This window comes from Akkermansia muciniphila, from assembly GCF_040616545.1.
Lineage (GTDB): Bacteria > Verrucomicrobiota > Verrucomicrobiia > Verrucomicrobiales > Akkermansiaceae > Akkermansia > Akkermansia muciniphila_E.
The window spans coordinates 2,708,214-2,823,556 of record NZ_CP156688.1 but is presented as its reverse complement, the minus strand read 5'-3'; the positions used below and the strand labels follow the sequence as shown (position 1 = coordinate 2,823,556).

Genomic DNA, 115,343 nt, shown 5'->3' with positions numbered 1-115,343 from the left:
AAATGGAGATTCCCTGGTGGATGTGACCATCAACGGCCTGCGGAATACGGTGGAGGAAAAAGGGTTCGGGGTGTTTTCCGTGTTCGGGCGCATGGGGGCGATTAACAAGCTGCTGACCAGGACAGGTTCCGGCGCACTGGCAAGGCTGGCGGCGAAGGTGCCGGGACGCGCGTTTTTTGCCGGGACGAGAACCGGCAAGATGCTTTCCACCCCGGTGTTTGCCTACGCGGAAGAGATGGGGGCGGAACCCCTGGCCGGGGAGGTGTTTGAGTGGACGGCCCGGAAGTTGTCCGGGATGACGGGGATGGAGGTGAAGCCGAAGGATTTCGAGGTGGTGGGGCCCGTGCTTCAGGCGATGGGGGATGTGGAGCAGTCCGGCGGGTGCGCGTTGTTCGTGGCGGCCATGGCCGCCGGCCACGCTCCGAGGATGAAACAGGAAGTGGCGGCGTTCGTGATGGACGCCCAGCGGGCCCAGCTGGCCGGGTACACGAAGAGGCATGCCGAAGAGATGGCGTCTTTTTCCACGATGGAGCACAAGGCCGCCCTGGCCCAACGTTATTTTGAGTCTGATATTTTGAAGGATCCCGAAGGAGCCGCCGAACGGGCGCGGAAGGCCGGCGCCGAGATGGCGGACCGGGAGGAAGCCCGGCTGTACCAGATGTCCGGCGCTCTAGACAAGGTGCTGGAGAAGGCCCGCATTGGCCGCATCCGCAAGCTGGAAGGAACGGACAAGTACGAAGTGAGCCTGCGGGAAGGCGCCGAAGTGAACGGTGTGAGGATGGAGGAAGACAGGACCGTGGAGATGAGCGAGGAACAGACGGACGCCCTGATTCAAGTAGTTCTTCAAGGAGCCTATCTGAACGGGGTGCGCATGATGCAGGATGCCGTCCTTGGGAATGCCGTCGTTTCAGAAGCCGGGAAGATGGATTTCATTGAAACGCTGGATATGTTGTCCGAGGAAGCGCCTGCGGAGTACCGGAAGGCAGCCGCCGAAACCGGAGGGATGACCGTTCCCGGGTTCATGGATGTGGCCGCCCGAGCCCAGGCACGGATTGACGCGATTGTCCGGGAAGAGGGCGTGTCCCTCCAGGAGGCCAGAAGCAGGACGGACGCCGAGGTAATGGAGAAGGTGCAGCTTGGTTCTATTGCCGATTTGGCAGCTTCTTTTGAGAGGCGTCTTGAGCAGGGGGTACGTTCCGGAGAGATAACGAGGAAGAGGGCCGAGGAGATCAGGAGCGGCACGACGGCGGCCAGCGCCGCCCACCGGTTCACGATGGCGGCCGACCCGGGAAGTTCCCTGCTGCTTTACGCCGGAGGCCATGCCCGGACGGCCAACGTGATGGAGGATGTGCAGGAGTCCGCCCTGGTCCATTACATGAATTTGACCGGGAAGGACTGGCAGGATTTGTGGGAGCATTTGCAGGCGGCGGACGCCGTGCTGGGAAGGTATGGAGTGAATCTGGGAACGTATGAAGGTCCGGCACATGATGTCAGGGACGTGGTGGAGAGTTTTTCCGGCCTGTCCCTTTCTTCTTCCCTGGCCGATATTGAGAACCTGCCTGTGCCCCAGTGGGTAAAGGACACGGCGGAGTTTGCCCTGAAGAATCTGGAGGATTCTGCCCGCATCATGCGCATGGGCGAGCAGTGGAACGAGTTTGCCACGGGAGATGAAGGAAAGAAATTTATGAAGGAGCATGGCGGCCTGGCAGACGCGCTGCATGCCGTGGGCGCGAGTACGGAGAGCGTTTTCCGCCAGGCGCGGATGGATGCCACACAGAGGTTGGATGTGGAGATGGTGCATGCGGACCTTGCTTCCCGGAGGGCTCCGGGGGATTCCACGATGACGCTGGGTGAGCTGGAGGCGCTGGAAGAGTCCATGGCGCAGATGGATGCCGCGGAGGATGTGGAAGATACCGCGGAAGAAGAGGAGGGGACTGATCCCGTGACTGGCATTACCGGGAATCCAGCTTCCCCCGCTCCGCTGGTGGAGGATGCCGGAGGCGCCCTGGAAGGGGTGGGAGAAGATGCCGAACACGATGAAGAGGCTGGCGCTGGGTTCCGCGACCATGCGTTTGTGCGGGTGGCTCCGGATTGCGTGTTTGCCCAGGTGCGGGTGGATTCCCTGGCCCTGGCTCCGGACGTGGAGCAGTTCAAGCAGGGAGATCATAATGAACGCGGAGCCGTGAAGGGGCGCGAGCTCCAGGGACGGTTCCGGGAAGATGCCCAGCCCGTTTCCGTCTGGCGGCGCAGGGATGGAGCCCTGCATGTGATTACCGGACGGCACCGGTTCGATCTGGCCGTACGAGACGGGGTAGAATTTATTCCGGCTTACGTTTATCAGGAAGATGAGGCACATGACGCCATTTGGGCAAAGATGCACGACATCGGCCAGAATATGCTGGACGGCCAGGCGTCCGCGCTGGAAGTGGCCTTTTTTGTCAGGAATTCCGGAATGAGCCGGGAGGAGATGGAGGCGCAGGGGTATTTGCGCCCCGGGTCGGCCAATGTGATGGGCTGGGATATTGCCACCCTCGCCGGGGAAGAAGTGTTTACCCGCCTGAAAAACGGGGTGATTACGGATAACGAAGCATGGAAGGTATGCCACTTGTCCGGAACGGAGGCGGGGCAGATGCTTGCCCTGCAGTTGCGCGAGAAGGGGAAGCCGTGGGATTACGTGGCAGCCTATGTGAAGGAGGCTGACCGGGTGGCTGCGGAGAAGTCCCGGGAGGGTGAGGCGTTTGATTTGTTCGGCAACGATACGTCCTGGCAGGAGGATTGCGAGAAGGTGGCCCGCTTTACGGCCCGGGGGATTGCCCTGATTGCCGAACGCCTGTCCCTCCTGAAGAAGTCCAGGGGCATCAGCCGGCGGAAGGATTTGGCGGGCAGGATGGGCATCCGCCTGGAGACGGACGCAGATTTGAATGCGGCCATTCATGATTTGGAAAGAGCCAAGGGGGCGTGGCAGTCCCATGACCCGGCGCTGCGCCTTCATGACCGCGCCCTTGCCTGGGACGGCACGAGTGAAGTGAATCCGTTCGAGCATGTGCCCGTTTCCGGGGCGACTTTTTCCGTGGTTGCCATGGACAGTTCCGGATCTGTCCTGGCGCCGGAGACGTTCGTCACCCGGGAAGACGGAAGTCCTGATTGGTTTGTGATTCCGCGTCGTAAGGGGCAGCCCGCCATGCCGGTGCGGCTGCTGGTGGGTTCCGATGTTGGGGAACATCGCGGCTATGGTCTGACCCACATTCTGGCTTCCCGCGGGTTTTCCTTCTGGCAAGACCGCTCCCCGGAACGCTATATCAGTTCCATTCTGGCGAATGTGAGCGAGCTTTACGAGGTGGCGCCCGGGCGTGAGCTGCTGGTTAGGGGAAGGCAGCCTTCTTCCTGGATGCTGCTGCAATTGGACCGGAAGGACGGGTTTTATTCCATTGTCTCGGCTTATCCAGTGCGGCAGGGCAAGAAGCCACTGGGAAAGAAGCTCCCCCTTGCAGAGCGACAACCTGCAAACGCGAATAGCGGCACCGCGCGCCTAGGTCCAGGATCAGCAAGCAAGGCCGCTCTGCCGTCCCAATCCGCTGGCGGGGGAGATGGTTTTTCCTTACCACAAGGGGCGCGTGTTGTCAATGTGAATGAAGTGGAATGCCGGTTTGACGACGGCGCCATTGTTCCGGCAACGTTTTCCATCAACACTAAAGCACTTGACCTGGAGTATTTAGAAGCCGTCGAGAAGAACGATATGGAAAAAGCCCAGCGCATGGTGAATGAGTTTGCCAAGGCAAAGGGGTATGTCGTAGATGATAGCTGGAAAATGGACCACAGGGCGCCGAGCAAATCCGGCGATACTCCGCAAGAACGGCAGAAGAATGGGGAAGTCAGCTTGCTGGATATGGCGGATGGGTTCGGAATCATCCCGGAAGAAATGATTCTTGATTCCTCCCGGAATCTTGAACTGGGCTGGGATAATGCTCACATGAATGCCTTGTACGCCGTGAGGCATGCTATGGAGCAAAGGAGGTCTCTTGTGGAAAAGGGGAAGAACAACAAGGTACCGGCGATTGCCATGTACAGGGCTATCCCCCGTGACATTAAGGAAGATGATTTCCGGGGCGGCGATTGGGTAACTCCCTCCATGGAGTATGCCCGCGAACACGGAGAGTCCAGCCTGGATGGGAAATACAGGATCATTTCACACAGGGTGTCCATCAAGAATGTGTATTGGAACGGGGATGATATTTGCGAGTGGGGGTACGATGACGGGGTGAATTATGCCTATCGCAATACGAAGAATAACCGCAAGCTGCTGGACCCTGTTACTTATGATCTTGTAGAGGTAAGAGACGAAAATGGAAAGTATGAAGGGCACGATCTCGGAGAATGGGATAGTGAAAAGAAGAAGTACTCCCGGATTCCCTACCGGTTTAATTATGAAGAGAGGGTTATACCTCTTTCCAAGAGATTCAATTTTAAGAATCCGGATGTTTCTTTTTCCATCGTCTCGGCAAAAGAACAGGGCTTGTTCCGGGACGGGCATTTTGAGGCGGCCAATGCCGTCATCACCGAACCAGGCGTGACGTTTTCCATTACCGCCCTGCATGCCTCCCCTCATTCTTTTAGGAAGTTCACCACGGAGAAAATGGGAGACGGCGAGGGAGCACAGGCGTATGGATGGGGACTGTATTTTGCGGAGCATCAGGAGGTAAATAAAGCCTACATGAACCAGTTTGCGCAGGATGTGGCGACATGGAGGTTCAAGGATTTGGAGGCGTCCAATGTGGATGATATGGCACGAGGGTTACGCGATAGAATCAAACTTCCGCCAAATGCGAGTCGTGTAGCTATGGATGGCGCACTAGATACGGTGTATGCCGTTCTTGGCGATTTATCTGATTCTAAAGGAGATAGGAAGAAGATAGATGCCATTAAGGATAAATTGAGGGAGGATATACGCGTTAATGAGAATTATACGAAAAATTACCCCGATACGAAAAACCTGAACGATGCAGATAATGTAGTTTGTCAGTTTTTGGTTGACCATCTGGATGAAATAGAAGTTGCTGCTGGCAGTCCGTCCAATTACCGAGTGGAACTGAATGTTGATGAGGGTAGTTTGCTGGGCTGGGAGTACATGGAACGCGACGTTGAAGAGTTGTTGAGTTCCTCTCCGGTTGAGGCGGTGAGGTACGCCGTTGAATATGCCAGGGATGTGGCCGATGCCCGTGGCGAGGATGTAAGCGGCAAGGGTATTTATGTCGCGCTGGTTGACGCTTTCTGGGATGGAGGAGATGATACTAAACAGGATGCTAAAAAGGAGGCGAGTCTGGCTTTACTGGAGGCTGGAATCAAGGGGATTAAATACGCAGACAGCCTATCCCGCGGAAAGTTGCAACAGACGTATAACTATGTGATTTTTGACGAGAATGACATCAAGATCACGGAGTTTGCGGATGAAAGTACAGGTGGCGCGTGGAAGGGTTACACAGATCCGGAGGCAACTTTCTCTCTTGCTACAGAAGAGAGTATTTGGGTGACGCTGGAACGGGAAGCGCGGAAGAACCGTCTGGAGTTGCTGCGCGGCCAGACGGCAAAAGCGCTGGAGACATGGCGCCGGGTTTGCGCGGCCAACGATGTGAAGCAGGGGGACGGAGCGGAGGCGTTCGGAAGGGTCATGGCCGTGGTGGCTTCCATTTACAAGACGCTGCCGGAGGGGTACAGATTCGGCCTTTATCCCTACATGAGAGCCGCCGAGAATCTTGCCACCCGTCTGGAGGACGGACAGACATGGCTTTCCGAGGAGTTGAAGAAGGAGACGCTGATGGACGATACCAGCGAGCGCATGGATGCCGTGATCGACAAGCTGCTGGCCCGCACGCTGGAACAGGCGGACCGGTATGCCATCGACCAGATGCGGACGGAGATGGTTGCCCGCATCAAGGCCGTGCAGCCGACGAAGAAGGCCAGCGGGAAGTTCAACAAGGGCAAGTTGAGTGCGGAGGATTACAAGCATCTGCACGGGATCGTCGCCATGATGAATACGGACCAGGAGGCGAAGGAGAAGCGGATGCTGGAGCTGGAGGGCGTGCTTTCCAGCAACCAGTCCACCGACGAGGAACGGGATGCGGCCGAGCTGGAATTGAAGGATTGGCACACGTTCGGATATTTGGCCGGGATGGGACTGGAGCAGACGCGCGCCTGCATGCGTGCCCTTGCCCAGTTTATCACGACAGGACGGACGGCCTGGTCCGCCAGATTGGACGAGGAGAGGCGCCGGACGAAGTTCAAGGCCGAGAAGATTGTGGAAGGGCTCGGGCAGGCCACTCCCCAGGGAGGGCGTGATGCGGAAGAGGATGCGAAGGCGTCCACGAAAACGAAGGTAGCCAAGTACTTGAAGTACGGTTTGCAGTCTTATTCCCAAATGTTGAATGGGTGGAAGAAGATTCCCGCCCTGCGCGATCTGGCACATGCCGAGGTTACTGCGATTGCCGAGGCGAATGTGGCGTTGAGGAATATGAAGCATGAGCGGGACCGGGAGGTGACGGCCCTGGTCAAGCGGTGTTTTGGCGTTCAGCGCACCAAAGATGTGGCAAGGGTTCTTTCCGATTTCAAGAAGACAGGGGATTCCGGCGTGGTACTGAATCCGCTGGTGAAGGTGGAACGCACGGTGAGGATTGCCGAGGCCCGCGAGTGGGTGGGTTTGTCTTTTGAGGAGAGGGAGGAGCGCCGCAAGGCGATCAAGAAGGAGTACAATGACCGGGGTCTTTCTGATGATAAGGCATCCGTGCCGGAAGCACTTATTCCGGAGATGCGCCGGCAGCTTGCCGAGTTGGACGCGCTGGTGAAGGCCGGAGACGGACGGGCCAGGAGGCGGAAGAATATTACGGCGAAGGCGGAGGTGGTCCGTCCGGGCAGGAAGGGAGAGACGTTGAAGGTTTCCCGAGCCCAGGCGATGTATGCCATTTTGCTTTACGAGCAGGCCGAGTACGTGGAGACGATGCGGAATGAAGGCATCGGGGAGGCGGAGGTTGCCCGCCTGCGCGAGTTTGTTGGCGCCGAAGGGCTGGCGTATGGCTATGGCCTGCGGGAGTTGATGAACCGGCAGGGAAAGCTGCTGGCCCGTGTGTATGAGGAGCGGGAGGGGGTTCCCTTCCCCGCGGTGGAGAATTATTTCCGGGCCGTGTTCCGGGCGGACCACAAGCTTGATACGAAGGCGTCCTTCGGTGAGCAGACGAATGCCGTGGCCGGCGGGGCGAAGTACGGGATGCTGATTCCCAGGCGGAAGCACAATCTGCATCTGGCGTGGAATATGGATTGCGAGGCCGTGTTCCAGGCAGCGAGCGCCGAGGTAGAGAATTATATTTGCACGGCGGATATTACTTCCCGCTGGCGCGGCATTCTGGCGGACAAGGAGGCGGCAGCGTCCCTGAAGGAGCACATGGGACGCCACGGGATTGATTCGCTGCGGCATTGGCTGGACGTGATTGATGGAGCCGGAGTGATGGAAGGGGGAGCCCTGCTGGCCGGGGCCCAGGCGACGAGCCGCTTTCAGAGCGCCAAGGCGGTGGCCTTACTGTCCTGGAACGTGCTGACAATGCTCAAGCAGACCAGCGGCCTGATGCACGGGATGTTTGCCGGGGAGGTGGGCATGGGGAGTTTCCTGCTGCACCTGGGGCAGACGATGTCCATGACCGGACACATGGGAGTGATGGAGATGATGAGGACGGAGGCTTTCCGGGTGAGAACCAATGACGCGCAGGCGGAGCTGGTGAGCCAGTTGATGGGGTATGCTTCCGACCAGAATTACACCGGAGCGATTCGGTTTTCCATGGCTGGCATGAGGGCTATTGAGAAGATGGACGTGTGGAGCAATGCCGTGTCCATGGCTGCCCTGTATAATGCAAAGTGGGCCGAGCTGGAGGAGGCCGGCAGAAGGACCGGCGCCCCGATGACGGAGGACGAGATGCACGCCCTGTGCATGCAGAGCGTGACCAGGGCGCTGGAGCTGGTGGCCCAGCCGCTGACGCAAAGCCAGAAGAGCATGCTGGGGACTTCCACGAGCCAGTTTGCGAAGATGGCCTGTTTCATGAGTTCCGAGGTGCTGAATAAGGTCGGGATGATCGTCTCCCATGTGAGCTCCGGGAATTGGGGGCAGGCTCTTGCTCTATATGGGGTGATGTCCGTTGCCGAACAGACGGTGATTGCCCTGTGGCACGCCTTGCTGGATGACGAAGACGAGTGGGAGAAGAACGGCGGATGGTTCGGCGCCATGCTGGGAGCTCCCGTTGCCATGATTGGCGGCGTGCCGATGCTGGGCGCGGCGGTGGAGTTTGCCTACAAGCAGGCGACTGGCCAGCGCATTTACGTGGGCACCGCGTCCGGAGTGATTGATTATTCCGCGATTCACCGGGCGGTCAAGAATACGTGGAAGGCTGTCACCGGAGACAAGGAGATGACGTTTGCCGATTGGGCGGAACTGATTCTGCTGGATGCCAAGGCAGCCGCTTATGTGGCCGGAGCGGGCGCCGGGAGCCGAAACAAGGCGGTTGATTCCGTGGCGTCCTGGCTGCTGTCCGTGGCAGGGGTGGCGAATTTGTCCAAGCCAGGGTTCAAGCTGGCGGAGTGAAAATAAAAAATCCCCTCCCCGTTCGATGCCGGAGAGGGGTATTCAAGCCTCAATGAGACGTATGCTCACGCATTTGTCGGATTAAGTCTTTACTATTAAACCTTGAAGCAGGCCCTCCAATGCGCATAACTTCTTCCCCTGTTCTATTCTCTACTAAAGTGAGAAGAACTCTACCCCTCATAAGTCTCAATATAGACGGGTCTTTGATATAGGTTTCTCCAAGGCTTAGCGGCGTTGTTGTATCAATTGATTGATGTCCAATAAGTGTATAACGAGCTTTTGCATTAAGTACACCTGTATTATCGTTAGTAAATCCGCTTACAATAACCTTCCAACCATCGTTTCTTAGCTCACTTTTAACATTCTCCATTACGAAAGGTAATGGCTCCGATGAAGTCGAAGATGGAGGAGCAGCAACACTCCTATCTTTCCCATTTATTTGTTTGAAAAACTGCGCTTGAAGAGGAGGTTCCGGAGTATGAACAGCGCAAGAGGTGAATATCAATGCTATGGCAGAGCAAGAATAAGTAAACAATTTCCCGATAGGCATACCAGAAAGCTATTCATTTCTTGAAAAGAAGACAACAAAAAAGCCCTCCGGCCCGAAGGCCAAGAGGGCTACACGCTAACAATGCGAGGAAATAATGACTTCTCCGTCGGAAGATGCAAGTCTTAAAATCATTATTCCGTGATAATTCTATATAATCATGTACTGAATAAGGTACTTTACCAGTTATATCCTGCTCCAATTCGTCAAGGTTGTTACATAGATTCCTGATATACGTCCTCCATCCATTGGTATAATATCTTTGTACTCCGGATTGATAGGCTTGAGAACATATTCCATCTTGCCGGTTTCCGGATTTTTACGGCGTCCCAGTTTTTTGAGGGTGACGCCGCGTTCATCGTTGTACTCCACAATCGTTCCTACTTTGGGTATGGGAGGGACGGTATATTTCTTCACGATAATGAGAGATCCGTCCATGATCTTAGGCTCCATGGATTTCCCGTTGACCCGCAACGCATATTCTCCTTTGCCTAGCGGCCTGTCTGTACGGATCATAAAAGGTATCGTATCTCCTTCTTCCAAATTGCCTGCTGCAATATTACCGATGACCTCTGCCTCTTGAGCAGGCACAGGATTTACTGTGCGGAAATAGCTCTGATGACTGCTTTCCTCTTTCTCTCCAAGGTTGATTTGGGGCTGGTTGGCACACCACTTTACAGATAGAGAACAATACTCGGAGAGCTTCATGCCACGACGGAACGCTTCCTGTTCGGCCTTGTGCAGGGTAGCCATGTCTATTTCCACGGGTAGCCGGAACTTTGTGTCCATTTCAGCTTCACGGTGGAATTCAGGCCCGTACTCCTTCTTTCCGGTGGTTTTGAAAATAAGAGTCTGAATAGTCAATTGAGCCTTAGAGGGAACCCCCCGATCTGACGACAGCCATGTATCCACCGTTGCCTTACTAACGCCACACTCTTTTGCAAGCCATGCCCGCTCAAGATTGTTCTCCTTCATCCAGTTTTTAATCTCATTTTTAGTTACCCTCATGGCCTTGATATTATGCGATTATTACAAATTGTCAACACATAATTCAGACAATAACTAGACGCTTCCGCATAATCATCTTGACCGATATGTGCGAAAAGCGCAAATTGACCCCATGCGAACAAATCCATCACGGAACAGATTTCCCCGAAGCATCCTGCTATCCTCGATATGGCATGGCAGTATGCAGATGCAACGTAGCGTCAAGCCATTCTTCCGTCGTCAACCCCCGTCTTGCAGCCTCAATCTGGATAAGCCGGTAACGCTCATTAGATACTCTGATATGGACGTCTGTTTCCCTGTATACTTTGGCGTAGTGGCTATCAATGAGGTTGTCCAGCAGCCGTTGCTTGTCAGCGGGGATAGGGACTGTAGACAGCCATTTGTCTATCATGCCTTTTTTGACAGCGCACCGTTCTGCCAGTTCTTCCCGAGTCATGCGGGTGTCCCGCAAGAAAACCCTGATTTTAGCCTTGAGGTCATCCATGAGTGCATTTTTCGCATACAGGAAATCTTGGCAAGGCTTTTCTTGGATATTTTCGCCAACGAGAAATATTTATTGACTTTTGTTAGATATGAGAGAAAAAATGTTTTCGCAATCCAATAAAAAACCAAGTTATGAAGATAACAACCCAACACCACCACACAACCCACTGTGAGAGAACCCTAGTCCGTGCCCTGTGTTTTGCGCGGAGATCGGGAGCTCTGTTCCCCTGCCATGTGAGCCACCTGCACGGCCCATTTGGCAATACCGTCCGCCGTAGGTTCAAATCCGCTTTGAGCAGCCCAGGCGGCAAATTGGCCGTAGGTTTCAGCGTCCAGTTTCAGGACAAGGTCCAGGGCACCACGGCATTCACCAGTCACGCCTGGAGACAATGGCTCCATCAGCTTTTTAATCAACTCCGCTTTGGCAGGAGGAATTTTACCAGCAGTAGAAAGCCATGCGTCCACAGTTCGTTTGTCAACAAAAAGCTGATCTGCTAACCACTTCCTGCTTTTCCCGGTCACTTTGAGCCATTCCTGAATCTCCTGCTTTAGGGCGTCCATGCCCTTAACAATACGAGATTTTTAGTAATCTGCAAGTCCTTTTTGCGAACGTCATACAAAATATTTTGAAAATATCGTTGACAGATACATTTTTTTTCGTAATACAGAAACCAGAAACACGATTTACAACCATGATCGAAATCAAAATCCCCATCGAAAAAATTGCCGCAGACAAGGCGGCAAGCAAGGCACTTATCCAAGAGTGCGTTGAATCCGGGAAGGCACCGGAAGATGCCTTCCTTGACATTCTCAAAAGGCGCGGGCTTCCCCCAGTCCGGAAGAAAACTGAACCCAAGAAGCCCGCGGCATGAAGTCAGTTTTTAGCAATCCCCCTTTGAGTGAGAATACCATTACGGATGAGGTATTCCAGCCCCCTTTGTTTAATCCAGCACCGAGTTCCTTCTACGGAGCGGCTGCAAAGGATGAAGCCAATAGCTTCAAGTTGAGTTGCAATAGCTTCGGTATAATCCCAATGCCATTCGAGCATTTTCGCAAGGTTAGAGAGTCTGATGCCATTGACTCCATATCCAACCATTCTTGGAAGGAGCTGGAGTTGAGGCTCTGTGAGGCTCGTGCTTTCCTGGGAGTGTTGGAGAAGCAATTGTTCCAGTTGGAGCTTAGTGTTCCTGGAATCAGCAAGGAGCTTGCGGTGCTTAGGGATGAGGTTGAGCAAATAGGATATGTGGTAGCGGATGCGCAGGAGGAAGTGGAGTTTGCGGCGAAAGGCAATCGCAGTGTGACGGCAGAACTTGCCAAGGCGTACAAGCGTTTTCCAGAGCTGCTTTCTAAAGATGGCAATGAGAGCGGTTCCTACGACGACGAGAAGCCCGGAAATGGTATTTCCCACAATGTTAATCCAGTCGAGCCTGGACCAGTCAAGCCTTGTCAGGAAATCCCACATGGCGAGAAGGATAACCAATAACTAGGAACCTTTCAATTCTAACAAAGATGACCATTGAAGAAGAACTGATCGAAGTGCTCAAGCTACTCGGCTGGCACGAGCTTTAACAATGAAGATACTATGACCTACCCTGAATCAGAATATTTAAGCTGCATAACATTGGCCAGAATGTACGACTCCAGCCGCGACGAAATCAAGGAGACGGTGATCGAGCTAAAAGCCAAGGGGCATGTAATCGACACGTTGAACTGGGGTAAGCAAGGGAAGCTGAAGGTGCACGGCAAGCAGTTCCGCACGGCGCTGCTCCGCGAATACGGAGAAGGAGGAATGAGCAAATGAAGACGCTGCTGGAAATGTTGGCTGCGGCTGCAAGTGGCTTGTTCATGGTGTTATCGCTTTGGCTGGCCGTGGAAATAGACAATGCCGAATTGAAGGCCGGGAAGTCCCCGCATTCCGGGTTCACGCCATCCTGCCCGAAAATTTTTGACGGCTTCGCAAAACCGTCCCGCTCCACGCGGATCGTGGAAAGCAATAACCAATAGAAAACCAATACAATGGACAATACCGAAGAAAAGAATACGCAGACCTGCACGCCGGACGAAGCCTGCAATAACCCTGCTGCTGAACAAGCACTCGTCACAGAAGAGGAACTTCAGAAAGCGATTGATCATGTCGTGGATCTGGTTGGCCGTTACGATGGGCGCGTTGTAGTAGCCGCCTTCATCGAAGGAGACAATACAACTAGGCGAATATTCAGGGTCGCGAATGAGGTGTTTGCATCGAATGGGATGAATACCAAGATTTACGGGTGGACTGGAGCCTGCGGTTTTCTCCTCAAAGCAAACGAGTGCTTTGATCGCAATGCAAAAACCATGGGAGAAGGTGTTCGTTTGTTCCTTGAACAACAACAAAAGGAAAAAATGAAAAGGCAGATGAATCCCATTGCGGCCATGCTCGGATTCACTGGCTGCGTATGCGAGGAATGCGAAGACTGATTCAAGTGGCCGGGGTCGGCTGCAACCGAGCCCCGGCCTGTTACCAATAACTAACCAATAGAATACTAATAACGTGACCACACCTAACACAGAATCTCTGACGCTACAAGAGCAAGGACAGCAATTGTCCATCCTGGGTGCGTTTGCCAGCGGCGAACAGTTCCAGATGGCGATGCAAGCCGCCGAAATGCTTGCTTCCTCTTCCATGGTGCCAACCACCTACCAAAATAACCCCGGCTCCTGCTTCATTGCCCTGAATACCGCGCTACGGCTGCGGATGGATCCCTTGATGATTATGCAGAACCTTTACGTGGTTCAGGGGCGCCCGTCCTGGTCTGGACAGTTTGCTATTGCTGCTATCAATGCCTGCGGGAAGTTTTCTTCTACCTGGTTTGAATACCGCAACAGGCAGGATTTTCAGGCAGGCGTCCGGATGTGTGCCAAACTCAAAAATGGCATGGACGTTTTCGGCACTTGGATTACCCCGGAGATGGTGAAGGCTGAAAAGTGGGGGAACAAGTGGAACACGATGCCGGAGCAAATGTACCAGTACCGGGCTGCGGCGTTTTTCGCCCGGACGAATTGCCCGGAAGCACTCCTTGGTCTGAGGGTGGAAGGAGAAGCGGAGGATATGGCCGACAAGAGCCAGCCAGATATTAAACCGCCCCTGTTCAAATCCAAGGAGACTCCCAAGGGTGATGTTGTGGATGCCGAGAAAGTCCCTGACACTCCTGCGGCAGTTGGCAATGCAGAGGTTCCTGGTCAAGGCGATATGGAAGTTCCCCCGCCTCACATCCGGTTAATGGAAGCCCTTTCCTGCACGGAAGAAGAGCTGAACGCTGTGTTCAAGGAAGCATCCGGTGGCAAGGTAGATAGCTGGAAGAAGCTCACTACAGCAAAACTGGAAGATTGCCTGGGGAACCTGGGCGAGATGCAGGCAGTCCTGGCTAAAATTCAAGCGCAATAGAAAGGAGACGAACACGTATGGATATATTATCGGCTTACGACCCCCGCCAGGGGCTACCCTCCGCCTCCGCATTTGGACGGCTGGCCTTGTGTCCCGGCTCCTTCACGATGGAGAAAGCATGCCCGGATGAAAGTTCTGATGCGGCCTCCGAAGGAACCTTGCTACATGCCTACATGGAGCAACTGCTGACCGGCGAACCTTGGGAAGGAACCCCGCTGACAGCGGAACAGGTGGAGCTTTGCGAACGAGCCATGCGTCTGCTGGATGGGGTGAAAGAGATGATCGAGAGAGACAACCCCGGCGCCGTATTTCATCTGGTTTCTACGGAAGAAAGAGTGTTTTACCGCAACCTGTTCGGGACTGCGTACTATTCCGGACAGTGGGACGCCTTATTTGAGGTGAATTGCCCCGATTCCAGCTTCATGATGGTAGCAGACTGGAAGTTTGGCCGTGTGGAAGTTGATTCCGCCGAGGCCAACCGCCAGCTTGAGGCCCTTGTCCCTTTGGTGGCCCAAAAGGAGCATAATGACAATGCCATTCATCAAGGTATTTATGCGGCCATCATCCAGCCGCGCGTGGCTGGTCCGGCATCCGTTGCATTTTACGATGCCGAGGCGATTGACCAGGCTGAACAGAGGTCTCTTGCCGTCGCCAAGGCAGCTATGGACCCGGACGCTCCGCGTTATTGCAGCGAGGAAGCCTGCCGGTATTGCCGGGCCAAGGCGGTGTGCCACGAAGCTGCGGCCATGGTGCAACAGGCGGCCCTGATCGCTACGGACCGGGATAAGTGGGAGCTGTTTTCCCCTGACGAAAAGATCCAGGCTTACCGCCTGGCGAAGACGGCGAAGAAATGGGCAGCGGCAGCGGAATACCGGTTTGAACAGGATGTGGCCGCCGGCTTGATTCCTGGCTTTGAAATGGGCCCCGGTCGCACCAGCTTCACGGTAACGGACCCCTCCGGCGCATTTTCCGCACTGAATGCCGAGTTCCCGGAAGTGGTGACGGCGGAAGCATTCGCCGGCTGCTGCAAGGTGGGAATCACGGAGTTGGACAAGCTGGTGCATGAAGCCTGCAAGGCGGCAAACCCGAAGGCAACCACGAAGAGCAGCCGTGAATGGCTGCGGCAGTTGCTGGCGGAGTATGGCGAATCGAAAACCACGAAGGGCTCCGTGAAGGAGATAGGACAATAACACCTCTTTAACCATCAACCATTTCATACTATGCAAAAAATCAAAAGAGTTTATCTGGTCCCGTCCGTGGGAGAAAACATCCTGGCCTTTGCCGATTTTTCCGGGGCCTGGGAAAACGTCTGCCAGCACCCTGACCGCCGCGTTTATACGGGCAAGGGAAAGCTGGCCGCCCGGTACGCCTCCCTACTCGTCCAGCCCTCCGTACTCACGGCATGCGAGGATGCACCGTCAGACCCTCACGCGGAAAAGCTGCAGGGCGAGATTGACGCCGTGGCCAGGGCCGTAGTGGAGTCCTGCAACCTCAAGAAGTACGATAAGATCAGGCAAGAGGCCATTGAGGCCGCCGTGCCGCTGTCCATGAGCTTTTCCGTCAAGGTTGATTACCGCAAATGCCGGGCGGATGCCAGCATGAGCGGCAGTATCAAGGTCAAGGGCGAAGGCGTTGCTTTGCTGCCGGATGACAGCCAGCCGGAATTTGATTTCCCGGATGAAGAACAGGAAGGAGAAGACGACGATGATGAAGGTTTATAAGAACAAGCTGCTGTTGTCTGTCGTGCTCCGTCATCCGGATAAAGCGCTGCATCCTAATAACAACATGCCCCTCTCCGCAAGGGGGGCAAAAATCGCCAACCAGATTAAAACCGACGCCAAGAAGAAAGCCCGCGGCCTGGCAAGGCTCAAGGCCATTGAGGCCGGAGCCAAGAGGCTGCCCATGCACCCCAACGCCTACCGCATTTACTGGTTTTTCCAGACTGGACGCGGCCCTGATGGAGATAATTGCGGAGCTGTCTGCAAAGCCTACATGGACGGGATTTGCCAAGCCATAGGTATGGATGACCGGCACCTTGAATTCCTGGGCGTCAAAGTCATCCGTGACCGGGCAAGGACCGGTTATCTGGCTATCAATTTTTATGATCGCATCCTTGTGGATGCAAATAGAAAGGAAATTTGAGCAATGACCACGCCTAAATGCCCGCTGTGCAGAAAGCCCCTCAAGCTATCAACAATCGAAAAACGGCTTTGGGAGCCGAGAAAGGAGGGGGAGTGATGCCAATTAAGGACAAATCTAAATACCCTTCCGACTGGCGAAAAATCAGCCTCAAAGAACGTACCCGCGCCGGGAACAGGTGTGAACTTTGCCAAGCGATGAACCACCAGCCACACCCAATCACGGGGAGCCGTGTTGTCCTCACTGTGCATCATTGCATGTGGATTGACGAGCCGGAAAACAATGAATATCCGAATTTAATCGTTCTTTGCCAACGTTGCCACAACAGACTTGACCTGGGGATGCGCCAGCGGAACGCCAAAAAGACAAGGATAGAAAGGAAGAGAAATGAAAGCCGTGCTTAGATACCTTGGTGCCAAGAACAGGCTGGCCGACTGGATTGTTTCATTTTTCCCGGAACATAAAATCTATGTCGAACCATACGGAGGTTCTGCGGCCGCCCTCCTGAACAAAGCTCCTGTGGAGATTGAGGTTTACAATGATCTCTATGATGATGTGGTGAATTTGTTCCGCGTTATTCGTTCCGATCGTTATGTAGAGCTGATGGAACAGGTGAATATGACTCCGTTTTCAGAGCGGGAGTATGAGTTGGCGGCCCAGGACAAGTCCGGGGATGAGCTTGAGCGGGCGAGGAAGTTTCTTGTTTGCTCGTTCATGGCTGTTTCCTGCGACGGGATGTTCCGCAAAACAGGATTCCGGAGAGACCGGAATGCCAGTTGCGGGCGGGTTGTCGGCAAGTGGCAAAGGCTGCCCAATCTGCTGGCGGAGGCTCATGTCCGGTTGTCGGGCGTGACTATCCGAAAGCAGGGCGCGCTGGATATTATCCGGGAGTATGATTCTCCCGATACCCTGTTTTATCTGGATCCTCCCTACATGCACGAGACGCGGACAAAGGACGGCCGCTATGCTTTTGAGTATGATCATGGGGATCATGAACGGCTTTTGCGTCTTGTTACAGGGCTGAAAGGCAAAGTTGTTCTGTCCGGCTATGATAACGGCCTTTATGCCTCCATGCTTCAGGGCTGGAGGGTAGAGAAGAAGGCTACGGAGAGTATGCGACGTTCGCAGAGGATTGAATGCCTGTGGATGAACTACAACCCCCAACTGACACTTTTTTGATATGGCGCGTAAACAAACATCTTTAATCCCGCGGACACACCGGGAACTTTGTGAAATTGCTGAACGCTGGCTCATGGGCTCTCAAGGCTGCCCTGTCGCGATCGCGGAACCGAATTGTATCATCACGAATGAAAAACCCGATGCAATAGGATTCAAGGGGCGTGCAAGCGTCCTTGTCGAAGCGAAAACGAGCCGGGAGGACTTCCGGGCAGACCTCAAAAAGCCGTTCCGCATCTATCCCCAAAAGGGTATGGGGTACAGCCGCTATTACATTTGCGAACCTGGAATTATCACGGAAGATGACCTGCCGGAACGGTGGGGATTGCTGCATGTCCTCCCTGGTGGACGGGTGCGGATAATCCGGTATAGCAGAGCATTCCCCGAAGCAAATTATGCCGCGGAAATAAGCCTTTTGACCGCATGCCTGTACATCCAGAAGCCGCTAAAAATCAATACTGTCCAAGGCAGAAAAATACAGTTCTCACCTGCATTTGGAACAGAAGCAAAAGAGACGGAAGGGAAAGGAGACAGCATGATATGCCAACACGATTGATCAGAGATGCTATTCTGACTTCCGGGCGCGTCGCCTCCCTCTCATGGGAGGAAGAGGTGTTTTACCGCCGCCTGATGTCCGTCGCTGACGATTACGGCCTTTATGACGCCAGACCTCCCATCCTGCGTTCTGCGCTGTACCCCCTCCAACTCGACAAGATGAGCGAGTGCAATATTCAACGCTGCCTCTCCGCGTGTGAGGCTGCGGGGCTTATTCTGCTCTATTCCCACGCCGGGAAGCCATACTTGATGATTCTGGGGTTTGGACAGCAGGGAAAGACAAGCCCCAAATGGCCGCTTCCGGACGGTTACGAGGTGCAGAAAGTTTCCGAGAAGAAATACGAACTGCGGAAACTCGTAACAGGTCGTAACGATTCGCCTCAACCCGTTACTTATGCGAATGCGTATTCGGATACGAAGACGGATGCGGATGCGAACAAACCACCTGTAAGACGGAGTGTAGAGCAATTCCCGCGGAACGCGGAGGAAGTGCGGCTCCTTATGGCGGCGCAGCTCATGAAACCCAAAGGAGAAGAGTTGATCCGGTGTGCAGAGTCGTTCTTCGATGACTTCTCGGCCCGCGGCTGGCGGGACAGCAAGGGAATCCCGCTTGCCAACTGGCAGCCCGCAGCCCGCAAGTATGCCCGCTCCTGGGCTACCAACAATGTGCAGCATGGGCGGCAACAAGGCCCGTCTGGGCGGAATGACGCCAACGCAGGAAGGAGATACGAATGATGGATGATATTCAACATCTGGCAGGGCAAGTTTCCCTGGTTCCATCCCAAGACGGGATTATGCGCAGCTACAAGCCTGTACGTTATGACATGGGCGGCTTTGACGAGCGAGTGCATCCGGAGGTCCAAGCCATGCACCGGGAAGTGCAGTGGTTCATCAACGACGTTGTGAACAAGGTTCGTCCGCGTCGCTGGCTGTCCCTGCTGGGGGCCTCCGGTATAGGCAAGACGCACTTGGCGGAGGCTGCCAGGGATGCGCTGTTCAAAGAGCGCCCTTCGCTGCCTATCCAGTTCTGGAAGTGGCAGAAGGTGGTTTCCATGCTCCGTTCCGGAGACTGGGCATTTGTGGAGTACCTGGTCAAAGAGGTGTACGTGCTGATTCTGGATGACATCGGTGCCGAAAATACCACGCCTCCCATTCTTTCCGCCCTGAACCGTGTTGTAGATGGGAGGCTGGGGAAATGGACCATGCTCACGTCCAATCTGCTGCCGGTGCATATCGGGGAACATTTGGATGCCCGTATTGCCTCACGCCTCTATCGCGGCAATAACGTGGTATGCCAGGTCGAGAATGCGCCGGATTATTGCTTTGAACGATACCGCAGAAGGGAGGGAAAAGAATGAACATTGAAGAAAGGAAAATGCTGCACCTGATTGTGCTGGCCGGAGACTGTGCCGCTTGCAGCGTGACGCCCCCGATTCAGCCCACCATGTCCTCCGTGATGCGGATGCTGGGACTGCTGGGAGCCATGACGCTTTCAGAGCTGGCTGACATCATCCCCTGCTCGCTCGAGGCGTTGCGCCAGCAGTTGAGTCGCCTGATGCGCTGCGGCCTCGTGTCAAAGAAGGTTGAAAAGCGCGATGGAAAGCCCGTGGGCATGTACAAACTGACGCCCAGCGGCACCATTACCCTGCAAGGGTGGATGGCCGATACAGAGAAGTTTCTCAAGAAAATAACCCAACCAGAAAGGAAATAGAACCATGCTGAATACGAAACAATACGAACTGGCCCATGCCGTAGCTGCTGGGGAAGACCACGTGGAAGCCTACATGCGCATTTACGGGTCGAGCCGGGAGACGGCGGGAAAGAATGCCAAGAAGACGCTGACCAATCCGGAGGTGGCCAAGCTGCTGGAGGATTTGCGCTCCGCCGACAAGGCGAGTGTGGATATGATCAAACGGGAGCTGACGGCAGAGTTGCTGAAGGACAGCCGCAATGAGGCTCTCCCTGCCCGTGACCGATTGGCGGCCCGTGCGCAACTGGCTAAGATTTATGGGCTAGAGAAGTCGAACATGAATTTCTCCGCGGATGACGAGTTCCGGCAGGCGATCATCCAGGCAGCCAGGGGGGAACCCTTGGTGAAACCGCAGGCAAAGTAGTGAGTTTAGGAGAGTTGCGGGAAAAAGGGTGGTCATTTCGGTGGCCGCCCTTTTTTGTTTTTGGCATGCTGGCAAAAGTTTTTTCAGAAAGTTTGTTGAAGAATATGGGAAGGCTTCGATAATAAGTTGAATAGCGGAAGCTCGGAAGTGCCGGGTGGATGTTATGCACTTATTGTAATTCATTAAAAATGAAAGCCATAAAAATTAATAAACCCTTTTGGGTAACATCTGGACAACATACCGAACCTCTACAACTTACGTTCATAGAGGAAAATGGGAAAATTGTTCTTAAATTAGAGAAATATGACGAAGATGAAAACGGCAAGCCAATAAGAAAAATAGAATGGCAAGACCCGAAAACAGGGGAATGTCTTAGGGCTAGCACAGAGCCCTGGAATTCATAACTGTATTTAGTAGCCAATTATTCCGCGCCCTGCTTCTTCCTGGAGGCAGGGCGTGTTTTTTGTTCTCCCCATCCATGTGACACCGTCACGCTTGCGCGGATGCTCTTCGGTTCCACATGATGGGGATATGAACCTTGACTTTTTGGGAGCGGAACAGAATTTCACCGTGCTGGCGGGCAGCCAGCCGACTTACAGGCTGGATTTCACGGATGATTCCGGCAACGCTCTTGTGCTGGACAACGTGACCTTCGACGGCGTCCTCACGTCGCCGGACGGGACGGAACGAGCCCTGGACATTACCCAGACGGAGAGCGGCAACACGCTGATGATCGTGTTCCCCGCCGTGGAAACGGGCATGTATCTGTACGAGCTGCGGGCCACCAGCGAGGGCGGAGACCGCTTGCGGCTGGCTTATGGGCGGCTGGGCGTGATGGGCACCAACCTGGAGCTTGCCCGCGTGGAGGACGACACGGAGGTGCGCCGGCTGGCTGTGAGGGTGCCGGGCAACGCGGCAGCTCACTGCATGCTGGAATGGCGGGCCGTGACGGATGCGCAACGGGCGGCCCAGGATGCAGCGGATTCCGCCAGGGAGGCCCAGGATGCCCTCAAGGAAATGGAACAGGTACGGCAGGACGCCAAAGAAGCCGTGAAGCAGGCCCAGGATGCCCTGGGCAAGCTGAATGCACTGGACGCCAAGCTGGCGGAGGTGGAAGGGCATATTACGTCTGCCATTGTGCCGAACCCGGAAACCAACACGTGGTGGATTTGCGGCAGCAATACCGGCTACCAGGTGACGGGCGATCCCGGCAAGAGCCCGAAGCTCTCCGCCACCGGAACGTGGATGATCTGGAACGTTGAGACACAGGCATGGGACGATACGGAGATTTCCGCCGCCGGGGAAGACGGGCACAGCCCGTATGTGAATGCTGCGGGCCATTGGTGCACATGGAATGTTCTGACGGGCCAGTATGAGGACACGGGCCTTGCCGCCGCCGGACGGGACGGCATTGACGGGGCCAAGGTGCGGCGCATCGTCGTGGGCAGCGTGGCGGAGATTCCGACCAGCGGGGAGACCTGCAACGGCGGGTATTACTACTACGTTCCGGTTTCCGTGGAGATTCCCCCGGCGAACGAGGGGGCGGAACCCGAAGTGAAGAGCTATTACGAGGTGTACGCGTGGTTGGAACAGCCGGACGGCACGGCGGCCTGGGTGTGCATTGGAGAAGCCAATGACATTGCCACGGCGGAGATTTACGGCTTGGTGAGGCTGGGTACTGACCATCCCGTGACCGACGGCGCCCCGGTGGGCAATGACGCTTCCGGCCAGATGGCTGTGCCTCATGCAGATTTCACGACGCCTGGGGCCACGCTTCCGGCCCTGGAGGGAGTCCTGGCGGACGGGGGCGCCGTTGGCTTTGACGCTTCGGGCCGCATGCGCGCAGAGCCTGCCTCCTTTAATAGATTCGGGGTAATCAAGCCGTCCATCAACCAGACGCTGGACAATGCCTGCATCGGGTTGAGAGCCGACGGGCGGGCTTCCGTGCGCTGGGCCACCCTCCTGGACGCGGGCGTGGTACGGCTGGGCAGTGAGTTCGGCCAGTTGAACCCGATCCCCTACCAGCACGGCGTGGGGTCCACTCCCAACCACCAGCTTGCCAACAACCTGCTTTATGGCGGGGCCCTCCAGCATCAGCGACCCTCCTACTGGTCCGGCAAGGGCATGAATTGGCTGGCGGCGGCTATGACCGAGCACCCGGAGTATTTCACCAGCACGGATTACTTCATGGGGGTGGTGACTTCCGGACAGTTCACGCAGAGTCAGGACCGCGGGTTGGAGCTGGAGAGCGCGACCGCCTCCTTGCTGGCGGGCGTCTATCTGGCTTCCACGCTGGGCAATCCCATTGAGGGGACGGCGGCGGACGCCAGAGGCAACGCAGTTCCCACGGCGGCGCAGACGGCTGATTACCTGTCCCAGTTCTATTACGACAAATCCCAGGTCTATACGAAGGGGGAAACGGAACGGCACGTGGCGGAAGAGCTGAAGCCCTACGCCACGCAGAGCTGGGTTGAGGGGAAAGGCTACGATACCGCGGATAGCGTCAACGGCAAGCTGGCCGGGTACATTCCCAAGTCTCCGCGGGTGGAGCGCATCGAGGTGCTGACCAGGGAGGAATACGCCGACCTGACCGCCAGGGATGCCAAGACCCTGTATATCATGGCGGCAAGCGTTGCATCCTAAATCATTACGACCATGAGAGTTACCAACGGAACGCGATTTGTGAACAGCTTTGTTGAGAACGTCCGCCTGGGCGATCTGGCGGTAAGCCACGTCTGCCTGGGGGATAACCAGCTTTACCCGGAGGATACGTCCAGCATGCGGCGGCTGACGGTGGAGCTGCCGCAAGAGGGTACGCTGGAGTGGGCCTACTGGGTGCATGCGGTGGCGGCCGTGCAGGACTTGGTGACGCCGAAGAGGTACATGCAACTGACGGTGGGCGGGGAGCGGTACATGGTGCGATCCTCCTTCAACGCGCTGCCTTCCGTGATGTTCGAGTCCAACGGCGTGTTCCTGTTTTACCCGGACGAGGGGGCGTCTTTGCATGCTGTAGGTCCGGGGGATTCCGTGGAGGTGAAGGCCGTGATTCCTGTGATTGATGACACGCCCCTTTCCATCCGGGAGCAGGACGGTTCCGGCAGCCGCAGTTATTCCCTGCCGTTTTTGCCCGGCACAGGGTTAGTTCTGCAATGGATGAAGGGCCAGAAGAAGAAGAGCGCTGGATGCTATTTCACACTGTCCGGTTCCGGCAGTGGCCGGGCTCATATCAAGGGACAGGGGCAGAAGAACGGCCATGGACGCGGCGAGACGGTGAGTTCTGTGGCGTGGCCGTGGTCCTGCCGGGTGGTGGACGGCTCCACTCATTCCTGGCTGAATGCTTTTATCGACGGAGATACGACCATGCGCCTGACCATGCAGGGCTACAATTCTTGCAATGCGCTGATGGGCCGCCCGCGTTATCCGGCCTTTATCAAGACCTTCCAGCTTAAAATTCTATCTATCGCTTAACATGCAAACGAGAACGTGTTTCAACGGCGGGGAGCAGAGCCCCGAACTGGCGGCCCGGTTCGACCTGGAAGCCTACATGCGCGGGTTGCTGATCGCGGAGAACTGGAAGCTTTCCCAGATGGGGGGAGCCGAACGCCGCCGGGGGATGCGATATTTCGCAGACGCCTTGAGCGAGCGCAGCCGGTTGGTTCCCTACGTCTATTCCTACGCGGATGCGGACGGCCTGCGCTTCCTGGTGGAGATCGCCGGTGACGTAGTACGGGTGCTGGACATGGAGGGCGCCGAGGCAGCCCGGTTCACGGACGGCGAGGACGGCCAGGAGTTTTACCTGGACCCGGACACGGTGCGGTGGCGCCAGCTCAACGCGCTGCTGTACCTCACTACGCAGGACAACCGTCCGATGGTGCTGAAGAGGGGCGAAGACGGCGCCTGGACATTGGAGGCATGGGAGTTCAAGCACCATCCCTGGCGGTTTATCAATGAGAAGCGGGACCATCCGCTGGTGCTGACCTGCACCCCCGTGCTGGGGGATGTGCGCTATACGGTGGAGTTCAGCCCGGAAGAAGAGCCCAGGGAAAGCGCCCTTGAAAGTGTGGACCTGCTGCGGGCCAGCTTCTGGCTGGAACAACAGGAGGCATTCGCCAAGGGGGGCGATCTGCGCCGGAACGTCATCATCGCGGACGGATTGCGGACAGCTTCCAAGGGAGACCGCCTGGCCGTTCATACCGATACCACCGTCAAATACTACATCTGCAAGCAGACGCTTTCTGCGGACGTGTACACGGAGGGGCTGGACGAGCCCGCTTGTTATCCCGATTGCTTTGTAGAGGCGGAGAATTTGGACGGGTTTGAAGGAGTGACCCCCGTCTATTCCGTCAAGGACGTGACCGGCACCGGGTTTGTGGACAGGGGAACGAAAGTGGCCATCAAGTCCGGCTACTGGGAGTATTTCACCTGCATCCGGGATTTCACGGAGGCGGACATGGTGGACCTGGGCACGGGGTTCGGGGATTATCCCGGCTATTTTGTGCGCGGTCTGGCCGTGGGCGCTCCGCTGACTTGCCGCGGGAAGTGGGAATTCTACTGTTCCGGGTTGTGGTACGGGAGCTACGAGGTGCGCAAGTGCTACGATTCCGACGACCTGGACGCCGACTGGGAGACGGCCGGCACGAGCTTTTCCAGAATCGGGGAGGCCAGCAACACGCAACTGACGGGGGACGAAGCGGACGAAGAGTGCTTCCTGCGCCTGTTCCTGACGCGCAGCAAGTTCATGGGGGATTCCCTGGCTTCCGGCTTCCCGGCGGATAGTTGCGGCAACCGGCTGATTGTGCCCGGCTACCGGCACGACATGGTGCTGCGGGCGGTGCCCACGCTGGATGATGCCGGTGAGGTGGTGGCCGTGGAATGGTCCTGTGAGGACAAGGTGCCCGTGGAGTGGATGGGGCGCCGGACGGTCCACAACTGGAGCTGGGCGGCTTTCTCCGAACGCTACGGGTTCCCGCTGCTCTGCGAGGTGTACAACCAACGGCTGGTGTTCGCTTCCACACGGGAACAGCCGCAGACCGTCTGGATGAGCCGCACGGATGATTTCAACAACTTTTCCACCGGGGACAGCGACGACGCGGCCCTGGCGCTGACGATGGCCACGACGAGCCAGAACCCGGTGTGCTGGATGATGGCCCAGTCCCACCGCCTGCTTCCTGGAACCAGCGAAGCGGAGTGGGTGATTTCCGCCGGCTCCAGCCAGGGGAGCATCACGAGCTCCAACGCCCAGATTGAGGATCACGGCCATGTGGGCAGCGCAGCGATTCCGGCCCTGATGGCCACCGACAAGGTGCTCTACATCGAGCGGGGTGCCGGCAGGTGCTACGAGTACGGTTATTCCTTCGAGACGGACGGCTACCGGAGCAAAGATTTGACGGTACTGGCCCCCCATGTCCTGCGCGAGCACGGCGGCGTGAAGCACGGCACGATGCTGCGCAAGCCCGATACGGTGGCGGTGTTTGTGCTGGCAGACGGGCAACTCGCCTTGTGCACCTACAATACGATGCACGAGGTCAACGCGTGGCACCGCTGGACTACCAACGGGCGCGTTCTTGCCGCCTGCGCGATGCCGGACGGTTCCCGTTCCGACCGCCTGTTCCTGATTGTGAAACGGGAAACGCATACGGCCGCCGGGGACTTGGCGGACAGCTCCCTCTATATTGAGGTGGTGGACGACGATTCCCCCTACGATGATGTGGGCAATGATTACGTGTCCACGCTGCTGACCAACGCCTTGAGCAACCCTCTGGAAACACGGGTGGAGAGAAACCCGAAGTTCCCGGTAGCCGTGCTCTTTGGCCAGGACTGCCTGACCGATCCGCTGCGAGTGACGGGAGACGGGGAACAATGGGTGCCCGTGGCCAGCAACGCCCCCGTGATGAAGAAGGGCTGGCACGAAGTGATTACGGTGAACAGGTGGCAGTATGAGCATGTCGTAGGCCTGCGGTTCAGCGGCCCTACCGGGTGTGAATTTTTGGCGATGCAGGGATAGAATCAGTTAATAGTGAAAAGGTAATAGTTAATAGCATTTCAGAATGAACGCATTGGAACAGGCATGGGACGTGCTGGAAGGCATCAGGTCGGGGCTGTACGGGGAGCATATCCGCACGGCCCTGGATATGGGCGGCATTGTCCATTTGGCGCCGGATTGCGTGTACATGGGCGTTCCGCGTGACCCGGTGGAAGGAGACGACGCCCACACGTTTCTGGTGCTGTTCGTGTGCGGTAGCGGGGCGCGTATCGGCGTCCAGGCGGAGTACCTGCTGGGGCTGGGGTACACGCACGTGATCTGGTGTAGGGAGGTGAAAGGATATGGCCGCCAGGGCCTGCAAAAGCATGATTTGCGGACGTTCGCCCGGCTGGCTCAACGATTGAACGGAGGGTAACGATGGGTGAGCATTGGTACGATAATTGCTGGACAAGCCAGGAGTGGAGGCTGAATCACTTGTACTGGATTGAGCGCAAGAACGGTCCTCCCTGCCGGTTCCGGCTGAACTGGGCCCAGCAGGAGCTCCACCGTAACCTGTGGCACCGCAATAATATCCTGAAGGCCCGCCAGCTTGGGATTTCCACCTACACAGCCATGTTGATGCTGGACATGTGCCTGTTCCGGGAAGGGTTCCATTGCGGCATCATCGACAAGACCCTGCCGGACGCCCAGGAGAAGATGGGCAAGATTTCCTTTGCGGTTAATTCCCTGCTGGAACCTCCCACCAACGGGGTAGAGTTCATCGAAGACGAGTGGGAACGGGAACAGATCAATACGTTTGCCCGCCAGCTTTTTGCAAGTTCCAGAGGCAGGATTTCCGCCACCAGGGCGGAGTTTGCCACGGGCAGCAATATCCGGGTGGGGACCAACCTGCGCGGCGGCACGATGCAGTTGCTTCACGTTTCCGAGTTCGGTTACACGGCCGTTAATGACCCCAAAAAGGCGCTGAAGATTCTTTCCGGCGGCGTCAATACGGTGGGACGGGACGGCGTGGTAATCATGGAGTCCACCCACGAAGGGGGCAAGTATGGCGAGAATTACCGCCTGACCAAGGCGGCCATGGAGAATGTGGGGCGCACCCTGACGCCGCTGGATTTCAAGTTCTTCTTCTTTCCCTGGCACAAGCAGCCGGAGTACCGGGTGGACGAAGGGGAACCCCTCCGTCTGAACAACCAGCACCGGGAGTATTTCGAGGGGCTGGCCAAGGAAGGCATCCATCTGGACGAAGGGCAGAAGCGCTGGTATTTGTCCCAGTGGAATACGTTTGGGCACCTGGTGAAGCAGGAGTACCCCAGCACTCCGGCAGAGGCGTTTGAAACGCAGGTGCACGGCGCCGTGTACGGCGCCCAGATTTCCATGCTGCGCGCGGAAGGACGCCTCAAGCAGCAGTTTGAACCCGACGATACCCGGCCCCTGTACGTGAGCTGGGACATCGGGCTTTCCGACTACATGACCCTGTGGCTGATTCAGCCGGGAGGGGACGGCAAGTTTTACGTACTGGATCATTATTCCGCCAGCGGGAAGGAGCTGGCCCATTACATAGGTGTCGTGCGCGGATGGGAGGCCCGCTACGGGCAGAGCATTGCCGCCAATTTCCTGCCCCACGATGCCGCCAAGCGGGACTGGGACCTGACGAGTTTCGAGCAGAGGCTGGGAATGCAGGGGCTGGTGTGCCGGGTAGTTCCGCGGACCAGCGATATTTGGGCGGGGATTCACGTGACCCGCAAGCTTCTGACCCATTGCGTATTCCACGAACGATGCAGCGAGCCGGTTGTTGTGGATGGCGTGGAGTATATGAGCGGCGTGAACGCCCTGGAGAATTACCAGACGCTGCCGCCTGGAGCCAATGGCCGGGTGATTTCGATGCCGCTGCACAATGCCTGTTCCCATTCCGCGGACGGGTTCCGTACATTCGGTGAAGCGTATGCTCATGGTTACGTCGAAAAAACGGGAGCACGGGCACGCACGCGGACGGAGCAAAGAGGCGGCATGCGCAAGGGGATGGCCAGGGGCGTTCCGTGGGCAAAGTAATTTTTTGGGCTGTGTGACACCGTCACGCTTTCTTTCCGTCCGCGGGCATGTGAAATCATGATACATGATCATCAACACCACCGCTGGCAAGACTTATGCCGTCACGCCTCAAACGGATTGCACCGTTTCCACTCCGGACGGTGTCTTGATTGCTTCCTGCCCGGCAGGGGGGCAAACCTGCTTTATCGCCCCCTCTGCGGAGGTGGAAGTAAGCGATGATTCAGCCCTGGTCACGGAGTCTTTTAAGGGAGCCCTCGGCGGATCGTCTGCCTCCGGGGGCAGTGGACAGTTCCAAACGATAACCGTTGCAGGTGATTTGACTGCAAAAGGGTTACTGAAACTCGGAGAAAATGGGGCCTGGATTAAAGGTGTCACGAACCGGGAAATCGGCATGGATATTCTGTCCGTCTACACCAATGGAACCATCAATAATTTATACAACACGGGAAAAGGGGTGTTTTCCGGTCCGGCAACATTTAATGCTGGGGTCACGATGGGGCAATCTCTGGCGGTAGACGGCAACACCACCCTAAAGGGTGGAATGGGTGTCGGCGGATCAATCGTTTTTTATGATTCTTTCGGTGTACAAGCTGCACAGATTACTGGTGTATATCTTAATCCCGACGAAAGCGGGGTGGCGTTAGGTAATAGTAGTGGGGCTGATTTTTTGAGGATTAAGTATCATTCTGCCAGTAAGTATATAGATATTCATACCCTTATTCCGGGCTCGTCCCTTCACCTCCCCATATTGGCGCCTATTAGCGTAGATGGATCGTGTTCCGCGGATTCCTTCCAGTTTGGCCCTAATAGTCTTAGTTATGATTCATCGAATCCAACAAGGGTTGTTACAAGTGGTTCGTGGGAGTTTGGGGCTGCTGCTTTTGCCGGAGGGGTGACAATGAGTCAATCCCTAAATGTGGCTGGCGTGGCAACCATGTACCGGTGTGCGGTGTATGATGAAGCATATAGCTTGATGTCCGTCCAGACCGGAGAAGCCGTCTGGCAAAACAAGTCCAGCGGCACATTTAGTTTGCGAGGTGATGACGAGTGTTTAATGGGCGTTACTTTCACGATTGGCCGCCACGATCGAGAAGCGGCGAGAGTTATCAAGCAAAATCAGCATGCCCCTCTGAGTCAGACGGACGTGCCCAATGTAGCAGAAGGTGATGCCCGGTGGGTTAAGTTCAACAATACGCTGACGGATGCCCAATACACCGCCTTAGCGGTCAAGGATGAAACAACATTATATATTACCGATACCGGGAAAATCTACCTTGGAAGTTACGCCATTAACTAACCTAATCAAATAAAAATCATTATGTTAATACACATTATTTATGACGTTCCGAAAGATTCAGGGGCCAAGTTCGACCCGCTTGCGGGGGTTATCAGGTTTGTAGGGCCTAAACCCGACGGATGGAGCTACGGAGAAGAAAGGCTCCTGAAAGACCTGCCGGAAGAGCAAGCCCCGGTTTATCTCGCACTTGCTTCCGCCATCCAGGACAAAGAGGGGGACTGGGTGGCAACGCAGGTATGGGCGCGGATGGTGGGCCAGGATAAGGTGTCTCTTCAGGTTGAGGCCCAGCAAGATGGGACGGGGGCAATCCGCACATTCACTCCAGAGGATGACCCTTCTCTTTTGATTGAGGACCCTGCCGCCGTGGCTTTCTTCAAGCACTTCACCACTAATAAATAACGAATATGAACGTAAATAAAAACGACATTGAAAAGGCCCAGCAGGCAGCATCTGCCCGCTGGGGGAATTGGGTCAAGTACGTGATCGGCGCCATCATCGGCGCTCTGGCCTCTGCTGGCTACATCACCGTAACCGGCTGCGGGCACTCCGTGGACGTGACTCCTGACCGAACCGAGGTCTGCAAGGACGGTTCCTGCCTGGTGCTGGAGCCGGGCCACCTGTCCTACAGCCAGGCCCAGCCCGCAACGGACACGCCGCCTATCGTTCAAGCCCTGAAAAAGTAAGAATCATGTGCCAGCCGATAGATTGGGTTCTGCGCGTAGTCAACACTGTCCGTGCGGTTTTGGATGGCAAGAACGGTATTTTGACGCTGCTGATTGTCGTTCTCATGGGCGGATTTGTCGGAATGGTATTGATTTACAATGATTTCAAGAGCTTCTTACAAGAGCAAACCAAAAACTACGCTATTCAGACGGAGGTCTTGAGGACAATAGACCTCCGTCTTTCCAACCTCGAGCATCAGACCCAAAAATGAACTGTAAAGTTTTTCTTACCAGTTCTAACTAGTTCTACAGGAAATAGTTTATAACTTAATTAACCATGCCGGAACAATACCTTTACCTTCTCGTTATCAACACTCCCGGACGCAAGCAGGAAATGCACATCCTGCCCAGCAGGAAGCAGCGTTCAGCCTACAAGGCCCAACACGAAGAATGGCACCTTAACAGCACCTACGCGGAATACGACGTACCAGATCACCTTATCAACCAATACCTGAACAAATGAACATCGCTTTAGACATCGGACATGCCAACAATACCGGCTCCCGCGGCAACGGCCTGGAAGAACATGCCACCGCCATGACCATTGCCAACCATCTGGCCCCCATGCTGTCGGCCCAGGGACACGCTGTCACCATCATCGACTTCCCTCGTATGGACAACGACGACGATCTTGCCGCTACGGTCAAGGCCATCAACGCCGGAGGGTTCGATATTTCCATTTCCTTGCACTGTGATTCCGCGGGTTCGGCGACGGCCTGCGGGGCCCATGTCTGCCACCATCGCAATTACCATGACGACGGTTCCTATACGGATTCCGCTTGTGGCAAACGTCTGGCCGAAGCCATTGCCGGGCCTCTCTGCAAGCTCATGCCGGGCCGCGCCGACCATGTACAGGCACGTCCTGACCGCTCCTGTAAGCCCAACAAGACCAGCCTGTATGTGCTCCGCAAGACCGTGCCGCCCGCTGTGCTGGTAGAGTGCGGTTTCTTGTCCAACCCTGGAGACGCTTCCCTGTTACGCGATACCCCCGGCGCCATTGCCCGCGCTATTGCGCATGGCGTAGACGCGTACACCCTCAACCAGTAAATTACCATGGGATTCACCGGAGCGTTGATCAGTGCGGCCTTGAGCATCGGCGGGAGCATGTACAGTTCCCACCAGCAGAAGAAGCAGCAACAGGCTGCCACCGTAGCGGCCCAGGAGGCTGCCAAGCGCAACGTGAGCGTGGGCGCCAGTGCCGCCGACCCCACGCAGGCCGCGGCCGATACCGGGGAGAGTGAGGAAGTCAACCGCCAGAATGCCAGCAAACGCCGCTACGGCATGGCCCGGACCGTCAATCCCGGCGGCGTGCTGGGCTCCCTGACCGGCGGCCGCAAAACCCTGGGAGGATAAACAATGGAAACCGACTATTACAGAATCGCCCAGTCTCTATTTAATAAGACGAACTACGAGTGGAGGCGGTATGTCCGGCACGTGCTGCCCAAACTGATTCCGGCCGCGGAACTGGCGGAGATGGAGGACGACGGCATGCCGGAACGCGTCTGCGCCCGTGCCAAGACCGGTGTGCTGAAGCTGGCCAGCGCCCACCTCAACTACATTACGCCGCGTGGGCAGAACTGGTTCCAGTATGATGAATGGGGAGACATCACCGCCGATGAAAAGTTCTGGTTGAAAGATGCCGCCCAAATCACCCAGAAGGAGCTGGAGGCGAGCAATTTTTACACCTCGTTCATTGCCACGGTCATCGACCGCATCGGCACGGGCACGGGCTTGATGATGTCCGAAGAGAACATCAAGAAAGGCACGCTTGTGTTCACCCATGTTCCTGCGGGGACTTATGGCTTGGCGGAAAATGAGGACCACGAGATTGACACGGTGGTGCGCAAGTTCAAGTACACCGCCCACCAGGCCGCGGCCGCCTTTGGGGAAGACGCTTTAAAGGGAGCGATTAAAGATGCCTATGGCGACAAGGAACGGAGGTACACGCAGCAGTTCGAGATTTGGCACCTCGTGCTTCCGCGGGATGTGCCGCCGATGGGCAACCGGAACCTGCCGCCGGAGCAAATGAGCTGGACGAGCGTGTACCTGGAACCGGCAGAGCAGCATATCATCAAGGAGAGCGGCTATTACGAGTTTCCCTACATGGGCACGCGTTTCATCAAATACGGCAATGAAGTGTGCGGGGAAAGCGCCCTGGCTCCCATCGTGGACACCATCGAAGACAGCTTGCTCATGCAGGAAGCCATGAAGGTGGCCGGACAGGCGGCGGCCTTCCCCCGCGTGCTGCTGACTTCGGACATGGTTGACGAGGTGGACATGAGGGCCGGGGGAATGACGGTTCTCCGTCCGGAGGACATCAAGAGCGGGCTGCCCAGGGAATGGGCCACGGCCACCGAGTACACCGTAGGCAAGGATTTGCTGGAGATGTACAATGCCGAGATCGACGACGCCCTGTTTGTTTCCGTGCTTCAGGCAGTGACCCAGGTGGAACGGCAGATGACGGCTCTGGAAGCCAATCTGCGCGACAACGAGCGGATGATGACCTTTACCCAGAGCTTTACGCAGTTCACGTCCGACATCCGCCCGATGATGGAGCGCGTGTTCTGCTCCCTGGAGCGCCTGGGCAAGTTCCCGGAAGAAGGCAAGCCGCAGGGCTTGTTTGTGCCTCTGGACGAGTACGGCATCAAGATGAAGATTCTGGCTCCCGGCGTCAAGTATATCAGCAAGATGGCCAAGGCATTGGAACGCTACAAGTTGAGCGGGCTGGTAGAAACGCTCGGCCATGCCGTCAATCTGGCCCAGACGACGGGCAACCCCGCGTGGCTGGACCCCTTCAAGGAAGATGAATCCATCCGGTACATCGCCGATGAAACCAACGTGCCATCAGAGTGCATGCGCAAGCCCAAGGAGGTGGCGGCCCTCCGGAAACAGAGGGAAGACGAGGCCGGTGCGATGCAGCAGGCCAAGATCGCCCAGATGATGGCCGCCGCCAACCGCGACAATGCCGGGGCCGCCACCCGGGAAAGCAACCTTTCAGCATGACGACCATGAGAAAGAACCCACTGCAAGAAGAGACGAAGCGGAAGCTGGCCCGGCGCCGACGCATTTTGCGAGAAGGCATTTCCGACGAGGCCATGAAGGTGCTGCAAGAGCATTTCGAGACCGGCCTGCCGGTGTTCCTATTTGCCGACAAGCAGGGCATCCCGTTGAGCGGAGACCCCCAAATGCTGACGCTGATGGCCGCCAGGCGCGACGGGCAGCTCCATGTAATCAAATGGTTGGAACAAGAACGCTCCAAGCCTGTTGAAGACAATTCCACAACCACCAATAACTAAAATACCATGCACCATATCATCACGATGCGAATGACCGTGCTGCGTTACCCGGAACCTGCGGATGCAGGCGGGGGACAACCGGCAGCAGACCCCAGCCAGGCGCCCCAGGGGGGAGACCCAGCAGCCCAGCCCCCGCCCGGAGAGGGGGGAGACCCCGCAGCTACACAGACGCCTGACCAGAACAGCGCCCCCAGTGACGTGAATCCGTTCGATTTCACGCAGGAGGACACCACGGACCCGGCCCAGCCCCCGGCGGACGGAGACCCCGGAGACGAATATGTCTTGGAGCTGGGTGAGTCCTTTAACGGGACGGACGAAACCCGTTCCATGATTGCCTCCCACGCCAAGGCCAACGGGATTGCTCCGGATGCCGCAGGCGCCTTCGTCACCCAGGTGTGCGATTCCCTCCTTACCGCCCAGCGGGAAGCGGACAAGCAGGCCCTGGAATCCCTGAAGGGCGAGTGGAAGGGAGAGTTTGACGGGAACATGGCCGCCACCAAGCGCTTTATTGCCGATGCGGTGAAGCACGGGGGGATAAGCAAGGAGGACGCCCAGGCCCTGATGAATCCTCATGTGTTCCGCCTCTGCAACGTGCTGCGCGGCATGGTGGGTGAGGAACGGACGCGCGGAGCCGGACAGGCTGCCAGTGCCCAATCCCGCCAGCAGGAGATGGACGACATCATCAACAACCCGGACAATCCCTACCACAAGGATTTGTTCAACCCCGGCAGCAAGGGCTACAAGGCCGCCGCCGAACATTTCAACAGGCTCGCGGGTATCAAGATTTACTAGCCTTTTTTCTTTCTATTGGTCCATTGCGGATGGTGGCGGTGTCACGTGACACTGCCACCATTTTTTTATGCTCCGGTCTCGTGTGGAGTGAAGTTGCAACAACCAAAGCACCAACACATGAAGATTGAAAGAACTATTCCGGAAATGTATGAAAAGACGCGCACTCAGCAGCTCATTGAAGAGCTGCAACAGAAGATGTCCGTCTTGACTCCGTTCGCCCAGGTCATCCACGGCTGCAACGGTGATATGTACCAGCTTCCTGCTATCGGGTCCACGGAACTGAACCGTCGTACCCAGCGAATGCAGGATATTGTCGCCACGGAACTCAAGTTCGGCCTGCGCAATATGCGTCCTCAACTGTTCGAGAAGTTCCTGAAGTGGTCCACGGACGACGAGAAGTTCCTGGCCAGCCTGCCGATTAACGCCACCACGATGGTCACACAGCTTACCAATGCGGCCGAGCGCGTGAAGGACGACGTGCTGCTGGGCACCTGCGTAGACCTGGACGAGAGTTCCGACACCTACGGAGAGCATATCATCCAGACGCCGACTTCCATCATGCCGGATGCCGAGGACGGTTCCCCCTACAAGGGCGGCGCTACCGGCGGCCTGCTGGGTGATAATTACGTTGGCAAGGGCGGCTATGAGAAAGAGGCTTTGCCTCAACAGCCCTATGTCCGCGGAGAAGGCCTCATTACCACCTGGGACGAGCTCACCGATGACTTTGACATCGACACCAAGAAGACCAACGTGGTCCCGGTCAACTACACCCCGGAAGGGACGCTCACCCCCAGCGGCATTACGATTGACAAGCTGCTCTTTGCCAAGACCTGCATGCAGGCCCGTTACGCCCTCAACGGCGGCGGCACGCTGTGCATGGGCATTACTTCGCAACAGGCTTTCGAGATGATGCGCATGGAAAAGCTTCAGAATATCGACTACGGCTTCCAGGCCCTGAAGACCGGCTTTGTCAGCCCGCTGCTGGGCATCCGGTTCCTGATTACGGATTCCCTGCCTCTGGTCAACGTTGGCACGGCCAGCGCCAAGAAGTACGTGCGCGTCTGCCCCATGTGGCGCAGTGAAGACCTGATTTATGGTATCTGGGAAGATGCCAAGTTCCACATGCGCCAGCCCGATACGTCCATCGACACGCTACTGGCAGGCGTGACCTTCGGCATGGGCGCTGCACGCACCAGGGAAGAAACCGTGCTTTCCATCCACTGCGAGGAAAAGTTCTCTGTGGCTTAATTCGGCAACATTGATGTGGTTCGCATTCAGGCGGGCGGCTTCGGCTGCCCGTCTTTTTTGTCATACGGACGTTACAGAAGTGTTACAGATTGACGTAAATATCTGATTGTAATTTATCACAAACCCATCATCCGCTCCATTTTTCGACTTCCTGATTTAGGAAGTTTTTTGTTTTTAGGGCATTGACGAACTAATGTCATATTAAAATGGCAAGGAATTCTTCCTTTAGTTCCATTTGGTTTCTTTTCTTGTGAAGACTCATCCACTCATTTGACGTTGAGCCAATGACTATTGGCACGCACAAATACAGATCGGATGCCCGAACCTGTGAGAGGAGACAAATTTTCGAATGCGGGCCGGGTTTATCCAGTTCAGACGTTTCACACGTGATGATTTTTCCGGGGACCAGGTAGATGCTTTCAACGAAGTGGTACGAGTGGACAAGGTGGCAGTGGAGTTATTCAGCCACCTCACAACAACCAGAAAGAATAATCATGAATAAAATTACTACAGTCAATGGAATCTTCATGGCCTCTCAGGCTGAACTGCATGAGCACGTGGAGAATGGAACTGCACATATTACGGCGGAAGAACGCCTATGCTGGAACGCCGCTCCGAAACTGAATACCGCCGGTAATATGGTACTGGATGGGGAACTTACGGCCACGACGGTAGCCAGCACTACCGGCGCATATATCACGCCAATGAGTGTGCCGATCAACATCGGGGCTTATGTTGACAATCCCACCATTGCTGACAATGGTAAACGATGGTTTTCCATTGGCAACCAGGATGGCGGTTTGTACTTGCAAACCTACGGCATTGTTGATGGGCGGACTACACCGCTTCCCCTAAATTTGGCATGCACCCATTTTACCGACGGGTTTTCTTCAACTGGCGGGGCTACGATAGACGGACCCGTCACCGCCAACGGGGGCATCAATGCCGCATCCGCGCTTGAGCCCGGACTTCCCAAGACCGGACTCAATGCAGGTGCCGCTGCCGTCATGTCCGTTCTGGAGAATGTATACCACCTGGACCACGTCAACGGTACCGTGACTACGCTTGAGGGCCGCAACGTCAAGATTGAGCGGTCTTTGTCCGGGTGGTGCGGCCTGTCCTGGATAGGAACGAACGCCGCTCATAAATGCATCTTGGTCAAATCCGCCGTCCCCAACACCAACTACGGCGGCGCCGTCAGTCCTGCGGGACCCGGTAACTACGTTCTGGTGATGTCCCTGTTAAGCGGTGTCAATATGGGAAATACATCCACCAAATTCGGCTGGACCGGTTATTACAGCAATGTGGCAGCATCGGCCATTGAGGATATACCGGGACCGTCCTTTTACGTGGATTGTGCAGATAAGAAAGTTGTCGCTAAAAATGCGGCCGGAGAACTTACGGAGCTGCCGTGGCCCGGTATCAGCCTGGACCAAGTCTCCCGGCTGGACTTGATGGTGGTTCCGTCCTCATGGAACTCCAGCAAGATTTATCTGGGGAGACACGCAGGCGTGAGAGTGGATGATAATTACAATAGTTTTAACCGCCGTTATCTGACTCCCCAGGTATACTACCTTGGAGAGGTTCCTCTTGGGTTAGTCAGCAATGACTGTCATTATGCCATCGTGGATACCTGTTCGGAGCAAATGGCCCACTTTCGAGTAAGTGTTATCCAGGGTATCAATCCGGCTGATTATCTTAATGTAGAAAATATTTAACGATGAGAAAACTGCAATTTTATTTCCATAGTCCTCCCTGATGGAAGGGGGGGATTCAGAACTGGCGTTATAAGGCGGTGACCTGGCCCCGGAACAATTGGAGGTCAAGTGGTGTGCGCCAGTGTTTTTTAATTTACAAAAGTAATAACGTGAACATCAACTACTGGATGGGACCGCAGGCAGAGTAGGCCGTGGAGAATTGAGTCACGTATATGGCCGGCGATTTATCCACCGCTGGCTGCATCATCTACTGCGACGGAAAAGTTCTTTGCAGCGTAATTCTGTATAGTGATGTGGTGCGAATTCAGACGGGCGGCTTTAGCCGTCCGTCTTTTTTTGGAGTACGGAAGATGAAGGCTTAAGGTTGCGGTTATTTTTCCGCTTTAAAAAGTGCTTCGCCAGGAAGCTCCGGACGGGTTCATCGTAGAACTTCAGGCACAGCCAGGCCAGCAGGATGCTTCCGATGACGACGGCCAGGGCGCCGGGGAGGGATTCAGAGAAGGAGAGGTCTCCGTTTTTCACCCACGCATAGTACAGGTAGATGAACGGGTAATGGACCATGTACAGGGGGTAGGAGATTCTGCCCAGGAACCGGCATATTTTATCCGTATAGGGATCAGTGATTTTGCCGGAGGCGCCAAAGAGGAGGATGAGCGGGAAAAAGACGGCAAAGCATACGGTTTCATAGAGGCTGTTCATCCAGAAGGCGTCTTCTCCCCCCAGCCGGGGAACGGCCAGCAGGATGGCGAGGGAGATGCCGCATAGCCAGAAGGAGCCCTTGATGTTGACGGGCTTGAACAGGCGGAACAGAAGCAGCCCGGCGGAGAAGGAGTACAGCAGGCGCAGGGAGCCGCCTGTCCATTCCGTCCCGGTCATGGCGAAGCCGGAGCAGATGTCTCCATTGGGCCCCCAGAAGCTGAAGGAAGCCAGACCGCATCCGGCCAGGATAACCAGTACTGCCAGGGAGCGGGTGGAGAGTTTCCGGATGAACAGTGCATAAAGGAGGTTGCCGATGTACTCAAAGAACAGGGACCAGCTTGGTCCGTTGAGCGGGTACATTTCTCCCAGGCCTCGGATTTCAAGGCCGGGAGGCGATGGAATCAGCAGGATATTGACAAAGGTGGCGACGAGCAGGGAGATGACCGCCACCTGGGATACATCCCATACGGAACAGCCCTGGAAATAAAAGATAAGCGCGCCGATGACCGCTCCTATCGCCACCATGGGCTGCAGGCGTATGAGGCGGCGCTTGATGAATTCCCCGGTGGTCATCGTCTTCCAGCGGTTGTCGTAGGCGTAGCCGATGACGAACCCGGACAGCATGAAGAAAAAGTCGACGGCCAGGTAGCCGTGGTTGATGATCTGGTCCACATGGCTGGTGGCGTAGGCTTCAAAGATGTGGAACCATACGACGACGATGGCGGCCACCCCGCGCAGACCGTCAAGAATGTGGTAGTGATGTTTTTCACTTCCAGGCGCAATGGGAGAGTTCTGCGTGTTGGACATGGGAGAGAGCAGGCTTTAAATTCCGGGTTCAGTTCAATTGGAGAGAGTATTTTCCGCACCGCCGATTCGCACCACAGGGCGGCAGCCGTCCGGAAGCGCGGTTTCCGCGTTACCTAATCAAATACCATCACCCCCTGCAAGTTCTTTCATCCATGGCCCTTATTCATTACGGACAAGGAATGAAATGGAAAAGAGCCGGGGAACGGACTTTTCCCCGGGAGGTATGAATTACCCTTTGCGGTAGTTCACGAGCGTTTCCACGTATACCCCGGAGATGCTGCCTCCCTCCATGGGGGCAATATCCTTGAACGCGGGGTTGATGGGCTGCAGCGCATGTTCCATTTTTCCCGTTTCCGCATTTTTCTTCCGGATCAGTTTTTTCAGGGTCACGCCGCGGCCGTCGTTGTATTCCACAATGGTGCCCGGTTTGGGGATGGGCGGAGCGGTATGGCGCCGCATGACTACTAGCGCGCCGTCCGGGATGAGGGGTTCCATGGATTTTCCTTCCACGCGGACCACGTATTCATTTTTGCCCAGGGGCCTTTCCATGTAAATGGTGGACGGGACGGTATCGCTTTCCGCAAGGGAGCCGGCGGCGATGTTGCCGACGATCTGCGTGCTGTATTCGCCCCTGGCGTGTGCGCCAGGGGAAGGGAATTGTTCCGCCAGCGGAACGAAGGGGAGGCGTTCTGGCCGGAGCTGGCGCACGTCCGCCGCCTGGTCCGCCAGTTCCGTCAGCCACTGCCGCAGGGGCACTCCCCGTTCAGAGGCGGCCCTTTCGTAGTTCCGCATGCGTTCTTCCGTGATTTCCAGCACCAGGCGGTTGGTCTGAATGGGTGCATTTTCCGGCGCAACAGGTCCGTATTGGGACATCAGGGAATGAATTTTCAAAATGGCGTTGGAGGGAAAGGGGCCGGAGGGGGAAAGCCAGTTGTTGACCGTTCCTTTTTCCGTGCCGCATTTCCTGGCGAGCCAGTCACGGTCCTTTCCAATGGCTTTCAGCCAGCTTTTCACGTCTCCTTTTGTCGGTGTCATGGCTTGATCATACACGATTTTCGTGAATTGTCGATAGAAAGAAGTAAATTGAATTCGTGAAAAATATATTGACTGATTAACGAATATCGTTAAAAAGAGGTCATGAAGTACATGCCTTTAGACCTTTCCATGATGAAGCCGGAGCCGTTCCCTTATCCCGTGATGATGAGGTCCGCCCTGCATCCCAAAAGACAACCCTCCCGGGAAGAAGGGTGGTGCGGGCGCCTCGGTTCAGTCTGCGGCGCATTGCAAACGCTGGTCCGCCAATGCAGGGAAAAGGCGGAACGGCAGAAGATGGTGATGACCGTTCTTTCCGTAGCGGGGGCGTGCGCTTTCGGCCTGGTGGCCGTCGGTGTGTTCTGGCTGGCCGTGGAGATGGATAATTCCGATTTGCAGGCTTCCAAGTCATCCTGTTCCATCAGGCCGTGAACCGGGCCTTGCGCGGGGGCCCTGCGCACTTTTCCTGCGCCGCCGCGCCCGGAAATAAACGGGACCGCGTTTGATGAAACCGGACTTGTTTTCCCCGGTTGAAACGGCTTGCAGAGGAAGAAAAGGTCCCGGCTGGGAGCCGGAGCGCGGATGAACTCCCGTGTTTGCGGATGTTCTCCGGTACAGCGGGCGGGATGAATGGAAAGTGTGACTTTTTTGAGGGATAAACGGAAGGGATGGTTTATTTTTTTTGCGCCTGAAATATTTGATGATGAATTGTTTGAAATGATCTTGAAATTATTTTCAAGATTTTTCTTTCCTTAGAGTAAGTGTAACCATTTAGATGATAGGTAATGCGCTGCTTTCCGTTTCCGTCCGGATGTTCCGGGGGCCGGAAAGCAGCCGTCAAACGAACCTGTCATCATGCCAGACCATACCAATTCCACATTTATCATGCATGTGCCCACCCGGCTTCTTTTCGGGGCCGGGCAACTGGAAAACCTGCACCGGGAGACCATGCCGGGCTGCAAGGCCATGATCGTTATTTCCAACGGGAAGTCCACGCGGGCCAACGGTTATCTGGACCGCCTCACCGGACAGCTTGAGAAGGCCGGCGTTGAATACGCCGTTTTTGACCGGGTGGAGCCCAATCCCCTGAAGTCCACCGTGAACGCCGGTGGCCGGTTTGCCCGCGAACACGGCTGTGATTTCATCATCGCCCTGGGCGGCGGAAGCTGCATGGATGCCGCCAAGTCCATGGCGCTCATGGCGGTGAACAGCGGTGATTACTGGGATTACATCCCGTCCGGTACCGGGAAGGGGCGTCCCGTTGCCAACAGGCCTCTTCCGCTCGTCGCCATTACCACCACCGCCGGAACCGGGTCGGAGGCGGATGCGGGAACCGTGGTCACGAATGAGGAAACGCATGAAAAAACGGGGTTTGTCCATCCGGACCTGTTTCCGGCGCTTTCCATCGTGGACCCCGGATTGATGCTTACCGTTCCTCCCCTTTTTACGGCCTTTCAGGGATTTGACGCCCTGTTCCACAGCGTGGAGGGCTACGTTTCCAACGGCACGAACCTGATGAGTGACATGTATGCCCTGACGGCCATGGAGCATATCAGCCGTTACCTGCCCAGGGCCGTGGCTGACGGGGCCGACCTGGAGGCTCGTACGCATGTGGCCTTCGGCAATACCCTGTCCGGCTACGTGATGTGCGTGGGCCGCTGCACCAGCGAACATTCCCTGGAGCATGCCTTGTCCGCCTACCATCAGGAGCTGCCCCACGGAGCAGGCCTCATCATGATCAGCAAGGCGTATTTCACGCACCTGATTGAACGGCATGTAGCGGATGAACGCTTTGTCCGCATGGCGCAGGCCATGGGAATGCCGGACGCCGCGGACCCCATGGATTTCATCACCATGCTGGACAGGCTGCAAACAGCCTGCGGAGTCAGCGGCCTGCGCATGAGCGACTACGGCATCACGCCGGAAGAGTTCGGGAAGATGGCGGCTAACGCCAGGGAAACCATGGGGTTCCTGTTCCAGTGCGACCGCGCGGAACTGTCCCTGGAGGATTGCGTTTCCATTTACCGGGAGTCCTATTGTTAAATCCGGGAGGCTTTTACCATGAGCAAAAAGATTTTGATTATTTCCTCAAGCCCGCGCAAGGGCGGCAATTCCGACCTTCTGTGTGATGAGTTCTTGAAGGGCGCCCGGGGAGCAGGCCATGAAGCGGAGAAGGTGCGCCTGGCGGAGAAGCGCATCGGCTATTGCCGCGGCTGCGGCGTGTGCCATGACGCCCGCGCCTGCCTCCAGCAGGACGATATGGCGGAACTGCTGGACAAACTGGTGGCGGCGGACGTCATCGTACTGGCCACCCCCGTGTATTTTTACACGCTGTGCGGCCAGATGAAGACGTTCATCGACCGCACGGTGCCCCGCTACCAAGAGATGCGGGCCAAGGAGTTTTACTTCATTCTGGCCGCGGCGGAGGATAACCGGGCCGGCATGGAGCGCACCGTGGAGTGCTTCCGCGGTTTTCTGGACTGCCTGGAAGGGGCGGTGGAGAAAGGCGTGGTTTACGGCGCCGGAGCCTGGAAGATGGGGGACATCAAGGGCAATCCGGCCATGAAGCAGGCCAGAATCATGGGGATAGGAGCCTAGGAACGCCTCTCATGAAGGAATCCGGAACACAAAGAAGAGATGAATAAAGATTTTTGCGCATAGTGAGGATAGGTGAGCGTTTCCCGCGGCGTCCGGGTTTCCGGACACGGGATGAGGATGCCGCGGGAAGACAGCCCTCCGTTCTCTTTTTTCCACGGGGAGGCCCGGCCCCGTTTCCATGCCGGGCAGCCAGTTTCATTAAACACAGGCCATGAAAAGAATATTACTGTATTTGCATGTAGCAGGGGCTTTGCTTGCCCCCAGCTGCTCCGCGGAGCCGGAGGCTCCGTCACCATCTCCAAGCACCATGAATATTACGATTAAAGCAGGAGAACGGGAAGTTGCCGTCACTCTTCAGGATAGCGCCGCCGCCAGGGATTTCATGTCCCTGCTGCCTCTGACGCTGGTTCTGGAAGATTACGGGGATACCGAGAAGATCAGCCCCTTGCCCGGAAAACTGTCCGCCGCCGGGGCGCCCTCCGTGGGGAAACCCTTCCGGGGGGCCATCGCCTACTACGCCCCATGGGGCAATTTATGCATTTTCAGGAAGGATTTCAGACCGTCCGGCGGTCTGGTCATTCTGGGGAGTCTGGACGGGGATGGCCTGAAGGCCCTGGATGTTCCCGGAAAGCTCCGCGTGACCATTGACGTGAAACGCTGATTTCCGGGGCTTTTCCGGGTTGCGCCGGAACCGGACTCATTCCTTGCTGTTGGAACCGGGAGAAAACCGTTTTCCGGTTGCAGGGGGGGCTGGCGCCTCATTGTTGGAGAAGACGGTGGTAATGACATGAAACAATTATTTATAAGAAGATGAAATTAATACGTTTATTGAATCAGGGCGCCGATGCGTCCTGCGGCTGGAAAGGAGGGAAGGATGCCTCCCGCTGAACAATTGAACCCCGTCAGTCCGCGGGAGCGTTCCGTGGTTCTGGATGCCCTGCGGGGGCTGGCGCTTCTGGGCATCTGCCTTGCCAATTTCCCGGAGTTTTCCCTGTACACGTTCCAGAGTCCGGAGGTTGTTTCCGCCATGCCCACGGCCGGAATCGACCGCGTGGTCCGGTTTCTTCAGTATGTTTTCATTGACGGCAAGTTTTACAGTTTGTTTTCCCTGCTGTTCGGCATCGGTTTTTCCATCATCATGGCTCATTCCATGGAGAAGGGGAGGAACGGCCTGGCCGTTTTTTACCGCAGAATGGGCCTTCTGGCCCTGCTCGGGCTGCTGCACCTGATGCTTCTGTGGAGCGGGGATATCCTTCTTCTGTATGCGCTGGCAGGCATGCTGCTGCCGCTGTTCCGGAACGTGCCGGACAGGAAGCTGCTTGCCGTTGCCGCCGTGCTCGTTTTCTGCCCCGTCCTGATGGACATTCTGAAGGTGTTGCCGGGCCTCCGGCTGGACCTGGCCGCCTCCGTGGAGGGCGCGGTCCAGTATTTCAACGGGCGCAGCGGGATTACGGAGGACAATTTCAGCAGGTGGCTGGTGGATGGGGAGCATTATTCCGACGTGCTGAAGTTCACGCTGTCCGGGGCGTTCATCCGCATTCAGGAACTGCTGGAAAGCAACCGGGTGTTCAAGGTTCTGGCCCTGTTCCTGCTGGGCCTGTATGTGGGGAGAAAGGGCATTTACGCGAATTTGAAGATCCACCGGGAGCTTTTGAAGAAGGTGTGCCGTTACGGTTTTCTGGCGGGGCTTCCCCTGTCCTTCCTTTATGCCGCCCATGCGCTTCATCTGCTGGGCGGGGGCCCCGTGGCGGGCGCCTGCCTGTATGCCGTCAGCGTTATTCCGCTGAGCCTGGCGTATGCGTCCGTTTTCTGCCTGTGGTTCCTGCGCCGGCGGCAGGCTCCCCTGTTCCGCGCCCTGGCAGCTCCCGGGCGGATGGCGCTGACCAACTACATCGGCCAGTCCGTCCTGGGCATAGTCCTGTTTTACGGCATAGGCTTCCGCCTGGGGGCGCGGATGGGGCTGGCGCAGGTGGAATTGACTGCCGCCGCCGTTTTCCTGTTCCAGGTTTTGTTCAGCCATGCGTGGCTGAAATTCTGCCTGTTCGGCCCCCTGGAATGGGGGTGGCGCATGCTCACTTACGGAAAACGGCTTCCGTTGTTCCGGAAGCCTCTGCTTCTCCGCGGAGGGAAGGCGGCTCCTTTTCACAAATAAATGCCCGGGAGATTTTCCAATGCCTGCCTATCCCATCACGGAACAACCGGGGCGCCCGGGTATCATCACCGCGTATTTCATGATTTACGTCGTCTGGGGGTCCACTTATTACTTCATCGGGAGGGCTCTAGAGGCGTTCCCCACGTTTTTGCTGGGCGGCCTGCGCTTCTGCGCCGCCGGGTTCCTTCTCCTGCTGGCGGCCCGCGCCCGGGGGGAGGGCGTTTTCCGGAGCGCCCTGGTCCGGAAGTCCGCCGTCAGCGGCGTCATCCTCCTTTTTGTGGACATGGCCGTGGTCATGCTGGCCCAGCGGTATTTGAGCAGCAGCCTGGTGGCTATCGTCGTCTCCTCCACGGCCATCTGGATCATGGCGCTGGACGCTCCCATGTGGCGCAGGAATTTCCGGAGCGTTTCCGCCCTGGCGGGCATGGGCGCCGGATTCCTGGGGGTGGGGCTTTTGTTCGCGGAGCAGGCGCTTCAGGAAGAAGGGGGCGGCCAGGGGGCGCAGGGAATTCTTTTGCTCGTCCTGGGCTGCGTCTCCTGGGCCCTGGGCACGCTGTACGCCAAGTACCGCTCCTGCGCGGAGGAAGCGGTGAATAACGTGGGAGGAGCCGCGTGGCAGATGCTGGCGGCGGGGGCCATGTTCTGGTGCTGGGCCCTGGCCCGGAGGGAGCCGGAGGAAATGAACTGGGCGGACGTTCCCGCGTCCGCGTGGCTGTCCCTGGCTTATCTGGTGCTGTTCGGTTCCATTCTGGCGTACACCAGTTATATCTGGCTGCTCAAGGTGCGGCCTGCGGCGGAGGTGGGCACGCACGCCTATGTCAATCCGCTGGTGGCCGTGGTCCTGGGCTGCGCGGCCGGAGGTGAGGGAATGACGTGGGTGCGGATGGCCGGGCTGTGCATCATCCTGGGCAGCATCGCGCTGGTCAGGAGAACCCCGGCGGAAGCTCCATCCGGGGAGGAGAAGGGGCTTTTCCCGGACCGCCCCGTGGAGTACAGGAGGGAAGTAGCTTGCCGGGGAAGTGAAAAATGAATGTTTTCACGAGTCCGTTTTTTATGAAATGAGTTTTATGACAGTTAATATCCATTGAATATGAATACATTAAAAATGATGAACCAGAAAATGCTAAAAATGCTTTGCATTACAGTTACTATAATGAATAGCCTGAAGGAAGAAAGAGGAAGGCATGATTGGCGGCCAGCGCCGTTCCCATTTCTTTCCGCTCCCTCCCTTTGCCGGGAGTACGTCACCGCCGCGTAAACGGCACGCCATGAATATCAAAAGAACATTTTACCAAACCATGACCATGACCAAGAGAATGATTAAAAACACTTCCTACGAAGGGGAACGCCCCTTGTTTGCCTCCCATCATTTGAGACTGGAGGACGTTACGATTTATCCCGGAGAGTCCGCCCTGAAGGAGTGTTCCGACATTGAAGCCGTGCGGTGTGAGTTCCGGGGCAAGTACCCCTTCTGGCACAATGACGGCCTCCTGATCCAGGATTGCCTGTTCCGGGAAGGCGCCCGCGCCGCCATCTGGTATTCCCGGAACCTGCGCATGAAGGATACGCGGGTGGAGGCGCCCAAGATGTTCCGTGACATGGACGGAATGGCGCTGGAGAACGTGGTCCTGACGGATGCCCTGGAGTGCTGCTGGCACTGCCGGAACGTGGAACTCCGCAACGTGCAGGCGGACAAAGGCGATTACCTGTTCATGCACGGGGAGAATATAGACATTGACGGCTTCCGCCTGAACGGGAATTACTCCTTCCAGTATTGCAGGAACGTAGTGATCCGCCATGCGGAGATCCATTCCAAGGACGCCTTCTGGAATACGGAGGACGTGACGGTGTATGATTCCGTGGTGGACGGTGAGTATCTGGGCTGGCATTCCAAGAACCTGCGCCTGGTGAATTGCCGTATTTCCGGCACGCAGGCGCTGTGCTACGCGGAGAACCTGGTGCTGGAAAACTGCACGTTCGGGGAGGATGCGGACCTTTGCTTTGAGTACTCCTCCGTCCGGGCGGAGATCAAGGGGCGCGTCCACAGCGTCAAGAATCCGCGCAGCGGCCGCATCGTGGCGGACAGTTACGGAGAGATCATTCTGGACGGGAACTGCAAGGCCCCGGCGGACTGCTCCGTTGAAACGGCGAAAACCCAGTCGGGAGAAGCGGCATGAAGTACGATTTTGACACAGTGGTTCCGCGCCGCGGCACGAATTCCTACAAGTGGGATTCCATGCCCGCGGTGGACATCCTCCCCATGTGGGTGGCGGACATGGATTTCCGCACGGCCCCGGCCGTGACGGAGGCCATCCGGAAGAGGGCGGAACACGGCATTTTCGGCTACACGCGGGTGCCGGATTCCTATTATGAGGCGGTGGTGAACTGGTTTGCGCGCCGCCACGGCTGGAAGATCAGGCCGGAGTGGATGATTTACACCACGGGGGTGGTTCCCGCCCTGTCCGCCATCATTAGGGCCCTGGCTTCTCCGGGGGACAAGGTGCTGGTGCAGACGCCGGTGTACAACTGCTTTTTCTCCTCCATCCGCAACAACGGTTGCGTGGTGGAGGAGAATCCGCTGAAGTATGAGAACGGGAAATACACGCTTGATGCGGAGGACCTGGAGCGGAAAGCGGCTGATCCCGCCGTCAAGCTCCTGCTCCTGTGCAATCCCCACAATCCCGCCGGGCGCGTGTGGACGCGGCCGGAGCTGGAGAAGATCGCGGAGATCTGCCGGAGAAACGGCGTGCTGGTGGTGGCGGATGAGATTCATTGCGAGCTGGCGTATCCCGGCCATCCCTACACGCCCTTCGCCTCCCTGTCGGAGGAAGCCCTGCGCCATTCCGTCACCTGCATTTCCCCCAGCAAGGCCTTCAATCTGGCGGGCATCCAGATCGCCAACATCGTCGCGGCGGATGAGGAAATACGGCAGAAGATAGACAAGGCAATCAACATTAACGAGGTGTGCGACGTGAACTCCTTCACCGTGGACGCGCTGGAGGCAGCGTATAACAACGGGGAGGAATGGCTTGAGGAGCTGAAGCTCTACCTTTACCGGAATTATGAAACGGTCCGGGACGTGCTGGGCGTACGTCTGCCACAGCTCCGCGTGCTGCCCCTGGAAGGCACGTACCTGGTCTGGATGGACTGTTCCGCGCTGGGGCTTCCCGAGGCGGAAATCGTCCGCCTGCTGGAGGAAGAGGGCCGCGTGATGGTGAACGGCGGGGAAATGTACGGGGAGACGCAGGGCTGCTTCATCCGCCTGAACATCGCCTGTCCCCGGAAACTGCTGCTTGAAGGGCTGGACAGAATCTGCCGGACCCTGGAGGGCCGCGTTTCCGGAACATGAACGCGCCCGGCATTCCCGGGCGGCCTCGCAGGAAAATAACAAACAATCAAGTTACCATGGGAAACAACATGACAAGAAGAGCGTGGCTCCAGTCTTCCACAGCGGCCCTGGCGTCTCTGGCCTTGCCGGAATACGCGCTGGGGGCGGCAGCGGAAAGAAAAGGGGCGTCCGGAGTATGGATGACGAAGGAGATTTCTCCGGAAGCGCTCGTAAGGATTTATGAGGCTCTGGGGCGCCCCGCTTCCGGCAGGGTGGCCGTCAAGATCAGCACCGGGGAGCCCGGAGGCCATAACTTCCTGAGCCCGGACCTGATCAGGGACCTGGTGCGCCGCGTGAACGGCACCATCGTGGAATGCAATACGGCTTACGGCGGCAAGCGCTCCCGGACGGAGGACCATCTCAAGGCCGCGAAAGACCACGGCTTTTCCGACATTGCCAGGGTGGACATCATGGACGCGGAGGGAGAGTTCACCATTCCGGTGAAAGACAGGAAGCACCTGGAATACGACATCGTGGGAAGCCATTTGAAGAATTATGATTTCATGATTAACCTGGCCCACTTCAAGGGGCATGCCATGGGGGGCTTCGGCGGGGTGATCAAGAACCAGTCCATCGGCGTGGCGTCCGCAAGCGGCAAGGCGTACATCCATTCCGCAGGAAAAACGCGGGACGTTTCCGCCGTGTGGAACAATCTGGCCGTGCAGGACGATTTCCTGGAATCCATGGCCGCCTCCGCGCAGGCCGTGGCAGACTATTTCCGGGACAGGATTCTTTACATCAACGTGATGAACAGGCTGTCCATTGACTGTGATTGCGACGCCCACCCCCATGACCCGGAAATGAAGGACATCGGCATTCTGGCCTCCACGGACCCGGTCGCGCTGGACCAGGCGTGCCTGGACCTCGTTTATGCCGTCAAGCCTTCTCCGGGAGACAACAGCAGGCCGCTGATCGAGCGCATTGAAAGCCGCCATGGGAGGCATACGGTGGATTACGCCGAGAAGATCGGTTTGGGGAGCAGAAACTATGAACTGAAGGAACTTCCGCCGCCGAGGGGCGTTTGACAGGCCTTTTTTAATATCAATAAACAATACAAATAGAAACGATTATGGAAGAATTAACATTGAATAACGGAGTGGTCATGCCCATCCTGGGCTTTGGCGTTTTTCAGATTCCGGACGCCGCGGAGTGCGAACGCTGCGTGCTGGACGCGATCAGTGTGGGCTACCGCTCCATTGATACGGCGCAAATTTACGGCAATGAAGAGGCCGTGGGCCGCGCGGCGGAGAAGAGCGGGGTGCCGCGCGAAGAATTGTTCCTCACCACCAAGGTGTGGATCACCAACGGCGGGTATGAAAAAGCGAAAGCCTCCATTGACGAATCCCTGCGCAAGCTGCGCACGGATTACCTGGACCTGCTGCTCATCCACCAGCCTTTCAACGATTATTACGGCACCTACCGGGCCATGGAGGAGGCGAACCGGGCCGGGAAGGTCCGCGCCATTGGCGTGAGCAATTTTTATCCGGACCGCTTTGTGGACCTGGCGGAGTTCTGTGAAATCAAGCCCGCCGTCAACCAGGTGGAAACGCACGTGTTCAACCAGCAGGTGAAGGCCCGGGAGCTGATGGCGAAGTACGGTACGCGGGTGGAATCCTGGGGCCCCTTCGCGGAAGGCCGCAACGGATTTTTTACGAACCCGGTCTTGAAAGACATCGGAGAGAAGTACGGCAAGACCCCGGCGCAGACGGCCCTGCGCTTCCTGATCCAGCGCGGGGTCATCGTCATTCCCAAGACGACCCACCGGGAGAGGATGGAGGAGAATTTCAACGTTTTTGACTTTGAACTTACCCAAGAAGACATGGGCGCCATCGCCAGGCTGGACCGCGGGGAAAGCCTTTTCCTGTGCCATCAGGACCCGGAATCCGTCCTGTACCTGATCAATTACGGGAAGCAGTAATTCACATGAAGTACCGGGAAGATGACAGGACATTCATTTAAAAGGCTTTGCGTAGCTTTCTCCGCCTGCTTCTGCTGCGCAGGAAGCTTGTTTGCTGAACATAATAACGCCAACACAGACAGGATCATGAACGAAAAACTGAATTTAACGCAGGAATGGGACAAGGTATTTCCGGAAAGCGGCAAGGTAAGCCACCATAAGGTGAGCTTCCGCAACCGCTACGGCATTACGCTGGTGGCGGATTTGTACGTGCCCCGGAAGGCTGCCGGGAAGTTGCCGGCTATCGCCGTTTCCGGCCCCTTCGGAGCCGTGAAGGAACAATCTTCCGGGCTTTATGCCCAGACGATGGCCGAGCGCGGTTTTCTGGCGATTGCGTTTGATCCCTCGTATACGGGAGAGAGCGGGGGAGAACCCCGTTACGTCGCCTCCCCGGACATCAACACGGAGGACTTTTCCGCAGCCGTCGATTACCTCTCCACCCGCGACGACGTGGACCCCGAACGCATCGGAATCATCGGCATTTGCGGCTGGGGCGGCATGGCCTTGAACGCGGCGGCTATCGACACCCGCATCAAGGCGGCGGTAACTTCCACGATGTATGATATGAGCCGCGTGAACGCGAACGGCTATTTCGACGCGATGGATGCCGGCGCCCGCCATGAACTGCGCCAACGGCTGAATGCCCAGCGCACCGCCGATGCCAAAAACGGTTCCTATGCGCTCGCCGGGGGCGTGCCCGATTCTCTGCCCGCGGATGCCCCCGCGTTCATGAAGGATTACTATGATTACTATAAAACGGAGCGCGGCTACCACAAGCGTTCGCTCAACTCAAACGGCGGATGGAATGTCACCTCCGCGCTCTCCTTCATGAATATGCCCCTGCTGGCGTACAGCGGGGAAATCCGCAGCGCCGTGCTCATGATTCACGGAGAAAAAGCCCACTCTCGCTATTTCAGCGAGGATGCCTTCAAGAAGCTGAAGGGGGATAACAAGGAGCTGATGATCATTCCCGGCGCAAGCCATGTGGATCTCTATGACAATCAGGCCGGGGTTATTCCTTTCAACAAAATAGAGCAGTTCTTTCAGGAGCATTTGAAATAGGCTATTCTGCGGCTGGCTCCCCAGGAACAGCGTTACGGCGAGTAACTTGAAATGGGGAGTCATCCGCCGGTTTCCGGCAGGGGGGGGCACGGCAGTTTTCTTTTCCGTCCCGCAGGATTCAGGCAATTTTTAAGGAAGAGACACATGATACTGATTTTCGGAGCGTTGCTTGCGGTTTACGTTTTCTGCCGCGCCATCCTGCCGCTGAGGCTGAAATGGGGCTGGAAGGTCCTGCTTGCCGTCCTTCTGGCGGTGGCGGCATTCAAATTCCACCTGCTGCATTTGTTTGGCGGCCCCATGTTTTTCTCCCCGGTTCTGCCGGAAGGAGTCCTGCTGGCGGCCGCGTGGCTGTTCTCCGTTCTTTTCCTGTTCTTTTTCCTGCTGCTGGCGGCGGACGTGGCGCGTCTGCTGTACCTGCTGGTTCTGTTCTGCCTGCGGAGGAAGAGGACGGAACGGTTCCGCATCATCGGCAACCGGGTGAACCTTGTGCTGCTGGTTATGGCCGCCGTGCTGGCTACGGTGGGGATGGTCGGCGGTACCGCGGTGCCGCGGGTGAGGGAGGAGGCGATTGCCGTGAATCATTTGCCGGAGGGTGCGGACGGCCTGACCGTCGCCGTGCTGGCGGACCTGCACGTGGACGGCATCACGCGGGCGGACCGCATCCGGAAGATCGTGGAGCGCACGAACGCCCTGAATCCGGACATCGTCATTATCGCCGGGGACTTTGTGGACGGGACGGTTCCCGTGCATGGGGATGATTTGAGGCCGCTTGCGGATTTGAAGGCCAGGTACGGGGTGTTCGGCGTGCCGGGCAACCATGAGTATTACTCCGGTTATGAGGAGTGGATGGAGTTCCTGCCCACCCTGGGCATCCGGATGCTTCATAATGAACACGTGCTGACTGGAGAGGGAGGCGCAGTGGTGCTGGCCGGGGTGACGGACCCGGTGGCGGGCATCATGGGAAGGGAGGAGCCGGACATCCGCAAGGCGCTGGCGGGGGCTCCGGAAAAGGGAGTGCGCATCCTCGCCTCCCATCAGCCGCGGCTGGCCCCGGAAGCGGCGGAACACGGCGTGGACCTTCAGGTTTCCGGCCATACACACGGCGGCATGATTGCCGGAATTGACCGGCTGGTGGCCCGGTTTAACGAGGGCTTCGTTTCCGGGCTGTATACGGTGGGGGATATGAAGCTGTACGTCTCCAACGGAGCCGGAATCTGGAACGGCTTTCCTATCCGCATCGGCGTTCCTTCGGAAATCGTGCTGATACGGCTTAGGAGAGAGTGACAGCAGTGTTGAGAGTGGAGAGTTCAGAGTGGAGCGTGCGGGCGCAGCCTCCGGAGGGGATGGGGAAAAACATGTTGACTTATAGCTGCTCTAACGTTTAGACAGGGATAAGGAACAAGGTTCATGCACGGGGACTGCGGGATGAAACGTTTTCATCCCAGGCTGTTTTCTGCGTGGCCTTCCAACCCAGACATTAAATTCATGAAAACAATATCAATGATATGCACGCTGGCGGCCGCCCTGATGACGGGGGCCGGATGCTCGGGACAGGAACAGCCGAAGGTTTCCGCGGAGCCTGCCAAGGTTCTCGTGGCCTACTATTCATGGGGCGGCAATACGAAGTACGCCGCCGCGCAGATTCAGAAGGCGACGGGAGGGACCCTGTTTGAGATCAAGCCGGCCAGGCCCTATCCCGCCGAGTACCGGGAATGCACCGTGCAGGCCAAGAAGGAGATTCAGGAAGGCTTCAGGCCGGAACTCGCGTCCAGGGTGGAAGACATCGGCAAGTATGATGTGATTTTCATCGGCAGTCCCAACTGGTGGAGCACGATTGCGCCGCCGGTCGCCGCTTTCCTGGCAAGTTATGATCTTTCCGGAAAAACGGTGATTCCGTTTGTGACGCACGGAGGCGGCGGCATGGCGCGCTGTGGGGAAGAGGTGCGGAAGTTGTGCCCCAAGTCCACCGTTCTCAAGGGCGGAGCCTTTGCCGGAGAGGGCATCCGGACGTCCAGGGCCGCCCTGGTCAAATGGGTCAATGACACGATCACCGTCAACAAATAATGCTCCTGATGAAACGAACCCTTGCGGGAATGGCTTTTTCCCTCGCCTGCCTGATGAACCTTTCAGAAGCCAAAACCATGAATAACGATACAAGCGCCTTGTCGCCAAAAGAACAGCAGATTGCCGCCATCAGCGCCCATACGGCCCGGGGTGACATGCCCGGCCTCCGCAATGCCCTGGCCGCAGGGCTGGACGCCGGACTGACCCTGAACGAGCTCAAGGAGGTGCTGGTGCAGATGTACGCCTACTGCGGCTTCCCCCGCAGCCTGAATGCCCTTAATGAGTTGATGGTTCTGGCGAAGGAGCGGGCCGCGCGCGGCATTAATGATACGGCGGGTGCGGAAGCGGGAGCTCCGCCCGCCGGAAAGAGCATTGACTTTGGCACGGCCAATCAGACGAAGCTTTGCGGCGCTCCGGTGAAGGGGGACCTTTTCCTGTTCGCCCCGGCCATTGACGAGTTCCTGAAGGCGCATTTGTTCGGGGACATTTTCGGCCGTGACAACATGGACTGGAAGACCCGGGAGCTTGCCACCATTGCGGCCCTGGCGGCCATGGAAGGCACGGAAAGCCAGTTGAATTCCCATATCCGCATCGGCAGGCACAATGGCCTGACTGACGAGCAGGTGGAGGCCATTCTGGCCGTGTCTTCCTCCTCCGCAAAGAAGGCCGCCTTCCCCAGGGGGGAGCCGGCCCCGGCCAATTTTACCGGAAACGCCTGGGTAGCCATGCTGGTGGACAATAAGGATTACGACCTGTCCGCCTATAACGTCACCTTTGCCCCCGGCACGCGGAACAACTGGCACAGCCATTCCGTGGGGCAGGTGCTGCTCTGCACGGAAGGCGCGGGATATTACCAGGAGCGCGGCAAGGCCGCCCGGCGTCTGGCGCCCGGTTCCGTGGTGGAGATTCCGGCTGATACGGAGCACTGGCACGGCGCGGCTCCGGATAGCGGGTTCGCCCACCTCGGCATCACGCCCAGGGCCGCTTCCAACAAGACGACGTGGGGAGGTCCCGTGACTGACGCGGAGTATGCGGAGGCGACGGGAAGCAGATAAAAACGCCGGGACAGCCCTGCGTTCCGTTCTTTCCCGGGGAGACGAAAAGGAGCGGGTTCTCCCTGAGCTGGAATACGGAAGGGCCGGGAATTCCAGCGGAATTCCCGGCCCTTCTTTTTATGTTTTTTGAGGGAGCGGCCTATTCCTCCGGAGCAATGTTCGGTTCGCTCGCGCTGGCGTGGTTCAGCGGGTTGCAGCTGTCCGGCCTGTGGTTGTCCAGCAGGTCCTGGTAGAATTTCTTCTTGTATTTCAGGACCTCCATCTGCTTTTTCAGGATGCGGAGCTGTTCCCGGAGGCTTTTCTCCTGCTTGAAAATCAGTTCCGCGCGTTCCGGAATGGTGGTGTCACCCTCCTGGCACAGGTCAATGTAGTGCTTGACGCCTTCAATCGGGAGGCCCGTCATCCGGAGGCAGTGAACCAGGCGTAGCCAGCCCAGGGTGTAGTCTGAGAACATGCGGGCATTCCCTCCGCTGCGGTCCACATCCGGAATCAGCCCGGCGTTTTCATAATACCGGATGGTGTAGGCGGACATCTCCATCATTTCCGCAACCTGTTTCACGGTATATTTGGGAGTACGGTCATAGGAGGGCCGGTAGGCGCTGGATGGATTCTTTTGAGTGATCATCGTGCAGTTGATAGATTACAGTTACTCTAATATACTTACTGGCGCGTAAAGACAAGCGTTTTGACGGGATTCAGGCTGGGAAGGTGTTGAAAACGCGTGGAAATCCATTAGTGAATAACATGTTGATAACATGTAAATAAATGAGGGGTTTTTTCAATCCCTGTTCCAATGGAGAACGGAGCAAAGAACGCCGCAGTTTCTCCCGCCGGATAAACGCGCCTCTTTTCATGCGCTCCCCCGGACCGCGCGGAAAAGGCGCAGGAACGGCGGAAGGGCCAAAGGGTTTGACGGCTGGCGGCGGCGCATTACAATGAAGGCCGTTCCAGAAAAGAACCCGCCATGATTATCGCCCCCCTTTCCGACGCCGCCCGGTACGAGAACCTGAATCCGCTGTTCAAGCGTGCCTTTGATTTTGTGAGGGAGGCCGGTCCGGCCACCCTGGAACCGGGGCCCCATGTGCTGGTGCAGGATGCCCTGGTCGTCATGGTGAATGAACCTGTGATGAAGAAGCCGGAGAAGGCCCGCATGGAAGTGCACGACAGGTTCATAGACATCCACGTGCCCCTTTCACGGGAGGAAGGGTTTGCGTGGAAGGACCGTGCAGCCCTGGAAAAGCCTTCCGAACCGTTCAATACGGAAAAGGACGCGCAGCATTACGACGATGCGCCGGACACCTCTTTTACCGTGAAGCCGGGGCAGTTCGCCGTCTTTTTCCCGGAGGACGCCCATGCCGGCTGCATTGGGGAAGGCGCTCTCCGGAAACTGGTGATTAAAGTCAGAACGGCCTGACCCGCATTCCGGAACAATGGTCCGGAAATGGGGACAGGCCGTCCATTAATTGCCCGCCCGGCTTGCCTGCCGGCGGAGCCATGGTTCAGCTTATTTTTCGTCTTCCACCCGGGCGTCCTGCTTGGGGTCCTGCGGAGCGTTTTCCGGAATCCAGACGGCCACGTTGCCGCCGTGAACCAGGAACTGGCCGTTGCCTTCCTCGTCAATGGTGACGGTTTCCTCCACGTTTCCGGTGGCTTCCTTCCAGGTCTCTCCCGCGTGCTGCTTGCCCACGTTCATCACCTTGTCTCCGTCCTCCCCGTTGGAGATGAGCACGGCCACGCCGGATTTAGGGTGGTTTTCATCCCCCACGCGGGTAAAGCCGATGGTGTTCGGATGGTCAAAGTAGTAGTTCTGCTCCCCGAACGCATGGTTCTTGCGGATTTCCAGCAGGTTGTCGATGATGCCGCGGTGCATGGGCGGGTTGCCGCTCACGCCGTAGTAATCTCCGTAAAAGATGCAGGGGTAGCCTTCCTTCATGAGCAGGATAAGCGCGTAGGCGGAGGGCTTGAACCAGTCTTCCACGGCTGATTCCAGGGAGCTGCCCCACTGGGAGTCATGGTTGTCCACAAAGGTGACGGCCAGCGTGGGGTGGTTCTGGACCAGGGTGCCGTCCAGAATCTTGGAGAGGTCGTAATCCCGGCCCTGCTTGGAGGCCTGGTACATGTTGTAGTGCAGGGGCACGTCAAACAGGTCCACCTTGTAGCGTTCCTCCTTGAGGTACTCGTTCAGGGAATCCAAGTCCTGCTTCCAGTATTCGCCCACGGCGTAGAAGTCCTCTCCCCTGTCCTTACGGACGGCCGCCAGGAATTTCTTGATGAACTCGTCATTGATATGCTTGATGGCGTCCAGCCTCATGCCGTCCAGGTCCAGTTCCCGGGATACCCAAACGCCCCATTTTTCCATTTCCTTCACCACTTCCGGGTGGTCAAAGTCCAGATTGGCGAACATGAGGTAGTCATAATTGCCGTTTTCTTCGTCCACGCCTTCGCTCCAGCTCTTGCCGTCCCCCATGATCTTGAAGATGGCGGTCTTTTCCGTAGCGGCGTCATAGTCCGTGCCGGTGAAGTGGTACCAGTGCCATTTGAAGTCGGAATACTTGTCTCCGCGTCCGGGGAAGTTGAAGCCGGTCCAGCCTTCGATCTCGTACGCGTCCGTAATTTCCTGGTCCCGGTTCTGCTGGTCCACTTCCTTGGCCATGAATTTTTCCGTATAATCCGCTCCGGCCTTGTGGTTCATCACGGCGTCCAGGTAAACGCCCACGTGGTGTTCATGAAGGGCCTTGATGGCGTCCTGGAGCTCCTGCTTGGTGCCGTATTTGGTGCGGACGGTGTTTTTCTGGTCGAATTCACCCAGGTCAAACAGGTCGTAGGTGCCGTAACCCACGTCATTCTGTTCCTTGCCCTTGTAAGCCGGCGGAATCCAGACGGCTGTGACGCCAATCTCTTCCAGATGGGGGGCGTCTTCTTTCAGCTTGTTCCAGAACTGCCCGTCATTGGGCAGGTTCCACTCAAAATATTGCATCATGATTCCGTTTTTCATTTTGTCAGATTCCTTGTAAATGTATTTCGGGTTATTCTCTCAGAGGGTGGCCGGCAGGTGGAAAACAGGTTCCCCGGCTGCTCCCGGACCCGGCTCCGGATGATGAATTCACACGAAGCCGTCAACAAAATAGAGTCCCTAACGCGCCGCGCGTTAGGCATACTGCCGGGGTTATGTCTGTAAAAAATGGATGAAAAAGGCCTGATGAAGCGCCTCCGGCCCTTGCGGAAACTGAAATAAAGCAGGACGCCGGGAAGGAAAAAAACTCCTTTCTCTGCGCTGCGGTAAAGAGGCACGAAGGCCGGAAGCTTCCGCTCCCGGCTGGCCGTTTGCCGTTCACGCCATGGTGGTATGTCCTTTCCCCCGTGTTTCCTGATGGCCGCGCTGCTGGGAACAAGGGTTTGACTCATTCGTCTTTCAGACTCTTTCATCCTTCGGGCTCCATGCTCCGCATTCCGTCCAGCCGCAACGCAGTTTCCCGGCCCTTGTAAACCAGCAAACCATGCTTTCTTCCTGCCGGGAAGGAACTCCGCAAGCTTTTGCGGCAGCCAGAGGGAAACTGGGCGGCAGCGAAGGAAGGCCCCGGAAGGCTTGTGTCACACGCCGGGGGCTTACGCTTGGGGCAGGTAGTGCCTGTTCTTCAGGCGGTAGTATTTGAGGAACCGGCGGATGAAGAGCAGGGTGACGATGAAGGAGAGCACATCCGCCAGCGGCAGGGAGGCCCAGACGCCGTCCTGGCCCCAGAATCGCGGCAGTACCAGCAGGAACGGGAGCAGGAAGAGCATCTGGCGCGTCAGGGAAAGGAAGATGGCGAGCCGCGCCTTGCCGATGGCCTGGAAGAAGTTGCCGATGATGATCTGGCTGCCGATGAGCGGGAAGGCGAGCACGCAGATGGTCAGGCCGTTGGCCGCCAGGCTGATGAGGGCCGCGTCATCCGTAAACAGTCCGGCAATGCCGCGGGGGAAGAGCACGCAGGCCAGAAAGCCCAGCGTGGTGAAGGCGGTCCCGGCCAGGACGCCGTATTTAAGCGTGAGCAGCACGCGGCCCGGCTTCATGGCCCCGTGGTTGTAGCCGATGATGGGCTGCATCCCCTGCGTGAGGCCGATGACGAGCATGGCGAAGAGGATGAGGATGCGGTTGATGATGCCGTAGGCCCCGATGGCCAGGTCTCCCCCGTGGTCCGCCAGCTGCCTGTTAATGGCGATGGTGACCGCGCTGCCGCAGACGTTTACCAGGCACGGAGCCATGCCGATGGACAGGATTCCGGTGACGATGGCCTTACGCAGTTCCCAGATGCCGCTGCGGAAGTGGACCGTGCTGGCCGCGTCGGAAAAGTGGAGCAGCACGCGCGCCATGCCGGTGACCTGGGCCAGCAGGGTGGCCACGGCGGCCCCGGTGATTCCCCATTTGAACCAGAAGATGAAGATGGGCGCCAGGATGATATTGATCCCCACGGAGAGCAGGGTGGAGCCCATGGCCTTTTTGGGGTAGCCGGTGGCCCTCATGACGTGGTTGAGGTTGAAGAAGACGTATGTGACGGGCAGCCCCAGCAGGGTGACCAGCATGAAGTCATACGCGTACGTGAGCGTCTGTCCGCTGGCTCCGAAGGCGGTCAGGATTTCCGTCAGGAAAAGCAGTGTGGGAACCACCAGCACCACGGCGGCGATCAGGCTCATGATGAGGACGTTCCCCAGCGTGCGTTCCGTCCCCTCCTGGTCTTTCTTGCCCAGCCGGATGGAGCTGATGGCCGCTCCGCCAATGCCTACCAGCGTGCCCAGGGCAAAGGTCAGGTTCATGATGGGGAAGGTGACGGCCAGGCCGGACAGGGCCAGGGGGCCCACCCCGTGGCCGATGAAGACGCTGTCAATGATGTTGTACAGGGAGTACACCACCATGCCGGCGATGGATGGCAGGGAGTACTGGACCAGCAGACGCCATACGGATGCGTTTTCCAACTCTGCGATGTTGCGTGACTGGGCTGCCATGAACGGACCTCCTTTTCAGACGGGAGGCAAACTATAGAAATGCGCGGAGGGGTTGTCAAGCTGTCCACCCGTCCGGGGAGCGGGCATTTTTCCGCCACAGCGGCCGGAAGGCCTGTTTTTGATTGACTGGGGAAGTTTTTGGTAGTTGATTCCTTTCCGCCTTTTCCAGGAACCTGCCATGTCTTTATCCCTTCGCTCCGTTCTTTGCGCCGCCGTCTGCGGAACCACCCTTCTGTACGCCTCATGCCTGCCCATGCTCGGCACCGGGCAGATGCTGGCGGGCACCCGTCTTGCGGACGGCCTGATATCTTCCTCCCCCCTGGATCTGGTCTGGAGGGGGGACATCAGCTCCTTTCCCTCCTCCGGGCTGGAGACGCCCCGCGGCTTCAAGGTTTCCCCGGCGGATTCCTATTCCCTGCTGATGGAGGCCCGCCCCGGCATCAGCGGGGAATGGGCGTGCTACCATGACCGGAGCAATTATTACTGGGGCTTTGCGGCCGGGAAGACGGAGGAGGAAGCGGGGCTTTACGTCGTGCGCCACGGCGTGGCCGTGAACGGCATCAGCGGGGAGACGGACGCCCGTCCCGCCGTGCAGCCGGTGCAGGCGCCCTCCGTCATGTAGGCTCCGGTACTGGTCTTTTTGCAAAAACTGCTGTAAAAGGCCCGTTTTCCGCGGAATGCGGCACGATGGATTTGACAGGACGGGGGCTTTCCGGGCGTATTATTAGCCGCATGAAGTTTCTCTTGTTATCGTTGGCATGGATGTGCATGGCGTGCGCCGGGGCGTGGGGGCAGGATACCGCTCCTTCCTTTCCGGCCACGGGGGCCAATTACAGACTGTTTCCGGCCGACCAGCCTCCGCTGGTTCCCAAGCCCCAGGAACTACGCTGGGACGGCAAGGCCATACCCGTGCAGTCCGTGCGGATTCTGGCTCCCGCGCCGTCCAGGACTTCCTATCCGGAGCAGATGAAGTTTATCGTTTCCGAATTGAAGTCCTTCCTGGCGGACCACCGGGTGAAGGTGGCCCAGGACGGAGCGTTCGCCATCAAGTTCGTGAAAGGGGAGGTGAAGGCCGGGACGGAGAATCCCAAGCTGAAGGAGGAGGCTTACTCCCTGCGCGTGACTCCCGGAGGCGCGCTGATCACGGCCAGGGACACCAAGGGGTTTTATTACGGCATGAAGACGCTGGAGCAGCTTCTTCTGCGCCGCGGCGGAACCACCACGGTTGCCGCGTGCGACATCGTGGACTGGCCGGATTTTGAAATCCGCGGATTCATGAACGACGTGGGGCGCAATTACATGCCCCTCCCCCTGATCGCGCAGGAGCTGGACTCCATGGCGCAGCTGAAGCTGAACGTGTACCACTTCCATTTCACGGAACATCCCGGCTGGCGGCTGGAGTCCAAGATTTATCCGGAGCTGAATGATCCCAGGAACTTTACGCGCATGCCCGGCAAGTTTTATACGCAGAAGGAGTTCAAGCAGCTGGTGGAGTACTGCCGCCTGCGCAACATCCTGCTGATTCCGGAGATGGACATGCCGGGGCACAGCCAGGCGTTCCGCAAGGCGCTCAACGTAAAGATGAGCGATGAGAAGGCCACCAAGGCCCTGGTGGCCCTCATCAAGGAGATGTGCTCCCTGGTGCCCAGGGAGAAGATGCCTATCATCCACATCGGCACGGATGAGGCCCACGGCAAGGACGAGCAGGTGAACAATGATATTTTGAAGGAGTACATCAATGCGGTGGAGTCCTGCGGCCGTACGCCCATGAGGTGGCACCCCGGCCTGACTCCGAAAGGCTATAACGGCTCCATCCAGCAATTGTGGTCCGGCCGCCAGAACCGCGGCGCGTGGCCTGCCAACGGAGCCAGGTACGTGGATTCCCTGGAGACCTACCTGAACCACCTTGATCCGTTTGAAACGGCCATGACCATGTATTTCCGCCGGGCGTGCCCGTTCCAGAATGCGGACGGCCTGGGCATGATGCTGTGCTCCTTCCCGGACCTGGAAATCACGGACCCGCGCAACCAGGTTCTCCAGACGCCCGTTTACGCAGGCATGGCGTTCGTTTCCGAACCCTTGTGGAACAATCCCCATGAAAAGGTGCAGGGAGACCCCAACCAGGACGAGTACATGAAGTATTTCTCCAACCTTCCGGTGCAGGGGGACCCGCTGCTGAAAGGGTTTGCGGAGTACGAGAACCGCGTGCTCGCCATCCGGGACCGCTTCTTCGTGAACAAGGAGTTCAATTACGTGCGGCAGGCCCATATTCCGTGGAAGCTGCTGGGGCCCATCCCCAACGGCGGAAAGACGGAAACGGAGTTTGCCCCGGAGGCGGACAACAAGACCGGGAAGATGAAGGATTCCTACGAGATTGACGGCGTCACCTACGAGTGGTCCAAGGATGCCTACACGGGAGCCACCATCATCTTCAAGCATTACTGCGATTTCCCGACGCTGTTCAACGGGGCGAAGATGGGGGCCTACCCCCACAAGAACCATACCTATTACGCGCAGACGTACATTTATTCCCCCAAGGCGCAGACGGTGCCCTTCTGGATCAGCGGCCATACCTGGGCCACATCCGACTGGCGCAACGGCCCGGCGAGCGTTCCCGGCAAGTGGTTCCACGCAAATCCCAAGTTCTTCGTGAACGGGCAGGAGATTGATCCCCCGCAATGGAAGAAGCCCCATAACGGCGGCGTGATGGTGGATGAAAACTACCATTTCCGCGAGCCCACGATGATTCCCCTCAAGAAGGGCTGGAACCGCGTGCTGGTGAAAAGCCCCAGCAACAATTCCGCGCGCCGGTGGATGTTCACGTTCGTTCCGGTGCAGGTGAATCCCAAAACGCCCGGCTGCAACGTGAAGGAATATCCCGGACTGAAGTTCTCCACGGAGCCCAGGTAACGGGTTTCCCGGCTGTTCCGGTAAATGACAAAGGCATGAAGCGCGTTCCGCTTCATGCCTTTTTTGTGCCCGTGCGGGGTTCCGGGAAAGCGCGGCGCGCCGTTAAAGTTTTTTCCAGGGCAGGGCCTCCAGCATCCCGTCAAAGCCCAGGCCCGTTCCGGCGGGTACGGCCACCTGCGGATTCATGCCGCCCATCTGGTCAATGAAGGGGTCCGGTTCAAACAGAAGGTGCGTGCAGAGGCCGCAGAGAGGAATTTCCGTGGGCAGGGCGTTGCGATAATAATCCGCCGCTTGGTAAACGGCCCAGAGCTGCCCCACGGGGTGGTCCATGACGGTGGTGAAGACGGGGGCTTCGTAAAGATATGCGGGGATGGCTTCCCGCGCGGGCTTGACGATGCGGATGATGGGCAGGTCCGAGGAGATGGCCGGCTGGTGCTCCGAGTCCGAACCCATATCCAGGGCCAGCGGCATTCCGGCGTCCACCAGCCGTTCCCAGCTCTGGATGGAGAAGGGGCACGGATCTTCAATGAAGTCTATCCGGGTTTTCAGGTGGTGGGGCAGGGATTTCCAGAACTTCAGGGAATCGTTTTCATTCAGGCAGCCGTTGAAATCCAGCCGCCAGCGCCAGGCGGGGACCATGGAGGCCAGCATGGTCAGCCGTTCCAGGGCGGCCGCCAGGTTGGGGCTGGCCTTGATTTTTCCTGCCTTGAACCCCTTGGATTCCATGATGCGGATGGTGGCGGGGCTGACGCAGGAGGGCAGCGTGGCATGGCTGGCGGGGATGTGGAGGCCGTCAAACAGGCTGATTCCCTTCGCGCGCGCCTCTCCGTCCGTCCGGGCGCACTCCACGGCGCGGACGCCCAGCGGCAGGGGGCTTCCCTTCCTGAGCGCGTCCAGTTCCTCCTGCAGCGTGGCGTCCCCCAGCTCCGGCCAGGGATGGATGCAGCCGTACCCGCCTTCATCCGTTTTAATGAGGGCTCCCTTCCTGCAAACTTCCGCGGCTCTGGCGTTCAGCGGACCGCAGGCCGTTAAAGAATATTCATGGTAAAACACAACTTTCATTCAAACAGCCTTTCAATCTTTTGTCACGATGAAAAAGGGTTTTCCATTGGATTTTGAAGGGGGAAAGGCTAAGCTCCGTGTCATGTACAGGACATTGGTGTTTGGGGCGGGCGGACGGGTGGGGAGCCGCCTGGCGGCGCATCTGGAAAAAGAAGGCATGGAAGTGGTGAGGTGCGGCCGGAACGCCTGTGATTTAAAGGATTTAAAAGTCCTGAAAAACGTGCTGCTTTCCTCGGGCGCCACCCATGTGGTGAACTGCGCCGCCGTGAGCGGCCTGGAGGCCTGCCTGGATGATCCGGAGACGGCGCACCGCGTGAACGCCATGGCTCCGGAGATGATGGCCCGCATCTGCCGCCTGGAGGGCATGCGCTTCATCCATCTGAGCACGGACTACGTGCTGGACGGCAGGAGGGGAGGCCTGAAAACGGAGGCGGAAAAGTGCCGCCCCGTGAATGTGTACGGAGAATCCAAGCTGGAGGCGGAACTCCGCGTGCGGGAGGAGATGCCGGAGGCGCTGGTTGCCCGCGTTTCCTGGGTGTTCGGCAATCCGGAGCGCCCCTCCTTTCCGGAGATGGTGCTGCGCAAGGCGCTGAACGGAGAACCGCTCTCCGCCGTGGCGGACAAATGGTCCATGCCCGCCTGGGTGGAGGACCTGTGCGGCTGGCTGCGCTTCCTGATGTATGAAAGCGATGCGTCCGGCGTGCTGCACCTGTGCCAGTCCGGGGAGCCGGTTTCCTGGCACGGATATGCCGTGAAGACGCTGGAAAGCGCGGCAAGGCATGGCCTTCTGCCTTCTTTGCCGCCCGTGGCGGAACAAAAGCTCGACGAACAGGCCGGTTTCAGGGATGCTCGGCCCCGGCATACCGCCATGTCCTGCGAACGGCTCGCTTCCCTGATGAAGAAGCCAGTGAGGACGTATGAAGAGGCCATTGACCTGGCCGTGGCTCGCTATGCCTCAGATCCAACATTTCTCTCCCGAATCTCATGAATGATTTCCGCAATCCCCGTGACGCCCGTGATTCCCGCCCCAGGCCCTCCTACCGGGACCGGCGTTCCCAGCAGGGGCCGCGCCCGCGCACGGCCCCCAGGAAGGCCTCTTTTGTCAACAAATCACCGGAAGGCAGTGAACAATGGCTCACGCCGTGGGTGGAACTGAAGTACTTCACGTACAATCCGGCCGTATTCCCCCGCATGCTCGGCTCCGTGAGCGGGGAAATAGCTCCGGGAAGCCTGGTGCACGTCTATGACAAGAACGGGGAACTCTTCGGCGCCGGCTTCTGGAATGAAGCCAGCCGAACGCCCCTGCGCGTGGTATACCACGGGAAGGACGCCTTTACGGAACGGGACCTGGACGCCGCCCTGGAACGCGCCGTGAAGCTGCGCAGGGACATTCTGCGCCTGGATGAAACCACTAACGCGTACCGCGTGCTGCACGGTGACTCCGACGGCCTGGGCGGCCTGGTGGTGGACCGTTATGCGGACGTGCTGAGCCTGGAGGTGAGCACGCTGGCCGTCTGGCAGCGTCTGGACCGCTGGCTGCCCCTGCTGCACCGCCTGTGCGGCACCAAACGCCACGTGGTGCAGGTGGACGAGAGCATTGCCCGCATGGAAGGCATCCGCGCGGAGGACGCCCCGGAATCCCCGGCTCCCGTCCGGATGGTGAAGATTGTGGAAAACGGCATCACTTATGAAGTGGACTTCGCCCAGGGGCACAAGACGGGCTTCTTCTGTGACCAGCGGGACAACCGCCTCAAATTCGCCTCCCTGGTGAAGGGGGCCACGGTGCTGGACCTGTGCTGCTACAGCGGCGGCTTTTCCATTGCCGCCAAGATGCTGGGAGGCGCCGCGGAAGTCACGGGCGTGGACCTGGATGAAAAGGCCATCGCCATGGCCAAGAGGAATGGAAACATCAACCAGCAGCGCATTGACTTCGTGCATGCGGACGCATTTGTCTACGCGCGCCAGATGGTGCGCAACGGACGCCTGTTTGACGCCGTGCTGCTGGACCCGCCCAAATTCATCATCGGCCGGGAGGGATACGAGGAAGGCATCAAAAAGTACCATGACCTCAACATGCTGGGCTTGCAGTGCGTGCGGCCCGGCGGCCTGTTCGTCACCTGTTCCTGCTCCGGGCTGCTTTCCCCCGCGGAATTTGAACAGACCGTCATCAAGGCCGCCCAGCGGCAGGGGCGCAAGCTCCAGATCATGGCCATGACCGGCCCCGGCTGGGACCACCCCTTCCTGAGCACTTATCCGGAAGGCCGCTACCTGAAGGTGCTGTGGGCCATTGCCCTGTAGGGGAGGACTGGATATTCAAACCGTTTCCACGTCTTGCAAAAGCAAGGGCCGGGAAAGGGAAGGAGGAGATACCTTGGATTCCTTTTTAGGGGGGGAGGTTCTACTTAGGTAGAAAACTATATCCATTCTCGGAAGGATATTTTTAAGGGAAGAACCGGATTTTTTATTTCTTTCTCTTCTTTTTAAAAAGCCGGTCATGTTCAATCCGGTGCTTGCCTTGGTATAGAAAATCGGTTTTATCATCCCGTCCAACGGTGCGGTCAATTAGGCCGGGAATGTCTTCCCTGGAATATCCGGCTTTAAGAAGAAAATCCTCTACCTTAGCATATGTACCTGGAAATTCGGCGACGAGGAGTTCCATAAAAACCTTCTCAAGGTAGTTGACTTCGTCCTCTACGATGATGTTTCTTGCATTGATGAAGGATTTTCCATCTGCGATTTCATTTATGCGGGTAAAAATTTCTTCCATCTGTTTTCGGGAGGTGACGTAAATGGTGTTTTCTTTTTTATGTTCACCCTGCTCCTTGGTTTCGGTGATATTATAAGGATTTTGCTCGTGGGCATTTTTAAATTGTTTCAGAATGTGTGCGTAATAAGGGAGCAGAAGGCGCCGGATGGTCTTTTTTTTGAGAGATTCCTTGATTTCTCCGGAATCCCGGATTAGTCCTATATACTTTGCAAGAAAGCCGCATACCATGGATTTACGGCTAAGATCCGCCGTATCGTCTATATCAATATCCGGTTCCGTTTCTTTGTATGTTTTAAAAGTAAAAACAGGAGCCGTAGCTACGAGATAGCAGTACCATATTTTATTTTTCAGTTCAGTATAAACATTATCTTTCGTTGTGATGCTGAAAGTAAGTTCGTTTTTTTCTGCTTCATTGTAAAAGGATTTAATCTGATTGTCTTTTAGTATGGCATTCAGCTTTTTGATGGCGTCAGGAGACGTTTTGTATTGTTCAATGCACTCTGGAGTTTCCAGAGTAAAATTATCGGCATTTGTATTCCAACCGATGGTGAAGAAGACAAAACAAAAAAATAGAAATGAGATTGTTTTCATAGTAACTCTAACCGTCGTTGCTGTTTCTTTCAAAGGTAACGTTAAATTTTTTGATGATCGTTTTTGTTGCTATCTCTTTCAAGAAAGCCTCAATATAAAATTCCTGATTTGTCGTACCGAGCCGGAACAGATCTTTCTTTTGGTCTTTCAAATAGACATGAGCATTACATACCCACCAAAATTCTTGAGGATTTTCGTTGGTTTTCTTAATAGTGTCGAGAACGACGATGATATCCTCCAATTCACTGACAAAATCATAAAACGTGTTTTTATCTTGTATTCTAGCGATTTTTCCAGCTCCATTTCCGGTATGGCCGGAAGCCAGAGCAGGTTTGGGCTTGCCATTGTCTTTTCCTTTCCACCCAAGTCCTCCGTCTTTTTCAATAACATTAATATTCTTGAAACTTACATCCGTAGGCGACAAGGTTACTTCAATGAATCCAATGACCCCGTGTCTGCCTGCCGGAATTTGGTAATCGCTGACATTAATTGATTGACCATCGGAGCCTTCGAATATGCCCGTGTATTTTTTCCCTTCTATTTTGTTAGGAACTTTTATATTAATCGTTATTGCTGTCTGAAGTCCTTCACTTGTTTCCGCTTTGATTTTAGCAGTTGTGTCTTTTTTTAAATCATTCTTTGCAATTAAGGAAATTTTTAAGTTTCCTGTAAATTGGTCTAAATTGGTTTTTTTGAATCCATCTCCTTCAATGTTCCATTTAAGTTCTTTAATGGAGCCTTTCGGTTTGCCGACAAGCAGAAAAGTGATTTCTTCTCCAATTCCAATGTTTATCCTCTTTTTATCCTCATTTTTGTCTCCATTTCCACCCTTGATATAGTAATCTGCGGAGCAGAGTTTTGTCTGTGATTTGATTTTAAGGGGGCCGGTGGCTTCTTGCCCGGTTTCTTCTAAAGTGTCCTCTTCCTCTTTATCTGCCCGTAGAATACCGGAACTGAACAGTACCGCCAAGATGAGAACCAGCAGACGGGAGAGCGATGAAGATAGGAAAAGTGGCATTATATAGGATAACAGTTAATTATTTTATAAGTAAATGAGATCTAAAATATGATTATTTGTCAAGTTTTTTGGAAATTTTAATGAGTGTTTCCTGTTAAAAACTTGATTCCAATAGGTGATATTAGCCTGTTCCGGATATAGTTCGTTCAAACGGATCAAAACAGACGGCATCTGAAATGGGCGGTTTTCTGCATCACCTTTCAGGCGTGTTGACGGCTTTTCCTCCTTTCTGCTTTGGTGGGGAGGAATATGGCAAAACAAGTATTACAGCGGCTCAGTTTCACTGCCGGGGAGTTGACCCCGTGGCTGGCCGGACGTGCGGACCTGGACCCTGTGTCCCGGGGCGCCTCCCGGCTGATGAATTTCCTGGTCAGCCCCTTTGGCGGCCTCCGGCGCAGGCCGGGAACGCGTCTGGCCGCCCGCGCGGGATGCACGGAGGGGGCCGTGAGGCTGGTCTCCTTCAAATACTCCACGGGCGTGCAGTTCATGCTGGAAGCGGGGCGGGGCTACATCCGTTATTTCAAGGACGGCGCGCCTCTGCGGGATGCGGAGGGCGGCGTGCTGGAAACGCGTACGCCGTGGAAGACGGACGAACAGGTCCGGAACCTCCGGATGCAGCAGCTGAATGATGTGATTTACTGCGTGGAGCCGTCCACTCCGCCCATGACGCTCTCCCGCCATGCGGACGACGACTGGCGGCTGGAGGCGCTGGAGTTTTCCGGCATGCCTTATGAAAGCTCCCTGTTCAATGCCGTGAGGCTGGAATGCCGGACGGTGAGGGAAGGGAATGCCGCCAGATTGCTGGCCAGTGCGGACGCCGACGTTTTCACGCCGGAAATGGAGGGCAGGGAGTTTCTCCGCATTACCCGGAAATACGGGGAATCCGTAGTGGAGGGAACCCAGATGCCCTTTTACCATCTGACAAACCTGGACCGGGACCTTTACAAGGGGGAGACTTTTTCCATGGACCGGGAGGACGGCTGGCGGCAGTCTTATACGTGCATCCGGGATTTCAGCAGGAAGACCAACTACCAGCCCGGCGTGAACCGCCCGGAGAGGTACACGGCCTTTTTTGAAAAGGGCTCCGACGCCAGCGCGCGCGTTTACGTCAGCGGCGCGTGGACGCTGGAAACGACGGGCACCTGGGATGCGGAGTGGGAAGTGTGCCGGGGGTATCCGGACGGTTCCAATTACCTCCCCAGCCAGCCCTCCCTGGTCTGGCACTCCGTGAAGAGCTTCCAGCAGAAGGACGGGTTCCGGAACAATTTTTCCCTGAGCGGCCATGAAGAGGAATTATCCTATTATAAAATCCGCCTGATGGCGTACAGGAACGGCGCTTCCACGGGAACGCCCGTGTTCCGGGCCTCCGCCGGGTCCTTTGACCATGAAATGGTAGTGGAGGAATACGTTTCCCCCCGCAGCGTTTATCTCACGAACGCCCTTCACCTGTCCTACTACGTGCTGGGGGATTGCGAGACCAATGACTGGTCCTTTGGCGCATTCGGCGTCCGGAACGGGTATCCGTGCACGGTGGAGTTCCACCAGGGGCGGTTGTGGTTCGGCGGAACTCCCGGCCAGCCACAGACGCTGTGGGCCAGCCGGGTGGATGATTTTTCCGCGTTTGCTCCGGGCATTCCGGCGGATTCCGCCATGATTCTGACGATGGCGGCCTCCCAGCAGAACCGCATCTCCTGGATTGCCTCCCTGCGGGGGCTGATGATCGGCACCAGCGAAGGGGAGTGGCGGCTGTCCGCCTCCAACTCGGAAGGACTGAGCGCGGCCAATGCTGAATTCCAGCGCCATTCCGGAGTGGGTTCCGCCTCCCTGGACGCCCTGACGGTGGAAAACAGCCTCCTCTTTGTCCAGCAGGGGGGCATGATGGTGCGGGAACTGTTTTATTCCCTGGAGGCGGACGGCTACCAGACGCGGGACGTCAGCCTGTTGTCCGGCCATCTGCTGAAGGCGGGGATTGTGGACTGGACGGTGCAGAGGAGCACGGCGTTCCATGTCTGGTGCGTGCTGGGGGACGGCTCTGCCGTGTGCATGACGCTGAACAGGGAGCAGAACGTGGTGGCGTGGCACGCCCACCGCCTGGAACATGGCCGCATTCTGTCCGTGGCGGCTTTGCGCGGCTCCCGTGATACGCCGGATGAGGATGTGTGGTTTGCCGTGGCGCGCGGAGAGGGGGAACAGGCCTGCATCACCGTGGAGCGCCTGGCGGACGGCAATGCCTGCCTGGACGCCTGCACGGAGGCCGTGGTGCGGAGGGAGGCTTTGGCCGGGCTGGGCCATCTGGCGGGATGCGGTGCCGTCCTGCTGGACGGGGACGGCGCATGGATGCCCATTAGCGTTGACGGGGAGGGGAATGCCGCCTGCCCCGGCAGGAGGGACGGAGAAACCGTGTCCGTAGGGCTGGCCGCCCCGGCGGAGGTGAGGACGATGCCCCTGGAAACGCTTGAGACGCTGGGCAGGTTTAAAAAGCAGCTTGGTGCGAGGGCGCTGCTTCACGAAAGCTCCCTGAAGTTCCGGTACGGCACGGGCCATCCGGATGCGTGGAGGGATTTTCAGCCCGGCAGGTACGGCGTGGAGGAGCCTTATTCCGGCTACGTGCGCATGATCCACAATTACGGCATGAATGAGCAGTCTTCCTTTGCCCTCCGGGTGGAGACGCCGGACCCGTTCAATCTGCTGGCCCTGGTGCTGGATGTGGAATTATAATAAGGGGAAGCGGGGGCCTTACGGCTGTTCCGCCGCTTCCTCATGGGAAAGCATGTGCACGATGACCTTGAGGCCGTGCTTTTCCCCCGCCGCCTTGGCCAGGGAGCGGATGGCCGAGGCCGTCATCCCGTTGCGGCCAATGATGCGGGCCACGTCTGTTTTCTCCAGAATCAGGCGGAAGCGGACGGCGTCTCCCTGCGGGGATTCCGCAACGCGCAATTCCGCCTGTTCCGGGTGTTGCACGAATTGCAGGGCGATCAATTGCAGGTACTGGCGGATTTGTTCTACGGCAGGATGCATGAGGGGAAATGTGGGTTATTTCAATCACCCTACTATAAAACTCCCTGATTGAAAAGATGCAATTCCAGACATTCCCTGAAAAAGAAAGTCGCCCCGGTCGTAAAACGACCGGGGCGCCCCAACTACCCTATGAAACTGGATCGGTTAAGATCCAGAGAGCTTTTTTAACGAGCGCTCACCTGCTCGAAACGCAATATAGGACAGGAAAAGGGGATAAGCAAGTATTTTTTCATTGAAACGATTGTTTTTATTCAGGAAAAACAGCATCGTATTCTTTACAATATCAGACCGGAGGGAAGGATATTGTCATTGTAACGAAATCATCTGCCGGGAAGCAGTTCATAAGTGAACCCCTTAAGGTATTCCGTTTCCGGAATGTTCAGTAAAACCGGGTGATCCGGCCTCTGGCCGTGTTGCTGTACCAGGCGCAGGGTGGCCGGCGCGTCAATGGCGGCGTCCAGAACGCTTTCCCGGAACAGGTCCGCCCCGGCGTGGTGGGAGCAGCAGAAGGTGGAAAGGATGCCTCCCGGCGCCAGAAGCTTCATGGCGCGGAGGTGGATTTCCTTATACCCGCGCATGGCGTCATGCACGGATTTCTTGTTTCTGGTGAAGGAGGGAGGGTCCAGAATGATCAGGTCCCACTTGTGCTCCCCGCCGTCCCGGACAAGGGCGGCCTCCTTCTTCAGGAAGTCAAACGCGTTGTCCGTAACACACTGGATGGAGACGCCGTTCAGCTTTGCGTTGCGCGCCACGGCGTCCATGGCGTCCTGGGAGACGTCCACGGCCGTGACTTCCGCAGCCCCCTCCAGGGCGCAGGCCAGGGCAAAGCCGCCCTGGTTGCAGAAGCAGTCCAGCACGCGGCGCCCGCGGGCAAAACGGGCCACGGCGGCATAATTGTCCAGCTGGTCCAGGTACAGGCCGGTTTTTTGTCCCGTCTGGAGGTCAATCATGAACTGCACGTTTCCGCTGCGTGCGGCGAAGGGTTCCGGCTCCTGTCCGCGCGCCACGCGGACGGACGGCTCAATGCCTTCCGCCGCCAGCATGGGGGAATCATTCCTGACGATGATCCCCCTGGGGGAGAGCAGGTCTTCCAGAACGTTCAGGATGATGGGAAGGCGGCGTTCCATGGCGACGGTCAGCGTCTGCACGACCAGGTAATCCGCGTAACGGTCCACGATCAGGCCGGGGAGGCCGTCCGACTCGCTCCAGACGAGGCGCGTGAGCGTTTCTTCCGGCAGGTACCGGCGCCGCAGTTCCACCGCCTGGCTGATGCGCCGGGAAAAAAAGTCTCCGTCCAGTTCCTGCTTGCGGCGGGAAAAGCGCCTGGCAACGATCTGGGAATGGGGGTTGAACATGGCGGACCCCAGAAAACGGTCCTTGAAATCCTTCAGCGCCACCACGTCCCCCGGCTGGGGATTGCCGAACACCTTGCGCACTTCCGTGCCGTAAACCCAGTCGTGCCCCTGGAAAAGGCGTGCCCTTGGAGAAATAATCAAACCTGCCATGTCAGGAAAGGCAATACATGATCAGGGGGGAAAGTTCAAGGGTAATGCGGGCAGGGGCGCGCAAGAGCGGCGGTTGCCGTGACGAAGGGCGGGGGGCAAGGAAAGGGGCGTTTTTTCTTTTCCGTAGTTCCTGTGCCCTGACCGGAAGGGAGAAAATAAGCCCTTCCGCCGCGCTTCGGAGTAATTTCAGGCATGAAGGCCGTTTAACCGGTTAAACGGAAAGGGAAGCTTGAAGCCGCGCTGCCGGGAACAAGGGTTTGATTCATTCGTCTTTCAGACTCATTCACCCTCCGGGCTTCATGCTACGCATTCCGTCCGGCCGCAACGCGGTTTCCCGGCCCTTGCAAATCAAACACCCGCGTTTTTTTCCTGGCCGCTTTACCCGGGACCGGGAAGCTTCCATTTCCGGGAATTTTCCGCTCAAGCGCATCAAAGTGCATGATTCCGGGACTATTCCATTGAAAAAGATTCCCTGCACGGTAAAATGCGGCGCGTTATGAAAGTAGAAACTTTTGAAACTCCCCAGGATGCTGCCAAGTCTTTGGCAGGAGAAGTTGCGGAACTCATCCGTAAGCGCGCCGCTGAAGGCAGGAACGTGGTTCTTGGCCTTGCCACGGGCGCCACCCCGCTGCCTTTTTATGCGGAACTGGTCCGTCTTCACAAGGAGGAAGGCCTTTCCTTCAGCAACGTCATCTCCTTCAATCTGGACGAATACAGCGGCCTGGACCACGACCATCCGGAATCCTACTGGTACTTCATGCACACCAACCTGTTCAATCACATTGACATGAAGCCGGAAAACATCAATCTGCCCTCCGGCACCGTCAAGGGTGATGAAATTGCCGCCCACTGCGCCGCGTATGAACAGAAGATCAAGGACTGCGGCGGCATTGACCTCCAGATTCTCGGCATCGGCCGCACCGGCCACATCGGCTTCAATGAACCCGGTTCCGATGATACCACCATTACCCGCCAGGTGCACCTGGACGAGCTGACCCGCTCCGACGCCGGCCCCGCCTTCGGCGGTGTGGAACATGTTCCCACCACGGCTATCACCATGGGCGTGGCCACCATCATGGGCGCCCGTGAAGTGGCTCTGATGGCCTGGGGAGAAAAGAAGGCTTCCATCGTGAAGAAGGCCGTTCAGGGGCCCGTGACGGTGGATGTGGCCGCCTCCTACCTGCAGAAGCACCCGAACGCCAAGTTCCTTCTGGACAAGGGCGCCGCTTCCCAGCTTTAATTCTCCGTTTCAGCAACGGCTGCGCCGCCTTTCCCGGTTCCGTGGGAAGGCGGCGTTTTTGATGGAATGAAGGAAGGCGGAATCTTCTTTTTCCGGCGGGTTGGCGCCGGAGAGGAGCGCCGCATGTTCGCGCGGCCCGGTTCCGTGAATGAAGATTTCGTGTCATTGGGGGAGGCGCGGAACCGCCGGGGCTGTTCCGGCGTTCGCGGGGTGGGGGAAAATGGAGAGAATCCCTTTTTCCCTCCATGGCCGGGCCGGAGGGATGAAAGGGGTGCGGTTCTTGTTTATTGTGTTGGAAATAAAAGTGTTTTGAGGCTTGGTGCGGCATATTTTCCTGTCTCCGGAGGCGGTTCTGAAGCCCGGAGGTTTCCCGGAATTCCTGTTAAGGATTTCCTTTAAAAGAAGAGCGGCGGGCTGGACATTTAACCGGCTGCGCCTTTTTATTAGGATGAAGTGGCGCATTGACAAGGGTTTCATTTTCCGTGCATGGTGAAACTGCCAATAGATGAAAAATAAAATATGTCCGGCAGTGTGTAATTAATAATTCATTCAGGAATTACAGATGATGGCCGGCTTTTATATAGAACAGGAAAAACAGAGAGATGAAACAAATGAAAATATTAATGGTTGTCACCGGAACCGGGATGTTTCCGGACGGAAAAGAAGAAACGGGATTATGGCTCAGTGAGCTTACCCACATGTACGACAGCGCGAAAAAGCGGGGATACGATATCGTCATTGCCAGTCCCAAGGGAGGCGATACCCCGGTTGATCCCATGAGCCTGAAAACGATGTACATGGACAAAGTCTCCAAAGAATACTGGGACGATTCCGAATTCCGGGACGTGCTGCGGCACACGAAAAGCCTGGATGATGTTTCCGGAGAGTTGTTCGACTGCATTTATTTGGCCGGGGGCCACGGCGCGATGTTCGATTTTCCGGATAACGCCGTTCTGCAAACGCTCATCAAAGACCACTATGAAAACAATAAAGTAGTTGGAGCCATTTGCCACGGCGTATGCGGATTATTAAACGTGAAACTCTCAAACGGAGAATACCTGGTAAAAGATAAAAAGGTCACGGGATTCAGCTGGTTTGAGGAAGGCCTGGCCGGAAAGAAAAAGCTGGTGCCTTTCGATCTGGAATCCGCGCTGAAGGAACGCCGGGCGGATTACAAGAAGTCATTGATTCCGATGATGCCGGAAGTAGTGACGGACGGAAACCTGATCACGGGCCAGGACCCGTTCAGTTCTGAAAAAATGGCTGAAACGGTCATGAGCCGGTTTAACCAATAGCCGTTGGCGGTGAACGTTACGAATTTGGAAGAAGCCTTGAATTACCGGAGGGCCGTACGGGTATTCAATAAGAATAAACCGCTGGACCCTGAAAAGGTAAAGCGCTGCCTGGAAATGGCCACCCTGGCTCCCAGCAGTTCAAACATGCAGCTGTGGGAATTCTTCCAAATCACCCGGCCTGAATTGATCGCCCGCATTGCCGGGGCCTGCCTCGGCCAGTCGGCTGCCGCCACGGCTTCGGAAATAGTCGTTTTCGTGACGCGGCAGGACTTGTACCGGCAGCGGGCGCAATTCGTCCTCCAATTCGAGCGTGGAAACATCCGCAGGAACAGCCCGGAGGAACGCCAGGCCAAACGCATCAGGGACCGGGAATTATACTATGGGAAGCTGATGCCGTTCCTTTATGCGCGTTGTGGCGGCGTTTTGGGAGCTTTCCGCACTTTGCTGGCCAGGGCCATCGGCCTTTTCCGCCCCATGATGCGAGAAGTCTCGGAGTGTGACGTGCGCGTTACGGTCAACAAGTCCTGCGCCCTCGCCGCCCAGACGTTCATGATCGCCATGGCCGCTGAAGGGTATGATACGTGCCCGCTGGAGGGATTTGACAGCAAGCGTATGAAAAAGCTGCTCGAATTGCCCCATGGCGCCGGGATCAATATGGTGATTCCCTGCGGCATACGGGACGGAGAGAAAGGCATCTGGGGAGAGCGGTGCAGAGTTCCGTTTGATGAGGTGTACCACAGGCTCTGACCTGCCCGGTGAAGATTGGCCGGCGGCGGACCGCCTGTTGCGGCTTTCCGGGGGCGCGGTATGCCTCACAGGAACAGGGCTTGGGCTACTTGAGCCATGCCAGGAATTCATGGTTGCCGTCCGTTCCGGTGATGGGGGAGGGTTCGCAGCCCATCCAGGTGCGGTTCAGCTCCTCCGTGACGAAGACGCGTATGGAATCCACCGCCCGCTGGTGCAGGGCCGGGTCCCGGACGATGCCGCCGGGACCGATGTCTTCCGGCTGAAGCTCAAACTGGGGCTTGATGAGCACCAGGGCGTCCCCGCCTTCCTTCAGCAGGGGAAAGGCTGCGGGCAGGATTTTTTTAAGGGAGATGAAGGAAACGTCGGAAACGATCAGGTCCACCTGCTCCCCGATGTCTTCCGGGGTCATGTAACGGGCGTTGAATTTCTCCTTTACGATGACGCGGGGGTCCTGCCGCAGTTTCCAGACGAGCTGGTTGGTGCCGACGTCGATCGCGTGGACCCTGATGGCTCCGTGCTGGAGCAGGCAGTCCGTAAAGCCTCCGGTGGACGCGCCGATGTCCAGGCAGACCTTGCCTTCCGCGGAGACGGGAAAGGCGTTCAGGGCTCCCTCCATCTTCAGGCCGCCGCGGCTGACGTAGCGGGGGCGGTTCCTGATGGTGATCTCCGCGTCTTCATTGACCTTGAGCCCCGGCTTGGTGGAGGGGTGGCCGCCCACGCTCACCTCTCCGGCAATGATGAGCCTCTGGGCCAGTTCCCGGGATTCTACGAGATTGCGGGAAACCAGAAGGACGTCGAGTCGTTGCTTGCTCATAATTCGTAAGAAAGGTGCGTACGCAGGTATTTCATGAAACCGCATGGAGAATCAAGAAAAACCGCGCGCAGAGGACAATTGGCTGCAAATTTGCGCCATGGCGCGCGCTGGAGCATTTTACCATTGATTCAGCGTGGATTTATATGAGACTTTCCGGCGAATGGAACACCGCTACAGGCAATTAATGCGCAAGGTCAGGCTCTACCTGCTGACGGAAGTGCGTAAGAAATCGTGGACCAGCAAGTTCCTTTCCGCCAGGATTTTTGACCATGTTTACTGGTCCTGGAACAGGCAGTCCGTGGCTACGGGCGCCGGCTGGGGGGCCGCGGCGGCGATTGCCCCGCTGCCCATGCAGAGCCTGTGGGGCGTGTTTGCCTGCCTGTGGCGCAAGGGGAATATCCCCGTAGCCATTCTGATGGCGTGGCTTTCCCCTCCCGGCTTCACCTTTTTTGCCATTCCGGGCCAGTGGTGGCTGGGGTGGTTCCTTTTTTCCAGCGTGGGGCTTCCCACCTCCGGGGCAAACTGGCAGATGCTGAAAACGGGGGTGCAGCAGTGGTCCTGGGCTCCGTTTGACGGGTTGAGCATCGGCATGGTAAGCCTGGAGTTCCTGACGGGTTGGATTGTTTCCAGCGTGGTGCTGGGTTTCCTGTGCTACGGGCTGGTGCAGCTTGCATGGGGAGCGGGCCACTTCCTGCGCAGCAGAAGCAAGGCTGGCGGGAAGTAATGCAAAAACCCGCCGGCTTTTCAGGGCAGGCGGGTCCGGAAGGTGCGTGCGCCCATGGCGCGGAGCCGGAAAGGTCAGACGGCCACTTCCATCAGCAGAACGGTCGAATTCTGGAGGGCCTCCATGGTGATGGAGTCCGTATCCGTGATGCCGGCTCCGTCCCGGCGGTGCAGCACTGTGTCTCCGATCTTGATTTCTCCGTCTATCACGAAGACGTACACCCCCGTGTTCTGGCACTTGAATTTGTATTCGCGCTCCACGCCGCGGTCCAGCTCCGCCCAGGAGAACCAGGCCTGCTGCATGATGGAGATGTCCGTTTCCGGAGCCAGGAAGGTGGAAATCTCATTATGCTTCAGCAGGGGCTTGATGTCGTAATCCCGGTACTTGGGGGGCGTATTCACCCGGTCCGGAATGACCCATATTTGCAGGAATTCCAGGGGTTCCGTGGAGCTGCCGTTAAATTCGCTGTGCTGGATGCCCGTTCCGGCGCTCATCACCTGGATTTCTCCGCGGGTGATGGTATGGCTGTTATTCAGGCTGTCCCCGTGGCGGAGTTCTCCTTTCAGGGGGATGGAAATCACCTCCATGTTCTTGTGGGGATGGGTGCCGAAGCCTTCTTCCGGGAGAACCGTGTCGTCGTTGAGCACGCGCAGGGCTCCGAACTGCATGCGGTCCGGATTAAAGTAATTGGCGAAGCTGAACGTATGGTACGTGTTCAGCCACCCGTGATTGGCATGTCCACGGGAAGATGCACGGTCAATAATGATGTTCATGATTGATGGGGTTGGTGTTTAAGCCGGGTTTCATCCGGTCTGTAGTTTGACCGGACGGAACGCCGGGCCGTTCAAGGCGGATGACAGCATTTCCGGAGTTGTAAAATAAATTGGCAACACAAATTGGTGGTGCAATGTCTCTTCTTTTAAGGTAACTTATGGAGGCACCTGTACAAACAAGGCAAGGCGTATGGCTCAGCGGACACTCATGAGATGGATCAAGGGATTGGTTCCCACGGTGATTATTTTGCTGTGCGCCATGGTGCTGGGCTGCATTTGTTATGTCGCCATCTGGGGGGCTCCATCCTTCGTGGTGCAGCGCGTGGAGCAGGCCCTTCTGGAAAAAGGCATTCCCGTCCATATAGAGACGCTGAAAATTTCCCTGTGGCCCCGCGCCGTCGTCACCTTGAAGGAGGTGTCCCTGCTGGACCCGGAGGCTCCGCCGGAGGCGCGCCGTCCCGTGGCCCTGCTGCATGAGGCGGATGTGGCCCTGAACTGGAAGGAGCTGATAGACGGGAACGTGTCTCCGGAACGGCTGAATGTGAAGGGGCTGGATATCACGCTGCCCGTGGATGCGGAAAAGCCGGAAAGAGTTTTTTCCACCAAGGGGCTGAATGCGGAGCTGGACCTGGGGCGCCCAGGCATGGTGGATATTGTGAAAGCGGACGCCGTGGTGCAGGGCATCCGTGTGACTGCCCAGGGGGCTTTTTCCATCGGGCAGGGAGACTCCGGAGATTTTACGCTGACGGCCGGAGACATGGCTGCCGTCAGGGAACAGCTGAACCAGGTGCTGAAATACCTGGACCGCGTCAAGTGGCCGGAAGAATCCCCGCCCGCCCTGGCCGTCAGCCTGAGCGATGATCCCAAGGGAGGGGTACGCGTGGGGATGGATTTGCAGGCTCCTTCCCTGAGATACGGGAAAATCCGGGTCAGGGATTTTCAGTTCAGCGGGGATTACGCGGATTCCGTCATCATGGCCAAGCGCTTCACCATGCGTGATGCGGAAACGGCGGGCTTCGTGAATCTTTCCCTTCAGGCTGATTTGAAAAAACGCTCCCTGATCTGGGATGTGCGCAGCACGGCCCCCCTGGTGTCCTGGGCCGTGGCCATTGTTGACGAAGCCCTGGTGCCGCGTGAAATGAAGTTCCTGAGTGAGCCGCATGTGCAGGTTTCCGGCCGTGCCGTATTCACGGAGAACTGGGATGGCGTGGAGCATGTGAACATGATGGGCTCCGGCTCCATGGGGGCCTTTTCCGTGCTGGGGGAAAAGTTCCAGCGGGCCTCCTGCGATTTCAGTTACGAGGACGGCAACTTTTATGTGACGGATCTGGATATCCGCCACCCCGGCGGCAGTTTTTCCGGCAAGGTGATGGGCGTGAATGGGGAGATCAAGGTGGACGTGCACAGCACGCTGCCCATGCACGCCATGCTGGACATGGCCCGCTCCATTGCCCCTGAGGACGTGAAGCTGCCGCCCACGCTGGAGATCAAGGGAGACCCCGAACTGAAGGTATACGGCACCGTAGGCATGGGCAGTGACTGGAAGGGGCCGCTCCGGGTGGACCGCCTGCAGGTGGAAGCCGCCGTGACGGATATATCCTACCAGGGGGTGGAATTCGCCTCCGCCTCCGCCAGGGGGGAATTGATCGGCCGCTCCATCAACGTCACCGGGCTGGACCTGGCGAGGGAGGACGGCCACGTGAAGCTGGAAGGCAGTTACCTGGGGACTGACCTTGTTTTTACGCTGGAATCGGATTTGAAGCCTGAACTGCTGGTAGCACTGGGGGGGAACCTGGTGCCGGTGCCGGAGAAGCTGAAGCTGCCGGAAAAAGCGGTTCTGAGGGTGCACGGCAGGCTGGACATTCCGGAAGGAAAGCCCGTGGAACCTACGCTGGTCCGGGCGCGCATCAATGCGGAGAACCTGGCGTGGAATAAAATTCCCGTCAAGACGGCGAATGTGGAGGTGGAGTACCGTCCCAACCAGCTCTTTGTGCAGAATTGCCGCATAGAGATGGAAAAGGGCGTTTTTGAATTGTTCGCCAATGGTTTTCTGGACGGCCAGATGTTCGTGATGGGGCAGTCCACGGTGCCTCTGGGTACCATTGACCATTTGCTGGGCATGGAGGATGACGACTTTTTCATGAGCCGCTTCGTGTTCCGCAAGGATTCCGGGCTGGAGCTTTCCTTCCAGGGAACGCTGGGGCTGTACAATCTGGAAAAGGCGTATGACATCCAGGCCACGGCTTCCGCCACGAATACCCGGTACAAGGGGGTGGACCTGAAGTCCGCCCGGGCGGATGCCCATCTGGTAACGGACCAGTTACTGCTGACCGACGTGACGACGGTAGTTTCCAACGGGGCGTACCTGTCTTCAGCCGGCTTGTCCGGCGGCCCCTCTGAATGCACGCTCAAGGCCAAGAGCATTGACTTCCGCTTCGTGCAGGATACGGTGGAAGTGCTGGGCATGGAGGGGCAGGCCTACCCCGGCTATACCCTGCGCATGTTTTCCGACAGCGCCGCGGAGGTGTTGAAGGAGTTTGTCTTTACGCGGCCCGTGACGCTTTCCGGCGGCGGCATGTTCCCCATGGGGGACGACATGAAGCTGATGAAGGGGCGCATCCGTTTTGACGCCTCCGCGGGGCGCGTTCGCTATCCCCTGCTGGGAACCACGCTGGACCTGGGGAGGGCCACAGGGGAAATACTGATTTCTCCGGAGTGGGTGGTTGTGGACAAACTGAAGGGAACCATCTGGGACGGTTCCTTTACGGGCCGCGTGCTGGCGCAGATTGACAAGGGGGACGCCCTGAACGGCTCCTTTGTGCTCCAGGACATGAACCTGACCTCCATCGGAAGGTCTTACGGAGAAAAAATGGAGAAAGCCACCGTGCACGGAGCCATTGAATTTTCATCCCAGGGAGGGAACATGAACTCCATCCAGGCTAAGGGGGAAGCCGCGCTGGTGCACGGTGACCTGGTGGAAATTCCCCTGTTCGGCTTTTTGGGAGAAGCCCTCTCCAATTATATTCCCGGGCTGGGCCATCTGATCAATTACAAGATCACCAGGGCCGACTGTGATTTCTCCATAGAAAAGGGCTACATCCGTACCAGCAATTTCGTCGCCAGAGGCAGCAACATGTCCCTGGAAGGGGGCGGCTGGATACGCCTTGCCGATTTACAGGTCAATTCAGATTTCAAGCTCAGGCTTCGCGGCCTGCCGGGGCTGATCACCTCCCCCGTCTTCCTGCTGGCCGGGGGATTGTTCCAGGTGCGCGGCACAGGACCATTGAGCAATGTTTCCTGGAGCTTTGCGCCGTTCTCCGGCGGGAAGGCCCCTGTTCCTCCTGCCGCCGCTCCCGCGCGGAGAAGGTAGGAGAGTGGAGAGTGGAGAGTGGAGAGTGGAGAGTGGAGAGTGGAGAGTGGAGAGTGGAGAGTGGAGAGTGGAGAGTGGAGAGTGGAGAGTGGAGAGTGGAGAGTGGAGAGTGGAGAGTGGAGAGTGGAGAGTGGAGAGTGGAGAGTGGAGAGTGGAGAGTGGAGAGTGGAGAGTGGAGCCGGGGAAATAGTTGACAGAATGGACTTGATGGACAAAATGAACACCTTTTCTCTTCTCTTTTGTCCATGGAGTCCACTTGGTCTATTCCGTCCTCCTTCTCCGGGAAAGACCCCTTCATCACAACGCAACAGGGCCGTCCCGGATAACCCCGGAACGGCCCTGAAGGGATGGAGAGCGGGCGTCTCCGCTCCACTCTCAACTCTCAAACCTCAACTCTCCTTAAAAGTCATAGCGGTAGCCCACGCTTCCGTTCACGGAGCTGGCTCCGTCCCGGAAGTCTGCGTTGCCGTTGACGAACACCGTTCCCTGCGTTCCCACAGGCACGCTCAGGCCCGCTCCGATTTGAAGCGCGGTCGTTCCCACCTTCGCTCCCCTCACCGTTTGCGTGTAGCCGGGGTTGGCCAGGAAGCCCACTCCCGTCTCGCCGCGGCGGTCTCCCATGTCCTGGGCCACGTTGGCTCGCAATTCCACCAGCGCCTCACGTCCGAAGAGGTTGCTGCCCGCCAGTCCCATCCAGCGGCCGCCAAGCGCCACCGTCCCCGTCGTCCATTCCTGCTTGCCTACATTCAGACCCGCGTTTCCGGCTCCCGTTTCCGTGTAACCATCCATGCTTGTCCTGACCACAGAGGCGTTGAGCAGCGGCTGGAAGATGCTGCTCTTGTCTTCATTCAGGTAGACGTCGTAGGTGAGTTCATACATCGCCCCAAAGCCCCATCCGTTGGTGTTGCCCTGCGTGCTGTAGCTGCCTTCTCCGTAGTTGACCGTCCGGTTGAGCTTGGCGTCGTTCCACCCGCCCGTCAGGATGAGCGTGTGGGCCCATCTCTTGCTCTGGTAGCGACCGAAGAGGTTGGCGTAGTAGCTGTCCAGGTGGCCGTCGGCCGTGTCCGCCGCGCTGGCCGTCAGGTCCCCGTAGTTGGCCGTGAAGGCCGCTCCCATCGTGAAGTGGTCGCTGAGGTCCACGTCCATGCCGACGGTTCCGCCCCAGGTGGTGAGCTGGTAGCCGCTTTCATCCCCCTTGGTGTCCAGCTTGCTGTAGGAGCCCGTTCCTTCCATCCACATGTGGAAGTAGGGGAGGTCTTCGTTGATGTAGGCAGGGTTGACACCCATCAGCGTGGTGCGGTTCCTGATCCATCCCATCTGGTCTCGCAAGGCGTCTTTCTGGGCCGTTCCCAGAGCGTTGACCGTGCTGCCTGCGGCGGCGGCCAGCTTGCGGGTGGCGGAGTTCATGTCTCCGTTTTCCATATCCCGTGCAATGGAGTCGGAAACCAGGTAGAGATTGGAGGTCTGGTCTTCCGCAATGAGCCACTTGCTTGCATCCAGCAGCACTCCCCCGGAGGTGGAGTTATGGGTGGTGGAGGCGTCCAGGTAGGGATTCTCCGTACGTTCGTCTCCCCGCAGGAAGATGTTGCTTCCTTCCGCCTCCAGGCGCAGGTTGTAGAGCAGAGAGAGGAATCCGGCGGTGAGTGTGTAGCCGCTTCCCAGCGTAGCCGTGGTGCCGTCCGCCCCTTCCAGCAGAACAAGGTCCAGCCTGCGGTCATTTGCGCTGAAGGAGGTGGAGGTATTGTAGAGGTTGACGGCGGCATCTCCCACGCTGACGGTTCCGGTGGAGGATACGGCGGTGCCCAGGCCGGAGGTGGAGCCCGCATTCATGTAGATGTTCAGCGTGGAGCCATTGCCCATGCTGAAATCCCCGCTGGTCTTCAGATGGGGCATTCCCGTGTCGGAAACCAGGTTCAGGGAGGCTCCGGCGCCTGTATCCACCTGTCCGTAGGTCAGGTCGTCCCCCTTGAGAACCAGGGTGCCTCCGTTGATGGAAAGGTTGACGTCCGCGGAGCCGGGGCCGGTGAAGGTTTGCGTGCCGGTTCCGTTTTTACGGATGGTGCCCGCGCCCTGGAAGTCTCCGGAGAAGAGCGCCGTGGCATTGTTCAGCTCAAGCGTTCCTCCGTTGAGGTTCACGGTGCCGTCTCCCGCCAGGCCGCCCAGGCTGAGCGTGCCGTCCACCGTGGTGGAGGCTCCGTCCCGGAGGGCCAGCGTGGTGTCATTGCTGATGGAGCCGCCCGCCGCCAGGGAGAAGACGCTGCCATTGCCGCTGACGGTGAACGTTCCGTTCCCTGTGACGGCTGCGGCAAGCGCCGTGGAGGAAAGAACGGTCAGTTCAGAGCCTTTCCCCAGTCCAATGGACGAGCCCGCGCCCGTGGCCAGGCTGTTGGCCGCGGCCGCGGCGTTTTCTCCGAGGGTCAGCAAGCCGTTTACGTCAAGCGCCTCCATGGCGCTGCCTTTTCCGGTCAGGTTCAGGACGGCGTCCTGCGCCACCGCGGCATGCGCCGTCGTCAGCTTCCCGCCGATGCTCAGGACGCCTTCCGCCACATCCAGATAACTTGTCCGGACGTTTCCGCCAATGTTCATGGCATACCCGGCGCCTTCCTTGCGGATGGCGGCGTCTCCTTCAATGGAGCCCTGGTAGGTGGAATCCGTGATGTCTCCGGTATTGGTCAGGACGACGGTCAGGTCGGTATTGGTCCCTGTGTTGATCATGGCGGTGGAGAGCGCGCCTTCCAGATTGTTCAGGTGAAGCTCCTGCGTTCCGGTCATGTCTATATTGATGACCCCGTTGTTGTGGATGCCCGCCAGAGCTTCCACAATGTCCTTGTTGCCGTCCTGAAGGGTGAGGGGGGCGTCCCCCGCGTTCTGCACCAGCCATCCGGCGGCGGGAGCTCCGTCCCGTGGGGACAGCACCAGGGAACCTCCCCTGGACGTGACGCCGGAGCCGAAGATGGAGTCAAAAATATGGTAGGGCGTGTCAAAGTCCACCGTGGTTCCTTCTTCCAGATTAAGCGTGCCGTTGGTGATGCGGATGGAGGCGTTGTTCAGGTCCGCCAGAAGGGCCGCTACCGCGTCATCCGTCAGTTGGAGCAGCAGGTTTCCGGAAAGGGTGACGGTGCCGTCCGCGGCAGTGGAGAAGGAGAATATCTCTCCGCTGCCGCCTCCCACCATGGCTGAAGAGATGCCCAGCGTGCTGCCGGACAGGGAGATGTTCCCGCCCCCGATGTCCGTGACATGCGTGGCCTGGTCACCCGTGCGGCTGGCCGCCCCCTGGAAGGATTTAAGGTTGCTGCCGGACATGCCGCCCATGGAAACGGCGGTGGGCTCCCGCCCGGGAGTGTCCTGCCGGATGGAGACGTTTCCTCGGGCGTTCTGCGCTCCCGCCAGGGAGCCGTAACCCAGGAAGATGTCTCCGGCCAGGGCCGCTCCGTTCATGTTCAGGAGGCCGCCGTTGACGGTGGTGTCCCCGGTGTAATTGCTTCCCGCGCCGATGGAGAGCGTTCCGTCCCCTTCCTTGACCAGGGGGCCTTCCCCTCCCACGTTTCCGTTGAAGGTGATGTCCGTTCCGTTGGTGTCAATGGTATTGGCGGTCCCCGATTTCAGGGTAACGGTGTTGGAGGCCACGTTCTGCTCCCATTGCTCCGTGGCCCGGATGGTGACGTTGTTAAGCTCCAGAACCGTGTTGGCGTTGAGGTTCAAGCCTCCGGCCCCCAGCTCCGCGACGGTGTCCTTGTTGCCGTCTCCCGTGCCGCCGCCCAGAATGAGCGTTCCGGCCTGGGTGCTTTTGATTCCGCGGGCCGCTATGCCGGCGCCGGAGAGCTGGAGCTTCCGGTCCGCGTTGCCGTTGGTGCGGAACGTCAATACATGGCCGTTGCCGATGATGTCCCCGGAGATGATGGAAGTGCCCGGGCTGTAAACAATGACGCTGGCGTCAGCGGACAGGGTAACGTTGCCCGTCATGGTAACGCCGTCCATGCGCAGTGCTCCGTTTCTGTCATTTCCCGTCCCGGTGCCTGTCCCGGCAATCGTGAAATCCTGTGCCCAGGTTCCGCCGCTCATGTAAAGGTGCGTGCCCGCTTCCACCCTGATTTTTGAGTTGGCATTCAGATTGGAGCCGTTGGCCCCCTTGAAGCGCAGATTGCCGCGTAGCACCAGTTCCCCCTCAAATCCATTGAAGATGGCATTATTGATATTGGTTTCATCCTGTCCCGTATTATTCAGGATGACTGTTCCCATGCCTGTCACGGCATTCGTGAACAGGGAGCCGTCCTGGCCGCCGCCGCTGGCGATGGCGTACAGCAGGGTTCCGTTTTCCTGCACCTCAATGCCTCCGGTTCCCAGGCCCGTCCGGGTTCCGTAGTTAAAGGACAGCGTGCCTCCCGTGATTTGCGTGCCTCCCGTGTAGGTATTGGCTGCGTTTTCAATGACGAGCGTGCCGTCTCCGGCCTTGACTAGTTTTCCGGCGGAACCGTCCGCCGTATCTGACAGGATGCCGGCCAGGGTGGCCGTGCCGTCTCCGGCTACGGTAAAGAGCCCGTCGCCCGTCATGGAGATGTTATTGGCAAGGGTGACGGAATGATTCAGGATGAGCCCGGTGCCCGCGGCCATGGTGATGCCTCCCGTGCCCAGGGCCTGGGCGTTGTTAAGCGCAATGCTGCCTTTAAGGAGCTCCGTTCCTCCGGTATAGGAGTTGGCCGTGTTGATCGTCAGGGTGCCGTCTGCATTCATCGTCAGCATTCCGCTACCCGTGATGGAGCCGCTGCCGCCAAAAACATAGCCGTCCGCCGTGACCGTCATGGAACCGGGGCTGACATTGCCGGAAATGGTAACATCGCGTTTGTCCGCCGTGGCGGTCCCGTCAAAGGTAACGTGGTCCCCCGTGTAGAATTTGTTGTCATCGCTCCCGGTAATGTTCCAGGGGGAATCGGCCCCCGTTCCTCCCCCGGTGGTCCAGATGCCTTCTCCGGCGCCGTTCCAGGCAAGATGGCCGTTTTCTCCCTTGTTCGTTATGTTCAGGACCAGGGACTTGCCGTCACCGGACACGGCAATGCTGCCGGAAGCCCCCCGGTTGAGACCAAGGAAATGAAGTTCCCCGTTATTGATGAAGCTTCCTGTAGCGGTGGTGAACAAGGTGTATTCGTTCTCCGTGGAGGTGGAAAGGTCAATGTTGAAGGACAGGCCGCCCACTTCAACGGCGGCCGCTCCCGTGTAGGTAAGCTGGTCGTGCTCCGCTCCATTGATGTCCATGTAGACATTCACCCCGGTGCCGAAAGCCAGGGAAGAGGCGCTGACATTGGAGATCGTCCCCGTGCCCCCCAGGTTCAGGGAACCTCCCGTGACGCTGACGTTTCCGGCTGTATAGTCTCCCGCGGCATTGCCAAGCTGCAATATTCCCTCCGAGGAAGTGATGCTGCCGTTGTTGACTCCCGCAAAGACGAAGGTTCCCGCTCCGGATTTGACCAGGCTGACGTTGTCCCCAATAGTTCCCGTAAAGGTATTGAGGTCTGCCTTTTGCTTCAGGTTCAGCGTGGTTGTGGTGTTTCCGTCTCCGTTAACCGTGCCGGTGAGGGCCCCCTGGCCGTTCAGGCCGGCAATGGTGGCGGTATTCTCCGCATTGTTGATGGACAGGGTGCTGTTGGCAAGCAGCAGGTTGACGGTGGCATTCTTCAGGGCATCCTGATGAAGGAGAATGACGGAGCGTCCTACGGCTGTTCTGTCCGCCGCAGATGTAGCGGACCCCAGGTTAAAGGTTCCGGTGAAATTTTCCCCGGAAGCGGCAAGGTTCAGGATGCGATCGTTATTGTTGCCGATGTCGCCGGTGGCCTGTACAAGAAATTGCAGCGTTCCTTCACCGGAGAGCCCCTGGGTTTCAACGAAAATAGGGCGGTTCCAGCCGGAGATCCAATCGGTGACGTCTTCGGCGGAGTTCCCTATCCGGACGCCTCCGCTGATCAGGTACGGTTTGCTGTCGTTAATGTTTGCACTGAAGAACTGGATGGCGGAACCGTGGGCGAGAGTAATCAGTTTGTTGAACCGGAAAGCGGCGTTTCCACCTCCATTCAGGTTAAGGATACCTCCGTTTTCTATGCTGACGGCAAAGTTGAAATTCAGCGTGGCATTTGACGTCTGGTTCAGCTGGACGGTTCCTTTTACGATATGGAGCAGCCCTGTAAAGTCGTCGCTCAGGCTGGAGCTGTTGCCGATAACCATGTTATTGGCGCCGGTTTTTCTCAATTCCCCGCTTCCGCTGATTTTTGCCCCAGTGTAATTGACGGCTGCACGGGTTGTGTCGAAGTTCAGGCACCCTGCGTTGATGGTAAGGTTTTTATTGAAATCACCCGCATTGAAGGCAAGCGTGAGGGTTCCCTCGCCGTCTTTGACATAGGAATACTTGGTGCGCGCAAAAGCTGACCATGTGACGTCATTTCCGTTGGTGTCAATGCGTATGGTATCCTTGCCGGAGGCCGCGCTGTTCATATTGCTGGAGATGTCTGTGGTGACGCCCTCCCCGTATTTGACGGTTCCACCGCCCCAGCTGATTTTTCCTGTTCCCAGTACGCCGTCCGCGCCCAGTTCCAGAACGCCTCCGTTCAGGTTGATGGTGCCGGAGAAGCCGGGATTGAGCGTTTCAAGCCTCAGCGTGGAAGTTCCGGATTTGGTGAGGGGGCCGTTCCCGGCCAGGGTTCCGTCCCCTTTCAGCGTGTAACTGGTGGTGTCCGAATTGAAGGTGAGCCCTGCCGGCGTCACTGTCCCGGAAAGGAGCACCTCCACAAGGTCCTGCCCGTCAATAGTTCCAAAAATGACGGTATCCGCATCCGTGTAAACCGCATTGTCCGCCCATGGGGAATCGTCCGGCGTTCCGTTCAGGGTCCATACATTATTGCCGGCTGTTCCTGCCCAGGCCAGCTCGGCTGCCGTGGCGGAAGGAGGGAGAGAAAGGCTGGCGAGGAGAGCCGCCAAGAGTGTCATAGGCAAATGCAGTTTCATGACAAAGAGTGTTGGAGTGTTTGTATCTTGTTGATTATAAATATGTAATACCAATTCTGGTATTTTGTTCTAATTAACCTATAGAATTGGCATATTAGTGTCAATCTGTTTTTTCAACGGATGGCGGGCATCGGATTCGTAATCCGGAGAAGGGCTTCATGTTTGAATCAAAAAGAGTTATGCCGAACAAACTTTTTAGCGAAGAACGGGATTGTCCCGTTTTTCCGGGGGCTGGCACAGAAAGAAAGGAGATTTTTCTTCCTCATGCCGGATAGGGGAGGGAGTCATGAGGTGCTCATACACAAAGTATTGTTTCCTTGGACGGCTTTGACCGCTTGAAATAAAAAAATCTATTTTGTGAAATTTTTTATATCGTTAAAAATATGAACGGATTACGAATCCGATGAAAATAAATAAGTTGATAATTTGTTCATTATAAATTGCTTAAAATGAGTTCTCAAGTGAAGAAACACTTTAATAATGGCAAAAATACAGCCCGGCTCTCCACGGTGTTCCCCCTTGGGAAGGAAAGAGGCTTCTTTCCCCTGTCCCGCTTGTTGCGGTTAGCTGGATGGATCTTTTCCGCACGGAAAATTTTCTGAAAGAGGAAAGAAAATATTTTGCCGCCTCCTATTAAAAATTGTTATAAATAACAATAAATTTGAATTATTGGTAATTTTGTTTTTCTGAATTCAAGAGAAATTAAAAACCGGGAGACGAATGGCTCCGGAGTGATGTAGACGGGAAACCGTTTTCTTTCACGGACGGTTTTTCAAACGGCAAGACGTTGAAGAAAAAATATTTAAACGGTTCAGCGGCGGCAGAACTGTCTGCGGCCGGGGGTGTCATCCTGCACGTTTTTCAGGGAAAGAGGAAAAGCAGACCCGCATCATTGGTGTTGTTTTCCTGCGGAAAATGGAGTTCCCAGGGGAGAGCCCGGCTTCTTTCTCCCGGAAACCATGAGACAGGTGGAAACGGCGATAATCAGCAGCTCCAGTAAAAAAGACCAGTGCAGCAGGAAGTTCAGCCACCAGGGATGATGCTGCGCCGGAACGTTGGCCAGAGCGTAAAGCCGCATGGACCACGGAGCCAGGAGGGGAATATCTCCCACAATGCAGTCCAGGAGAAGGTGCAGGAATCCGCTCGTGGAAAAGACGAGCATCCATGTTCCGCCCGCGCTCCGTGGTTTGATCCGGCTGACGCCCCATGCAAGGAGCATCAGCGCGAGCCAGACGGAAGGATAATGCGTCCAGTAGGAATGATGGTGGTGCTGGCGCGCGTCAAGGGTATGGAAATAAAACAGGTCCAGGTCCGGGGCAATCGCCCCCAACAGGGCGGCCGTCATGACCGCCTTCCTTGCCGGAGGGCGGGAACGGATGGCTTTTGCCAGAAGATAGCCTGCGGGCAGATGGGCGATGAACATGGCCGTTCAATAGGGGAAAGGCGGTTGCAAACGGGCAGCCCGGTGCGGATTATCTGGAAAAAGGTTTTCTCATCCAGTCAAAGAATAGCTCCCCGTCTCCGCCGCCACGGAAGAATAGACTGCTCCAACAACGCCGGGTGAAGGATTCTCCCGGAGGAGGGACGGTTTCTTAATCCGGCTTTCTCCCGCTTCCAGGAAGATTCTGTGAATGCGCAGGCCCGGCAGATACCAGGACGGCTCGTTTGGTTGGGTGTAAGTGGTTTCCCGTCCGACTTGATGTTCTTCCCGATTCCGCATGTCCGTGTAATGCTTAAGGACGTTTTTTCATCAGAGGTGTTTTTCCGGTCCCGGTATACTCTGCGCTGGCGGGAATGGTTTCGGAAAATCGCGGAATGGCTGGCGGCCTGCACACAAGGAGGCAAGGGAGGGAGATCAATTTTCCACAGGGGAGGGGAGAAAGTTGAGAAAAAACGGGGAGGCTGAACTTTCTCAGCCTCCCCGTTGGAGAGAGGGGTTATTTGCCGGATTTGCCCAGCTTGTATCCGGCGTAGGTTTCCGTATTGTACAGGGGCTGGTTTTCCGGAACGGCATAGCCGATGGCTTTGCGGATGGCGAGGAAGTCATCAACGCCTTCAGGTCCCACCTGGTTCAGGGGGGCCTTGTGCAGGCCGGCCATCAGCACCATGCGGCAGTAGGCGTCCGCGTTCTCCATGAACCATTCCGCTTCCTCCACGTCGCGGGCCCCGGCGATCACGCCGTGGTTTTCCATGAAGACCACGGTGGACTGTTTGGCCGCTTCCGCCACGGCTTGCGCCGTTTCCGGAGAACCGGGCGTTCCATAGGGAGCCAGCGGTATGTGGCCCAGGAAGATGTCCGCTTCCGGGTTGATGCCGGAGGGGGGAACCTGCCCGGCGAACAGGAAGGCATTGCAGTGCGGGGGGTGGGCGTGGATGCAGGCGTTGACCCCCACGGATTTCATCATGGCGATGTGCGTCTTCACCTCGCTGGTGGAGGGGCGGATGCCCGCCTTCTGGCGCGCGTCCATGTCCACCATGCAGATGTCTTCCACGGTCATGAAGCCCTTGGAGCACAGGGTGGGGGAGCAGAGCAGCAGGTTCTGCGCCACGCGCACGGAAATGTTGCCTCCGTTGCCGTCCACATATTCGCGGTTCCACAGGCGGCGGCCTATGTCGCACATGCGTTCCTTGATCACCAGGATTTCCGGGGAGTGGAAGAATTCATTCACTTCCTCCCGGGTGACGGGATTATATTTTTCCCACGGGAACACCTTGTCCGGGAGGGGAGGGGAGATTGACCAGTCTTCTGACATATATAGTTGTGTGTTAGTGATTGAGATTTTCGTAGGCGGCCTCCTGGGGCCCCGGCATGTATGTCCGGTAGGTGATGCTGAAGGCGTCCCTGGCTTCTTCCGGCGTAGAGTACACCCCGGCGCCCGCAAAGGCAAACATGGATGCGCCCAGCACGGTACTTTCAGATACTTCAGAGACCTTCACGGGAATCCGGAGGATGTCCGCGCGCATCTGGGTCCAGACGCTGTTTCTGGCGCCTCCGCCCACCAGAATAAGGAATTCGCTTTTGAAGCCGCCCACGGATTCCAGGCGGCGCAGGCGGGATTTCAGACGCCAGGTGAGCGCCTCCATGGCGGCGCGGTAGATGTGGCCGCGCGTCCTGCCCAGCACCAGGCCGTTGATGGAACCTTTCCGGTTTCCGGAGGCCAGGAAGTCCGGGACCATCGTCACGCCGTCGCAGCCGGGGGGGATGAGGGCTGCTTCCGCATCCATGGTATCGTACGTTTCACCATGGAAGCAGGCGGCTTTTACCCATTCAATGATTCCGGAGCCGAGCCATTGCAGGCCGGGGTTCAGAAGGCCCGGCTCCGCGTCAAATTCCGCCGTGGCTCCGTCCGCGTAATCTTCCGGAGTCAGCCGGGCCTGCGCGGAACGCGCCATCAGGATTTCCCAGGTGCCGGAGGAGAGAACCGGCTGGTCCCGGTCCGCGCCGGAACCGAAGATGGCGAACTGGGTGTCATGCCCTGCGGAGATGACGGGAACGCCCGCCAGGGCGGGGATGCCCATGGATGCCGCCGCTTCCGGCATGAGAACGCCGATGGTTTCTCCCGCGTCCACGGAGGGGGGGAAGAGGTCCCGGCGCAGGCCGAGACGGTCCAGAATGAAGGGGGAGAAGTCTCCCGTTTCCAGGTCAGTAAGCTGGGAGGTCCCGGCCATGGTCCGGTCCGTCGCCATGATGCCGGTGAGCTTGTACGCCAGCAGGTTGGAGATGAAGAGCCACGCATGGGCCTTTTCCAGCAGCTCCGGGCGGTTTTCCTTGAGCCAGACAAGCTTGTAGATGGTGTTGAAGGCAAAGGCGCCCACGCCGGAGATCCGGTCAAGCTCCTCCTGGGAGATGTACTTGCCGATGTGTTTCATGACCTCCGCCGTGCGGGGGCATTTCCAGGAAATGACCGGGTAAAGCTGCCGCCCTTCCGCATCCACCAGCGCGCCGTCCACGCCGAAGGTGGTGACGGTTACCGCCCGCACCTTGTCCGCGTCCAGCCCGTTCAGGGCCTGCACGGCGCATTCGGAAAGCTGCTGGAAAATCCGGTCCGCGTCCCAGACATGGAACTCCGGATTTTCCTCACCGGGCAGCGTGGCGTTCGGCTGGGAGGCCTTTCCCGCGATCACGCCTTGTTCATCCACCACCATCGCGCGCACGTTCGTCGCGCCGCAGTCCAAGCAGAGAGAATACATGAGTTAAGAGTGAATAGTTAAAAGTTAATAGGTATCGGGGGGTGCTTTTTGAGCTGTTTTGTTAATGGAAACGAGCATTTTAAGGATTTCCGTGCAGTCCTGGTTGATAGAGGAGTATTCCGGTTCCGTCAGGCTCCCGGTGGCATGCAGCAGTTTAAGCCAGGTATGCGTCTCGGAACATTCCTTCAGGGCAATGCGGGCTTTGGAAAAGAAGTCCCTTCTGCTGCTCCCGTAAACAGCTTCGGATAAATTGGCAGCAATGCTCGTACCGGAACGTATGAGCTGGCTAAGCAGTTCCCGCTCAACATCCTGCTTTTTCAAGTGCCTGCATAATTGAATAATGCGGACCGCGAAGGAAAAGCTTTTAGCGGAAACGAGACTTTCTGCCATGTTTTATCCGAAGCTGTTAACTATTACCTATTAACTGTTACCTTCCGTTTTCAGTATTTTCCGTATAATGGCCCATAGTTGGAACAGGCGCGGAAATCGGCGCCTTCCGGGTCTGCGGTGCCGTGGAGGCCCCAGGCGGAGGGACGGTAGATCTGGTCGTCCGGAATGTTGTGGGCGTATACGGGGATGCGCAGCATGGAGGCCAGCGTCAGGATGTCCGCGCCGATGTGGCCGTACGTGAAGGCTCCGTGGTTGGCGCCCATGTTGGCCATGACGCTGTAGACGTCCGTGAAGGCTCCCTTGCCGGTCAGGCGCGGGGCGAACCAGGTGGTGGGCCAGCCCGGATCGGTACGTTCATCCAGCGTCTTGTGCACCTTGGCAGGCAGGTCCACGGACCAGCCTTCCGCCACGATGAGGACGGGACCCAGGCCCTTGACGATGTTCAGGCGCATCATGGTGACGGGGGCTCCGCCCTGGGTGACGTAGTGGACGGAGTAGCCGCCGCCGCGGAAGTATTCCCGGTTGGCCGGGCACCAGACGGCTTGTTCCATCATGGTTTTCGCGTCGTCCGGGGTGACGTCCCAGTGCTTCTTCATGACGGGCTTGCCGTCCTTGTCCGTGCAGGCCATGCAGCCGTCCAGGGCCGCGGAGCCGGAGTTGATGAGGTGGATGATGCCGTCCTTGGCGTGGCCTTCCAGCTTGTAGCCCGTGACGCGCTTCACGGCTTCAGGGCTCCAGTAGGTGCGCACGTCCGCAAAGACGTTGGCCTGCCCGGTAAGCAGGTAGCCGAAGAGGAGGCAGGCCCCGTTCAGGGAATCGTTCTCCGTGGCGAAGGGCATCGGCGCGCGCGGGCCGTTCCAGTCAAAGGTGGAGTTGAGCAGGGTTTCCGCAATGTCTCCGTTCGGGTAGAAGTCCGTCCAGTGGCGCTGGCCCTGAAAGCCGCCGGCAATGGCCTGGTAGCCCAGGGATTCTTCTTCGCGGTCGATTTTCTTGAGCTTGGGGTTGCCCTGCATCATGTCCCGGAAGATCATGGCCATCAGCACGCTTTCCTTGAAGGTCTTGCGGCGTCCGGCTTCGTCCAGCTTCAAGTCCGGGCGGTTCTTGTCTTCCGCAAACTTGAAGACGGCGTCCGCCCATTCCATGGCGAGGTCGAATTCCGCTTCATCGTAAATCTTCTGGTCCATCCGGCGGCGCACTTCCGTCATGTCCACGGCCTGCACGCGGATGCCCAGGTAGTTTTCCCAGAAGGACTGGTCCACAATGGAGCCGGCAATGCCCATGGAGCAGCCGCCGATGGAGAGGTACCCCTTGCCGCGGAGGGTGGCTACGGCCAGGCCGGCGCGGCAGAAGCGCAGGATTTTTTCAGCCACGTCTTCCGGAATGGAGGTATCGCCGGCGTCCTGGACGTCTTTTCCGTAAATGGAAAAGGCGGGGAAGCCCTTCTGGTTCAGGCCCGCCAGGGCGGCGGCCAGGTACACGGCTCCGGGGCGTTCCGTGCCGTTGAAGCCCCAGATGGCCTTGGGGGTGAAGGGGTCCATGTCAAACGTCTCGCTGCCGTAGCACCAGCAGGGCGTGACGGCCAGGGAGACGCCCACGTTGTTGGCCTTGAATTTGTCCGCACAGGCGGCGGCTTCCGCCGGACCGCCGATGCAGGTGTCTGCGATGACGCACTTGACGGGTTCTCCGGAGGCGTGGCGGATGTTGGCCTCAATGAGGGCCGCGGCCGCCTTGGCCATGTTCATGGTTTGGTCTTCCAGGGATTCCCGGACGCCGAGGCGGCGCCCGTCAATCGTGGGGCGGATACCGATGGTTGGTAATGCTGTTTTCATATCTTGCGTAGGTGATGTGAAGAGGGGGTCATGCCTGGGCAGGCGCTTCTTCTTCCTTTTTCAGATGGGTGTTCCGGAAGAAGAAGCCGTAGATTAGTACCACGGCAAAGCAGATGATGGGAATAAAGAAGGATGACCGTACCGCTTTTTCCACAAAGTTTTCCTGGGCCGTCTGGAATTGCTTCATGTCCAGGGGATGGGCGATCAGGTCATTCAGCACGTTCGCCTGGCCTCCGGAAAGCGTGGTCAGCGCCGGAATCAGGGAGAATTGCTGGATCTGCTGCTCCCGGTCCGCGGGGGCGGGCAGGCGGTCCAGGTTGGCCTTGAAGACCGCCAGTTCCTCGGGCTTCAGCCCGGAGCAGCCGGGCAGGGATTTGGCCGCCTGGTCAAAGGCTTCCCCGTCCAGGGTATGGAGGGAAAGGAAAGTGTCCAGGTTTTTCTGGAACTTGGCGGCAGCTTTGGCTTCTTCCTCTCCCTCGGAGGGATTCGCTTCCGACATTTTGTAAAGGGCCAGCATGGCTCCGGAGACGGACTTGCGGGAGTCCGCCGCTTCCGCCTGCGCAATCAGGGGGCGGTCAATGGATTCAAAGTAGGCCACCTGGTTTTTCACCGTGGTGTTGTCAATGCAGGAACCCATGTACGGGGTGATGACCGCGCCGCCCAGAATGGCCATGATGAGGCCTGCGGCGCCCAGCTTCACTTCGGAACCCAGCCCGCGCAGGGCGATGCCGTAAATGGTGGGGAACATCAGGGACATGCAGCCGGAAATGCCCACCAGCGTCCAGACGGAGATTTCCTTGGGCAGGTACATGGTGCCCAGGCAGCAGAGGATGCCCGCAATGGCGAAGAGGGACATCATGTTGGCCGGGTTGAACTTTTTCATCAGGGCCGTGGTGATGGCGCGGCAGGCAATGAACAGGACGATGGAGAAGATGTAGTAATTGGAGGCCGCCGCTTCCTGCATGCCGGGGAAGACGGACATGATGTACTTGATGGTCCATGTCCAGACGGCGATCTGCACGCCCACATAGAAGAACTGGGCCACCACGCCGCAGAAGTAGCGCGGCAGCTTCACCAGCTTCATGAGCTGGCAGCGGTAGTCCGGCATGATGAGCAGGAAGGCGATGGGCCCCACCATCATGATCAGGATCTGCTGCACCATGCTGAATTCAAAGGTGGAATAGTACTGGAACAGGAAGGGGATGAGGATGAAGGCGACGCAGAGGCCCAGGCGGCCGAGCTTGGAGGAAAGGGGCTGCGTGTTTTCCTGGGTGGGCACGCTTTCGTCGTCGGACTTGTAGCGGCAGAAGAAGAACCAGATGACGGCGGCGATGGCCACCAGGCCCACATACGGAACGCACACCCAGAAGAGTTCGTCGCTGACGATGGCGTTCAACTGTTCCGGGTCCATGGCCTTGCGGGTATCCATGTCCGCGTCATTCAAGTGCGCGAGGATGAAGTATTTGGCCAGGAAAATGCCCGTCAGGGAGCCGATGGGGTTGAAGGCCTGGGCGAAGTTCAGGCGGCGTACGCTCGTCTCCTGGGACCCCATGGAAAGGACGAACGGGTTGCAGGTGGTTTCCAGGATGGAGAGGCCGCCCGCCAGGACGAAGATGGCTATCAGGTAAATGTCAAAACTTTGCCCGATGGCGGCGGGAATGTAGCACAGCGCGCCGATCATATAGAAGCCCAGGCCGATGAGCACGCCTGCCTTGTAGGAGAATTCCTCCAGCAGGATGGAGGCGAAAATGGCAAGCACCGCATACGCCCCGTAAAAGGAGATTTGCACCCCAGCGGATTCAGACGCATTAATCATGAATATCTTGCTGAACGCCGGAACCAGGTTGTCCGTCATGTTGTTCAGCAGGCCCCACAGCGCAAAACAGGAGACCAGCATGAAGAACGGCAGCCGGTATTGTTTGGGAACGATCGGCACGGTAGAGGTACGGTTGTTGTCCATATTGCTTTTCTCAATCTCTCATACGGAAGGCGACGCGTCAATTTGGAAACGGGGAAGAAGTTGGGATTCTGATTCTTTTCCATGCACCCGGACAGCCGCTTCAAATTTTTCCTATGCTTTTGGCCATAGGTAAGCGATTGACTTCTGAGCGGTTCCATGGCGCCTGCGGGAGATGCGTTTCCACATTCCGCTGAAAATCCGGGGGTGAATCCTTGTTGAACGGCGGCATTGCACCGGATGGACGCCTGCGGGCCGGAGACACGGTTTTGCGGAAAGGGAGTTTTCTCCACTGTTTCTTCAGGGGGGAGCTTGGCGCATGGGAACAGGAGAGGAAGCAAGGAGGAATTGACCGGAAAAGGATCGCATGGGACCGGCGGAAGGGCTTCTGTGGGGAAAATCCATGTTTTCAGATTAATTATTGATTGTTTTTTAATAAATCATACTATGGCAGGTGAAACTTTAATGTTATGGAAAAATCAAGCGATATAAAAAACAAGGCCGTAGAGGAGCGGAAAGATGTTCAGAACGAACTGTCTGTTGAGGATCTGAAAAAGGGGGATGTCCTGCTGTTCTCCGTGCTTCAGGGGGATACCATTTCTTCTCTGATCGGATTGCTGACGGGATCCGATGTAAGCCATGCCGCCCTTTATGCCGATGAGGAGAAGGAAACCTTGCTTGAAGCTACCGGAGAACATCCTGTCCTGGAAAATCCGGCCCGGCAAAGGTTTGCAGGGCGTACCATCCACGTTTACAGAAACAGGAATCTTCCCTCGCTGGAGCCGGTTGTTGAAACAGGCAGGAAATACCTGCAGCAGAAGCTGCCGTATGGAGGTATTTATATGCTGGGGCTTCTTCTGATCACTTCCAAATACTCCAGGTTCCGTTGGGACCGGGAGACGGCGGCAGCCGCCGTCTGCCTGCTGGCGTCCACTTACCAGGTACTGCGGTCCCTGCTGGAAGGCAGCCATCCAACAGCATTTTGCTCGCAATTTGTAGCGAAGTGTTATGAAGAAGCCGGCGAGCCGTATCAGTTGCATTACAAGCAGCCGGTTATTCCTCTGGATGCTGCCACCGGGCCGGAAGAGCAGTCTCTTTTGTCGAAAGCCCTTGAAGAAATGGAGTCCGGAGAATGGGACGTTCCAAATGTCCCGGACGGGGATGAGAAGGATTTCATGATGCAGGGGAAGGCTGAAAATGTTTTCGATCCGGAGAAGCACGGCGCCATCCTGTTGCGGGCCGGGAGGGATGCCATGGCGGCGGAGTTGGAAAACCGCGAATTTCTGTGTTCTTCATTCAAGGAAAAAATAGAGCTTGTCATGTGGACGGCACGAGTGGCGTACGTCTGGTATTGCCTTGTCACTCACAAGAAAGACTGGAAAAGCCTGTGGAGCCGGCAGGCCCAGAAAGAAGCCCTTCTCTGGCTCAATGAACATCGCTCCTCCTTCATTGCTCCGTCTGATTTCAAGAATACCGAGGAACTGGCCTGTGAAGGCTGCATTGCCGGAACCGGCCATTAAGACCATTCCATATATCCCTGGGGCTTTCCAGGCATGGCCGTGGTCCCTCTTCGGTCATTGCGGCTGCCGCCTTGACCGTCTCCCGCAGAAATTTTATCCGGAAAGAAAGAGGGCGGGCCTTCTGCTTGACTCTTGTTGACGGAATGTTTAAGCAGGGGAGTATGAAGAAATTCATTCTCCCCTGCTGTCTTTTCCTGATTTTTCCTTTTGCCTCTCCTGCCGTAGAAAATCCGGTGGCCGTTCTCCCGGCTTCCGGCGATAAGCAGGAGACTCCCCTTTCCTCTGGAGAACTGCTGTCAGACCATGTGGCGGAGGCGGAGTTTACCGGGATTATTCACCGGAAATGCAGGTTCCTTACTTCCCTGTGTCCGGACAAGTGCGACCACGCCAAGGATTTCGCCGCTTTCCGGATCATCAAGTATCTGGATTACCGGAAACCCGGCAAGTACGGGGATGAAAAGCAGGAACAGCTGATGATTGACGTTAATCCCGCCCACAAGCCCATCCTGCAGGGCGCGGACATCCTGAAACAGGTAGCTGCGCTGAAACCGGGGGACAAGGTGGTCCTTCACTGGTCCCATTACTACATGCACAAGGATTCCAGTTCCTTCCCGGAACGCCCTGTAATTTCCATAGAGCCGGCTGCTTCTTCCGGTGAGGAAGCGAAGGATTGAGGACTGGTCTTTCTACAAGCTTTTCAGGCTAGACTGGACGCAACGGAAAAGGGTGTGGTAGGAAACAGGCTGGCAATGACGCGGGCTTGAGCAAGATTGCTCCGGGCTGCCGCGTATTGTCCTGCGAAACACACCATAAATACGATGCGTTTACCTTTGAATAAATTAACGGGACTTGCCCTGCTGTGCGCCCTGGGCATGTCTATTCCCGCAGCCTTGGGCACGGAAAGTTTTGAGCAATCCAAACGCGGCAAGTTCACCACTCTCTCCACCAAGTACGGCCCCATGACCTGCCGGGACGGCGTGGCGGAAATCGGGGGAGGGGGAAAATCCGGAAAATCCTCCCTGCGGATGTTCGGCGGACAGGATACGGAACTGAAGCTGGACTTGAAGGATACGCCCTCCAGGGAGGTCCGTCTGTCTGCCTGGGCGGAGCGCTGGACCGGACAGGCTCCCTTTGAATTTTCCATTGTGGCCGTAGGCCCCCAGGGAGAAAAGAAGATCTATGACGGCAAGGATATCAGGACGGGCGGCTTCAATACCAAGATAGAAGCCCGCGTCCCCGCCGGAACGCGTTCCCTGGTGTTCAAGCTGACATCTCCGGACAACAAGGGGATGAAGCTGGACGACCTGTTCATCGTGCCCTGCATTCCCATGAAGGTGAATCCGCAGGTGGAGATGGCTTCTTCCACCTATCCGGTGATGGTGCGCATTCCATGCAGTCCCGTGCTTTCCCTGAATGTTCAGACGGAGGGGTGCCTGAATCCGCAGTATCTGACGGCCGTGAATCTGGATTTTACGGGCACGACGAAGCTTTCCGACATTGAATCCGTGACCGTGATGCGGGGGGAAGAAGCTCCGCCCATCCACCACGGGGAGGACCCGTTCCCGAAGGACGCTTCCCAGGTGCTGGGCACGGTAAAGCTTTCCGGCTCCGCCAAGCCCCAGATTTCCGTGAAGGGAAAGCTGGAGCTGGAACCCGGAGACAATCACCTGTGGGCTTGCGTGACGATGAAGAAAGGCGCGTCCCTGGACGGCAAAGTTGTGGTGCGTCCGGCGAGCGTCGTGGCGGGGAACAAGCTGATGAAGGTGGCGAATGCCGCTCCCGTGGCGCAGCGCATCGGCGTGGCCGTAGTGAAGCACGGGGATTTCAATTCCAAGTTCTACCGCATTCCCGGCCTGGACCGTTCCAGGAAAGGAACCCTGCTGGCCGTGTACGACATCCGTTACAATCATTCCGGCGACCTTCCGGCCAACATTGACGTGGGCGTGAGCCGCTCCACGGACGGCGGCCGCACCTGGTCCGACGTCAAAATAGCCATGGATGATTCCAAGATTGATCCCTCCCTGGGAGCAACCAAGGGCGTGGGGGACCCGGCCATTCTGGTGGATGAAAAGACGGGCCGCATCTGGGTGGCCGCCATCTGGAGCCACAAGCATTCCATCTGGGGCAGCAAGTCCGGAGACAATTCCCCGGAAGCCTGCGGCCAGCTGGTGCTGGCGTACAGCGATGACGACGGCCTTACCTGGTCCAAGCCCATCAACATTACGGAACAGACCAAGGACAAGGACTGGCGCATCCTGTTCAACGGCCCCGGCAACGGCATCTGCATGAAGGACGGCACGCTGGTCTTCGCCGCCCAGTACTGGGACGGCAAGGGGGTGCCGTGGTCCACCATCGTTTATTCCAAGGACCGGGGCAAAACCTGGCACTGCGGCACGGGCGTCAACGAGCAGACGACGGAAGCCCAGGTGATTGAGCTGAAAGACGGCTCCATCATGATCAATGCCCGCTGCAACTGGGGCGGCTCCCGCGTGGTGGGCGTCACGAAGGACCTGGGCAAGACCTGGGAGAAACATCCCACCAACCGCACTCCCCAGTTGAGGGAACCCGTCTGCCAGGGCAGCCTGCTGGCAGTGGACGGAGTGCCGGGCGCGGGCAGGGTGGTCCTGTTCTCCAACCCCAACACCACCTCCGGGCGTTCCCACATGACCCTGAAGGCCTCCACGGATGACGCCGGCTCCTGGCCGGAGGACAAGTGGCTCCTTTACGATGCCCGCAACGGCTGGGGGTATTCCTGCCTGGCTCCTGTGGATAAAAACCACGTGGGCGTTCTGTATGAATCCCAGGGAGCGTTGAACTTCCTGAAAATCCCGTACAGGGATGTGCTGAACGCGGGCAGCGCGCGCTGACGTTCGGGCAAATCATTTCCGGGCCGCTTCCTTCAGGGATGCGGCCCGTTTTTGCAGGTGCGGGTCTTTGAGAAGGAAGTCCTCCGCTGCGCTTCAGAGAAATTTCAGGTAAGAAGGCCGGGAAACCGGATTATCCGGTTTCCCGGCCCTTGTAAATCAAACAAACCACGTTTCTCCCCGGCAGAAGGGAATGTCCTTGGACCGTGTACCGGTTCAGAAACCCCCGATGCCTGCGGGCCCCGCGCCCGTCTTTTGAGAGGTCACTCCAGAAAAGAAGCCAGCGCCTCCTTCAGCATGTTCCGGGCGCGGAACAGAAGGCTTTTGGTGGCCGGAATGGTCATTTCCAGCGTCCTGGCTATCTCCTCGTAAGGCATGTTTTCAAAGCGGCGGAGCTGGACGGCCAGGCGCGCCTTTTCCGGCAGGGCGGCGATGGCATCATCCACGGCCCGCTGGAGTTCGGTATGCTCCAGGGCCTCGTCCGGAGCCTGGGAGGGCTCCAGAAACACGGTCATGCCGCCTTCCTCCTCCATGGCGTCCGCGGAGGTGGTGGGCTTGCGCTTCTGGCGGCGTACTTCATTGAAGACCAGATTGCGCAGAATGGTGAACATCCAGGTGGTGAAGCGTGCGGAGGGCTCATAATTCCCCGCTCCCTTCCAGATGCGGATAAAAACCTGCTGGGCGATGTCGTCCACCTCCGGCCCGTTATTCAGCATGCGGGCCACGGTGGCGTACACGGAATTCTGGTGCCTGCGGATCAGTTGTTCCATGGCGGAGGCATCTCCATCCCTGACTCTCAGCATGAGCTGGGCGTCCTCGTCCGGTTCGGCGGATGGCATGTGTTGTGCTTCGTCCATGAAATTCCCTTGTATAAACCCCGCGGGGGGAGGAAGGTTGCATTTGGCGGCCCGGTGGCCTGTAAAAAATTTTTATCCCATTTTCCGGGAACTGACGAGCCGAAAAAAGGTCTTTCTTTTTCCGGTTTAAAGCACGGGAGGAAGGAAAACGCTTGGATGCCGCCGGATGCCGTGATACTTTCCCTCCAAGTTCGGCAGGGGTGCCAGACAATAAAGGCTGAGATTGCGCGGCGGCATGCCGTCTGCGCGGAACCCTTCAAACCTGATGCGGATAATTCCGCCGCAGGGAGTTCGATCAAGCGGGCGTGCCCGTTTTGCGCGGAGCTTGTTTTCCCCCGTTGCCGGTACTTGAACAGAGCAACCATGCCATGAACGATACCGCCAAATTGTCCTATCCCGGGTCCCGCCGCATTTATGTTCCGGGCCATCTGCATCCGGACGTGCAGGTTCCCATGAGGGAAGTCCTCCTGAGCGACACCCTGCTGCCTGACGGCGCCACCCATGAAAATGCGCCTGTGCGCGTTTACGACTGTTCCGGTCCGTGGGGGGACGAGGCCTATGAAGGAACGGCGGAGCAGGGGCTGCCTGCCCTGCGCGCAGCCTGGATACGGACCCGCGGAGATGTGGAGGAAGTGGAGACGGAACAGGGAGTCTGCCTCCGGTCCGCCGGCGGTCCCGTGACGCAGCGGCATTACGCCCGCCAGGGCATCGTCACGCCGGAAATGGAATTTGTGGCCATCCGGGAGAACCTGGGCAGGGAACAGGCGTTCAAGGCGGTGCATGACCGTTATCCCAGTGAAAAGAGCCGCCCGGAAGAGGCTCAGGCCGTACTGGATGAGCTTACGATGATGCCGCGGCCGTCCGAGCTGGAAGCGCAGGAAGGGTTCGGCCCGTCCAGCATGGTGGCCCGCGACCGCCTGGACCACCAGCATGCGCCGGAGCGCCGGGGCGGCTGCCGCATGCCTGCCTATTTTACGCCGGAATTCGTCAGGGACGAGATTGCCGCCGGGCGCGCCCTGATTCCCGCCAACATCAACCATCCGGAGTGCGAACCCATGGCCATAGGCCGCAATTTCCTGGTGAAAATCAATGCCAACATCGGCAACTCCGCCCTGGGGTCCAGCATTGAGGAGGAGGTGGAAAAACTGCGCTGGGCCATCCACTGGGGGGCGGACACCGTGATGGACCTTTCCACCGGAAAGAACATTCATGCCACCCGTGAATGGATACTGAGGAACTCCCCCGTTCCCATCGGGACGGTGCCCATCTACCAGGCGCTGGAAAAGGTGGGCGGCAAGGTGGCGGACCTGAGCTGGGAAATCTTCCGTGACACTCTTCTGGAACAGGCCCGGCAGGGCGTGGATTACGTCACCGTGCACGCCGCGCTGCTGTTCCGGTTTGTGAACCATACCGCCCGGCGCATGACGGGCATCGTCTCCCGCGGCGGTTCCATCATGGCGCAGTGGAGCATGATTCATGAACAGGAAAACTTCCTTTATGTCCACTGGGATGAAATCTGCTCCATCCTGGCAGCTTACGACATTGCCGTCTCCATCGGGGACGGCCTGCGCCCCGGCTCCGTGGCGGACGCCAATGACTTCGCCCAGCTGGCGGAGCTGGAAGTGCAGGGGGACCTGACCATGCGCGCGTGGAAGGCGGGCGTCCAGGTCATGAATGAAGGGCCGGGCCACGTGCCCATGCACCTTATTGCGGAGAATATGAGCAAGCAGCTGGAATGGTGCATGGAAGCCCCGTTCTATACGCTGGGGCCGCTGGTGACGGACATAGCCCCCGGCTATGACCACATTACCGGGGCCATCGGCGGAGCCATCATCGGCCAGCGCGGCTGCGCCATGCTCTGCTATGTCACCCGGAAGGAACACCTGGGCCTTCCGGACCGGGAGGACGTGCGGGAAGGTGTGGTCACCTACAAGCTGGCGGCCCACGCCGCGGACTTGGCCAAGGGGCACCCCTCCGCCCAGTGGCGGGACAACGCGCTGGCGCAGGCCAGGTTTGAATTCCGCTGGGAGGACCAGTTCAACCTTTCCCTTGATCCGCAGAAGGCGCGTTCCTACCATGACCTGACGCTGCCCCATGCCAACGCCAAAAAGGCCCACTTCTGCTCCATGTGCGGTCCGGACTTCTGCGCCATGCGCCTGAGCCAGGACATCCGCCGCCGTTCACAGCAGTAGGGAGCCGGAGGCGCGGCGTTCCGGCTGCGGCCGTGGGAGCATCTGAAAAAGAATGACAAGGGCAGGGATGGTGTTATGATGCCTCCCAGGATGAAGAATTCATATGTTCCTGTGCTTGGCATTCTTTCCCTGGCTTCTGCCATGATTTGTTCCGCTTCTCCCGTCTGGGAGACGGACTGGAACAAGGCTCTGGAGAAAGCCGGCAAAAGCGGGCAGCCGGTGCTGGCTGACTTTACCGGTTCCGACTGGTGCCCGGGGTGTATTTATCTGCGCACCAATATTTTTAATACGGAGGCCTTTGCCAAATACGCGGAAGACAACAACCTCATGCTGGTGGAGCTGGATTTTCCCAGGAAGGAGGGGAAAATGCCTCCGGAACAGCTCAAGTTCCATGAAGAGCTGATGCGCCGTTACGGAATCTCCGTGTTCCCCACCGTTCTCCTGATGGAAGGGAATGGCGCTCCCTATGCCAAAATAGTAGGGCCGTCCAGGACGGCACAGGAATACCTGAAAAAACTTGAGGCCGCGGGGGAGGCAAGGCTGAAACTGAAAGAAGCCGTGGCTGCTGCCCGCGCGCTGGAAGGAAAGGAAAAGCTGGAAAAACTGGTTCAGGCCCTCAAGCAGCTTCCGGAAGACTTACAGCCTTATCAAAAGGAATTGATCGCGGAAATCTCCGCCCTGGACCCGGAAGACCAGTACGGATTTTCCGGAAAGGCTGAAAAAGCCGTAACCATGGCGGCGCAGCGGCTCATGATGGAGCAATTTTACAAAAAGCACGCTGGCTCCTTTTCCCCGGAAAAAATCCGGGCAAGCCGGGAGGAAGCTTTGCAAATGCTGGAGAAACGGGACCTTCTGCCGGCCATCCGTCTGGAAATAACCAAATACGTCAGCGACGGGTATGCGCTGGAGCGCAATTATCCCAAGGCCCTGGAGTATCTGAAAATGGCCCGTGACGCCGATCCGGAATCTCAGGCGGCCAAAAAGCTGGAGCCGTGGATAGGCAATATGCAGAAAGTTATCAATAAGGGTAAGTAAACCCTGTTCCGGAAGGCTCCCTCTTCCCGTGAACAGGGGAATCATATTCCATCTATTATTTTAAACAAAAAAATGAACTTGCTGCGCTATGATTGATGAAGGAACCGAACATGCAGAAATGAATACGTCCGCCTACATCAGGGAAGAGGAAGTAAAGGAAGAAGACAGCCATTTGCTGAGCTGGGATGAATGGCTGCGCAGGCACGTCGCTCAACTGTTGCTGTTTGCCCGCCAGCAGTCCCGTTCGCCGGAAGATGCGGAGGACATCCTTCAGGATGCCCTGATACGGCTGGCCAGGAAAGAAGCTTCCGGGGAATTTGTGGGTGGCCAGGAGGCGTGGCTTTCCTATGTCTTTGCCTCCATCCGGCGCCTGGCGGTGGACTATGGCCGCAAATCCGACAGGCGCCAGAAGAGGGAGGATGAGGCCTGCGCCGCCGAACAGGACGGGGATATTTGTGCGGACCCCTGGTTTTCCAGCGCCGCGGCGGACGAGGAACTCAAGCAATTCATGGAAATGCAGCTCAAGAAGCTCCCTTCCAAATTCTCAGAGGTCATTGTCCTGAAAATATGGGGGGAACAAACCTTTCAGCAAATTGCGGAAACGCTGGAAATCTCACAAAACACGGTGGCGAGCCGGTACCGCTATGGAATCGACCTGCTCCGTAAGGCGCTGAGAAATAAAAAAGAACAAATTTAACGCCGCACCCCGCTCTTATGAAACATGAAACAACATCATCTGCCGCAGGGGAGGAAGGCGGCGGTACTGCCGCCATGCAGCCCCTTCCCGTATCCGATGAACTGATTTCCCGCCTGGCCGGAAAGTGTGAGGAAATCTTTCCCCTGAATGCCCGTCTCCGGCATGATGAAATCTCTGACGAGGAACTCCGTGAGATGGAATCCCTGTTGAAGCGTTTAAGCCCTTCTCCCGCGAGGGTTCTGTTCAGGGAACAGTGCTGTTCCCTGATGTGCGCTGAATCCGAGCGTGAAATGGAAACCCGGTTGAAAAGGCTTTCCGCCTCGTCCATTCTGGAATTCTCCGTGTGCAAAATGGCCCGGGCCATGGACTGTGCCGGGGAAGTGAAGCAGGAAAAAACGGTGAAAATGTCCCTGTGGCGCCGGCTGGTCTATATTTCCGGCATTTCCGTGGCCGCCGCCGTGGGCGTTGTCCTGATTATGCAGAATACGCTGGCGCCGTCCGGCGGCACGGTGGCCGGAGGGAACGGCGTGGAAGCCGGGGTTGAAAAGGCGCAGGCGCCGATGCTCCCCGGAGAAAAACGTGAACTGCGGAAGCCCACCCTTTTTGAATTGCAGGGAGGTGACGAACGCGTGCCCGTGATCGCCCCCGCCGTCATCCGCAGGATTCTTCCTGAAAAGGAATATTGAGAGGCTGCCGTCTGGGGCAATGGAGGAATTTTTCTTTTTCCGTACGCTGTGTGTGACGTTGCGCAGGATGGAATCTCTTGCGTCCGGCAGTGCGGCCGTAAGCGCGTATGGCCCGGTTGTTCACATGAGGCTCCGGTTGCGGCCGGGAACAGTCGGGGAGAGCCGCCGCCCTTCTGTGGCAACTGAAGGAATACGGGGGAATGCCACCCGGTTCCCTGTTTGGGAAAAGAACCTTCTCCCCCCTGGCTGTCCGGCTCCCTTTATTCCCGTAATTGCTCCTTCTGTCGGCCCTTCCGGCGCTCCGTGATGAACCTGAGCCGGCAGGGCGGCTGGGGGCTGTAAAAAAAATGTGTAAATTTTGAACATTGCACGGACGGATGCTGTATATTATCTCACATGGATATGAAAACCTGTATCTTTCTGACCTTGGGACTGCTGATAGGTTCGGGCTCCGGATATTCCATTGACCGGCCCGCTGGAAGTACGGACCCCCTCCAGCCTCCGCCCCTGACGCCGTATACCCCGCAGACCAGGCCTCTCCCCTCCTCCAGGCCCGCCAGGCTGGGCATTGTGCCCGGTACGGTGCCGCAGGCGGTGGTGGCGCAATTGGAGTTGAGCGGATTCCCCGGAGTGCTGGTGACCAGAATCATGCCGGACAGTCCCGCCGCCAAGGCCGGACTGAAGGAAAATGACGTCATTGTCAAACTGGGTGACATCTCCCTGTCCGGTCCGCAGTCCGTGACGGAAGCCCTCACGGACAAAGTGCCGGGAGACAAGGTTACGGCGGTATTTTACCGCAAGGGCAAGCGGGAAACGGCGGACATCACGCTGGATGGAGGAACGCTTTCCGCTGAGGAAATACTAGCCGCCCAGGGAGACCCCCGCACGCAGCCGCGCGTGGTCCCCTCCGTACGGCGCCAAATGGCCCCGCCCGCGGGAATGGCCGGACGTTCTGCTCTTCCGCAGCGCATCCTGGACATGCAGCAGATGATGGATGATTTTTTAAAGGACTCCGCCATTGATGATTCCCGCATGGATGACATCATCAGCCGGATGGACCTGACGCCCGGGGCGGCCCAAATGCTCCGGAGCCTGCAGGGGCTTCACCAGATGCCCATGCCTCCCATGGGCAAGGTTTCCGGCGGAGGCCACAGCTCGTCTTCCGTCCAGATGTCGGACGCCAAAGGAACCATCGTGGTTTCTTCCAGTTCCCAGACGGGCACCACCGTCCATGTGACGGATGCCTCCGGTAAAGTCCTGTACTCCGGCCCCTACAATACGCAGGAGGAAAAGGAGGCCGTTCCGGAAGCCGTCAGGGAACGCCTGAAAAACATAGAAACCAACTTCTGCTTTTAACGTCTTCATGAAATAGTGGAGAAATCCATGATCATTATGTTAAGGACGGCTGCCCCGGGTGGGGCAGCCTTTTTTATGACAGGGAAGGTTTGTTCTTGCCCTTCCGGAAAAGCGGATCGTTCCTTGAAGAAACGGAAAAATATTGATGGGTTCGGGGAAAGAACGAATGGGGGAATGCCGTATGTTTTCATCAGAGGGACTGGCTTACATGATGAAAACGGGAAGTTTTTCAGAGGGCCGGTTCCCGCAACGGCTTTTATGTAGAAAACGGTATGAATGGTTTTAACTGTCTTTGGGGGATGCTGTGGTGCGCCTCCTGTGTATGGGGCGCGGATATTTTTGTTTCCCCCGCCGGGAATGACTCCCATGCGGGAACGGAAGAGCTCCCCATGCGTTCCGTGGAAGCCGCCGTGCGGAAAGCCGGAGAAGGTGCCCGGGGAAAATGCCAGGTTATTTTGGCAGACGGCGTTTACTACCTGCGGGAACCGTTGGCCCTTCGTCCGGAGCATTCCGGACTGACCATCCGCGCCCAAAACCAGGGCAGGGCGGTATTGAGCGGTGCCGTGCCGTTCTCCGCGGATTGGCAGCCGTTCAGGGACGGCATCATGAAGGCTTCCGTACCCGCCGGACTGGAAATGGATGTGCTGATGGTTAATGGAAAACCCATGCACATGGCCCGGTACCCCAACCATGACCCGGAGGCCCGCATCTTCAACGGAACATCTGCGGACGCGGACAGCCCGCAGCGCGTGGCGCGCTGGAAAAATCCGGAAGGAGGATTCCTGCACGCCCTTCATGCGCGCATGTGGGGGGACATGCACTTCCGCATCACCGGCAAAAAGGGGGACAGCCTGGTCACGGAGGGCGGCTGGCAGAACAACCGTCCCTCGCCTCCGCATGACAGGTACAAATTTGTGGAAAACATCTTTGAGGAACTGGATGCTCCCGGGGAATGGTATCTGGACAGGCGGGAAAACGTGCTCTACCTGTATCCGGAACCGGGCACGGATTTATCCCGGGCCGTGGTGGAAGCCGCCGGGCTTCCGGAGCTGGTCCGCCTTCAGGGGAAGGAAGGCGCACCCGTGAAAAACGTCACTCTCCGCGACCTGGTGCTGACCGGAACGCGGCGCACCTTCATGGAAAACCGGGAACCCCTGCTGAGAAGTGACTGGACCATCTTCCGCAGCGGGGCCGTTCTGCTGCGGAATACGGAAAACTGCCGTATCCTGGGCTGTGAGTTCGTCCATCTGGGAGGGAATGCCGTCTTTGTGGATGGGAAAAATGACCGTGCCCAGGTTCGCTCCTGCCACATCCATGAAGTGGGGGGAAACGGCGTGGCCCTGGTGGGGGACCGTTCCGCCTACCGGGGACCCAGGGACTACGGGGAAGCCCGGGGAATGGCCCTGGAGAAGCTGGACAGGACGCCGGGGCCCAAAAACGGGAAATTCCCGTCCACCTGCCTGGTGGACGACTGCCTGATCTGGCGCACGGGACTGGTTGAAAAGCAGACGGCCGGGGTGCAAATCTCCCTGGCGCGGAATATTACCGTCCGCAGCTGTTCCATTTACGAGGTCCCGCGTGCGGGCATCAACATCGGGGAGGGGGCCTTTGGCGGCCATGTTGTGGAATATTGCGATGTCTTTGATACGGTGAGGGAAACCAGCGACCATGGCTCCTTCAACTCCTGGGGCCGGGACCGGTACTGGGCGGGGGACCAGATGGCGCTGAGCCAGGACCGGAATGTGGTGCTGCTGGATTGCCTTCAGCCCAATGTGCTCCGGACCAACCGCTGGCGGTGTGACCACGGGTGGGATGTGGATTTGGACGATGGGTCCTCCAACTATGTGATCTGCAATAATGTGATGCTCTCCTCCGGACTCAAGCTCCGTGAGGGATTCTTCCGGAAGGTGTACAACAACATTTTTGTGAACAACACGCTGCATCCGCACGTGTGGTTCCGGGAAAGCGGGGATGAATTTTACAGCAACATTGTTTTTGAAGACCGCTACCGCCAGGCGGGCAAGATGGACTTTTCCCCGTGGGGAAAGAATATGGACAGGAATTTCGTCCATGCGGAAGGGATGAAAAATACGGAAAAGGCCTCCGGACTGGCGGGACAGTCCGGGAACGACCGGCGTTCCATAAAAGGGGATGCCCTCTTTGTAAATCCCGGCAAAGGTGACTTTTCCGTCCGCTCCTCCTCCCCGGCGCTCAAGCTGGGCTTCCGCAACTTCCCGATGAACCGTTTCGGCGTGCGTTCCCCGCATTTGAAAGCCCTGGCCAGAACGCCGGACATTCCGGGAACCGCCGGGAACAGCGGAAAAAAGGGGGGCACGGCTCCCGCGGCGGTCCAGGTGCGCAGGCTGGGCGCTGAAGTGAGGGTGGCGGAAGGCGAGGGAGACTTGTCCGTTTTCGGGCTGATGCCGGAAGACCTGGGCAGTGCGCTGGTTGTAGTGAAGGTGCAGAAGGATGGCCCGTGTTCCTCCGCCGGCATTCAGCCCAACGACGTGCTTCTGACGGTGGACGGTCGCAAGGTGCGCGGGGTGAAGAGCCTGGAACAGCTTCTGCCGCCCTCCGGCGAATTGAAAGTGACCATCAGGAGGAACCAGGAAAACAAAAACGTTGCCATGCAGCTTTGACCCGCACTGCCGGGAACTACAGGATTCCGGTCAATTTCCGGTACGTTTCCAGCGCGAAGGAATCCGTCATGCCGGAAAGGTAATCCAGCATGTGTGTCAGGCGCGCGTCCCTCCCTGCATCATCCTTGGGGAGTTTGGCGCCCTGAAGCATGATGGCCACTTTTTTGGCCTGTCCGGAGGAGGGATGGTTCACCCACTCCATGAAAAAGTCAATCAGCTCGCCCAGCACCTTGTAGCCCATGGCCTCCACCTCAATCACCTCCCTGGCCTGGTACACGTTCTCAATGGCATACCTGTAAAGGCCGTCCAGCGCGGCGGACAATGTTGAACTGTCTATCAGGGACTGCTCCATCCTCCCTTGCAGAAGCTCCTCTTCGTGGTCCATGAAACTGTTCACGGCGGTTTGGATGCTGGCGCCGATGGCAATGGCCCGCATGTAATGGACGCAGGAAGCTTCTTCCCCCTGCTGGGCCAGTTCCGCCACGTACTTGAGTTGCCGTTCCTTCAGGAAAGGACTGAACAACTCCCTGGCATGGCTGAAATCCAGCAGGCCGGAAAAAAAGCCGTCTTCAATATCCGCAATGCGGTAGCAAATATCGTCCGCGGCCTCCATCAGGTAGGCCAGGGGATGGCGGCACCAGCACAGCTCCGCAGCTCCCGGCTGATGCCGGGGGAGCAGTCCCAGTTCTCCCGCCACGAAGGAAGCGGCCTCCCGTTCCGGCTCCCCGATGCCGAATTTCTTGCATTCCAGCCTGTTGGCGGGAATAACCGCCTTCTTCTTTACTGCGGCGGAATAGGACTGCGTACAGGGGTACTTCATGAACGCTCCCAGAATGGCGCACGTCAGCTTCAATCCTTTGCCTTCCATCGGGTCCCCGGTGCAGGTCAGGATGCGGAAGCCCTGGGCGTTCCCTTCAAACGGATGAGTCACGCCGTGGCGCGCCAGGGAGGACTCAATGGCGTCTTCCCCGGAATGGCCGAAGGGGGGATTCCCGATATCATGGGCCAGGCAGGCGGTGGAAACGATGGTGGCCAGTCCGGAAGGCCTCATAATGGCATTCAGCTCCTTCCGCTTTTCCCCAAGCAAATGGCCCACGTGCATGCCCAGGGAGGAACCGATGTGGGCCACCTCCAGGCTATGGGTCAACCGCGTGCGCACGTAATCATTGCGGCCCAGGGGAAACACCTGCGTTTTATCCTGAAGGCGGCGGAAGGCGCTGGAAAACAGCACGCGGCCGTAATCCTTGTCGTACTCGTTCCGGTCCTTCTGCGGGGGTGTGGTGCTCTGGTGCGTGGACCCGCACCGGGTATCCGACAAAAGCTGTTCCCAATTCATCATCCCTGGCATGGTACGGGAATGCTACAGGGGAATGCCCGGATGGAACAGGAGAAAATGGGGCGGCCGTTCAATAGGTCAGCATCAGGCCCACGCCCCAGTGCAGGTTATTGTCGTAATTGGTGGAAATGCTGAGGTGGGAGGTCAGGATGTAATGCAGGCCCACGGAATAATCCCGGTCCGTATTCAGGGAAAAGGACAGGCGCAGGCGTGAGGTAAGCGGAATATCGTCCCGTTCCAATTGCAGGCGCACCTTTCCGTCCGTGTCAATGCGCGCGTCAGCAATCAGGAACATGGGGAGCGTGTACCGGGCGCCCAGGGTGCCGTCCACTTCCCGGTCCTTTTTAGTGGTCTGGCGGAACATGTTGCGTTCCCCCGCCTCCCCCTTGCGGTAGGTCCAATCCACGCCGATGTAGGGATAAAGCCACTGCTTTTCTCCGATGTACCTGCCCAGCCGTCCCTCCGCCTCATAACCATGGGTATCCTTGTAGCCTATCTGCCATTCCCCCTGTATGCTCCAGCGGGTGCCCCCGAACTCCAGATCCCCTATATTCCCGTTGGACGCAAAATCATTATTCACGGTCAGGTACCACATCCGGTCCATATCGTAAACGCGCTGAAGCGCGCGCATGGGATGGGGAAGCTGCGGATTGGGCGGAGAATCCTCATACGTGAAAATGCGCCCCATGCCGCTCATCATATGGTACAGGATATGGCAGTGGAAAAACCAGTTGCCGCGCGTTTTCTCTGCGGCGTTGAACTCAATCACCTGGGTGGCCATGGGCTGGATATCCACCGTAAACTTGAGCGGTGAAAAATCCCCGTGCCTGTTCACCAGCCGGAAAAAATGGCCGTGCAGGTGCATGGGATGCCTCATCATGGTATTATTGGTCAGGATAATGCGCACATTCTCCCCTTCCTTGATCATGATGCGGTCCGTCTCTGAAAGAGTCTTCCCGTTCATGCTCCACACGTAGCGGTTCATGTTCCCGGTCAGCATGAAATGCAGCTCCTTCACGGGAACGCCGGAGGGAAGGTTGGTGCGGGAGGGGGACTTCAGCATATCGTAAGTCAGGGTGGTTCCCTCCCCGTCCTCCTGCATGTTCCCATGGCCTCCTCCGTGGGAGGAACCGGGTTTCATATCCATCATCCCCATATTTCCGGAATGGGAGGCCGGCATGCCGCCGGACATGCCGTGATGATGCATCTGGCGGGACATGGGGCCGGAATTCATCTTCATCATCTTCATATTGCCGCCCATGGTCATCATCCCGTTCATCTCCTTCATCTTCTTGAAATAATTCAGTTTGGGAAAGGGGCGCAGCGGCTGCTTCTCCCCATGGCCAAGCCACAGGGAGGAAGACCCGGTGGTATCCTCCGCCGTCGCCTGGAACTCAAAGGATTTGCCGGACTCCGGCACGGTCAGGATCAAATCATAAGTCTCGGAAACCGCAATAATCATGCGGTCCACGTCCACGGGAACCACGTCCTTGCCGTCGCTCGCCACCACGCGGATCTTGCCGCCAGCGTACCTCAGCCAGAAATACGTGGAAGAAGCTCCGTTGACGATGCGCAGCCTGATGCGGTCGCCGCCCTTCAGCCGAGGCAGGGAAGCCTGAGGGGTTCCGTTCAGGAGAAAGCGGTTGTAAAACACGTCGCTCACATCCATGGCGTTCATGCGCTTCCATTCGCTGGTCAGCTTGGTTCCCAGGTACCCGGCACGCAGGGCCTCCCAGTAGCTCTGCACGCTCCCCTTGCGGATGGAAAACCAGTCCGAACCCGTGTGAAGCTTCCTGTTGACCTCGTTGGGATTCTCGTTGGTCCAGTCGCTCAGCACCAGCGTATACTCCGGCAGGGCGTCTTCCGTTCTGCGCGCCGGGTCGCCGGGCCGTTTGCGGACGACGAATGCGCCGTACAGCCCGCTCTGCTCCTGAAGGCCGCTGTGGGAATGGTACCAGTATGTGCCGTTCTGGATAATAGGGAAAGTATAAGTATGCGTGGTATGGGGCTTCACGGGGGCGGAAGTCAGGTAGGGCACGCCGTCCTGGTCATTGGGCACCAGCAGGCCGTGCCAGTGGAAGGACGTCTCCGTATCCATCAGGTTATGCACCCGTATCACGGCCGTATCCCCCTCCGTAAAATGCAGGGTGGGGCCGGGAATGCTCCCGTTGATGGTCATGGCCGGGCGCGTGACTCCGGTAAAATTAACCGGAGCGTCCCGGACATACAAATCATACTCCACCGTTTTTGCGAAGGATAGAGAAAACTGTGCTGTCAGGAAGCACAGGAATGGAAAAAAATGGAAGGAAAGCTTGAACATGAACAAGAAAAAATTACCTCCAGAAAAGACCTGTCCATTCCATCTCCGGTTCAAAATGAACGCCGGGTGCCGTGTCATGGTTTCCGTGAAAGACGGAAAGGGGAATAAAAACTGCCGTATTAACCCCTGGGCTTATCGTTGGGGAGCCTCCCGGGAGAAACCGGAGTAACCAGAAAAGAGGCCAGGATAAGCACGCTCCCCAGGGCGAGCAGGGGAATGCTGGGGCTCTCTCTGAACAGGACCAGGGAGGTAAACGCCGCCAGGGGAATTTTGAGATTATTCATGATGGCGAGCTTGATGGGAGCCACTCTGCGCGCGCCGTAATTCCACAGGAAAAAGCAGATTCCGGAGGCTACCACGCCCAGATAGGCCAGCAGCCACCATTGCACGGTTGAAATCTCCCGCCAGCATGCCAGTCCTGCGGGAAGTCCCGTGGGCGCGGTAACCAGCAGGGCTCCCGCGTAGGCATAGGCAAAGCTGGAAGCCTCGCCGCCTTTAAACCACGAATCCTTCAAGGAGGCATAGGTTATCTGGCCCGCCGCAAAACAGAGATTGGAAAGCTGCACCAGAAGAATGCCCGTAAGAAGTCCCTTGCCGGCAGTGTACCCGTTCCAGAGAATTCCTGCGCCGCCTGCGGCGGCAAGAACGGCAGCCGCGATGTGAAGACTAGACAGCCTTCCTTTGATCAGCGCACTCGCCAGCACCACGTAAATGGGAGTTGTGGCTGTGAACAGGGCTACCTGGTGGGAGGGCAGGTAATGAAAGGCGGCAATGTAGCAGAGGTACATTCCTCCGAACTGCACGGCGCCTATGCCCATCATGGTCAGGGCATGGTGCGGCGGGGTCTTCCGCAGGAAAGGAAGGAAAACGGCCAGGGCCCCGGCCATGCGCGCCATGGCGACAAAACTGGCAGGCAAGCCAGACAGGAAGTTCCCCAACAACCCGAATGACAACGCCCAAATAAGAGACGTGACCAGCAGTGCAGACATGAAGAGCGGAAACCATACGGGGGACGCTCCGGCAAGTCAATGCCCGTGGCATAAGGCGCACTGCCTCCAATCGGAGGAGGGGAGGAAATTGCCCCGGTCAGGACGGCTTAAGCCTTTTGCGTATAAGACTGTTTGATCAAGGTAAGGATGTAATCCAGCTTGTCCGCATTTTTTACAGCCAGTTCGTACGCGCCGTTGCCGTGATGGCCGATGCTGGAAACATCCCTGGCGAGTTTGTAGGGGTCTTCCAATTCGCCTTGGGGAAGGTTGATCCAGAGTTTCAGGCCTTGTTTCTGCAAGGCGATATCCGTGAAATTTGAGCCGTTGACCGTGAAGGCGACATAAAGCTTGGTGGCCTTGATTTCAACGTTGCCCAAATCAAGAATTTTTTCTCTGAGGCTGTTGTAAACATCCCGCACTTCTTCCGGAATATCCTTCAGCCGGTCTTGCTCCGTGTAGACGATAACCTCCTTGCTGACGGCATTGACGGCGCTGTTTTCCGATGAAACCGTTTTAATGCTTTCCGTTGCGTTGAGCTTCCGGACTTCTTCAAAGCTGATGGTTTGATTGCTGTATTTTTTAATCTCCCACAGGGCGATGGGCAGGTCCTTGAAATTAATCGCCTCTTTTTGATAAGGGGTGAAGCCCTGGGAAATGAAAATGATCCGGGATTGGGACCAGTCCACACTATTGCGTTTC

General features: G+C 57.5%; 94 protein-coding genes, 1 pseudogene and 1 riboswitch (2 of these 96 cut by a window edge). Of the genes and pseudogenes, 67 read left to right on the top strand and 28 right to left on the bottom strand.

Features of this window, described 5'->3' with window-relative positions; all coding sequences use genetic code 11:
• On the top strand, positions 1–8,617 hold the 3' portion of the coding sequence (locus tag ABGM91_RS11450) for a hypothetical protein (RefSeq protein ID WP_354832459.1). It extends 1,199 nt beyond the left edge of the window; 8,617 of the gene's 9,816 nt are visible here — the last part of the coding sequence; its start codon lies beyond the left edge, outside the window; it ends in the stop codon at positions 8,615–8,617.
• A gap of 49 nt (positions 8,618–8,666) precedes the next feature.
• Here ABGM91_RS11450 and ABGM91_RS11445 read toward each other — a convergent pair whose 3' ends face one another.
• The 4 genes from ABGM91_RS11445 to ABGM91_RS11430 form a co-directional block, all read right to left on the bottom strand.
• Positions 8,667–9,167, bottom strand: coding sequence for a hypothetical protein (locus ABGM91_RS11445; RefSeq protein ID WP_354832457.1), 501 nt, complete (start codon positions 9,165–9,167; stop codon positions 8,667–8,669).
• Between the two features lie 183 nt (positions 9,168–9,350).
• Positions 9,351–10,172, bottom strand: a complete 822-nt coding sequence (locus ABGM91_RS11440) for a S24 family peptidase (protein WP_354832455.1) — start codon at positions 10,170–10,172, stop codon at positions 9,351–9,353.
• 157 nt (positions 10,173–10,329) lie between these two features.
• Positions 10,330–10,656, bottom strand: coding sequence for a hypothetical protein (locus ABGM91_RS11435; protein WP_354832453.1), 327 nt, complete (start codon positions 10,654–10,656; stop codon positions 10,330–10,332).
• A gap of 179 nt (positions 10,657–10,835) precedes the next feature.
• Positions 10,836–11,216: a hypothetical protein gene (locus tag ABGM91_RS11430; protein WP_354832451.1), complete on the bottom strand. Its 381-nt coding sequence runs from the start codon at positions 11,214–11,216 to the stop codon at positions 10,836–10,838.
• Between the two features lie 131 nt (positions 11,217–11,347).
• Between ABGM91_RS11430 and ABGM91_RS11425 the strand changes: the two genes are divergently transcribed.
• The 32 genes from ABGM91_RS11425 to ABGM91_RS11270 all read left to right on the top strand — a co-directional run bounded on the left by ABGM91_RS11425 (position 11,348) and on the right by ABGM91_RS11270 (position 37,168).
• Complete coding sequence (locus tag ABGM91_RS11425; protein ID WP_354832449.1) at positions 11,348–11,527, top strand: hypothetical protein; 180 nt, start codon at positions 11,348–11,350, stop codon at positions 11,525–11,527.
• The gene (locus ABGM91_RS11420; RefSeq protein WP_354832447.1) at positions 11,524–12,138 is read left to right on the top strand and encodes a hypothetical protein; all 615 of its coding nucleotides are present in this window, start codon (positions 11,524–11,526) and stop codon (positions 12,136–12,138) included. The genes ABGM91_RS11425 and ABGM91_RS11420 overlap by 4 nt, the downstream gene beginning before the upstream one ends.
• Positions 12,139–12,237: 99 nt before the next feature.
• Positions 12,238–12,456: a hypothetical protein gene (locus ABGM91_RS11415; protein WP_354832445.1), complete on the top strand. Its 219-nt coding sequence runs from the start codon at positions 12,238–12,240 to the stop codon at positions 12,454–12,456.
• Positions 12,453–12,659 (top strand): hypothetical protein, encoded by a 207-nt coding sequence (locus ABGM91_RS11410; RefSeq protein ID WP_354832443.1) that lies wholly within the window; start codon positions 12,453–12,455, stop codon positions 12,657–12,659. The genes ABGM91_RS11415 and ABGM91_RS11410 overlap by 4 nt, the downstream gene beginning before the upstream one ends.
• 12 nt (positions 12,660–12,671) lie before the next feature.
• On the top strand, positions 12,672–13,112 hold the full coding sequence (locus ABGM91_RS11405; RefSeq protein ID WP_354832441.1) for a hypothetical protein: 441 nt from the start codon (positions 12,672–12,674) through the stop codon (positions 13,110–13,112).
• A 73-nt stretch (positions 13,113–13,185) separates the two neighbouring features.
• On the top strand, positions 13,186–14,079 hold the full coding sequence (locus tag ABGM91_RS11400) for a hypothetical protein (protein ID WP_354832439.1): 894 nt from the start codon (positions 13,186–13,188) through the stop codon (positions 14,077–14,079).
• 17 nt (positions 14,080–14,096) lie between these two features.
• Positions 14,097–15,269, top strand: coding sequence for a DUF2800 domain-containing protein (locus ABGM91_RS11395; protein WP_354832437.1), 1,173 nt, complete (start codon positions 14,097–14,099; stop codon positions 15,267–15,269).
• Between the two features lie 30 nt (positions 15,270–15,299).
• A complete protein-coding gene (locus tag ABGM91_RS11390; protein WP_354832435.1) occupies positions 15,300–15,800 on the top strand; it encodes a hypothetical protein in 501 nt (166 codons plus the stop codon).
• Positions 15,757–16,221, top strand: a complete 465-nt coding sequence (locus ABGM91_RS11385) for a hypothetical protein (RefSeq protein WP_354832433.1) — start codon at positions 15,757–15,759, stop codon at positions 16,219–16,221. The genes ABGM91_RS11390 and ABGM91_RS11385 overlap by 44 nt, the downstream gene beginning before the upstream one ends.
• Before the next feature lie 384 nt (positions 16,222–16,605).
• The gene (locus tag ABGM91_RS11380) at positions 16,606–17,397 is read left to right on the top strand and encodes a DNA adenine methylase (RefSeq protein ID WP_354832431.1); all 792 of its coding nucleotides are present in this window, start codon (positions 16,606–16,608) and stop codon (positions 17,395–17,397) included.
• A 1-nt stretch (position 17,398) separates the two neighbouring features.
• Complete coding sequence (locus tag ABGM91_RS11375) at positions 17,399–17,950, top strand: hypothetical protein (protein WP_354832429.1); 552 nt, start codon at positions 17,399–17,401, stop codon at positions 17,948–17,950.
• Entirely contained in the window at positions 17,935–18,684 is a 750-nt protein-coding gene (locus ABGM91_RS11370) for a hypothetical protein (RefSeq protein ID WP_354832427.1), read from the top strand. Before ABGM91_RS11375 ends, ABGM91_RS11370 begins: the two co-directional genes overlap by 16 nt.
• A 59-nt stretch (positions 18,685–18,743) precedes the next feature.
• Positions 18,744–19,307, top strand: coding sequence for a DnaA/Hda family protein (locus tag ABGM91_RS11365; protein ID WP_354832425.1), 564 nt, complete (start codon positions 18,744–18,746; stop codon positions 19,305–19,307).
• Entirely contained in the window at positions 19,304–19,660 is a 357-nt protein-coding gene (locus tag ABGM91_RS11360) for a helix-turn-helix domain-containing protein (protein WP_354832423.1), read from the top strand. The genes ABGM91_RS11365 and ABGM91_RS11360 overlap by 4 nt, the downstream gene beginning before the upstream one ends.
• A 4-nt stretch (positions 19,661–19,664) precedes the next feature.
• Positions 19,665–20,063 (top strand): hypothetical protein, encoded by a 399-nt coding sequence (locus ABGM91_RS11355; RefSeq protein WP_354832421.1) that lies wholly within the window; start codon positions 19,665–19,667, stop codon positions 20,061–20,063.
• A gap of 188 nt (positions 20,064–20,251) precedes the next feature.
• Positions 20,252–20,467: a hypothetical protein gene (locus ABGM91_RS11350; RefSeq protein WP_354832419.1), complete on the top strand. Its 216-nt coding sequence runs from the start codon at positions 20,252–20,254 to the stop codon at positions 20,465–20,467.
• A 127-nt stretch (positions 20,468–20,594) separates the two neighbouring features.
• Entirely contained in the window at positions 20,595–22,706 is a 2,112-nt protein-coding gene (locus tag ABGM91_RS11345; protein WP_354832417.1) for a hypothetical protein, read from the top strand.
• 12 nt (positions 22,707–22,718) lie between these two features.
• Positions 22,719–23,531, top strand: a complete 813-nt coding sequence (locus tag ABGM91_RS11340) for a hypothetical protein (protein WP_354832415.1) — start codon at positions 22,719–22,721, stop codon at positions 23,529–23,531.
• Position 23,532: 1 nt separating this feature from the next.
• The gene (locus tag ABGM91_RS11335; RefSeq protein ID WP_354832413.1) at positions 23,533–26,067 is read left to right on the top strand and encodes a hypothetical protein; all 2,535 of its coding nucleotides are present in this window, start codon (positions 23,533–23,535) and stop codon (positions 26,065–26,067) included.
• Between the two features lie 43 nt (positions 26,068–26,110).
• Entirely contained in the window at positions 26,111–26,461 is a 351-nt protein-coding gene (locus ABGM91_RS11330; RefSeq protein WP_354832411.1) for a hypothetical protein, read from the top strand.
• A 2-nt stretch (positions 26,462–26,463) separates the two neighbouring features.
• Positions 26,464–28,095 (top strand): hypothetical protein, encoded by a 1,632-nt coding sequence (locus ABGM91_RS11325; protein WP_354832409.1) that lies wholly within the window; start codon positions 26,464–26,466, stop codon positions 28,093–28,095.
• 64 nt (positions 28,096–28,159) lie between these two features.
• Complete coding sequence (locus ABGM91_RS11320; RefSeq protein ID WP_354832407.1) at positions 28,160–29,392, top strand: hypothetical protein; 1,233 nt, start codon at positions 28,160–28,162, stop codon at positions 29,390–29,392.
• Positions 29,393–29,413: 21 nt separating this feature from the next.
• Positions 29,414–29,791 (top strand): hypothetical protein, encoded by a 378-nt coding sequence (locus tag ABGM91_RS11315; RefSeq protein ID WP_354832405.1) that lies wholly within the window; start codon positions 29,414–29,416, stop codon positions 29,789–29,791.
• Positions 29,792–29,796: 5 nt separating this feature from the next.
• Positions 29,797–30,075: a hypothetical protein gene (locus ABGM91_RS11310; protein WP_354832403.1), complete on the top strand. Its 279-nt coding sequence runs from the start codon at positions 29,797–29,799 to the stop codon at positions 30,073–30,075.
• Between the two features lie 5 nt (positions 30,076–30,080).
• Positions 30,081–30,326 carry a hypothetical protein gene (locus tag ABGM91_RS11305; protein WP_354832401.1) on the top strand — a complete coding sequence of 82 codons (246 nt, stop codon included), beginning with the start codon at positions 30,081–30,083 and terminating at the stop codon, positions 30,324–30,326.
• Between the two features lie 247 nt (positions 30,327–30,573).
• Positions 30,574–31,161, top strand: a complete 588-nt coding sequence (locus ABGM91_RS11300) for an N-acetylmuramoyl-L-alanine amidase (RefSeq protein ID WP_354832399.1) — start codon at positions 30,574–30,576, stop codon at positions 31,159–31,161.
• A gap of 6 nt (positions 31,162–31,167) precedes the next feature.
• Positions 31,168–31,467: a hypothetical protein gene (locus ABGM91_RS11295; protein ID WP_102724664.1), complete on the top strand. Its 300-nt coding sequence runs from the start codon at positions 31,168–31,170 to the stop codon at positions 31,465–31,467.
• Positions 31,468–31,470: 3 nt separating this feature from the next.
• A complete protein-coding gene (locus ABGM91_RS11290) occupies positions 31,471–33,117 on the top strand; it encodes a portal protein (RefSeq protein WP_354832397.1) in 1,647 nt (548 codons plus the stop codon).
• On the top strand, positions 33,114–33,410 hold the full coding sequence (locus tag ABGM91_RS11285; RefSeq protein ID WP_354832395.1) for a hypothetical protein: 297 nt from the start codon (positions 33,114–33,116) through the stop codon (positions 33,408–33,410). The genes ABGM91_RS11290 and ABGM91_RS11285 overlap by 4 nt, the downstream gene beginning before the upstream one ends.
• Before the next feature lie 6 nt (positions 33,411–33,416).
• Positions 33,417–34,202, top strand: coding sequence for a hypothetical protein (locus ABGM91_RS11280; RefSeq protein ID WP_354832393.1), 786 nt, complete (start codon positions 33,417–33,419; stop codon positions 34,200–34,202).
• A 117-nt stretch (positions 34,203–34,319) separates the two neighbouring features.
• Complete coding sequence (locus ABGM91_RS11275) at positions 34,320–35,450, top strand: phage capsid protein (RefSeq protein WP_354832391.1); 1,131 nt, start codon at positions 34,320–34,322, stop codon at positions 35,448–35,450.
• A gap of 494 nt (positions 35,451–35,944) precedes the next feature.
• A complete protein-coding gene (locus tag ABGM91_RS11270; RefSeq protein ID WP_354832389.1) occupies positions 35,945–37,168 on the top strand; it encodes a hypothetical protein in 1,224 nt (407 codons plus the stop codon).
• 318 nt (positions 37,169–37,486) lie between these two features.
• On the opposite strand, the gene ABGM91_RS11265 is transcribed toward ABGM91_RS11270, so the two are convergent.
• Entirely contained in the window at positions 37,487–38,674 is a 1,188-nt protein-coding gene (locus tag ABGM91_RS11265; protein ID WP_354832387.1) for an acyltransferase, read from the bottom strand.
• Between the two features lie 228 nt (positions 38,675–38,902).
• Positions 38,903–39,709, bottom strand: coding sequence for a S24 family peptidase (locus ABGM91_RS11260; protein WP_354832385.1), 807 nt, complete (start codon positions 39,707–39,709; stop codon positions 38,903–38,905).
• 111 nt (positions 39,710–39,820) lie between these two features.
• On the opposite strand from ABGM91_RS11260, the gene ABGM91_RS11255 reads away from it, so the two are divergent.
• From ABGM91_RS11255 to ABGM91_RS11190, 14 genes are all read left to right on the top strand, one after another.
• The gene (locus tag ABGM91_RS11255) at positions 39,821–40,138 is read left to right on the top strand and encodes a hypothetical protein (protein ID WP_354832383.1); all 318 of its coding nucleotides are present in this window, start codon (positions 39,821–39,823) and stop codon (positions 40,136–40,138) included.
• Positions 40,139–40,561: 423 nt separating this feature from the next.
• Entirely contained in the window at positions 40,562–41,749 is a 1,188-nt protein-coding gene (locus tag ABGM91_RS11250; protein WP_354832381.1) for an iron-containing alcohol dehydrogenase, read from the top strand.
• Between the two features lie 18 nt (positions 41,750–41,767).
• Positions 41,768–42,304, top strand: coding sequence for a flavodoxin family protein (locus tag ABGM91_RS11245; RefSeq protein ID WP_354832379.1), 537 nt, complete (start codon positions 41,768–41,770; stop codon positions 42,302–42,304).
• 307 nt (positions 42,305–42,611) lie between these two features.
• A complete protein-coding gene (locus ABGM91_RS11240) occupies positions 42,612–42,965 on the top strand; it encodes a cyclophilin-like fold protein (RefSeq protein ID WP_354832377.1) in 354 nt (117 codons plus the stop codon).
• Positions 42,966–43,178: 213 nt separating this feature from the next.
• A complete protein-coding gene (locus ABGM91_RS11235) occupies positions 43,179–44,456 on the top strand; it encodes a DUF418 domain-containing protein (protein WP_354832375.1) in 1,278 nt (425 codons plus the stop codon).
• 19 nt (positions 44,457–44,475) lie between these two features.
• A complete protein-coding gene (locus tag ABGM91_RS11230) occupies positions 44,476–45,486 on the top strand; it encodes an EamA family transporter (RefSeq protein ID WP_354832373.1) in 1,011 nt (336 codons plus the stop codon).
• A gap of 274 nt (positions 45,487–45,760) precedes the next feature.
• Positions 45,761–46,633, top strand: a complete 873-nt coding sequence (locus ABGM91_RS11225; protein ID WP_343212594.1) for a DUF3737 family protein — start codon at positions 45,761–45,763, stop codon at positions 46,631–46,633.
• On the top strand, positions 46,630–47,805 hold the full coding sequence (locus ABGM91_RS11220; RefSeq protein ID WP_354832371.1) for a MalY/PatB family protein: 1,176 nt from the start codon (positions 46,630–46,632) through the stop codon (positions 47,803–47,805). The genes ABGM91_RS11225 and ABGM91_RS11220 overlap by 4 nt, the downstream gene beginning before the upstream one ends.
• A 56-nt stretch (positions 47,806–47,861) precedes the next feature.
• Positions 47,862–48,869, top strand: coding sequence for a DUF362 domain-containing protein (locus ABGM91_RS11215; RefSeq protein ID WP_354832369.1), 1,008 nt, complete (start codon positions 47,862–47,864; stop codon positions 48,867–48,869).
• A gap of 44 nt (positions 48,870–48,913) precedes the next feature.
• The gene (locus tag ABGM91_RS11210; protein WP_354832367.1) at positions 48,914–49,762 is read left to right on the top strand and encodes an aldo/keto reductase; all 849 of its coding nucleotides are present in this window, start codon (positions 48,914–48,916) and stop codon (positions 49,760–49,762) included.
• 21 nt (positions 49,763–49,783) lie between these two features.
• Positions 49,784–50,863: an alpha/beta hydrolase gene (locus tag ABGM91_RS11205; RefSeq protein ID WP_354832365.1), complete on the top strand. Its 1,080-nt coding sequence runs from the start codon at positions 49,784–49,786 to the stop codon at positions 50,861–50,863.
• Between the two features lie 144 nt (positions 50,864–51,007).
• Positions 51,008–52,147, top strand: coding sequence for a metallophosphoesterase (locus ABGM91_RS11200; protein ID WP_354832363.1), 1,140 nt, complete (start codon positions 51,008–51,010; stop codon positions 52,145–52,147).
• A 201-nt stretch (positions 52,148–52,348) separates the two neighbouring features.
• Positions 52,349–52,927: a flavodoxin gene (locus ABGM91_RS11195; RefSeq protein WP_290566777.1), complete on the top strand. Its 579-nt coding sequence runs from the start codon at positions 52,349–52,351 to the stop codon at positions 52,925–52,927.
• An 8-nt stretch (positions 52,928–52,935) separates the two neighbouring features.
• The gene (locus tag ABGM91_RS11190; protein ID WP_290566776.1) at positions 52,936–53,982 is read left to right on the top strand and encodes a carboxymuconolactone decarboxylase family protein; all 1,047 of its coding nucleotides are present in this window, start codon (positions 52,936–52,938) and stop codon (positions 53,980–53,982) included.
• A gap of 139 nt (positions 53,983–54,121) precedes the next feature.
• Here ABGM91_RS11190 and ABGM91_RS11185 read toward each other — a convergent pair whose 3' ends face one another.
• Positions 54,122–54,607: a MerR family transcriptional regulator gene (locus ABGM91_RS11185; RefSeq protein ID WP_215428108.1), complete on the bottom strand. Its 486-nt coding sequence runs from the start codon at positions 54,605–54,607 to the stop codon at positions 54,122–54,124.
• Between the two features lie 339 nt (positions 54,608–54,946).
• On the opposite strand from ABGM91_RS11185, the gene ABGM91_RS11180 reads away from it, so the two are divergent.
• Positions 54,947–55,396: a YhcH/YjgK/YiaL family protein gene (locus ABGM91_RS11180; RefSeq protein ID WP_215428110.1), complete on the top strand. Its 450-nt coding sequence runs from the start codon at positions 54,947–54,949 to the stop codon at positions 55,394–55,396.
• A 90-nt stretch (positions 55,397–55,486) separates the two neighbouring features.
• Here the strand turns inward: ABGM91_RS11180 and ABGM91_RS11175 are convergent, their stop codons facing one another.
• Positions 55,487–56,977 (bottom strand): alpha-amylase, encoded by a 1,491-nt coding sequence (locus tag ABGM91_RS11175; protein WP_354832360.1) that lies wholly within the window; start codon positions 56,975–56,977, stop codon positions 55,487–55,489.
• Between the two features lie 611 nt (positions 56,978–57,588).
• Positions 57,589–58,962 (bottom strand): MATE family efflux transporter, encoded by a 1,374-nt coding sequence (locus ABGM91_RS11170; protein WP_354832358.1) that lies wholly within the window; start codon positions 58,960–58,962, stop codon positions 57,589–57,591.
• A 178-nt stretch (positions 58,963–59,140) separates the two neighbouring features.
• Between ABGM91_RS11170 and ABGM91_RS11165 the strand changes: the two genes are divergently transcribed.
• On the top strand, positions 59,141–59,584 hold the full coding sequence (locus tag ABGM91_RS11165; protein WP_215428117.1) for a hypothetical protein: 444 nt from the start codon (positions 59,141–59,143) through the stop codon (positions 59,582–59,584).
• A 110-nt stretch (positions 59,585–59,694) separates the two neighbouring features.
• A complete protein-coding gene (locus ABGM91_RS11160) occupies positions 59,695–61,872 on the top strand; it encodes a family 20 glycosylhydrolase (RefSeq protein ID WP_354832356.1) in 2,178 nt (725 codons plus the stop codon).
• 102 nt (positions 61,873–61,974) lie between these two features.
• Here the strand turns inward: ABGM91_RS11160 and ABGM91_RS11155 are convergent, their stop codons facing one another.
• The gene (locus ABGM91_RS11155) at positions 61,975–62,934 is read right to left on the bottom strand and encodes an enolase C-terminal domain-like protein (protein WP_354832354.1); all 960 of its coding nucleotides are present in this window, start codon (positions 62,932–62,934) and stop codon (positions 61,975–61,977) included.
• 82 nt (positions 62,935–63,016) lie between these two features.
• On the opposite strand from ABGM91_RS11155, the gene ABGM91_RS11150 reads away from it, so the two are divergent.
• Positions 63,017–63,922, top strand: a complete 906-nt coding sequence (locus ABGM91_RS11150) for a sugar nucleotide-binding protein (protein ID WP_354832352.1) — start codon at positions 63,017–63,019, stop codon at positions 63,920–63,922.
• A complete protein-coding gene (locus tag ABGM91_RS11145; RefSeq protein ID WP_354832350.1) occupies positions 63,919–65,232 on the top strand; it encodes a class I SAM-dependent rRNA methyltransferase in 1,314 nt (437 codons plus the stop codon). Before ABGM91_RS11150 ends, ABGM91_RS11145 begins: the two co-directional genes overlap by 4 nt.
• Before the next feature lie 163 nt (positions 65,233–65,395).
• On the opposite strand, the gene ABGM91_RS11140 is transcribed toward ABGM91_RS11145, so the two are convergent.
• Entirely contained in the window at positions 65,396–66,292 is an 897-nt protein-coding gene (locus tag ABGM91_RS11140) for a hypothetical protein (protein ID WP_354832348.1), read from the bottom strand.
• A gap of 7 nt (positions 66,293–66,299) precedes the next feature.
• Positions 66,300–67,310: a hypothetical protein gene (locus tag ABGM91_RS11135; protein ID WP_354832346.1), complete on the bottom strand. Its 1,011-nt coding sequence runs from the start codon at positions 67,308–67,310 to the stop codon at positions 66,300–66,302.
• Between the two features lie 249 nt (positions 67,311–67,559).
• On the opposite strand from ABGM91_RS11135, the gene ABGM91_RS11130 reads away from it, so the two are divergent.
• Positions 67,560–70,028, top strand: a complete 2,469-nt coding sequence (locus ABGM91_RS11130; protein WP_354832344.1) for a hypothetical protein — start codon at positions 67,560–67,562, stop codon at positions 70,026–70,028.
• Between the two features lie 18 nt (positions 70,029–70,046).
• Here the strand turns inward: ABGM91_RS11130 and ABGM91_RS11125 are convergent, their stop codons facing one another.
• Together ABGM91_RS11125 and ABGM91_RS11120 are read right to left on the bottom strand one after the other, a co-directional pair.
• Positions 70,047–70,328 carry a KH domain-containing protein gene (locus ABGM91_RS11125; RefSeq protein WP_102711411.1) on the bottom strand — a complete coding sequence of 94 codons (282 nt, stop codon included), beginning with the start codon at positions 70,326–70,328 and terminating at the stop codon, positions 70,047–70,049.
• A gap of 320 nt (positions 70,329–70,648) precedes the next feature.
• Positions 70,649–71,833 (bottom strand): class I SAM-dependent rRNA methyltransferase, encoded by a 1,185-nt coding sequence (locus tag ABGM91_RS11120; protein ID WP_354832341.1) that lies wholly within the window; start codon positions 71,831–71,833, stop codon positions 70,649–70,651.
• Positions 71,834–72,329: 496 nt separating this feature from the next.
• Here ABGM91_RS11120 and nagB point away from each other — a divergent pair, with 496 nt between their 5' ends.
• The 3 genes from nagB to ABGM91_RS11105 all read left to right on the top strand — a co-directional run bounded on the left by nagB (position 72,330) and on the right by ABGM91_RS11105 (position 75,115).
• The gene (nagB, locus tag ABGM91_RS11115; RefSeq protein WP_354832339.1) at positions 72,330–73,073 is read left to right on the top strand and encodes a glucosamine-6-phosphate deaminase; all 744 of its coding nucleotides are present in this window, start codon (positions 72,330–72,332) and stop codon (positions 73,071–73,073) included.
• A 602-nt stretch (positions 73,074–73,675) separates the two neighbouring features.
• Complete coding sequence (locus tag ABGM91_RS11110; RefSeq protein ID WP_354832337.1) at positions 73,676–74,368, top strand: type 1 glutamine amidotransferase domain-containing protein; 693 nt, start codon at positions 73,676–73,678, stop codon at positions 74,366–74,368.
• A 9-nt stretch (positions 74,369–74,377) separates the two neighbouring features.
• On the top strand, positions 74,378–75,115 hold the full coding sequence (locus ABGM91_RS11105; RefSeq protein ID WP_354834868.1) for a nitroreductase family protein: 738 nt from the start codon (positions 74,378–74,380) through the stop codon (positions 75,113–75,115).
• 85 nt (positions 75,116–75,200) lie between these two features.
• Here ABGM91_RS11105 and ABGM91_RS11100 read toward each other — a convergent pair whose 3' ends face one another.
• Positions 75,201–75,929: a TlyA family RNA methyltransferase gene (locus tag ABGM91_RS11100; protein WP_354832335.1), complete on the bottom strand. Its 729-nt coding sequence runs from the start codon at positions 75,927–75,929 to the stop codon at positions 75,201–75,203.
• Between the two features lie 160 nt (positions 75,930–76,089).
• Between ABGM91_RS11100 and ABGM91_RS11095 the strand changes: the two genes are divergently transcribed.
• Complete coding sequence (locus ABGM91_RS11095) at positions 76,090–76,653, top strand: DUF2062 domain-containing protein (RefSeq protein ID WP_354832333.1); 564 nt, start codon at positions 76,090–76,092, stop codon at positions 76,651–76,653.
• A 74-nt stretch (positions 76,654–76,727) separates the two neighbouring features.
• Here the strand turns inward: ABGM91_RS11095 and ABGM91_RS11090 are convergent, their stop codons facing one another.
• Positions 76,728–77,426, bottom strand: a complete 699-nt coding sequence (locus tag ABGM91_RS11090) for a pirin family protein (protein ID WP_354832331.1) — start codon at positions 77,424–77,426, stop codon at positions 76,728–76,730.
• Between the two features lie 190 nt (positions 77,427–77,616).
• Between ABGM91_RS11090 and ABGM91_RS11085 the strand changes: the two genes are divergently transcribed.
• Positions 77,617–80,796 carry an AsmA-like C-terminal region-containing protein gene (locus tag ABGM91_RS11085; protein ID WP_354832329.1) on the top strand — a complete coding sequence of 1,060 codons (3,180 nt, stop codon included), beginning with the start codon at positions 77,617–77,619 and terminating at the stop codon, positions 80,794–80,796.
• Positions 80,797–81,195: 399 nt separating this feature from the next.
• Here the strand turns inward: ABGM91_RS11085 and ABGM91_RS11080 are convergent, their stop codons facing one another.
• From ABGM91_RS11080 to ABGM91_RS11050, 7 genes and pseudogenes are all read right to left on the bottom strand, one after another.
• Positions 81,196–87,768 carry an autotransporter domain-containing protein gene (locus ABGM91_RS11080; protein WP_354834865.1) on the bottom strand — a complete coding sequence of 2,191 codons (6,573 nt, stop codon included), beginning with the start codon at positions 87,766–87,768 and terminating at the stop codon, positions 81,196–81,198.
• Positions 87,769–88,675: 907 nt separating this feature from the next.
• On the bottom strand, positions 88,676–89,209 hold the full coding sequence (locus ABGM91_RS11075) for a metal-dependent hydrolase (protein ID WP_354832327.1): 534 nt from the start codon (positions 89,207–89,209) through the stop codon (positions 88,676–88,678).
• 514 nt (positions 89,210–89,723) lie between these two features.
• Positions 89,724–90,539 (bottom strand): class II aldolase/adducin family protein, encoded by an 816-nt coding sequence (locus ABGM91_RS11070; RefSeq protein WP_290566575.1) that lies wholly within the window; start codon positions 90,537–90,539, stop codon positions 89,724–89,726.
• Positions 90,540–90,552: 13 nt separating this feature from the next.
• Entirely contained in the window at positions 90,553–91,977 is a 1,425-nt protein-coding gene (gene fucK, locus ABGM91_RS11065; protein WP_354832325.1) for an L-fuculokinase, read from the bottom strand.
• Positions 91,978–92,001: 24 nt separating this feature from the next.
• The gene (locus ABGM91_RS11060) at positions 92,002–92,367 is read right to left on the bottom strand and encodes a four helix bundle protein (protein WP_215428156.1); all 366 of its coding nucleotides are present in this window, start codon (positions 92,365–92,367) and stop codon (positions 92,002–92,004) included.
• A 50-nt stretch (positions 92,368–92,417) separates the two neighbouring features.
• Entirely contained in the window at positions 92,418–94,196 is a 1,779-nt protein-coding gene (locus ABGM91_RS11055) for an L-fucose isomerase (protein ID WP_354832323.1), read from the bottom strand.
• A 619-nt stretch (positions 94,197–94,815) separates the two neighbouring features.
• Positions 94,816–96,156: pseudogene (locus ABGM91_RS11050) on the bottom strand (sugar MFS transporter); the annotation flags it as partial.
• Between the two features lie 467 nt (positions 96,157–96,623).
• Between ABGM91_RS11050 and ABGM91_RS11045 the strand changes: the two are divergent.
• The 3 genes from ABGM91_RS11045 (at position 96,624) to ABGM91_RS11035 (ending at position 100,540) form a co-directional block, all read left to right on the top strand.
• On the top strand, positions 96,624–97,673 hold the full coding sequence (locus ABGM91_RS11045; protein WP_354832321.1) for a hypothetical protein: 1,050 nt from the start codon (positions 96,624–96,626) through the stop codon (positions 97,671–97,673).
• Between the two features lie 161 nt (positions 97,674–97,834).
• Positions 97,835–98,347 carry a hypothetical protein gene (locus tag ABGM91_RS11040; RefSeq protein ID WP_290566570.1) on the top strand — a complete coding sequence of 171 codons (513 nt, stop codon included), beginning with the start codon at positions 97,835–97,837 and terminating at the stop codon, positions 98,345–98,347.
• Positions 98,348–98,491: 144 nt separating this feature from the next.
• Positions 98,492–100,540 (top strand): sialidase family protein, encoded by a 2,049-nt coding sequence (locus tag ABGM91_RS11035; RefSeq protein WP_354832318.1) that lies wholly within the window; start codon positions 98,492–98,494, stop codon positions 100,538–100,540.
• 260 nt (positions 100,541–100,800) lie between these two features.
• Here ABGM91_RS11035 and ABGM91_RS11030 read toward each other — a convergent pair whose 3' ends face one another.
• Positions 100,801–101,394, bottom strand: a complete 594-nt coding sequence (locus ABGM91_RS11030) for a sigma-70 family RNA polymerase sigma factor (protein ID WP_354832316.1) — start codon at positions 101,392–101,394, stop codon at positions 100,801–100,803.
• Between the two features lie 186 nt (positions 101,395–101,580).
• Positions 101,581–101,701, top strand: a riboswitch (TPP riboswitch).
• A 61-nt stretch (positions 101,702–101,762) separates the two neighbouring features.
• Here ABGM91_RS11030 and thiC point away from each other — a divergent pair.
• The 6 genes from thiC to ABGM91_RS11000 all read left to right on the top strand — a co-directional run bounded on the left by thiC (position 101,763) and on the right by ABGM91_RS11000 (position 109,999).
• Positions 101,763–103,586 (top strand): phosphomethylpyrimidine synthase ThiC, encoded by a 1,824-nt coding sequence (thiC, locus tag ABGM91_RS11025; protein WP_290566567.1) that lies wholly within the window; start codon positions 101,763–101,765, stop codon positions 103,584–103,586.
• Positions 103,587–103,676: 90 nt separating this feature from the next.
• A complete protein-coding gene (locus tag ABGM91_RS11020) occupies positions 103,677–104,621 on the top strand; it encodes a thioredoxin family protein (RefSeq protein ID WP_354832314.1) in 945 nt (314 codons plus the stop codon).
• 118 nt (positions 104,622–104,739) lie between these two features.
• Positions 104,740–105,318 (top strand): RNA polymerase sigma factor, encoded by a 579-nt coding sequence (locus tag ABGM91_RS11015; RefSeq protein WP_290566565.1) that lies wholly within the window; start codon positions 104,740–104,742, stop codon positions 105,316–105,318.
• A 17-nt stretch (positions 105,319–105,335) separates the two neighbouring features.
• On the top strand, positions 105,336–106,004 hold the full coding sequence (locus ABGM91_RS11010) for a hypothetical protein (protein ID WP_290566564.1): 669 nt from the start codon (positions 105,336–105,338) through the stop codon (positions 106,002–106,004).
• 402 nt (positions 106,005–106,406) lie between these two features.
• Positions 106,407–107,360, top strand: coding sequence for a PDZ domain-containing protein (locus tag ABGM91_RS11005; RefSeq protein WP_354832311.1), 954 nt, complete (start codon positions 106,407–106,409; stop codon positions 107,358–107,360).
• A 272-nt stretch (positions 107,361–107,632) separates the two neighbouring features.
• Complete coding sequence (locus tag ABGM91_RS11000) at positions 107,633–109,999, top strand: PDZ domain-containing protein (RefSeq protein WP_354832309.1); 2,367 nt, start codon at positions 107,633–107,635, stop codon at positions 109,997–109,999.
• 16 nt (positions 110,000–110,015) lie between these two features.
• On the opposite strand, the gene dgt is transcribed toward ABGM91_RS11000, so the two are convergent.
• The 4 genes from dgt to ABGM91_RS10980 form a co-directional block, all read right to left on the bottom strand.
• A complete protein-coding gene (dgt, locus tag ABGM91_RS10995; protein ID WP_354832307.1) occupies positions 110,016–111,338 on the bottom strand; it encodes a dGTP triphosphohydrolase in 1,323 nt (440 codons plus the stop codon).
• Between the two features lie 67 nt (positions 111,339–111,405).
• On the bottom strand, positions 111,406–113,655 hold the full coding sequence (locus tag ABGM91_RS10990) for a multicopper oxidase domain-containing protein (RefSeq protein ID WP_354832305.1): 2,250 nt from the start codon (positions 113,653–113,655) through the stop codon (positions 111,406–111,408).
• Between the two features lie 119 nt (positions 113,656–113,774).
• Positions 113,775–114,644: an EamA family transporter gene (locus ABGM91_RS10985; RefSeq protein WP_354832303.1), complete on the bottom strand. Its 870-nt coding sequence runs from the start codon at positions 114,642–114,644 to the stop codon at positions 113,775–113,777.
• Between the two features lie 107 nt (positions 114,645–114,751).
• Positions 114,752–115,343, bottom strand: partial view of a DUF5655 domain-containing protein gene (locus tag ABGM91_RS10980; RefSeq protein ID WP_354832302.1) — the 3' portion only. Its footprint extends 335 nt past the window's final position; the window shows 592 of its 927 coding nt (coding positions 336–927); its start codon lies beyond the right edge, outside the window; the stop codon is at positions 114,752–114,754.

Bases quoted from the DNA above. Each gene is read 5' to 3' on its own strand.
- ABGM91_RS11325 (WP_354832409.1), top strand. From the start codon at position 26,464: ATGGGTGAGCATTGGTACGATAATTGCTGGACAAGCCAGGAGTGGAGG.
- ABGM91_RS11060 (WP_215428156.1), bottom strand. From the start codon at position 92,367: ATGGCAGAAAGTCTCGTTTCCGCTAAAAGCTTTTCCTTCGCGGTCCGC.
- ABGM91_RS11420 (WP_354832447.1), top strand. From the start codon at position 11,524: ATGAAGTCAGTTTTTAGCAATCCCCCTTTGAGTGAGAATACCATTACG.
- ABGM91_RS11380 (WP_354832431.1), top strand. From the start codon at position 16,606: ATGAAAGCCGTGCTTAGATACCTTGGTGCCAAGAACAGGCTGGCCGAC.
- ABGM91_RS11360 (WP_354832423.1), top strand. From the start codon at position 19,304: ATGAACATTGAAGAAAGGAAAATGCTGCACCTGATTGTGCTGGCCGGA.
- ABGM91_RS11295 (WP_102724664.1), top strand. From the start codon at position 31,168: ATGGGATTCACCGGAGCGTTGATCAGTGCGGCCTTGAGCATCGGCGGG.
- ABGM91_RS11410 (WP_354832443.1), top strand. From the start codon at position 12,453: ATGAAGACGCTGCTGGAAATGTTGGCTGCGGCTGCAAGTGGCTTGTTC.
- ABGM91_RS11250 (WP_354832381.1), top strand. From the start codon at position 40,562: ATGCCAGACCATACCAATTCCACATTTATCATGCATGTGCCCACCCGG.
- ABGM91_RS11280 (WP_354832393.1), top strand. From the start codon at position 33,417: ATGCACCATATCATCACGATGCGAATGACCGTGCTGCGTTACCCGGAA.
- ABGM91_RS11185 (WP_215428108.1), bottom strand. From the start codon at position 54,607: ATGATCACTCAAAAGAATCCATCCAGCGCCTACCGGCCCTCCTATGAC.
- ABGM91_RS10985 (WP_354832303.1), bottom strand. From the start codon at position 114,644: ATGTCTGCACTGCTGGTCACGTCTCTTATTTGGGCGTTGTCATTCGGG.
- ABGM91_RS11120 (WP_354832341.1), bottom strand. From the start codon at position 71,833: ATGGCAGGTTTGATTATTTCTCCAAGGGCACGCCTTTTCCAGGGGCAC.
- ABGM91_RS11070 (WP_290566575.1), bottom strand. From the start codon at position 90,539: ATGTCAGAAGACTGGTCAATCTCCCCTCCCCTCCCGGACAAGGTGTTC.
- ABGM91_RS11170 (WP_354832358.1), bottom strand. From the start codon at position 58,962: ATGGCAGCCCAGTCACGCAACATCGCAGAGTTGGAAAACGCATCCGTA.
- ABGM91_RS11305 (WP_354832401.1), top strand. From the start codon at position 30,081: ATGTGCCAGCCGATAGATTGGGTTCTGCGCGTAGTCAACACTGTCCGT.
- ABGM91_RS10990 (WP_354832305.1), bottom strand. From the start codon at position 113,655: ATGTTCAAGCTTTCCTTCCATTTTTTTCCATTCCTGTGCTTCCTGACA.
- ABGM91_RS11235 (WP_354832375.1), top strand. From the start codon at position 43,179: ATGCCTCCCGCTGAACAATTGAACCCCGTCAGTCCGCGGGAGCGTTCC.
- ABGM91_RS11220 (WP_354832371.1), top strand. From the start codon at position 46,630: ATGAAGTACGATTTTGACACAGTGGTTCCGCGCCGCGGCACGAATTCC.
- ABGM91_RS11285 (WP_354832395.1), top strand. From the start codon at position 33,114: ATGACGACCATGAGAAAGAACCCACTGCAAGAAGAGACGAAGCGGAAG.
- ABGM91_RS11320 (WP_354832407.1), top strand. From the start codon at position 28,160: ATGATCATCAACACCACCGCTGGCAAGACTTATGCCGTCACGCCTCAA.
- ABGM91_RS11090 (WP_354832331.1), bottom strand. From the start codon at position 77,426: ATGAACATCATTATTGACCGTGCATCTTCCCGTGGACATGCCAATCAC.
- ABGM91_RS11435 (WP_354832453.1), bottom strand. From the start codon at position 10,656: ATGGATGACCTCAAGGCTAAAATCAGGGTTTTCTTGCGGGACACCCGC.
- ABGM91_RS11080 (WP_354834865.1), bottom strand. From the start codon at position 87,768: ATGACACTCTTGGCGGCTCTCCTCGCCAGCCTTTCTCTCCCTCCTTCC.
- ABGM91_RS11165 (WP_215428117.1), top strand. From the start codon at position 59,141: ATGTCTTTATCCCTTCGCTCCGTTCTTTGCGCCGCCGTCTGCGGAACC.
- ABGM91_RS11365 (WP_354832425.1), top strand. From the start codon at position 18,744: ATGCGCAGCTACAAGCCTGTACGTTATGACATGGGCGGCTTTGACGAG.
- ABGM91_RS11290 (WP_354832397.1), top strand. From the start codon at position 31,471: ATGGAAACCGACTATTACAGAATCGCCCAGTCTCTATTTAATAAGACG.
- ABGM91_RS11330 (WP_354832411.1), top strand. From the start codon at position 26,111: ATGAACGCATTGGAACAGGCATGGGACGTGCTGGAAGGCATCAGGTCG.
- ABGM91_RS11030 (WP_354832316.1), bottom strand. From the start codon at position 101,394: ATGGACGAAGCACAACACATGCCATCCGCCGAACCGGACGAGGACGCC.
- ABGM91_RS11255 (WP_354832383.1), top strand. From the start codon at position 39,821: ATGCCTTTAGACCTTTCCATGATGAAGCCGGAGCCGTTCCCTTATCCC.
- ABGM91_RS11265 (WP_354832387.1), bottom strand. From the start codon at position 38,674: ATGTCCAACACGCAGAACTCTCCCATTGCGCCTGGAAGTGAAAAACAT.
- ABGM91_RS11430 (WP_354832451.1), bottom strand. From the start codon at position 11,216: ATGGACGCCCTAAAGCAGGAGATTCAGGAATGGCTCAAAGTGACCGGG.
- ABGM91_RS11315 (WP_354832405.1), top strand. From the start codon at position 29,414: ATGTTAATACACATTATTTATGACGTTCCGAAAGATTCAGGGGCCAAG.
- ABGM91_RS11200 (WP_354832363.1), top strand. From the start codon at position 51,008: ATGATACTGATTTTCGGAGCGTTGCTTGCGGTTTACGTTTTCTGCCGC.
- ABGM91_RS11125 (WP_102711411.1), bottom strand. From the start codon at position 70,328: ATGCATCCTGCCGTAGAACAAATCCGCCAGTACCTGCAATTGATCGCC.
- ABGM91_RS11225 (WP_343212594.1), top strand. From the start codon at position 45,761: ATGACCAAGAGAATGATTAAAAACACTTCCTACGAAGGGGAACGCCCC.
- ABGM91_RS11140 (WP_354832348.1), bottom strand. From the start codon at position 66,292: ATGAAAACAATCTCATTTCTATTTTTTTGTTTTGTCTTCTTCACCATC.
- ABGM91_RS11155 (WP_354832354.1), bottom strand. From the start codon at position 62,934: ATGAAAGTTGTGTTTTACCATGAATATTCTTTAACGGCCTGCGGTCCG.
- ABGM91_RS11085 (WP_354832329.1), top strand. From the start codon at position 77,617: ATGGCTCAGCGGACACTCATGAGATGGATCAAGGGATTGGTTCCCACG.
- ABGM91_RS11010 (WP_290566564.1), top strand. From the start codon at position 105,336: ATGAAACATGAAACAACATCATCTGCCGCAGGGGAGGAAGGCGGCGGT.
- ABGM91_RS11375 (WP_354832429.1), top strand. From the start codon at position 17,399: ATGGCGCGTAAACAAACATCTTTAATCCCGCGGACACACCGGGAACTT.
- ABGM91_RS11110 (WP_354832337.1), top strand. From the start codon at position 73,676: ATGAAACAAATGAAAATATTAATGGTTGTCACCGGAACCGGGATGTTT.
- ABGM91_RS11130 (WP_354832344.1), top strand. From the start codon at position 67,560: ATGGCAAAACAAGTATTACAGCGGCTCAGTTTCACTGCCGGGGAGTTG.
- ABGM91_RS11135 (WP_354832346.1), bottom strand. From the start codon at position 67,310: ATGCCACTTTTCCTATCTTCATCGCTCTCCCGTCTGCTGGTTCTCATC.
- ABGM91_RS11075 (WP_354832327.1), bottom strand. From the start codon at position 89,209: ATGTTCATCGCCCATCTGCCCGCAGGCTATCTTCTGGCAAAAGCCATC.
- ABGM91_RS11215 (WP_354832369.1), top strand. From the start codon at position 47,862: ATGGGAAACAACATGACAAGAAGAGCGTGGCTCCAGTCTTCCACAGCG.
- ABGM91_RS11370 (WP_354832427.1), top strand. From the start codon at position 17,935: ATGCCAACACGATTGATCAGAGATGCTATTCTGACTTCCGGGCGCGTC.
- ABGM91_RS11005 (WP_354832311.1), top strand. From the start codon at position 106,407: ATGAAAACCTGTATCTTTCTGACCTTGGGACTGCTGATAGGTTCGGGC.
- dgt (WP_354832307.1), bottom strand. From the start codon at position 111,338: ATGATGAATTGGGAACAGCTTTTGTCGGATACCCGGTGCGGGTCCACG.
- ABGM91_RS11390 (WP_354832435.1), top strand. From the start codon at position 15,300: ATGCAAAAAATCAAAAGAGTTTATCTGGTCCCGTCCGTGGGAGAAAAC.
- ABGM91_RS11055 (WP_354832323.1), bottom strand. From the start codon at position 94,196: ATGAAAACAGCATTACCAACCATCGGTATCCGCCCCACGATTGACGGG.
- ABGM91_RS11270 (WP_354832389.1), top strand. From the start codon at position 35,945: ATGAATAAAATTACTACAGTCAATGGAATCTTCATGGCCTCTCAGGCT.
- ABGM91_RS11405 (WP_354832441.1), top strand. From the start codon at position 12,672: ATGGACAATACCGAAGAAAAGAATACGCAGACCTGCACGCCGGACGAA.
- ABGM91_RS11350 (WP_354832419.1), top strand. From the start codon at position 20,252: ATGAAAGCCATAAAAATTAATAAACCCTTTTGGGTAACATCTGGACAA.
- ABGM91_RS11210 (WP_354832367.1), top strand. From the start codon at position 48,914: ATGGAAGAATTAACATTGAATAACGGAGTGGTCATGCCCATCCTGGGC.
- ABGM91_RS11335 (WP_354832413.1), top strand. From the start codon at position 23,533: ATGCAAACGAGAACGTGTTTCAACGGCGGGGAGCAGAGCCCCGAACTG.
- ABGM91_RS11035 (WP_354832318.1), top strand. From the start codon at position 98,492: ATGCGTTTACCTTTGAATAAATTAACGGGACTTGCCCTGCTGTGCGCC.
- ABGM91_RS11150 (WP_354832352.1), top strand. From the start codon at position 63,017: ATGTACAGGACATTGGTGTTTGGGGCGGGCGGACGGGTGGGGAGCCGC.
- ABGM91_RS11345 (WP_354832417.1), top strand. From the start codon at position 20,595: ATGAACCTTGACTTTTTGGGAGCGGAACAGAATTTCACCGTGCTGGCG.
- ABGM91_RS11245 (WP_354832379.1), top strand. From the start codon at position 41,768: ATGAGCAAAAAGATTTTGATTATTTCCTCAAGCCCGCGCAAGGGCGGC.
- ABGM91_RS11240 (WP_354832377.1), top strand. From the start codon at position 42,612: ATGAATATTACGATTAAAGCAGGAGAACGGGAAGTTGCCGTCACTCTT.
- ABGM91_RS11000 (WP_354832309.1), top strand. From the start codon at position 107,633: ATGAATGGTTTTAACTGTCTTTGGGGGATGCTGTGGTGCGCCTCCTGT.
- ABGM91_RS11425 (WP_354832449.1), top strand. From the start codon at position 11,348: ATGATCGAAATCAAAATCCCCATCGAAAAAATTGCCGCAGACAAGGCG.
- ABGM91_RS11415 (WP_354832445.1), top strand. From the start codon at position 12,238: ATGACCTACCCTGAATCAGAATATTTAAGCTGCATAACATTGGCCAGA.
- ABGM91_RS11230 (WP_354832373.1), top strand. From the start codon at position 44,476: ATGCCTGCCTATCCCATCACGGAACAACCGGGGCGCCCGGGTATCATC.
- ABGM91_RS11175 (WP_354832360.1), bottom strand. From the start codon at position 56,977: ATGAAAAACGGAATCATGATGCAATATTTTGAGTGGAACCTGCCCAAT.
- ABGM91_RS11310 (WP_354832403.1), top strand. From the start codon at position 29,797: ATGAACGTAAATAAAAACGACATTGAAAAGGCCCAGCAGGCAGCATCT.
- ABGM91_RS11095 (WP_354832333.1), top strand. From the start codon at position 76,090: ATGGAACACCGCTACAGGCAATTAATGCGCAAGGTCAGGCTCTACCTG.
- ABGM91_RS11440 (WP_354832455.1), bottom strand. From the start codon at position 10,172: ATGAGGGTAACTAAAAATGAGATTAAAAACTGGATGAAGGAGAACAAT.
- ABGM91_RS11145 (WP_354832350.1), top strand. From the start codon at position 63,919: ATGAATGATTTCCGCAATCCCCGTGACGCCCGTGATTCCCGCCCCAGG.
- ABGM91_RS11015 (WP_290566565.1), top strand. From the start codon at position 104,740: ATGAATACGTCCGCCTACATCAGGGAAGAGGAAGTAAAGGAAGAAGAC.
- ABGM91_RS11205 (WP_354832365.1), top strand. From the start codon at position 49,784: ATGACAGGACATTCATTTAAAAGGCTTTGCGTAGCTTTCTCCGCCTGC.
- ABGM91_RS11385 (WP_354832433.1), top strand. From the start codon at position 15,757: ATGAAGAACAGGAAGGAGAAGACGACGATGATGAAGGTTTATAAGAAC.
- ABGM91_RS11160 (WP_354832356.1), top strand. From the start codon at position 59,695: ATGAAGTTTCTCTTGTTATCGTTGGCATGGATGTGCATGGCGTGCGCC.
- ABGM91_RS11340 (WP_354832415.1), top strand. From the start codon at position 22,719: ATGAGAGTTACCAACGGAACGCGATTTGTGAACAGCTTTGTTGAGAAC.
- ABGM91_RS11020 (WP_354832314.1), top strand. From the start codon at position 103,677: ATGAAGAATTCATATGTTCCTGTGCTTGGCATTCTTTCCCTGGCTTCT.
- ABGM91_RS11260 (WP_354832385.1), bottom strand. From the start codon at position 39,709: ATGACACCGACAAAAGGAGACGTGAAAAGCTGGCTGAAAGCCATTGGA.
- ABGM91_RS11045 (WP_354832321.1), top strand. From the start codon at position 96,624: ATGGAAAAATCAAGCGATATAAAAAACAAGGCCGTAGAGGAGCGGAAA.
- ABGM91_RS11355 (WP_354832421.1), top strand. From the start codon at position 19,665: ATGCTGAATACGAAACAATACGAACTGGCCCATGCCGTAGCTGCTGGG.
- ABGM91_RS11190 (WP_290566776.1), top strand. From the start codon at position 52,936: ATGAAACGAACCCTTGCGGGAATGGCTTTTTCCCTCGCCTGCCTGATG.
- ABGM91_RS11100 (WP_354832335.1), bottom strand. From the start codon at position 75,929: ATGAGCAAGCAACGACTCGACGTCCTTCTGGTTTCCCGCAATCTCGTA.
- ABGM91_RS11195 (WP_290566777.1), top strand. From the start codon at position 52,349: ATGAAAACAATATCAATGATATGCACGCTGGCGGCCGCCCTGATGACG.
- nagB (WP_354832339.1), top strand. From the start codon at position 72,330: ATGAAAGTAGAAACTTTTGAAACTCCCCAGGATGCTGCCAAGTCTTTG.
- ABGM91_RS11180 (WP_215428110.1), top strand. From the start codon at position 54,947: ATGATTATCGCCCCCCTTTCCGACGCCGCCCGGTACGAGAACCTGAAT.
- ABGM91_RS11300 (WP_354832399.1), top strand. From the start codon at position 30,574: ATGAACATCGCTTTAGACATCGGACATGCCAACAATACCGGCTCCCGC.
- ABGM91_RS11040 (WP_290566570.1), top strand. From the start codon at position 97,835: ATGAAGAAATTCATTCTCCCCTGCTGTCTTTTCCTGATTTTTCCTTTT.
- ABGM91_RS11445 (WP_354832457.1), bottom strand. From the start codon at position 9,167: ATGCCTATCGGGAAATTGTTTACTTATTCTTGCTCTGCCATAGCATTG.
- ABGM91_RS11395 (WP_354832437.1), top strand. From the start codon at position 14,097: ATGGATATATTATCGGCTTACGACCCCCGCCAGGGGCTACCCTCCGCC.
- fucK (WP_354832325.1), bottom strand. From the start codon at position 91,977: ATGTATTCTCTCTGCTTGGACTGCGGCGCGACGAACGTGCGCGCGATG.
- thiC (WP_290566567.1), top strand. From the start codon at position 101,763: ATGAACGATACCGCCAAATTGTCCTATCCCGGGTCCCGCCGCATTTAT.
- ABGM91_RS11275 (WP_354832391.1), top strand. From the start codon at position 34,320: ATGAAGATTGAAAGAACTATTCCGGAAATGTATGAAAAGACGCGCACT.